The sequence below is a fragment of the Pseudonocardia sp. DR1-2 genome (assembly GCF_023717215.1).
GTDB lineage: Bacteria > Actinomycetota > Actinomycetes > Mycobacteriales > Pseudonocardiaceae > Pseudonocardia > Pseudonocardia alni.
This window is the reverse complement of the sequence record NZ_JAMQOF010000010.1, coordinates 1-113,672: the sequence shown is the minus strand read 5'-3', so window position 1 is coordinate 113,672 and position 113,672 is coordinate 1. Positions and strand designations below refer to the sequence as shown.

General features: G+C 74.8%; 104 protein-coding genes and 4 tRNA genes (1 of these 108 running past the window's edge). 53 read left to right on the top strand and 55 right to left on the bottom strand.

The features are described 5' to 3' along the window. The 4 genes in view from ND486_RS25335 to ND486_RS25320 are tightly spaced (at most 60 nt apart) and all read right to left on the bottom strand, a layout consistent with a single transcriptional unit that may run on beyond the window. Positions 1-128, bottom strand: partial view of a PHP domain-containing protein gene (locus ND486_RS25335; RefSeq protein WP_251786880.1) — the 5' end (the start) only. The gene continues 907 nt to the left of window position 1, outside the view; 128 of the gene's 1,035 nt are visible here — the first part of the coding sequence; it begins with the start codon at positions 126-128; its stop codon lies off the left edge, out of view. 10 nt (positions 129-138) lie between these two features. Continuing rightward, positions 139-1,725 carry a CHAD domain-containing protein gene (locus ND486_RS25330; protein ID WP_208822628.1) on the bottom strand — a complete coding sequence of 529 codons (1,587 nt, stop codon included), beginning with the start codon at positions 1,723-1,725 and terminating at the stop codon, positions 139-141. Positions 1,726-1,785: 60 nt separating this feature from the next. After that, positions 1,786-3,273 (bottom strand): FAD-binding oxidoreductase, encoded by a 1,488-nt coding sequence (locus ND486_RS25325; RefSeq protein WP_251786879.1) that lies wholly within the window; start codon positions 3,271-3,273, stop codon positions 1,786-1,788. 40 nt (positions 3,274-3,313) lie between these two features. After that, the gene (locus ND486_RS25320) at positions 3,314-4,267 is read right to left on the bottom strand and encodes an FAD-dependent oxidoreductase (protein WP_251786878.1); all 954 of its coding nucleotides are present in this window, start codon (positions 4,265-4,267) and stop codon (positions 3,314-3,316) included. A gap of 73 nt (positions 4,268-4,340) precedes the next feature. Between ND486_RS25320 and ND486_RS25315 the strand changes: the two genes are divergently transcribed. Beyond that, the gene (locus tag ND486_RS25315; protein WP_251786877.1) at positions 4,341-4,952 is read left to right on the top strand and encodes an MSMEG_1061 family FMN-dependent PPOX-type flavoprotein; all 612 of its coding nucleotides are present in this window, start codon (positions 4,341-4,343) and stop codon (positions 4,950-4,952) included. On the opposite strand, the gene ND486_RS25310 is transcribed toward ND486_RS25315, so the two are convergent. Beyond that, the gene (locus tag ND486_RS25310) at positions 4,939-5,910 is read right to left on the bottom strand and encodes an o-succinylbenzoate synthase (RefSeq protein ID WP_251786876.1); all 972 of its coding nucleotides are present in this window, start codon (positions 5,908-5,910) and stop codon (positions 4,939-4,941) included. The two genes, ND486_RS25315 and ND486_RS25310, sit on opposite strands and share 14 nt — an antisense overlap. A 50-nt stretch (positions 5,911-5,960) precedes the next feature. Here ND486_RS25310 and ND486_RS25305 point away from each other — a divergent pair, with 50 nt between their 5' ends. From ND486_RS25305 to ND486_RS25290, 4 genes are read left to right on the top strand one after another with little or no spacing between them, the layout of a single operon-like run. Next, positions 5,961-6,566: a TetR/AcrR family transcriptional regulator gene (locus tag ND486_RS25305; protein ID WP_224403274.1), complete on the top strand. Its 606-nt coding sequence runs from the start codon at positions 5,961-5,963 to the stop codon at positions 6,564-6,566. A 26-nt stretch (positions 6,567-6,592) separates the two neighbouring features. Then, the gene (locus tag ND486_RS25300; protein ID WP_251786875.1) at positions 6,593-7,354 is read left to right on the top strand and encodes a siderophore-interacting protein; all 762 of its coding nucleotides are present in this window, start codon (positions 6,593-6,595) and stop codon (positions 7,352-7,354) included. Positions 7,355-7,406: 52 nt separating this feature from the next. After that, positions 7,407-8,147 (top strand): response regulator transcription factor, encoded by a 741-nt coding sequence (locus ND486_RS25295; RefSeq protein ID WP_226355643.1) that lies wholly within the window; start codon positions 7,407-7,409, stop codon positions 8,145-8,147. A gap of 4 nt (positions 8,148-8,151) precedes the next feature. After that, positions 8,152-9,654: a HAMP domain-containing sensor histidine kinase gene (locus ND486_RS25290; protein ID WP_251786874.1), complete on the top strand. Its 1,503-nt coding sequence runs from the start codon at positions 8,152-8,154 to the stop codon at positions 9,652-9,654. Here the strand turns inward: ND486_RS25290 and ND486_RS25285 are convergent. From ND486_RS25285 to ND486_RS25275, 3 genes are all read right to left on the bottom strand, one after another. Beyond that, positions 9,643-10,437 (bottom strand): MerR family transcriptional regulator, encoded by a 795-nt coding sequence (locus ND486_RS25285; protein ID WP_251786873.1) that lies wholly within the window; start codon positions 10,435-10,437, stop codon positions 9,643-9,645. The two genes, ND486_RS25290 and ND486_RS25285, sit on opposite strands and share 12 nt — an antisense overlap. Before the next feature lie 349 nt (positions 10,438-10,786). After that, positions 10,787-11,326 carry a spermidine N1-acetyltransferase gene (gene speG / locus ND486_RS25280; protein ID WP_226355640.1) on the bottom strand — a complete coding sequence of 180 codons (540 nt, stop codon included), beginning with the start codon at positions 11,324-11,326 and terminating at the stop codon, positions 10,787-10,789. A gap of 62 nt (positions 11,327-11,388) precedes the next feature. Further along, a complete protein-coding gene (locus ND486_RS25275) occupies positions 11,389-11,589 on the bottom strand; it encodes a hypothetical protein (RefSeq protein ID WP_062400862.1) in 201 nt (66 codons plus the stop codon). A gap of 165 nt (positions 11,590-11,754) precedes the next feature. Between ND486_RS25275 and ND486_RS25270 the strand changes: the two genes are divergently transcribed. Together ND486_RS25270 and ND486_RS25265 are read left to right on the top strand one after the other, a co-directional pair. Next, positions 11,755-13,413, top strand: a complete 1,659-nt coding sequence (locus tag ND486_RS25270) for an AMP-binding protein (RefSeq protein ID WP_251786872.1) — start codon at positions 11,755-11,757, stop codon at positions 13,411-13,413. A gap of 53 nt (positions 13,414-13,466) precedes the next feature. Next, positions 13,467-14,378 (top strand): sucrase ferredoxin, encoded by a 912-nt coding sequence (locus ND486_RS25265; protein WP_251786871.1) that lies wholly within the window; start codon positions 13,467-13,469, stop codon positions 14,376-14,378. Here the strand turns inward: ND486_RS25265 and ND486_RS29930 are convergent. Together ND486_RS29930 and ND486_RS25255 are read right to left on the bottom strand one after the other, a co-directional pair. Then, the gene (locus ND486_RS29930) at positions 14,375-15,160 is read right to left on the bottom strand and encodes an HAD family hydrolase (RefSeq protein WP_251786870.1); all 786 of its coding nucleotides are present in this window, start codon (positions 15,158-15,160) and stop codon (positions 14,375-14,377) included. The genes ND486_RS25265 and ND486_RS29930 overlap by 4 nt on opposite strands. After that, positions 15,157-15,675 carry a GNAT family N-acetyltransferase gene (locus ND486_RS25255; RefSeq protein WP_251786869.1) on the bottom strand — a complete coding sequence of 173 codons (519 nt, stop codon included), beginning with the start codon at positions 15,673-15,675 and terminating at the stop codon, positions 15,157-15,159. Before ND486_RS25255 ends, ND486_RS29930 begins: the two co-directional genes overlap by 4 nt. A 221-nt stretch (positions 15,676-15,896) precedes the next feature. Here ND486_RS25255 and ND486_RS25250 point away from each other — a divergent pair, with 221 nt between their 5' ends. The 5 genes from ND486_RS25250 (at position 15,897) to ND486_RS29375 (ending at position 23,904) form a co-directional block, all read left to right on the top strand. Next, positions 15,897-18,002: a glycosyltransferase family 39 protein gene (locus ND486_RS25250; protein WP_251786868.1), complete on the top strand. Its 2,106-nt coding sequence runs from the start codon at positions 15,897-15,899 to the stop codon at positions 18,000-18,002. Positions 18,003-18,085: 83 nt separating this feature from the next. Then, positions 18,086-19,372, top strand: coding sequence for a bifunctional glycosyltransferase family 2/GtrA family protein (locus ND486_RS25245; protein WP_251786867.1), 1,287 nt, complete (start codon positions 18,086-18,088; stop codon positions 19,370-19,372). Then, complete coding sequence (locus ND486_RS25240; RefSeq protein WP_251786866.1) at positions 19,369-21,513, top strand: glycosyltransferase family 39 protein; 2,145 nt, start codon at positions 19,369-19,371, stop codon at positions 21,511-21,513. The genes ND486_RS25245 and ND486_RS25240 overlap by 4 nt, the downstream gene beginning before the upstream one ends. A 190-nt stretch (positions 21,514-21,703) precedes the next feature. Continuing rightward, the gene (locus ND486_RS25235) at positions 21,704-22,255 is read left to right on the top strand and encodes a PH domain-containing protein (protein WP_251786865.1); all 552 of its coding nucleotides are present in this window, start codon (positions 21,704-21,706) and stop codon (positions 22,253-22,255) included. Further along, complete coding sequence (locus ND486_RS29375) at positions 22,252-23,904, top strand: PH domain-containing protein (RefSeq protein WP_308215882.1); 1,653 nt, start codon at positions 22,252-22,254, stop codon at positions 23,902-23,904. The genes ND486_RS25235 and ND486_RS29375 overlap by 4 nt, the downstream gene beginning before the upstream one ends. Positions 23,905-23,912: 8 nt before the next feature. Here the strand turns inward: ND486_RS29375 and ND486_RS25220 are convergent, their stop codons facing one another. Next, positions 23,913-25,475, bottom strand: coding sequence for a helicase HerA-like domain-containing protein (locus ND486_RS25220; protein WP_251786864.1), 1,563 nt, complete (start codon positions 25,473-25,475; stop codon positions 23,913-23,915). Positions 25,476-25,554: 79 nt separating this feature from the next. Here ND486_RS25220 and orn point away from each other — a divergent pair, with 79 nt between their 5' ends. The 4 genes from orn to ND486_RS25200 all read left to right on the top strand — a co-directional run bounded on the left by orn (position 25,555) and on the right by ND486_RS25200 (position 26,577). Next, positions 25,555-26,187 carry an oligoribonuclease gene (orn, locus tag ND486_RS25215; RefSeq protein ID WP_208821361.1) on the top strand — a complete coding sequence of 211 codons (633 nt, stop codon included), beginning with the start codon at positions 25,555-25,557 and terminating at the stop codon, positions 26,185-26,187. Between the two features lie 64 nt (positions 26,188-26,251). Next, positions 26,252-26,324, top strand: a tRNA-His gene (locus tag ND486_RS25210). Positions 26,325-26,405: 81 nt separating this feature from the next. Next, positions 26,406-26,478: transfer RNA gene (locus ND486_RS25205), tRNA-Lys, on the top strand. A 23-nt stretch (positions 26,479-26,501) separates the two neighbouring features. Further along, positions 26,502-26,577 (top strand) — tRNA-Lys (locus tag ND486_RS25200). 79 nt (positions 26,578-26,656) lie between these two features. On the opposite strand, the gene ND486_RS25195 is transcribed toward ND486_RS25200, so the two are convergent. The 4 genes from ND486_RS25195 to ND486_RS25180 form a co-directional block, all read right to left on the bottom strand. Then, positions 26,657-27,649 (bottom strand): zinc-binding dehydrogenase, encoded by a 993-nt coding sequence (locus ND486_RS25195; protein ID WP_251786863.1) that lies wholly within the window; start codon positions 27,647-27,649, stop codon positions 26,657-26,659. A gap of 9 nt (positions 27,650-27,658) precedes the next feature. Further along, positions 27,659-29,332: a thiamine pyrophosphate-requiring protein gene (locus ND486_RS25190; RefSeq protein ID WP_251786862.1), complete on the bottom strand. Its 1,674-nt coding sequence runs from the start codon at positions 29,330-29,332 to the stop codon at positions 27,659-27,661. Between the two features lie 72 nt (positions 29,333-29,404). Further along, positions 29,405-30,799 (bottom strand): MFS transporter, encoded by a 1,395-nt coding sequence (locus tag ND486_RS25185; RefSeq protein WP_251786861.1) that lies wholly within the window; start codon positions 30,797-30,799, stop codon positions 29,405-29,407. Positions 30,800-30,956: 157 nt separating this feature from the next. Further along, positions 30,957-31,787: an MFS transporter gene (locus ND486_RS25180; protein ID WP_251786860.1), complete on the bottom strand. Its 831-nt coding sequence runs from the start codon at positions 31,785-31,787 to the stop codon at positions 30,957-30,959. A gap of 164 nt (positions 31,788-31,951) precedes the next feature. Here ND486_RS25180 and ND486_RS25175 point away from each other — a divergent pair, with 164 nt between their 5' ends. From ND486_RS25175 to ND486_RS25165, 3 genes are read left to right on the top strand one after another with little or no spacing between them, the layout of a single operon-like run. Next, positions 31,952-32,140: a hypothetical protein gene (locus tag ND486_RS25175; RefSeq protein WP_251786859.1), complete on the top strand. Its 189-nt coding sequence runs from the start codon at positions 31,952-31,954 to the stop codon at positions 32,138-32,140. Further along, positions 32,137-33,639 carry a class I adenylate-forming enzyme family protein gene (locus ND486_RS25170; RefSeq protein ID WP_251786858.1) on the top strand — a complete coding sequence of 501 codons (1,503 nt, stop codon included), beginning with the start codon at positions 32,137-32,139 and terminating at the stop codon, positions 33,637-33,639. The genes ND486_RS25175 and ND486_RS25170 overlap by 4 nt, the downstream gene beginning before the upstream one ends. A 17-nt stretch (positions 33,640-33,656) precedes the next feature. Then, positions 33,657-34,436, top strand: a complete 780-nt coding sequence (locus ND486_RS25165) for a TIGR03084 family metal-binding protein (protein ID WP_251786857.1) — start codon at positions 33,657-33,659, stop codon at positions 34,434-34,436. Between the two features lie 73 nt (positions 34,437-34,509). On the opposite strand, the gene ND486_RS25160 is transcribed toward ND486_RS25165, so the two are convergent. Then, the gene (locus ND486_RS25160; RefSeq protein ID WP_251786856.1) at positions 34,510-35,421 is read right to left on the bottom strand and encodes a LysR family transcriptional regulator; all 912 of its coding nucleotides are present in this window, start codon (positions 35,419-35,421) and stop codon (positions 34,510-34,512) included. A 117-nt stretch (positions 35,422-35,538) separates the two neighbouring features. Between ND486_RS25160 and mdlC the strand changes: the two genes are divergently transcribed. The 3 genes from mdlC to ND486_RS25145 are packed head-to-tail and all read left to right on the top strand — an operon-like array spanning position 35,539 to position 39,972. Beyond that, the gene (mdlC, locus tag ND486_RS25155) at positions 35,539-37,110 is read left to right on the top strand and encodes a benzoylformate decarboxylase (protein ID WP_251786855.1); all 1,572 of its coding nucleotides are present in this window, start codon (positions 35,539-35,541) and stop codon (positions 37,108-37,110) included. Between the two features lie 21 nt (positions 37,111-37,131). After that, positions 37,132-38,469: an MFS transporter gene (locus ND486_RS25150; protein WP_251786854.1), complete on the top strand. Its 1,338-nt coding sequence runs from the start codon at positions 37,132-37,134 to the stop codon at positions 38,467-38,469. Positions 38,470-38,511: 42 nt separating this feature from the next. Beyond that, positions 38,512-39,972, top strand: a complete 1,461-nt coding sequence (locus tag ND486_RS25145) for an aldehyde dehydrogenase family protein (protein ID WP_251786853.1) — start codon at positions 38,512-38,514, stop codon at positions 39,970-39,972. On the opposite strand, the gene ND486_RS25140 is transcribed toward ND486_RS25145, so the two are convergent. The 9 genes from ND486_RS25140 to ND486_RS25100 all read right to left on the bottom strand — a co-directional run bounded on the left by ND486_RS25140 (position 39,953) and on the right by ND486_RS25100 (position 48,558). Next, positions 39,953-41,266, bottom strand: coding sequence for an alpha-hydroxy acid oxidase (locus tag ND486_RS25140; RefSeq protein WP_251786852.1), 1,314 nt, complete (start codon positions 41,264-41,266; stop codon positions 39,953-39,955). The genes ND486_RS25145 and ND486_RS25140 overlap by 20 nt on opposite strands. 74 nt (positions 41,267-41,340) lie before the next feature. After that, on the bottom strand, positions 41,341-41,976 hold the full coding sequence (locus ND486_RS25135; protein ID WP_251786851.1) for a cyclodeaminase/cyclohydrolase family protein: 636 nt from the start codon (positions 41,974-41,976) through the stop codon (positions 41,341-41,343). Next, positions 41,973-42,845, bottom strand: coding sequence for a formyltetrahydrofolate deformylase (gene purU, locus ND486_RS25130; RefSeq protein WP_251786850.1), 873 nt, complete (start codon positions 42,843-42,845; stop codon positions 41,973-41,975). Before purU ends, ND486_RS25135 begins: the two co-directional genes overlap by 4 nt. Next, positions 42,842-43,801 (bottom strand): bifunctional 5,10-methylenetetrahydrofolate dehydrogenase/5,10-methenyltetrahydrofolate cyclohydrolase, encoded by a 960-nt coding sequence (locus ND486_RS25125; protein ID WP_251786849.1) that lies wholly within the window; start codon positions 43,799-43,801, stop codon positions 42,842-42,844. The genes purU and ND486_RS25125 overlap by 4 nt, the downstream gene beginning before the upstream one ends. Positions 43,802-43,921: 120 nt before the next feature. Beyond that, positions 43,922-44,797: a methylenetetrahydrofolate reductase gene (locus ND486_RS25120; RefSeq protein WP_251786848.1), complete on the bottom strand. Its 876-nt coding sequence runs from the start codon at positions 44,795-44,797 to the stop codon at positions 43,922-43,924. Then, the gene (locus ND486_RS25115; protein WP_251786847.1) at positions 44,797-46,158 is read right to left on the bottom strand and encodes an aminomethyl transferase family protein; all 1,362 of its coding nucleotides are present in this window, start codon (positions 46,156-46,158) and stop codon (positions 44,797-44,799) included. Before ND486_RS25115 ends, ND486_RS25120 begins: the two co-directional genes overlap by 1 nt. Before the next feature lie 293 nt (positions 46,159-46,451). Further along, entirely contained in the window at positions 46,452-47,255 is an 804-nt protein-coding gene (folP, locus tag ND486_RS25110) for a dihydropteroate synthase (RefSeq protein ID WP_251786935.1), read from the bottom strand. A gap of 105 nt (positions 47,256-47,360) precedes the next feature. Then, positions 47,361-48,206 (bottom strand): class III extradiol dioxygenase subunit beta, encoded by an 846-nt coding sequence (locus ND486_RS25105; protein ID WP_251786846.1) that lies wholly within the window; start codon positions 48,204-48,206, stop codon positions 47,361-47,363. Beyond that, positions 48,199-48,558, bottom strand: a complete 360-nt coding sequence (locus ND486_RS25100) for a protocatechuate 3,4-dioxygenase (protein ID WP_251786845.1) — start codon at positions 48,556-48,558, stop codon at positions 48,199-48,201. Before ND486_RS25100 ends, ND486_RS25105 begins: the two co-directional genes overlap by 8 nt. A 273-nt stretch (positions 48,559-48,831) precedes the next feature. Between ND486_RS25100 and ND486_RS25095 the strand changes: the two genes are divergently transcribed. Beyond that, the gene (locus ND486_RS25095) at positions 48,832-50,229 is read left to right on the top strand and encodes an aminomethyl transferase family protein (protein ID WP_251786844.1); all 1,398 of its coding nucleotides are present in this window, start codon (positions 48,832-48,834) and stop codon (positions 50,227-50,229) included. Positions 50,230-50,333: 104 nt separating this feature from the next. Here the strand turns inward: ND486_RS25095 and ND486_RS25090 are convergent, their stop codons facing one another. Together ND486_RS25090 and ND486_RS25085 are read right to left on the bottom strand one after the other, a co-directional pair. Then, complete coding sequence (locus ND486_RS25090; RefSeq protein ID WP_251786843.1) at positions 50,334-51,032, bottom strand: response regulator transcription factor; 699 nt, start codon at positions 51,030-51,032, stop codon at positions 50,334-50,336. Then, positions 51,029-52,603: an ATP-binding protein gene (locus ND486_RS25085; protein WP_251786842.1), complete on the bottom strand. Its 1,575-nt coding sequence runs from the start codon at positions 52,601-52,603 to the stop codon at positions 51,029-51,031. The genes ND486_RS25090 and ND486_RS25085 overlap by 4 nt, the downstream gene beginning before the upstream one ends. A 342-nt stretch (positions 52,604-52,945) precedes the next feature. Here ND486_RS25085 and ND486_RS25080 point away from each other — a divergent pair, with 342 nt between their 5' ends. Further along, a complete protein-coding gene (locus ND486_RS25080; RefSeq protein WP_308215881.1) occupies positions 52,946-54,391 on the top strand; it encodes an MFS transporter in 1,446 nt (481 codons plus the stop codon). A gap of 16 nt (positions 54,392-54,407) precedes the next feature. On the opposite strand, the gene ND486_RS25075 is transcribed toward ND486_RS25080, so the two are convergent. The 7 genes from ND486_RS25075 to ND486_RS25045 form a co-directional block, all read right to left on the bottom strand. Continuing rightward, entirely contained in the window at positions 54,408-55,217 is an 810-nt protein-coding gene (locus ND486_RS25075) for a D-glutamate cyclase family protein (RefSeq protein ID WP_251786841.1), read from the bottom strand. Continuing rightward, entirely contained in the window at positions 55,214-56,557 is a 1,344-nt protein-coding gene (locus ND486_RS25070; protein ID WP_251786840.1) for an MFS transporter, read from the bottom strand. Before ND486_RS25070 ends, ND486_RS25075 begins: the two co-directional genes overlap by 4 nt. 179 nt (positions 56,558-56,736) lie before the next feature. Continuing rightward, positions 56,737-57,210: a VOC family protein gene (locus ND486_RS25065; RefSeq protein ID WP_224403285.1), complete on the bottom strand. Its 474-nt coding sequence runs from the start codon at positions 57,208-57,210 to the stop codon at positions 56,737-56,739. 11 nt (positions 57,211-57,221) lie between these two features. After that, positions 57,222-58,163: a biotin-dependent carboxyltransferase family protein gene (locus tag ND486_RS25060; RefSeq protein ID WP_251786839.1), complete on the bottom strand. Its 942-nt coding sequence runs from the start codon at positions 58,161-58,163 to the stop codon at positions 57,222-57,224. Next, positions 58,160-58,795: an allophanate hydrolase subunit 1 gene (locus ND486_RS25055; protein ID WP_251786838.1), complete on the bottom strand. Its 636-nt coding sequence runs from the start codon at positions 58,793-58,795 to the stop codon at positions 58,160-58,162. Before ND486_RS25055 ends, ND486_RS25060 begins: the two co-directional genes overlap by 4 nt. Continuing rightward, the gene (locus ND486_RS25050; protein ID WP_251786837.1) at positions 58,792-59,592 is read right to left on the bottom strand and encodes a 5-oxoprolinase subunit PxpA; all 801 of its coding nucleotides are present in this window, start codon (positions 59,590-59,592) and stop codon (positions 58,792-58,794) included. Before ND486_RS25050 ends, ND486_RS25055 begins: the two co-directional genes overlap by 4 nt. Continuing rightward, complete coding sequence (locus tag ND486_RS25045) at positions 59,589-60,263, bottom strand: GntR family transcriptional regulator (protein WP_251786836.1); 675 nt, start codon at positions 60,261-60,263, stop codon at positions 59,589-59,591. The genes ND486_RS25050 and ND486_RS25045 overlap by 4 nt, the downstream gene beginning before the upstream one ends. A 147-nt stretch (positions 60,264-60,410) precedes the next feature. On the opposite strand from ND486_RS25045, the gene ND486_RS25040 reads away from it, so the two are divergent. From ND486_RS25040 to ND486_RS25030, 3 genes are read left to right on the top strand one after another with little or no spacing between them, the layout of a single operon-like run. Beyond that, complete coding sequence (locus ND486_RS25040) at positions 60,411-61,043, top strand: class I SAM-dependent methyltransferase (protein ID WP_224403286.1); 633 nt, start codon at positions 60,411-60,413, stop codon at positions 61,041-61,043. A 9-nt stretch (positions 61,044-61,052) separates the two neighbouring features. Then, a complete protein-coding gene (locus tag ND486_RS25035) occupies positions 61,053-62,294 on the top strand; it encodes an FAD-dependent oxidoreductase (protein ID WP_251786835.1) in 1,242 nt (413 codons plus the stop codon). Between the two features lie 32 nt (positions 62,295-62,326). Then, positions 62,327-63,298 (top strand): asparaginase, encoded by a 972-nt coding sequence (locus tag ND486_RS25030; RefSeq protein WP_251786834.1) that lies wholly within the window; start codon positions 62,327-62,329, stop codon positions 63,296-63,298. Positions 63,299-63,307: 9 nt separating this feature from the next. On the opposite strand, the gene ND486_RS25025 is transcribed toward ND486_RS25030, so the two are convergent. Then, entirely contained in the window at positions 63,308-64,285 is a 978-nt protein-coding gene (locus ND486_RS25025; protein ID WP_251786833.1) for a YafY family protein, read from the bottom strand. Positions 64,286-64,488: 203 nt separating this feature from the next. Here ND486_RS25025 and ND486_RS25020 point away from each other — a divergent pair, with 203 nt between their 5' ends. Continuing rightward, positions 64,489-64,818 carry a putative quinol monooxygenase gene (locus ND486_RS25020; protein WP_251786832.1) on the top strand — a complete coding sequence of 110 codons (330 nt, stop codon included), beginning with the start codon at positions 64,489-64,491 and terminating at the stop codon, positions 64,816-64,818. A 13-nt stretch (positions 64,819-64,831) separates the two neighbouring features. Here ND486_RS25020 and ND486_RS25015 read toward each other — a convergent pair whose 3' ends face one another. The 3 genes from ND486_RS25015 to ND486_RS25005 form a co-directional block, all read right to left on the bottom strand. Beyond that, positions 64,832-65,836 carry a TerC family protein gene (locus ND486_RS25015; protein ID WP_251786831.1) on the bottom strand — a complete coding sequence of 335 codons (1,005 nt, stop codon included), beginning with the start codon at positions 65,834-65,836 and terminating at the stop codon, positions 64,832-64,834. 109 nt (positions 65,837-65,945) lie between these two features. Next, complete coding sequence (locus ND486_RS25010) at positions 65,946-66,845, bottom strand: hypothetical protein (RefSeq protein WP_251786830.1); 900 nt, start codon at positions 66,843-66,845, stop codon at positions 65,946-65,948. Positions 66,846-66,863: 18 nt separating this feature from the next. After that, positions 66,864-68,171, bottom strand: a complete 1,308-nt coding sequence (locus ND486_RS25005) for an SLC13 family permease (RefSeq protein WP_251786829.1) — start codon at positions 68,169-68,171, stop codon at positions 66,864-66,866. A gap of 205 nt (positions 68,172-68,376) precedes the next feature. Here ND486_RS25005 and ND486_RS25000 point away from each other — a divergent pair, with 205 nt between their 5' ends. The 4 genes from ND486_RS25000 to ND486_RS24985 all read left to right on the top strand — a co-directional run bounded on the left by ND486_RS25000 (position 68,377) and on the right by ND486_RS24985 (position 72,819). Then, positions 68,377-69,654 (top strand): NAD(P)H-dependent oxidoreductase, encoded by a 1,278-nt coding sequence (locus ND486_RS25000; RefSeq protein ID WP_251786828.1) that lies wholly within the window; start codon positions 68,377-68,379, stop codon positions 69,652-69,654. Continuing rightward, positions 69,651-70,340 carry a GntR family transcriptional regulator gene (locus ND486_RS29925; RefSeq protein ID WP_251786827.1) on the top strand — a complete coding sequence of 230 codons (690 nt, stop codon included), beginning with the start codon at positions 69,651-69,653 and terminating at the stop codon, positions 70,338-70,340. Before ND486_RS25000 ends, ND486_RS29925 begins: the two co-directional genes overlap by 4 nt. A 65-nt stretch (positions 70,341-70,405) precedes the next feature. Beyond that, positions 70,406-71,689 carry an MFS transporter gene (locus ND486_RS24990; protein WP_062404310.1) on the top strand — a complete coding sequence of 428 codons (1,284 nt, stop codon included), beginning with the start codon at positions 70,406-70,408 and terminating at the stop codon, positions 71,687-71,689. Between the two features lie 614 nt (positions 71,690-72,303). Beyond that, a complete protein-coding gene (locus ND486_RS24985; RefSeq protein ID WP_251786826.1) occupies positions 72,304-72,819 on the top strand; it encodes a helix-turn-helix domain-containing protein in 516 nt (171 codons plus the stop codon). A gap of 50 nt (positions 72,820-72,869) precedes the next feature. Here the strand turns inward: ND486_RS24985 and glpK (ND486_RS24980) are convergent, their stop codons facing one another. Further along, entirely contained in the window at positions 72,870-74,387 is a 1,518-nt protein-coding gene (gene glpK / locus ND486_RS24980; RefSeq protein WP_083474585.1) for a glycerol kinase GlpK, read from the bottom strand. Then, the gene (locus ND486_RS24975) at positions 74,384-75,145 is read right to left on the bottom strand and encodes an IclR family transcriptional regulator (RefSeq protein ID WP_178374095.1); all 762 of its coding nucleotides are present in this window, start codon (positions 75,143-75,145) and stop codon (positions 74,384-74,386) included. Before ND486_RS24975 ends, glpK (ND486_RS24980) begins: the two co-directional genes overlap by 4 nt. 176 nt (positions 75,146-75,321) lie before the next feature. Between ND486_RS24975 and ND486_RS24970 the strand changes: the two genes are divergently transcribed. From ND486_RS24970 to ND486_RS24940, 7 genes are all read left to right on the top strand, one after another. Further along, positions 75,322-76,185, top strand: a complete 864-nt coding sequence (locus tag ND486_RS24970; protein WP_285899257.1) for an MIP/aquaporin family protein — start codon at positions 75,322-75,324, stop codon at positions 76,183-76,185. Between the two features lie 60 nt (positions 76,186-76,245). Then, positions 76,246-77,763: a glycerol kinase GlpK gene (gene glpK / locus ND486_RS24965; RefSeq protein ID WP_251786825.1), complete on the top strand. Its 1,518-nt coding sequence runs from the start codon at positions 76,246-76,248 to the stop codon at positions 77,761-77,763. Between the two features lie 130 nt (positions 77,764-77,893). Next, positions 77,894-79,606, top strand: coding sequence for a glycerol-3-phosphate dehydrogenase/oxidase (locus ND486_RS24960; protein WP_346104124.1), 1,713 nt, complete (start codon positions 77,894-77,896; stop codon positions 79,604-79,606). A 106-nt stretch (positions 79,607-79,712) separates the two neighbouring features. Then, complete coding sequence (locus ND486_RS24955; protein ID WP_251786824.1) at positions 79,713-79,943, top strand: hypothetical protein; 231 nt, start codon at positions 79,713-79,715, stop codon at positions 79,941-79,943. 93 nt (positions 79,944-80,036) lie between these two features. Then, positions 80,037-80,630: a DinB family protein gene (locus ND486_RS24950; RefSeq protein ID WP_062400843.1), complete on the top strand. Its 594-nt coding sequence runs from the start codon at positions 80,037-80,039 to the stop codon at positions 80,628-80,630. 163 nt (positions 80,631-80,793) lie between these two features. Beyond that, positions 80,794-81,750 carry a pyridoxal-phosphate dependent enzyme gene (locus ND486_RS24945; RefSeq protein ID WP_251786823.1) on the top strand — a complete coding sequence of 319 codons (957 nt, stop codon included), beginning with the start codon at positions 80,794-80,796 and terminating at the stop codon, positions 81,748-81,750. A gap of 67 nt (positions 81,751-81,817) precedes the next feature. Further along, the gene (locus tag ND486_RS24940) at positions 81,818-82,981 is read left to right on the top strand and encodes a flavin-containing monooxygenase (protein WP_374231768.1); all 1,164 of its coding nucleotides are present in this window, start codon (positions 81,818-81,820) and stop codon (positions 82,979-82,981) included. Here the strand turns inward: ND486_RS24940 and ND486_RS24935 are convergent. Genes ND486_RS24935 through ND486_RS24925 form a run of 3 tightly spaced genes read right to left on the bottom strand, consistent with a single transcriptional unit; the run spans position 82,958 to position 85,442 of the window. Further along, positions 82,958-83,479, bottom strand: coding sequence for a DUF2127 domain-containing protein (locus tag ND486_RS24935; RefSeq protein WP_251786821.1), 522 nt, complete (start codon positions 83,477-83,479; stop codon positions 82,958-82,960). The two genes, ND486_RS24940 and ND486_RS24935, sit on opposite strands and share 24 nt — an antisense overlap. Next, on the bottom strand, positions 83,476-84,639 hold the full coding sequence (locus tag ND486_RS24930) for a YncE family protein (protein WP_251786820.1): 1,164 nt from the start codon (positions 84,637-84,639) through the stop codon (positions 83,476-83,478). The genes ND486_RS24935 and ND486_RS24930 overlap by 4 nt, the downstream gene beginning before the upstream one ends. Positions 84,640-84,662: 23 nt before the next feature. Then, positions 84,663-85,442, bottom strand: coding sequence for a polysaccharide deacetylase family protein (locus tag ND486_RS24925; RefSeq protein WP_251786819.1), 780 nt, complete (start codon positions 85,440-85,442; stop codon positions 84,663-84,665). Between the two features lie 123 nt (positions 85,443-85,565). Between ND486_RS24925 and ND486_RS24920 the strand changes: the two genes are divergently transcribed. After that, positions 85,566-87,299, top strand: a complete 1,734-nt coding sequence (locus ND486_RS24920; RefSeq protein WP_251786818.1) for an MFS transporter — start codon at positions 85,566-85,568, stop codon at positions 87,297-87,299. A gap of 66 nt (positions 87,300-87,365) precedes the next feature. Here ND486_RS24920 and gndA read toward each other — a convergent pair whose 3' ends face one another. Together gndA and ND486_RS24910 are read right to left on the bottom strand one after the other, a co-directional pair. Then, positions 87,366-88,802, bottom strand: coding sequence for an NADP-dependent phosphogluconate dehydrogenase (gene gndA / locus ND486_RS24915; RefSeq protein ID WP_251786817.1), 1,437 nt, complete (start codon positions 88,800-88,802; stop codon positions 87,366-87,368). Positions 88,803-88,896: 94 nt separating this feature from the next. Next, positions 88,897-89,760, bottom strand: a complete 864-nt coding sequence (locus ND486_RS24910) for an alpha/beta fold hydrolase (protein WP_073575454.1) — start codon at positions 89,758-89,760, stop codon at positions 88,897-88,899. Between the two features lie 77 nt (positions 89,761-89,837). Here ND486_RS24910 and ND486_RS24905 point away from each other — a divergent pair, with 77 nt between their 5' ends. Together ND486_RS24905 and ND486_RS24900 are read left to right on the top strand one after the other, a co-directional pair. Then, positions 89,838-90,662 (top strand): sulfite exporter TauE/SafE family protein, encoded by an 825-nt coding sequence (locus ND486_RS24905; RefSeq protein ID WP_251786816.1) that lies wholly within the window; start codon positions 89,838-89,840, stop codon positions 90,660-90,662. Positions 90,663-90,696: 34 nt separating this feature from the next. Further along, positions 90,697-93,000, top strand: coding sequence for a UvrD-helicase domain-containing protein (locus ND486_RS24900; RefSeq protein WP_251786815.1), 2,304 nt, complete (start codon positions 90,697-90,699; stop codon positions 92,998-93,000). Here ND486_RS24900 and ND486_RS24895 read toward each other — a convergent pair. From ND486_RS24895 to ND486_RS24880, 4 genes are all read right to left on the bottom strand, one after another. Then, entirely contained in the window at positions 92,997-93,830 is an 834-nt protein-coding gene (locus ND486_RS24895; protein WP_208821382.1) for an SCO1664 family protein, read from the bottom strand. The genes ND486_RS24900 and ND486_RS24895 overlap by 4 nt on opposite strands. A 50-nt stretch (positions 93,831-93,880) precedes the next feature. Next, positions 93,881-94,465, bottom strand: a complete 585-nt coding sequence (locus ND486_RS24890) for a DUF3090 domain-containing protein (RefSeq protein ID WP_208821306.1) — start codon at positions 94,463-94,465, stop codon at positions 93,881-93,883. Positions 94,466-94,562: 97 nt separating this feature from the next. After that, entirely contained in the window at positions 94,563-95,270 is a 708-nt protein-coding gene (locus ND486_RS24885; protein WP_073575458.1) for a histidine phosphatase family protein, read from the bottom strand. 29 nt (positions 95,271-95,299) lie between these two features. Continuing rightward, a complete protein-coding gene (locus ND486_RS24880) occupies positions 95,300-96,121 on the bottom strand; it encodes an undecaprenyl-diphosphate phosphatase (protein WP_100879887.1) in 822 nt (273 codons plus the stop codon). 168 nt (positions 96,122-96,289) lie between these two features. On the opposite strand from ND486_RS24880, the gene ND486_RS24875 reads away from it, so the two are divergent. Both ND486_RS24875 and ND486_RS24870 read left to right on the top strand, forming a co-directional pair. Next, a complete protein-coding gene (locus ND486_RS24875; RefSeq protein WP_208821301.1) occupies positions 96,290-97,237 on the top strand; it encodes an aldo/keto reductase in 948 nt (315 codons plus the stop codon). 105 nt (positions 97,238-97,342) lie between these two features. Beyond that, positions 97,343-97,627, top strand: coding sequence for a DUF5703 family protein (locus tag ND486_RS24870; RefSeq protein WP_062400830.1), 285 nt, complete (start codon positions 97,343-97,345; stop codon positions 97,625-97,627). A gap of 13 nt (positions 97,628-97,640) precedes the next feature. On the opposite strand, the gene ND486_RS24865 is transcribed toward ND486_RS24870, so the two are convergent. From ND486_RS24865 to ND486_RS24855, 3 genes are all read right to left on the bottom strand, one after another. Continuing rightward, positions 97,641-98,018 (bottom strand): VOC family protein, encoded by a 378-nt coding sequence (locus ND486_RS24865; protein ID WP_251786814.1) that lies wholly within the window; start codon positions 98,016-98,018, stop codon positions 97,641-97,643. A gap of 45 nt (positions 98,019-98,063) precedes the next feature. Then, complete coding sequence (locus ND486_RS24860; protein ID WP_251786813.1) at positions 98,064-98,834, bottom strand: SDR family oxidoreductase; 771 nt, start codon at positions 98,832-98,834, stop codon at positions 98,064-98,066. Positions 98,835-98,908: 74 nt separating this feature from the next. Further along, entirely contained in the window at positions 98,909-100,240 is a 1,332-nt protein-coding gene (locus tag ND486_RS24855) for a M20/M25/M40 family metallo-hydrolase (protein WP_251786812.1), read from the bottom strand. Positions 100,241-100,339: 99 nt separating this feature from the next. Between ND486_RS24855 and ND486_RS24850 the strand changes: the two genes are divergently transcribed. After that, a tRNA-Leu gene (locus ND486_RS24850) sits at positions 100,340-100,424 on the top strand. 176 nt (positions 100,425-100,600) lie between these two features. Here the strand turns inward: ND486_RS24850 and ND486_RS24845 are convergent. Next, positions 100,601-101,794, bottom strand: a complete 1,194-nt coding sequence (locus tag ND486_RS24845) for an MFS transporter (protein WP_251786811.1) — start codon at positions 101,792-101,794, stop codon at positions 100,601-100,603. Positions 101,795-101,919: 125 nt separating this feature from the next. Here ND486_RS24845 and ND486_RS24840 point away from each other — a divergent pair, with 125 nt between their 5' ends. Genes ND486_RS24840 through ND486_RS24830 form a run of 3 tightly spaced genes read left to right on the top strand, consistent with a single transcriptional unit; the run spans position 101,920 to position 105,785 of the window. Beyond that, a complete protein-coding gene (locus ND486_RS24840) occupies positions 101,920-103,113 on the top strand; it encodes an aminotransferase (protein WP_251786810.1) in 1,194 nt (397 codons plus the stop codon). 51 nt (positions 103,114-103,164) lie between these two features. Then, on the top strand, positions 103,165-104,601 hold the full coding sequence (locus ND486_RS24835; protein WP_251786809.1) for an MFS transporter: 1,437 nt from the start codon (positions 103,165-103,167) through the stop codon (positions 104,599-104,601). A 56-nt stretch (positions 104,602-104,657) separates the two neighbouring features. Next, positions 104,658-105,785, top strand: a complete 1,128-nt coding sequence (locus ND486_RS24830; protein WP_251786808.1) for a diguanylate cyclase domain-containing protein — start codon at positions 104,658-104,660, stop codon at positions 105,783-105,785. A gap of 10 nt (positions 105,786-105,795) precedes the next feature. Here ND486_RS24830 and ND486_RS24825 read toward each other — a convergent pair whose 3' ends face one another. Beyond that, complete coding sequence (locus ND486_RS24825; RefSeq protein ID WP_251786807.1) at positions 105,796-107,451, bottom strand: FAD-dependent oxidoreductase; 1,656 nt, start codon at positions 107,449-107,451, stop codon at positions 105,796-105,798. 163 nt (positions 107,452-107,614) lie between these two features. Between ND486_RS24825 and ND486_RS24820 the strand changes: the two genes are divergently transcribed. Next, positions 107,615-108,769, top strand: coding sequence for a DegT/DnrJ/EryC1/StrS aminotransferase family protein (locus tag ND486_RS24820; RefSeq protein WP_251786806.1), 1,155 nt, complete (start codon positions 107,615-107,617; stop codon positions 108,767-108,769). 25 nt (positions 108,770-108,794) lie between these two features. Here the strand turns inward: ND486_RS24820 and ND486_RS24815 are convergent, their stop codons facing one another. Then, complete coding sequence (locus ND486_RS24815; RefSeq protein ID WP_251786931.1) at positions 108,795-109,454, bottom strand: ATP-binding protein; 660 nt, start codon at positions 109,452-109,454, stop codon at positions 108,795-108,797. Positions 109,455-109,578: 124 nt separating this feature from the next. On the opposite strand from ND486_RS24815, the gene ND486_RS24810 reads away from it, so the two are divergent. The 4 genes from ND486_RS24810 (at position 109,579) to ND486_RS24795 (ending at position 113,587) form a co-directional block, all read left to right on the top strand. After that, positions 109,579-110,184 (top strand): sigma-70 family RNA polymerase sigma factor, encoded by a 606-nt coding sequence (locus ND486_RS24810; protein ID WP_251786805.1) that lies wholly within the window; start codon positions 109,579-109,581, stop codon positions 110,182-110,184. Positions 110,185-110,395: 211 nt separating this feature from the next. Beyond that, positions 110,396-111,211 carry a DUF5134 domain-containing protein gene (locus ND486_RS24805; protein WP_251786804.1) on the top strand — a complete coding sequence of 272 codons (816 nt, stop codon included), beginning with the start codon at positions 110,396-110,398 and terminating at the stop codon, positions 111,209-111,211. Then, positions 111,208-112,614: a PepSY-associated TM helix domain-containing protein gene (locus ND486_RS24800; protein ID WP_251786803.1), complete on the top strand. Its 1,407-nt coding sequence runs from the start codon at positions 111,208-111,210 to the stop codon at positions 112,612-112,614. Before ND486_RS24805 ends, ND486_RS24800 begins: the two co-directional genes overlap by 4 nt. A 79-nt stretch (positions 112,615-112,693) precedes the next feature. Next, positions 112,694-113,587, top strand: coding sequence for an oxidoreductase (locus tag ND486_RS24795; protein ID WP_251786802.1), 894 nt, complete (start codon positions 112,694-112,696; stop codon positions 113,585-113,587). The last annotated feature ends 85 nt before the right edge of the window (positions 113,588-113,672 follow it).

The window sequence follows — 113,672 nt, the reverse complement described above, 5'->3', positions numbered from 1 at the left end:
AGCTCCTCGGCGTCGCGACCGCGCAGCGCGGCGGCCGCGGTCCGGAACGCGCGCACCCGGTAGGTCGACTCCTGGGCGCGTTCGAGGAGGAACGCGATCCGGCGGAGGTCGGCGACGGCGTCTCTCACCCCGCGCAGGCTAGCGGCGCATCCACCGGCGGGCGCGCCGCGTCCACGCCGTCTCCCACACCGTGGGCAGCCTGCGCTCCAGGTCGAGCATCGTCGCGGTGTCCCGGCCGTGCAGCACACCGAAGGTGAACCCGTTGTCCCGCTCGGCGCCGGCGCGGGCCCCGAGGGTCCGCAGGGTCTCCCGGGAGACGACGGCGTCCTGGTGCTCGCCGAGCACGTCGGAGACCTTCTTGAGCCGCTTCGCGAACGCCCGCGCGTCCTTCCCCACACTGGGCCGGGCGACCTCGGTGGCGTAGCGGAGCTGCTTGCCGGTCTTGCGGGCGTCGTGCAGCGAGTCGGGGGCGACCTGACCGGCGTCGAGGTCGGCCAGCGCACGTTCCATCCGCCGCTCCAGCTTGCGGGCCGTGCGGCCCACCATCGCGGGGAGGACGGTGATCGCGGGCTTGCGGGCCCGGCGCGACAGCGGCGGGTCCGCGAGCAGCCGGCGCAGCGCGCCCTGCAGCGCGGCGTAGCGCTCCCCGTCGACGACGTCGAGCACCGCCGCCCCGGTCTCGGCGCGGGTGCGGGCGAAGTGCCGGGTGACGGCGGCCCGCACCGGTCCCAGCAGCAGCTCCGGCTCCAGTGCGGTCAGCCGGGCGTTCAGGCGCTCCTCCTGGACCTCGGCGTCGCGCTCACCGGCCAGCGCCCGGCCCAGCCAGCGCAGCTCGGCGACCACGTGCGCGGCCCGCGGGCCCTCCAGGAGCCCCGCGTAGGTGCGCAGCGCGCTGCGCATCCGGCGGGCGGCGATGCGCATCTGGTGCACCGCGTCCGGGCGGTCGGCGCGCAGGTCCTGCTCGCGCGCGGCGAGCGCGTCGACCTGGTCCCCGAGGTAGCGCAGCAGCAGCGCACCGGCGCTGCCCCTGCGCCCGGTCCGCCGCGGCGGGTCGACGGGCGCCGCCTCGGCCAGCAGCGCGGTCAGCCGGGCGTACCCGCCGCGCGGGGCACGGACGAGGCCGGTGGTGCGCAGGGCGTCGTCGAGCTGCTGCAGCAGGGCGGTCCCGGCCGTCCCCGGTTCGACGACGGCCTCGGTCCAGCTCTCGACGGTCGCGGACCCGCCCAGCGTCGCGACGTCGACCTGCTCGCGGGTCAGGGTGGCCAGGTCGCGCCCGGCGTCGTCGCGCATCCTGCTGACGGTGCGGGTGACGTGCACCCGGCCCACCGGCACCAGCGGCGCGTCGCCGCGGACCCGGCGGACGAGCGCGTCGATGCCGTCCGGGACCGACCGGTCGGCGACGCCCTCGACCTCGCTGCCGGACAGCGGGACGCGCAGGTCGTCGTCGGGGCCGGCGTCGGGCAGCCGCAGCACCCAGGCCGAGCCGGGCGCCACCACCGAGGCCCGGTCGGGCACCACGTGCTCGACGACGAGCTCGATGCCCGCGGAGAACAGCCGCAGGTCGGCGGTGTCGAGGCGTTCGACCTCGCGGACCTCGGCCGCCACCACCGGCACCACCTCGTGCACGCCGTCCACGCCGGACAGCCGCGGCGCGCCGGTGTGCGCCGGACCCCGGTAGGTCAGGGCGAGCGCGGACGGGACCAGGGCCGGGTCGGTCGTACTCATCCTCCGGGGTTCCCCGGCGCGGGGACGATCACGCGCGGCCATCCGGGCGATACGGCCGGTTCAGACGGCCTTGCCCGGGTTCAGGATGCCGTCCGGGTCCAGGGCCGCCTTCACCGCCCGCTGCAGGGCGAGCACCTCCGGGCCGAGCTCGCGCTCCATCCCGTCGCGCTTGAGCAGGCCGACGCCGTGCTCGCCGGTGACCGTCCCGCCCAGCTCGACGGCCGCGCCGATGATCTCGTCGAACGCGGCGCGGGTGCGGTCCCGGGCGTCCGGGTCGTCGTGCGGGGTGAGCATCAGCGGGTGCAGGTTCCCGTCGCCGGCGTGCGCGACGGTCGCGATCCGGACCCCGCGGCGACGGCCGATGTCCTCGATCCGGGCGAGCATCTCGGCCATCCGCGGCCGGGGGACGCAGACGTCCTCGGTCAGCATCCCCATCCCGAGCTGCTCCAGCGCCGGGTAGGCCATCCGGCGGGCGGCGAACAGCGCCTCGGACTCGGTCTCGTCGGTCGAGGCCATCGCCTCGGTCGCCCCGTGCGCGGTGAACGCGGCCAGGATCGCCTCGGCCTCGGCCTGTGCGGCGGGCTCGGGCAGGTCGGTCTGGGCGATGAGCAGCGCCGCGGCACCGGTCGGCAGGCCCGCGTTGCGCCACGCGTTGACCGCGGCCAGGCACTCCCGGTCGACCAGCTCGAAGACCGCGGGCTGCAGCCCCTGCTCGGTGACGGCGGCGACCGCGGCCCCGCAGTCGGCGAGGGAGTCGAAGAACCCGACGACGGTGCGCGGCGCGGCCGGGCGGGCCGGGCGCAGCTTCACGGTGACCTCGGTGATGATCCCGAGCGTCCCCTCCGAGCCGACCATCAGCCCGGCGAGGTCGTAGCCGACGACACCCTTCGCGGTGCGCCGCCCGACCCGCACGACCTCACCGGTGGCGGTGACGACCTCGAGGGCGAGCACGTAGTCGCGGGTGACGCCGTACTTGACGCAGCACAGCCCGCCCGCGTTGGTCGCGACGTTGCCGCCGATCGTCGACCAGGGCGCCGACGCCGGGTCCGGCGGGTACCAGAGGCCCTGCTCCGCGCAGGCGGCCCGCAGGTCGTCGTTGACCACCCCCGGTTCGACGACGGCGAGCCTCTCCCCCGCCGAGATCTCGCGGATCGCAGTCATCCGTTCCAGGCTGATCAGGACACAGCCGTCGACCGCGTTCGCCCCGCCGGACAGCCCGGTGCCCGCACCCCGCGCGACGACCGGGACCCGGTGGGCCGCACAGGCCCGCACGGTCGCGGCGACGTCGGCGGTGGTCCGTGCCCGCACCACGCAGAGCGGCGTTCCGTACTCGGCCCACTCGGCCTCGTCGTGGACGTAGGGGCGCACGACGTCGGGGTCGGTGAGGACCCGGTCGGCGTCGAGGGCGGCGGCCAGCTCGGCGAGCACCGCGCGCCCGGCGGCGTCCGGGCCGGAGGCGTCGAGCTCCGCGGGCGCGGTGGACCCGCCGAACGGCCGCCCCTCCGGTTCGACGACGACGGGGGCGGCAGCGGTGGCGCGGTCGGGCATGCCCACGACGGTAGGTCGCCGACGCCGACGCGGCCAGGGATCAGCGACCCAGGCGTCCCGCGAGCTCCCCGGCCAGCTCCAGCCCGGACAGCCACGCCGTCTGCACCCGGGACCGGCCCCAGCCGTCCCCGGCCAGGGCGACGCCGTCGTCGTCGAGGTGGAAGGCCTGCTCCCGCGTACCGGCGGGGGCGGCGAAGCGCCAGCGGTGCACGTGCGTCCAGTCCGGCTCCGCGGTGATGCCCAGCAGCTCCCGGACGGCGGCGGTCATCGCGGGCACCGCGCCGGCGGGGTCGGCGTCGTGGGCGCGGGCGAGGTCGCCGGTGGAGTGCGCGACGAGCACCGGGGCGTCGTCGCCGCGGCGGTCGCCGTCGTCGGCGACGAGGGACAGGACGGGGTGGTCGTTGACGAACGCCGCGGGCAGCCGCGGCCAGTCCCGCGCGGCGAACCCGGCGGTCAGGGCGAGCACCGGGTTCCACTCCCGCCCGGCGACCGCGGCGCCCGCGGGGCTGTCCGGGTCGAGCAGCCGGGCGGCCTGCGGGTCGGGCATCGCCAGCACGACGGCGTCGGCGCGCTCGCCGTCGACGGTCGGGCCGTCCGGGCCGGGGCGGACCCGCTCGACGGTGCGGCCGGTGCGGACGACGAGGTCACGGGCGGTGTCGTTGACCAGCGACCGCAGCCCGGCCGGCGCCGCGAACCGCAGCGGGCCCGGATTGTCCGCGCCCCGGCCGGTGCCGTCGAACACCGCGAGGGTGTCGGTCCACCCGCGGACCAGGCCGTCGTCGCGCCAGCGGCGGACGCGGGCGTCGAACCGGTCGTCGGAGACGGTGAAGTAGGCGGCACCGATGTCGGCGGGACGGCCGTCGTGGCGGTGCACCGCGAGCCGTCCCCCGGCTCCGCGGGCCCGCTCGTACACCGTCACGTCCACGCCGCGGGCGGCCAGCTCCGCGGCGCAGGTCACCCCGGCGATGCCGGCCCCGATCACGATCACGCCCACACCGGGACCCTAGGCGGGGGTCGCCCCGGCAGCACGTCCACGGTTAGGGTGACCTAACAACGAGGGGGATGCGATGGAACACGTGACCGACGAGGCCAGGCTCCGGGAGATCATCGGCGAGGTGCCCGCGTTCATCCGGGACAAGGCGCGCGACCGGGTCGACCCGGTGACCGCGGAGTTCCTGGCCGCGGCGCCGTTCTTCCTGCTGGCGACGACCGGGCCGGACGGCGTCGACGTCTCGCCCCGGGGCGACCCGGCGGGCTGTCTGCTGGTCCTCGACGAGCACACGATCGCCTTCGCCGACCGCAAGGGGAACCGCAGGCTCGACTCGATGCGCAACATCCTGCACGACCCCCGGGTCGGGATGATCGTCGTCGTGCCGGGGTCGAACGACACCGTGCGGATCAACGGGCGGGCCCGGATCGTGTACCGGCCGGACTTCGCCGACCGGCTCACCGTGAAGGGCTCGACGCCCGAGGTGGCGATCGTCGTCGAGATCGACGAGCTGTTCCTGCACTGCGCGAAGGCGTTCCTGCGCTCGGCGCTGTGGGACACGGCGACCTGGCCGGGCACGGGCGCGGTGCCCAGCGCCGGGAAGCTGGTGAAGGGCCAGTACCGGGTGCCCGGTCCGGCGCGGGCGATCGACGCGGCGCTGCGCCGCGACGGGCGGGTCAACCAGTACTGACCCGGCCGGCGCCGGTGGCCGCGTCGAGCAGGGCGGCGACGCGGTCGTGCCGGTCGCGCCACCAGGCGGCGCGGTCCGGGGCGGCGGCGACCGCGGCCCGGTGCACCGGCTCGGGCGCGACCCGCGGCACGGGCAGGAAGCCCCCCTGCGGGGCGAGCGGCTCGGCGACGACGTCGGCGGCCAGCAGGGAGACCGTCCCGAGCCCGCAGGCGTGGTGCAGCTCCGGCAGCGCCCCGGCGAGCGCGAGTCCGGCGGCGAGCCCGACGCTCGACTCCACCGCCGAGGACACGACGACCGGCAGCCCGACCTCCTCGGCGATCCGCAGGGACCGGCGCACCCCGCCCAGCGGCGACACCTTGAGCACGACGACGTCGGCCGCCCCGGCCCGCACCACCCGCATCGGGTCCTCGGCGCGGCGGATCGACTCGTCGGCGGCGATCGGCACGTCCACCTTCCGGCGGACGGCGGCGAGGTCCTCGACCTCCCAGCAGGGCTGCTCGACGTACTCCAGTCCCCCGGCGGCCCGGTCCAGCTCGCCGATCGCGACGACGGCCGTGTCGACGTCCCAGGCGGCGTTGGCGTCCACCCGGACCAGCCCGGTGGGGCCGAGCGCGTCGCGGACGGCGGCGACGCGCTCGACGTCCCCGGACAACGGGGCACCGGCGTCGGCGACCTTGACCTTCGCGGTGGTGCAGCCGGAGGCGCGCACGATCCGCTGCGCGTGCTCGGGGCCGACGGCGGGCACGGTGCAGTTGACCGGCACGCGGTCGCGCACCGGCTCCGGCCAGCCCACCTCGGCCGCCTCGCGGGCCGCGGCCAGCCACGCGACGGCCTCGCGGTCGTCGTACTCGGGGAAGGGGCAGAACTCCCCCCAGCCGGCCGGGCCGGGCAGCAGGAGGCCCTCGCGCACGGTGATCCCGCGGAACCGGGTGGTCATCGGCAGGGAGTAGACGTCCATTCCCGCTCGCTTCCTACCGCCAGTAACTTACTGCGGGTAAAGTCTCCGACGTGACCGCGCAGACCGTACCCGGCCCCCGCCGCCGCGTGCCCAGGGCGGAGCGGGAGCGTCAGATCGTCGACGCGGCCGTCGCCGTCTTCGGCGAGCGGGGCTACGCCGAGGTCTCGATGGAGCAGGTCGCGGAGCGGGTCGGGGTCACCAAGCCGGTGCTCTACACCCACTTCGGGTCCAAGGAGGGCCTGCTGCTGGCCGCGATCGCGCGGGCCCGGTCCGAGCTGCTCGACGTCGTCGCACAGGCGGCGGGGGCCGCGGAGTCGCCGGAGGCGATGCTGCGGGGCGGGACGCTGGCCTTCTTCCGCTACCTCGACCGGCGGGCGCCCGCCTGGCAGCTGTTCTGCTCCGAGGCCGGGGTCACCGACACCGCGCTGGAGGAGATCCGCGCCCAGCAGACCGACTTCACCGCCGCCCTGCTGGCCGCGCAGGTCCCCGGCACCGAACCGGCCCGGCTGACCGGCTGGGCGCAGGTGATCGTCGGGGCCTGCGAGCGGCTCGCCGTCTGGCGCGGCCAGGACGAGTCGGTCACCGCCGAGCAGGCCACCGAGTACCTGATGGACCTGGTCTGGACCGGCCTGGCGGGCCTCGGCCACCGGGCCTGAGTGCGCGTCCGGGACAATTCCCGGCCATGAGCACGACCGCACCACGCCTGCTGCAGGTGGCCCGCACCGAGCGGGTCACCCCCGGCATGGTCCGGGTGACCCTGACCGGCGAGGAGCTGGCCGGGTTCCCCGGGCACGGCCCGGACCGCCGGATCAAGATGTTCTTCCCGGTCGAGGGCCAGGAACGGCCCGCCGTCCCGCGCGCCTCGACCGGCGGACCGGTCTGGCCCGCCGGGGAGGCCCGCCCGGCGATCCGCACCTACACGGTGCGCCGCTTCGCCCCCGACGCCGGCGGCCACGGTGAGCTCGACGTCGACTTCGTCGTGCACGCCGGGCACGGCCCGGCCGCCGCCTGGGCCGTGTCGGCCGCCCCCGGGGACTGGGTCGGGGTGTCCGAGCCCGGCGGGCGCTGGGAGCCGGACCCGGCCGCCGCGCACCACCTCGTGATCGGCGACGAGTCCGCGCTGCCCGCCATCGCGACCGTCTGCGAGACCCTCGCCGAGGCCGCCCCCGGGGTGCCGGTCCGGGTCGTCGCCGAGGTCGCCGACGCCGGCGAGGAGCAGACCCTGCCCGGCGACGCCGCCGTCACCTGGGTGCACCGGGGCGACGCCCCGGCGGGCGAGCCGCTGGTCGCGGCGGTGCGGGCCGCGCAGCTGCCGGGCGGGCGCGGCCAGGCGTGGCTGTCCGGGGAGTCCGCCGCGGTCAAGGAGCTGCGCGCGCACCTGCTCGGCGAGCGGGGGTTCGACCGGCGCGCCGTCTACGCCACGGGGTACTGGCGCGCCCGGTGAACCGACAGCCGGCGCACAGCCGTCGCACAGGTTCGTGCGGTGTGCTCCTAGCATGACCGAGGTGATGGACCGGGACGCCGACCCGCTGCGCCGCGCCGACGGCGGCCCGATCCGGGTGCTCGTGGTGGACGACGAGTCGACGCTGTCGGACCTGCTGTCGATGGCCCTGCGCTACGAGGGCTGGGAGGTCCGCGCCGCCGCCGACGGCATGTCCGCGGTGCGCCACGCCCGCGAGTTCCGCCCGGACGCGATCGTGCTGGACGTGATGCTGCCCGACTTCGACGGCTTCGAGGTGCTGCGCCGGGTCCGCGCCGACACCCCCGAGGTGCCGGTGCTGTTCCTGACCGCGCGGGACGCCGTCGAGGACCGGGTCGCGGGCCTCACCGCGGGCGGCGACGACTACGTCACCAAGCCGTTCTCGCTGGAGGAGCTGGTCGCGCGGCTGCGCGGGCTGCTGCGCCGCGCCGGGATGGCCGCCGCCCAGCGCTCCTCGGAGCTGGTCGTCGGCGACCTGGTGCTCGACGAGGACGCGCACGAGGTGTCGCGCGCCGGCGACCCGGTGGAGCTGACCGCGACCGAGTTCGAGCTGCTGCGCTACCTCATGCGCAACCCGCGCCGGGTGCTGTCGAAGGCCCAGATCCTCGACCGGGTGTGGAACTACGACTTCGGCGGCCAGTCCAACGTGGTCGAGCTCTACGTCTCCTACCTGCGCAAGAAGATCGACGCCGGGCGCCGGCCGATGATCCACACGGTGCGCGGCGCCGGCTACGTGCTGCGTCCCGCGGCGGAGTGACCCGGTGGTCGTCACCCGCGTCTCCGGCCGGGTCCGCTCGCTGCGGGCCCGGCTGGTCGTCACGGTGCTGCTGCTGTTCACGGTGGCCTGCGTGGCGATCGGCGTCGCGACGACGCTCTCGCTCGACCGCTACCTGTCCACCCGGCAGGACCACGAGCTGTCGTTCTCCCTGGAGGGCTTCGTCGCCCAGCAGACCGGGCGCGCCCCCGGGCGGCTGACCCAGGACGACGGCGACGGGACCGGCGCCCCGGCCGGGGACGGCGGCCGGCGCCCCGGCCCACCCGACGGGGTGTTCCTCGGTCCCGGCCCGAGCGCGAACGCGATCGGCGCGGTGTTCGACGACGGCCGTGTCGTCGTGGCCCGGCTCGCCCAGCGCGGCGGCACCAGCACCGCGGTGTCCGGCGACGACCTCGGCGCGCTCCGGTCCGTGCCCGCCGACACGGCACCGCACGACGTCACCCTGTCCCTGGGCGACTACCGGGCGGTCGGCTGGACCGAGGGGACGACGACCTACCTGATCGCGCAGCCGGACAACGCCGGCGCCACCGTGACCAGGCTCGTCGTCACCGAGCTCGTCGTGCTGGGCGGGGCGGTGGTGCTCGCGGGCATCGCGGCGGCCGTGCTGGTGCGCCGTGAGCTGCGCCCGCTCGAACGCGTCGCCGGCGTCGCCGCGCAGGTCGGGGACCTGCCGCTGGACCGGGGCGAGGTCCACCTCGCCGCCCGCGTCCCCGACCCCGACCCCCGCACCGAGGTCGGCCAGGTCGGCACCGCGCTCAACCACATGCTCGACAACGTCGAGGGCGCGCTGGCCGCCCGCCAGGAGTCCGAGACCCGGCTGCGGCGCTTCGTCGCCGACGCCAGCCACGAGCTGCGCACCCCGCTGACGGCGATCCGCGGCTACGCCGAGCTGTCGCGCCGCGAGCGCGACCCGGTCCCGGAGCGGACCACGCACGCACTGGCCCGGATCAGCTCGCAGGCAGAACGCATGTCCACCCTGGTCGAGGACCTGCTGCTGCTCGCCCGGCTCGACGCGGGCCGCCCGCTGGAGCGCGCCGAGGTGGACCTCACCCGGCTGGTCCTCGACGCCGTCGGGGACGCCCACGTGGCGGGCCGCGACCACCGCTGGTTCCCGCAGCTGCCCGACGAGCCGGTCACGGTCACCGGTGACGCCCACCGGCTCGCCCAGGTGGTCACCAACCTGCTCGCGAACGCCCGCACCCACACCCCGCCCGGCACGACGGTCACCGTCTCCCTCGACCGGCCCGTCCCCGGCCGGGTCCGGTTGCGGGTCGCCGACGACGGCCCCGGCATCGCCCCGGACGTGCTGCCGCGGGTGTTCGAGCGGTTCGCCCGCGGCGCGGAGGGACGCACCCGCGCCGGGAACGACACCCCCAGCACCGGGCTGGGCCTGGCGATCGTGGCCGCGGTCGTCGCCGCCCACGACGGGACGGTCGGGGTCGACAGCAACCCCGGCCGGACGGTGTTCACCGTCGACCTACCGGTCTGAGTACGGCTCCGCGGCCCCGGGGTCGACGGGCGGGTCGGCCGGGGCGAGGTCGGTGGACAGCCGGCGGATGAAGTCGTCCATCGCCTGCTGCATCGTCTGGCGGAAGGCGCCGAGCAGCGACTGGGTGGCGACCGGCTGCAGGGCCTCGACCGCCGTGCGCAGGTCCGCGACGCCGCTGCGGGGCAGCCCGGCCGCGACGTGCGCCGCCCAGACCTGCTCCCGGAACAGCTCGACGAAGATCTCGGCGATCTCACGGGTGCGGGTCAGCAGCTCGCCGCCGACCTGCTGCACCGCCTCCGGGGCCAGACCGAGGGCGACGGCGTGCGCCCCGGAGCGGACCATCGACGGGTTGAGCACACGCAGACGCCCCGGGCCGGTGCGCTCGATCATCCCGGAGGCGACCAGCTGCCCGACGAACTCCGGGGACGTCCGGGCGCCGGCCCACTCGGCCAGGTCCTCCTCGGCGAGCTCGACCGGCTCCTCCGGCTGCCACGGGGCGAGCATGCCGCGGTAGAGGCGCAGCGCCTCCTCGGCGCTGCCGGAGGGGGTCTGGTTGATCAGCACGCCGATCGCGGCGAGCGAGAACCCGCGCCGCTGCAGGCCGGCGATCAGCTCCAGCCGGGCCAGGTGGACGGGGCCGTACCAGGCGGTGCGCCCGCGCATCTCCCCCGGCTGCAGCAGCCCGCGGGACAGGTGGGCGCGCACGTTGCGGACGGTCATGCCGGCACGCGCGGCGAGCGTGTCGATCGGGAACTCGTCCCCGGCCGTCGGCGTTCCGGACATCGGCGCTGATCCTACCCGGGGCAGCCGGGCGCGCACGGCGACGACGGGCGGGCCGCAACCACCCCGTGACCCGCGGCGACGACGGTCGCGGGCGCTCACCCGACGATCAACGATGTCATCGGTTGCCCGATCCGCACCGCGACATCGAACAGACACCGATCCACACCCGGTTCCTGCTGGTCATGGGCGCAGCGTAGCGGAACGTTGACACGAGTACGTGGCGGGATAGTACTGTTCATGGGTGTCGTCGTCATCACGGTCGACGCGCCCGACCCCGGTCGCATGCCCGCGACCGGTGCACGCCGGGCCGGCCGACGGGTCCCCCTCCCTGCCGGCCGGCCCGGTCCGGTCAGCGCGGTCCGTCGACGGTGCGCCCGAGGTGCTCGCGCTGCAGCACCGCCATCCGGTACGCGTCGTGGTAGCGGCCGCTGGCGAAGTACTCCTCGCGCAGCTCGCCCTCGACGACGAAACCGGTGCGTTCGTAGGCGCGCACGGCACGGGCGTTGTCGACGTCGACGACGAGGTACACCTTGTGCAGGTTCAGCACGCCGAAGGCGTAGTCGAGGGCCGCGGCGGTGGCGCGGGCGGCCAGACCCCGGCCCTGGAAGGCGGGGGCGACGATGATCTGGAACTCCGCGTTGCGGTGGATGTAGTCGATCTCCACCAGCTCGACCAGGCCGGCGCGCTCGCCCGCGCAGTCGATGATGAACCGCCGCTCGCGGTTGTCGTGCACGTGCCGGGCGAAGATCTCCTGCAGCTCGACGAGCGACTCGTAGGGCTCCTCGAACCAGTACGACATGATCCCGGAGTCGTTCGACAGCCCGTGGACGAACGGCAGGTCCTCGCGCTCGAGGGCGCGCAGCCGCATCTCGGGGGTGGGCGTACTCATGGGGCCTCCGCGGTCGGCGGACCCGGTGCCCGCCGACCCGGGAACCTACGAGGCCGGGGCGTTCAGCGCCCGGCGCGGGCCCGCTGCGGCGTGCAGGACGGACAGTCGCGCCACGGCAGGGCGCGCGCGTCGGCGGGCCGGGCCGCACCGCAGCGGCAGACGCCGGCGAGGCCGCCGAACCCGGGCATCGACTTGGTCGGACGTCCCGCGCGGACCAGGGTGCGGCCGGAAGCGGACGTGCGTGTGGGCAGGTAGAGGCGCATCAGGATCCCCGACGGTGTGTGGTGGAGAGTGCGGCGACCTGTGGGTCGCCGACAGACACATCGTCTTCACCCTACGAAACATGACGGACATAATCAGTGACCTCTGACACAGATCACCGCACCGGACCCGGCGACCCGACGGGTGGCCCTGACAGACTGCGCCGCATGGCTGGCTCCCCGCTGCTCCAGAACCTCTCCGGCACCGCCCGTACCGCGTACGAGCTGGGCAGCGGCACCGCCCGCGCCGCCGTGGCCCTGACCCGCTCGGGTGTCGTCCGCCCGCTCGGCCCCGGGAAGCTGTACGGGATGGGCCGGGCCCTGGTGCGCTACGGCAACAGCATCACCGCCGCGTTCGCCGTCGGAGCGGCCCGCCACCCGTACCGGCTCGCCGTCGTCGACGACGACGGGGTCACCACCTACGCCGAGCTGGAGGCCCGCACCGACAGCCTCGCGCTGGCGCTGCTCGACTCCGGTGCCGGGCCGGGCGCCCCGGTCGGCGTGCTGTGCCGCAACGCCCGCGCGCCGATCGAGGCGATGGTCGCGGCGGGCAAGGCGGGCGCCGACGTCGTGCTGGTGAACACCGGGCTCTCGGCCGAGCAGCTGCGCGGGGTGCAGGAGCAGCAGCAGCTGCACACCCTCGTCGCCGACCCGGACTTCCTCGACATCGTCCCGGACGGGCCGCGCGTCGTGCTGACCCGCACCCCGGACGGGCCGCGCCCCGCGGGCGACCGCGCGCTCGACGACCTCGAGGCGATGGTCGAGCGCGGCGGGCCGGGCGAGCTGCCGTTCAAGCCGGAGCCGTCCAAGCAGATCGTGCTGACCTCCGGCACCACCGGGACGCCGAAGGGCGCCAAGCGGCCGCACCCGTCGACCCTCGCCCCGGCGGCGTCGATCCTGTCGGCGATCCCGCTGCGCGCCGGTGAGCCGACGCACATCGCCGCGCCGCTGTTCCACACCTGGGGCAACGCGGGGCTGCTGCTCGCCTCGCTGCACGGCGCGACCGTCGTACTGCGCCGCAGGTTCACCCCCGAGGGGTTCCTCGACGCCGTGCGCGAGCGCCGGTGCACGACGGTGTTCGCGGTGCCGGTGATGCTCCAGCGCGTCCTGGAGTCCGAGGCCGAGGGCTGGGGCGACGACGAGGGCCCGCGGATCGTGGCCGTCTCCGGGTCGGCGCTGCCCGGCGGGCAGGCCAACCGGTTCATGGACCGCTTCGGCGACTGCCTCTACAACCTCTACGGCTCCACCGAGGTCTCCTGGGTCTCGATCGCCGGACCGGAGGACCTGCGCGACGCCCCCGGCACCGCGGGCCGCGCCCCGGCCGGGACCACCCTGGTCATCCTCGACGACGACGACCGGCCCGCCGCGGCAGGCGTCGACGGCCGGGTGTTCGTGGGCAACGACCTGCCGTTCGAGGGCTACACCGGCGGCGAGGACGGCCTGGAGGAGCGCGACGGGCTGCTCGGGACCGGCGACGTCGGACACCTCGACGAGCAGGGACGGCTGTTCCTCACCGGCCGGGCCGACGACATGATCGTCTCGGGCGGGGAGAACCTGCACCCGGGCCCGGTCGAGGAGCTCGTCTCGGGGATGGACGGGGTGCGCGAGGCCTGTGTGCTCGGGGTGGACGACGACGAGTACGGCCAGCGCTTCGCCGCCTGGGTGGTGCTCGAGCCGGGAGCCGACGTCACCGCGGACGCGATCCGCAGCCGGGTGAAGTCCGACCTCGAGAAGTTCGCCGCCCCACGGGACGTGCACTTCCTGGACGAGCTGCCGCGCAACCAGACCGGCAAGGTCCTGCGCACGGAGCTCCCCGGCCGGGAGTGACCCGACCGGGCGTCCCGGGTTGAAGTCAGGGAAACCTTCCCTAAGATGGCCCGATGACGGTCACCGCGGCACGTGGCGCACTCGGCGGTCCCCCCGCCGGGGCGCCCGCCGGGGGCTGTGCCGGGCTGAGCGAGGCCGTCGGCGAGCCGATGACCGGCACCGCGCCGCACGTGCGCCGCGTCGTCGCCGTCGAGCACATCGGGGCGTGGCCGCGGAAGGTCGCCGATCATCCGGACCCGGCGGTCACCGCGCTGTCCGACCGGCTCCGCGCCGACGACGTCGTCCTCCTGCTGATCCGCCGCCCCGGCCGCGAGGGCCGCTGCGACGCCGACGGCGACCGCACCGTCTACGTCGCCGACCTCGCCCCGGGCGGCTCGCGGGCGTGGTCGCGCACCGTGCGCGGCACCGACGACCTCGCCCGCATCGACCTCGACCCGGGCGCGGGCACCCCGGTCACCGATCCGGTGATGCTGGTGTGTGCGCACGGCAGGCGTGACGTCTGCTGCGCCGTCCGGGGCCGCGCGCTCGCCGGGGAACTGGCCGCCGAGGGCGCCGACGTCTGGGAGTGCACCCACCTGGGCGGGCACCGGTTCGCACCGACCGCGCTGGTGCTGCCCACCGGCTACGCCTACGGCCGCCTCGACACCGGCGGTGCGCTGGCCGCGCTGAAGGCCGCGGCCGGGGGCGGCGTCGACCCGTGGGGCTGCCGCGGGCACACCGGGCTGGACCCGGTCCGCCAGCTCGCCGAGCTCGCCGTGCGCGAGCACACCGGCATCGGCGACGCCGCAGCACTGCTCGTCGACGCCGTCGACGGTCCTGGGGACGTCACGGTCCGGTCCCGCGACGGCCGCGTCTGGACCGTGCCGGTGGTCCTCGACACGTCGCTGCCGCCGCGGCCGCCGTCGTGCGGGGCGGCCCTCGAGGCGGCGACGCCGCTGGTCGCCGGCACCCCCGTCGAGCACTAGCCGAACACGCGCTCCAGGGCGCGGGCCAGGCCGTCCTGCGCGACGGTGCCGGTGGACTCGTCGGCGTCGGCGTGCACCTGCGGCGGGGCCTGACCCATCGCGATCCCGCGGCCCGCCCAGCGCAGCATCGCGCGGTCGTTGTCGCCGTCGCCGACGGCGAGGACCTCGGAGCGGTCGACGCCGAGCCGGGCCGCGACCCGCGCGAGCCCGGACGCCTTGGACACCCCGGCCGGCACCAGCGTCACCCACGGCAGCTCGTGGTCCAGGGTCGGCTCGGTGCCGGGAACGTGCAGCCGGGCCGCGCGGGCGGCGGTCTCGTCCGGGTCGCGCCCCGGCCAGTACATGACGAGCTTGGGCGTCGGCTCGTCGAGCAGACCGGCGCGGCCGACCTCGGTCACGGTGCCGGCGAGCACGCCGTCCGGGAACGGGGCGCTGACCCGCTGCCCGACCCCGACGTGCTCGCAGGCGAACACCGCCCCCGGGAACAGCTCGGTCATCGCGTCGAGGGCCGCGGTCACGGCCTCGGGGGCGAGCCGCTCCATCGCCAGCACCCGGCGGGTCGCGGTCTCCATCTCGACCGCACCGTTGGAGGTCAGGGTGACGCCGTCGCGCAGCCCGATCGCGTCCAGCGCGCCGGCCACGCCGACGACGGTCCGGCCGGTGCACAGCATCACCTCGGCCCGGGTCCCGGCGAGCGCGATGGCATCGAGGACCGCGGGGCTCGGGGGCCTGCGCCCGTGGACGATGGTGCCGTCGATGTCGAGCGCGACGAGCCTGATCACGTGGTCGACCCTACGTCGAGCCGGAACCGTGCGACGCCGTCGCGGGTCCCGGTGGGGCGCATCCCGATCCGCTGCAGCACCCGCTCCGAGGCGGGGTTGCCGGGCTCGACGCCCGCGACCAGCGGGGACGCCCCGGCCGAGCGGGCCAGCGCGAGCAGCAGGCGGGCGGCCTCGACGGCGTAGCCGCGGCCGCGCCGGGACGGCACCACGCCGTAGCCGAGCTCGACGGCGGCCGGGCCGTCGTCGGGGGCGGGGAACAGGCCCGCGCCGCCGACGACCGTGCCGCCGTCGCGTTCGACGAGCAGCCGGTGCCCGAGCTCGCCCCAGCCCGGCCCGGCCGGATCGCGGGCGAGCAGCCGGGCGATCGTCCGGTCGCCCTCGGCGGGGAAGTCCGGCGCCCAGTCGCCGCGCCGGGTCCCGGCGACGACGGCCGCCGCGACCTCCGGGGTCCAGCCGGGCAGCAGCAGCCGTGGCCCGGCCAGGACCGACTCCGGGGTCGACGCGGGGACCGGCACGTCGCCGATCCTCCCCCACCCCGCACCGCGGCGCCGTCCCGCGTCGCACCACCCGCGTCCGCCCGGCGTCCCTGCGTCCTTGCGTCGATCAGTACATGAGGGCTGGCACGGCCCGGGCTCGCAGCGCTCAGGTACTGATCGACGGACCCGGGGTGACCGGCACAGGTGGTTCACAGGTCGATCACCGGTTCCGCACAGCGCGGCGGAGCAGCGTCGCCCGGGTGACGAGCACCCTGTCCCGGCCCCGGCCCGCCCCCGCACCGTCCCCGCCGCCGACCCGCCGGTGGCGGCACCTGCCGCTCGCGGTGCTGCTCGCCGCGACGGCCGCGCTGTACCTGTGGGGTCTGTCGGCCTCGGGCTGGGCCAACGCGTTCTACGCGGCGGCCGCGCAGGCGGGCGGGCAGAGCTGGTCGGCGTGGTTCTTCGGCGCCTCCGACGCGGCCGGCGGGATCACCGTCGACAAGGCGCCGGGGGCGCTGTGGCCGATCGGGCTGGCGGTGCGGCTGTTCGGGCTGTCGAGCTGGAGCGTGCTGGTGCCGCAGGCGCTGATGGGCGTCGGCGCGGTCGCGCTGCTGCACGCCGCGGTCCGGCGCGTCGCCGGGCCGGGGGCCGGGCTGGTGGCCGGGGCCGCGCTCGCGCTCACCCCGGTCGCGGTGCTGATGTTCCGCTTCGACAACCCCGACGCGATGCTCGTGCTCGTCCTGACCGGCGCCGCCTACTCCCTCACCCGGGCGGTCGAGCAGGGCCGCACCCGGTGGCTGGTGCTCGTCGGCCTCCTGGTCGGCTACGGCTTCCTCACCAAGATGCTGCAGGCGTTCCTGGTGCTGCCGGCGTTCTCCGCCGTGTGGCTGCTCGCCGCCCCGCTCGCCTGGTGGCCGCGGATCCGGGCGCTGCTCGTCGCCGGTGCCGCCCTGCTGGTCTCGGCGGGCTGGTGGGTGCTCGTCGTGGAGCTGTGGCCGGCCGCGGACCGGCCCTGGATCGGCGGCTCCCAGGGCGACAGCGTGCTGGAGCTGGTCTTCGGCTACAACGGCTTCGGCCGGCTCACCGGCGACGAGGTCGGCTCCGTCGGCGGCGGCGCGGGCGGACGTGCCGGTGGCTGGGGCGAGACCGGGCTGCTGCGGCTGTTCGGGTCGGAGATGGGCCGGGAGGCGTCCTGGCTGCTGCCCGCGGCGCTGGTGCTGCTCGGGGTCCTGCTGTGGTGGACCCGGCGGGCACCGCGCACCGACCCGCTGCGTGCGGCGACCGTGCTGTGGGGCGGCTGGTTGCTGGTCACCGGGCTGACGTTCAGCCTGATGGCCGGGATCGTGCACAGCTACTACACCGTCGCGCTGGCCCCGGCGGTCGCCGCGCTGGTCGGGATCGGCGGGGCGACGCTGTGGCGGGACCGTGCGTCCGCGGCCGCCCGCTGGTGGCTGGCCGCGGCGGTCGCGGCGACGGCGATGTGGGCGTACGCGCTGCTGCCCGCGGCCTGGCTGGGATGGCTGCGCCCGGCGATGCTCGTCGTCGGGCTCGGCGCGGCGCTCGCCCTGCTCGGGGTGCACCGGATGCCGCGGGTGCTGGCCACCGGGGTGCTCACCGCGGCGCTGCTGGCGGGGGCCGGTGGGACGACGGCCTGGGCGCTGGGGACGGCGGCGACCCCGCACACCGGCGCGATCCCGAGCTCCGGGCCGGAGGACTACGCGTCCGGACCGGGCGGGGGCCGGGGTGGCCCCGGCGGGATGCGCGGGCCGTGGGCCGGTTCCGGGGCCGGCGCCCCGGGTGGCGCATCCGGCCCGGCCGGAACCGTCACCGGTGGGGCCGTCGGGGCACCGGGCGCGGCCGGGGGCGGCGCGGCTGCGGGCTCGGCCGGGACCGGTGGGTCCGCGGGCGCACCGGGTGCCGCGACGGCGGGCGGGCCGGGCGGCCGGTGGGCCGGTGGCGGACCCACCCGGGGGCCGGGCGGTGCCGGCGGGCCGGGCGGCATCCTCAGCGCCCCCACGCCGTCGTCGCAGGTCACGGGGTTGATCGCGGCGGACGCGGACGACTTCACCTGGGCCGCGGCCACGGTGAGCTCCATGCAGGCGGCGGGCTACCAGCTCGCCTCGGGGGCACCGGTGCTCGCCGTCGGCGGATTCAACGGCACCGACCCCTACCCGACGCTCGCGCAGTTCCGGCAGATGGTGGCGCAGCACCGGATCCACTGGTTCATCGGTTCCGCGGGCAGCGACATGATCTCCACCGCCTCCGGCGGCAGCGACGACGCGCGCCTCATCGCCGAGTGGGTCGCGGCGACGTTCCCGGCCCGCACCGTCGACGGCGTCACCCTCCACGACCTGAGCGCGTCGTGACCCGGCGGGCGGCCGACCGGCTCACAGCCGACGCACAGGTCGATCACACGGCCACGACAGCGCAGGACCCGATCGTCGATCCCATGACCACAGTCGTCGCCGGCCCCGCCACCGGCACCCACCCGGGCCGTCCCGAGGCGCGTCCGTCCGACCGCGGCCGGACCGTGCTCGACATCGTCGTCCCCGTCTTCGACGAGGAGCGCGACCTGGAGTCCTCGGTGCGGCGCCTGCACGCGTTCCTCACCTCCGGGTTCCCCTACTCGTTCCGGATCACGGTCGCCGACAACGCCAGCACCGACGCCACCCCGGTGATCGCCGGGCGGCTGGCCGCCGAGATCCCCGAGGTCCGCACGGTGCGCCTGGAGCAGAAGGGCCGCGGCCGCGCCCTGCGCCGGGTCTGGTCGGACTCCGACGCCGATGTCCTCGCCTACTGCGACGTCGACCTGTCCACCGACCTCGGCGCGCTGCTCCCGCTCGTCGCCCCGCTCGTGTCCGGGCACTCCGACCTCGCGATCGGGACCCGGCTGGGTCGCGGCTCGCGGGTGGTGCGCGGCCCGAAGCGGGAGTTCATCTCGCGCAGCTACAACCTGATCCTGCGCGGCGCGCTCTCGGCCCGCTTCTCCGACGCCCAGTGCGGGTTCAAGGCGATCCGCTCCGACGTGGCGCGACGGCTGCTGCCGCTGGTCGAGGACACCGGCTGGTTCTTCGACACCGAGCTGCTGGTGCTGGCCGAGCGGTCCGGGCTGCGCATCCACGAGGTGCCCGTCGACTGGGTCGACGACCCGGACTCCAGCGTGGACATCGTGGCGACGGCCGTCGCGGACCTGAAGGGCGTGTGGCGGGTCGGCCGGGCACTGGCGACGGGTGCGCTGCCGCTCGCCGAGGTCCGCGCGCAGCTCGGGCGGGCGCCGCTGGCCCCGCCGGAGGTGCCCGGGGTGCCCCGGGCGATGCCGTTCCAGCTGGCCCGCTTCGCCGCGATCGGCGTCGCGTCGACGGTGGCGAACCTGCTGCTGTTCCTCGCGCTGCGCGGGATGCTCGGGCCGATCGCGGCGAACGTCGTCGCGCTGCTGGTCTGCGCGGTCGCCAACACCGCGCTGAACCGGCGGTTCACCTTCGGGGTCCGTGGCCGGGACCGCGCGGTCACCCACCAGTTCCAGGGGCTGATCGTGTTCGCGCTCGGCCTCGTCCTGACCACCGGCGCCCTCGCCGTGCTCGGCGCCGTCGCACCCGGCGCGCACCTGGCCGTCGAGGCCGCGGTGATCGTCGGGGCCAACCTGGTCGCGACGGTGCTGCGCTTCGTCCTGTTCCGCTCCTGGGTGTTCCGCACCCGGTCCACCACCGCACCGCTCGAGAAGGCGACCGCCGCATGACCAGCACCCTCGACCGGTTCCCCACCCGGGCCGACCCTCCCCCGCCCCCGTCCGACGGTCCGCGCCGCTGGACCCGGCCCGTCCCGGTCGCCGCGCTGCTCGTCGCGACGGGCGCGTTCTACCTGTGGAACCTGGGCGCCTCGGGCTGGGCCAACTCCTTCTACGCCGCCGCGGTGCAGGCCGGGGCGAACGACTGGACGGCGTTCTTCTTCGGCTCCCTCGACCCGGCGAACGCGATCACCGTCGACAAGCCGCCCGCGTCGCTGTGGCCGATGGAGATCTCCGCACGGATCTTCGGGTTCTCACCCTGGAGCCTGCTGGTTCCGCAGGCGCTGATGGGCGTCGCCGCGGTCGGGCTGCTGTACGCCGCGGTGCGCCGCGTGTCCGGGCACGGCGCCGGGCTGCTCGCCGGGGCGCTGCTGGCGCTCACGCCCGTCGCGGCGCTGATGTTCCGCTTCGACAACCCCGACGCGCTGCTGACGCTGCTGCTCGTCGCGGCGGCGTACCTGCTGGTCCGGGGCCTGGAGGACGGCCGGACCCGGTGGATCGCCGCGGTCGGGCTGGTGCTCGGGTTCGCGTTCCTGACCAAGTCGCTGCAGGCGTTCCTGGTGCTGCCCGGTCTGGCCCTGGCCTGGCTGTGGGCCGCGCCCGGCCGTCCGTGGCGACGGGTGTGGCAGCTGCTCGTCGGCGGTGCCGGGATCGTCGTCGGCGCCGGCTGGTGGCTGCTCGCCGTCGCGCTGTGGCCGGTCGACGCCCGCCCGTACATCGGCGGGTCCGGCGACGACACCCCGCTCGGCCTGGCCTTCGGCTACAACGGGCTGGGCCGGATCGTCGGCGGCGAGGGCGGCCGCGGCCGTGACACCGTGGGCGACGCCGCGGCCGGTGCGTTCCCGGGTGGCGCCCCCGCCGGTGGCGGCATGCCGCCGGGTGGTCCGGGTGGTGGGAGCTTCGGCGGTCAGGCCGGGTTCCTGCGGATGTTCGAGACGTCGTTCGGCACCCAGGTCTCCTGGCTGCTCCCGGCCGCGCTGCTGCTGCTCGTCGCGGCGCTGGTGCTGCGCGGCCGCGCGGTGCGCACCGACGCCGTCCGCGGCTCGCTGCTCGTGTGGGGCGGCTGGACGCTGGTGACGGTGCTGGTGCTGTCGTTCATGGAGGGGATCGTCCACCCCTACTACACGGTCGCGCTGGCGCCCGGGATCGCGGCGCTGGTCGCGGTCGGCGGTCGCGAGCTGCTGGGGCACCGGGACGTCCGGTGGGTCCGCGGGGTGCTCGCCGTCGCCGTCGCCGGGACCGCGGTGTGGGCGTTCGTGATGCTCGGCTGGTCGCCGCAGTTCCTGCCCTGGCTGCGCTGGGTGGTGCTGGTGGCGGGCGTCGTGGCCGGCGCGGCCCTGCTGGTCCCCGCCCGCGGACGGCGGTGGCTCGCCGTGGCACTCGGCGTCGCGGTCCTGAGCGGGGTCGCCGCCCCCGCGGCCTACGCGGTCCAGACCGTGGCGACCCCGCACGAGGGCTCCATCCCGACCGCCGGGCCGGAGGTCGCCGGAGGCGACCGGGGCCCGGGCGGGTTCCGCGACCGGCGGGGCGACCGGGACCGGGGCCTCGACGGGACCGGCGCGGCGGCTCCCGGCGGCCCCGGGTTCCCGGCCGATCCCGCCACCGGCGACGGCGGGCTCCCGGCCGGTACCGACCCCTCGACCGGCGGCGGCGGGTTCCCGGCCGGTTCCGGTCAGGGCCGAATGCCGCAGGGCGACGCGGGCGGGCCGGGCGGGATGTTCGGCGGCCCGGGATCCGAGCGGACCAGCGCGCAGGTCGTCGCGCTGCTGCGGGACGCGGGTCCTGCCCGCTGGGCCGCGGCGACGATCGGCTCGCAGGGCGCGGCGTCGATGATGCTCGCCGCGGGCGGGGACACCGCCGTCATGGCGATCGGCGGCTTCTCCGGCAGCGACCCCTCCCCCACCCTGGAGCAGTTCCGGCAGTACGTCGCGCAGGGCGAGGTCCGGTACTTCGTCAGCGGCGGCGAGCGGGGCGGCCCCGGCGGTGGTCGCGGCGGCACCGGGGCGGAGATCGCCGCCTGGGTCGCGCAGCACTACACCGCGACGACCGTCGACGGCACCACCGTCTACGACCTGTCCGCACCGGCCCACTGACCGTCGTCGCCCGCCGAGTGGCACACCTCGTACCCGGACCCGGATCCCGGACGCACGTGGTGTGCCACTCGGCGGCACCCTCGGTCGGCCACGCCCCCTCGGTCGGCCACGCCCCCACTTTCGGCCACAGTGGGATCTCCGACGGCGTGCTCGGATGCTCCCGCCGGGTGCCGTTCGGCAGAGTGGGACCATGACCGCCACCGGCCCCCGCACCGGCGACCCCGGACCCGGGGTCCCGACCGACGCGCTGCCGCTCCCGTTGCGCCCACCCGCGAACCGGGTCGACCCCCGCGCGATCTGGTGGTGGCGGCTCTCGGCGGTGCCGGTCCCGCTCGTGCTGCTCGCCGGCCAGGTCGTCGCGTGGTTCCTGCTGCCCGCGGTCCCGTGGCACGGGGTGCTGATCGCGACCGTGGTGCTGACGGTGCTGTGGCTGCTGGTCGGGACGCTCGTCGTGCCCGGCCTGCGGTACCGGCTGCACCGCTGGGAGGTGACCGAGGACGCCGTCTACACCCGGTCGGGCTGGCTGGTGCGGGAGTGGCGGATCGCGCCGATCCCGCGGGTGCAGACCGTCGACACCGAGCACGGCCCGCTGCAGCAGGCGCTGCGCCTGGCGACGGTGACCGTCACGACCGCGTCGGCCCGCGGCCCGGTCCGCATCGCCGGGCTCGACGCCGACGCCGCCGCCGAGCTCGCCCGCCGGCTCACCGAGACGACCGGGCGGCACAGCGGGGACGCGACGTGACCGAGCCCGCACCCGTCGCACCCGCGGACGGCACCGGCACGACCCCCGACGAGGTCGGCTGGCGACGGCTGCCGGGCCGGATGCTGCTCGTCGGCCCGGCCACCGCGCTGCTGCGGCTGGCCCCCGCGCTGGTCGTGCTGGTCCTGTTCGGTGCGGGCAGCGGCAACTCCACCCAGGTCTGGATCGCGGGGGCGGCGGTCGTCGTCGCGGTCGCGGTGGGCGTCGTGCGCTGGCGCACCACCCGCTACCGGATCACCGACGAGCGCGTCGAGCTGCACAGCGGCCTGCTGAACCGGCAGCGCCGCTCGGTGCCGCGGGACCGGATCCGCACCGTCGACCTGACCGCACCGCTGCTGCACCGGCTCGTCGGGCTGTCGGTGGTGAAGGTCGGCTCCGGGCAGAGCGGGTCGGACGCGGGCCTCGACCTCGACGCCGTCACCACCGACGAGGCCGAACGGCTGCGCCGCGAGCTGCTCGCCCGCCCCGCCCCGGCACGTGGACCGGCCGCGGTCGCCGGCGGGACCGGGGCGGACCGGGCCCGGGTCGAGGGGGACGGTGCCGACGGCAACGGTGCCGACGGGGACGCGGCCGGCAGGAACGGGACCGTCGGCCCGGCGGATCCCGTCGAGCCCGCGGGCGAGGAGCTCGACCGGATCCACTGGTCCTCGCTGCGCTTCGCCCCGCTGACGGTCAGCTCGCTGGCCGCGATCGGTGCGCTGGCCGGCGCCGGCTGGAACGTGCTCAACGAGACCGGCCTCGACCCGCGCTCGCTGCCCGGCGCGGACACCGTCGCCGGGGAGCTGTCGGCCGCGCCGGTCTGGGCGACGGTGCTCGTCGCGGTCGGGCTCCTGCTGCTGGTCATGGTCGCCGGCAGCATCGTGCTGTTCGTGGAGCGCTGGTGGGACTACCGGCTCAGCCGCGAGCCCGACGGCACGCTGCGGGTGCGACGCGGCCTGCTGACCAAGCGGTCGCTGTCGGTGTCCGAGCAGCGGCTGCGCGGGGTGACGGTGTCCGAGCCGCTGCTGGTGCGTGCCCTGGGCGGCGGGGCCCAGGCCGGGGCGCTGACCGTCGGGCTCGCCGGGGAGGACAAGGACTCCGGCGGTGGCGCACTCGGCCCGCCGGTGCGCCGCGCGCACGCCCACGCCGTCGCCGCGACGGCCGCACGCGCGACCGGCCCGGTCACCGACGGCCCGCTGCGGGCGCACCCGGCGCGGGCCCGGACCCGGCGGCTGGTCCGCGCGGTCGGCCCGGCACTCGTCCCGGTCGCGGCGCTCGGGGCGCTCGCCTGGTTCGACGCCGCGGTGTGGCCGGTCGTGGTGGGGCCGATGGTGGTCGGCGCAACGCTGGTCCTGCTCGCCGTGCCGCTCGCGCTGGACCGCTACCGCGCCCTGGGTCACCGGCTCGACGAGCGCTACCTCGTCGCCCGGCACGGGTCGCTGCTGCGCACGACGACCGCGCTGCGCCGCGACGGCGTCATCGGATGGCGGGTGCGGCAGAGCCTGTTCCAGCGCCGCGCCGGGGTGCTGACGCTGGAGGCGACCACCGCCGCGGGCGGCGGGGCGGTGCAGGTGCTGGACCTCGACCCCGCCGACGCCGTCGCGCTGATGGCCGCGGTGACCCCGGACGCGGTCGCCCCGTTCCGGGTCTGACCCGTGGGTCAGCGACGCCGGCGGGTCCCGAACAGGCTGCGGGTGATCTCGCGGGTCACCGTGTTGGTGAGCTGACGTCCGGTCGGCGACTGCAGGAAGTCCCCGATCTTGGAGAAGAACCCGCCGCCCGGCGAGTCCTGCGGCGGGGGCGGGGGGGCCTGGCCCGGCTCCGGGGCGGGTGCCGGGGGCGCCTCGACCGGCGTCGCCTCGCCGCCCGGCCCGGCCGCGATGCTCGCGGTGAGCTTCTCGTAGGCGGACTCGCGGTCCACCATCTGGCCGTACTTCGCCTGCAGCGGTGAGGCGGCGGCGTCGGCGCGGACGTCGTCGACCGGCAGGGCCGCCATCAGCGAGCGCGGGGCCCGCAGCCGGGTCCAGGCGACCGGGGTGGGCGCGCCGCGCTCGGACAGCACCGTGACGACCGCCTCACCGGTGCCCAGCGAGGTCAGCGCCGACTCCAGGTCGTAGACGTCGGACTTCGGGTAGGTCCGCACCGTGCGCGACAGCGCCTTCTGGTCGTCCGGGGTGAAGGCCCGCAGCGCGTGCTGGATCCGCGCGCCCAGCTGGGACAGCACCTCGTTCGGCACGTCGGTGGGCAGCTGGGTGCAGAAGAACACGCCGACGCCCTTGGACCGGATGAGCTTGACGGTCTGCTCGATGCGGTCGAGGAACGCCTTCGAGGCGTCGGTGAACAGCAGGTGCGCCTCATCGAAGAAGAACACCAGCTTGGGCCGGTCGAGGTCGCCCGCCTCGGGCAGCTCCTCGTACAGCTCGGCGAGCAGCCACATCAGGAACGTGGAGAACAGCACCGGGTTCGCGGCGCGTTCGGCCAGCTCCAGCAGGGTGACGACGCCCTTGCCGTCGATCTGACGCATCAGGTCGGCGGGGTCGAACTCGGGCTCGCCGAAGAACTCCTCGCCGCCCTGGGCCTCCAGGTTGACCAGCGCGCGCAGGATGACCCCGGCCGTCGCCGGGGAGACCCCGCCGATGCCCTTGAGGTCGGCCTTGCCCTGGTCGGAGGTGAGGTGCTGGATGACCGCGCGCAGGTCCTTGGTGTCGAGCAGCGGCAGCCCGCGCTGGTCGGCCCAGTGGAAGATCAGGCCGAGGGTGGACTCCTGGGTGGCGTTGAGGCCGAGCACCTTGGCCAGCAGGATCGGGCCGAACTGGGTCAGCGTCGCCCGCACCGGGACGGCGACGCCGCCGTCGCCCAGCGACAGGAACTGCACCGGGTAGGCGGTCGGGATCCAGTCGTCGCCGGTGTCGGTCGCGCGGGCGGTGACCTTGTCGCCCGGCTCCCCCGCGCGGGCCATGCCGGACAGGTCGCCCTTGACGTCGGCGAGCAGGACGGGGACCCCGGCGTCGGACAGCTGCCCGGCCAGGGCCTGCAGGGTCTTGGTCTTGCCGGTGCCGGTCGCCCCGGCCACCAGACCGTGCCGGTTCAGCGTCGCGAGGGGGATGCGGACCCGCGCCTGCGGGTCGCACACCCCGTCGACCAGGACGGTGCCGAGCTCGAGCGCGGCACCGTCGGTGGCGTATCCGGCGGCGATGGTGCGGGCAGGTGTGTCGTCAGCCACGGCGCGAGCCTAGGGCACTCCCCCGACGGTGACGGCCGAGGCTCGCGCCGGTCGCGACGACGTCACCTAGGCTGTGACGATGACCGATCGGCTGGTGTGGATCGACTGCGAGATGACCGGGCTGGATCTGGGCTCCGACGCCCTGATCGAGATCGCGGCACTGGTCACCGACGGCGACCTCAACATCCTCGGTGAGGGCGTCGACGTGGTGATCGCCTGTGACGACGCGAAGCTCGACGCGATGCCCGACGTCGTGCGCGACATGCACGCCCGGTCCGGGCTGACCGAGGAGGTCCGGCGCGCGACGGTCACGATCGAGCAGGCCGAGAAGATGGTGCTCGACTACGTCCGCACCCACGTCCCGGACGCCCGCTCGGCGCCGCTGGCGGGCAACTCGATCGCGACCGACCGCGGCTTCATCGCCCGGGACATGACCGAGCTCGACGGGTACCTGCACTACCGGATGATCGACGTCAGCTCGGTGAAGGAGCTGGCGCGGCGCTGGTTCCCGCGGGTGTTCTACGCGAAGCCGGAGAAGGGCCTCGCGCACCGCGCGCTCGCCGACATCCGCGAGTCGATCCGCGAGCTGGCCTACTACCGGCAGGCGCTGTTCGTGGCCCCGCCCGGTCCGACGACCGAGCAGGCGCAGGCCGCGGCGGCCGCGGTCGCGCACGTCGCGGCGCCCCCGGAGGGCGGTACGACCCCCGCCTGACACCCCCCGGAGCGGGCGGGCTACAGTAGTCCAGCGCTTCCGGGAGTGCCCGGGAGAACGCATGGTGGGTGTAGCTCAGTTGGTAGAGCACCTGGTTGTGGTCCAGGGGGCCGCGGGTTCAAGTCCCGTCACTCACCCGGTCGCCGCCTCGGCGATCGATCCCACCGCACGTTCGGGATCGATCCTCCGTGCGTGGGCGAGGCACGACAACTCCACACGCGCCGTTAGCTCAATTGGCAGAGCAGCTGGCTCTTAACCAGCGGGTTCGGGGTTCGAGTCCCTGACGGCGCACGCAGGACCACAACTGAACACATGCGCCGTTAGCTCAATTGGCAGAGCAGCTGGCTCTTAACCAGCGGGTTCGGGGTTCAAGTCCCTGACGGCGCACCATGTGACCCGCAGGGGGTAGGACGTCATCGTCCTACCCCCTGCGGCGTTCGCGGTCGGCACCGCGTTCGGACGGCTCCCGTCAGACCTCGCCGGAGAGGTCGACCGTGACCTTCCCGCCCCGCTGGTCGCGGGCGGCCTCGAGCGCGTGCTGGGTGTCCTCGAGCCGGTAGACCGGCTCGAGGAACGGGGTCACGTCGACGGCACCGGAGTGGATGAGGTCCACGGCCTCGCGGAACGCGGTGAGGCCCGGCTCGAGCTGGGTGCTGTGGTTGTGCTCGATGGACGGTTGCTTGGCCCAGGCCTCCGCGAAGTCCCAGGGCGTCGGCCCGCTGGGCCGCTCCGGGAAACCGAAGTGCCCGATCCGGCCCTGCGGCCGGACGGCGCGCAGGCACTGGATGCGCGTCTCGTCGTAGCCCGCGGCCTCGATGACCAGGTCGGCCCCCACGCCGCCGGTCATCTCGGCGACGGCGTCCACGAACGGGGTCTGCGCGACGTCCACTGCGGCGTCCACCGTGAACGCGGCCGCGAGCGCCACCCGCGACGGCGCCTTGTCGGCGATGAGCACGGAGCTGAACCCCGCCCGGCGGGCCAGCTGGGTGAAGAACAACCCGGCCGAACCGGCCCCGCAGATCGCCACCGAGCGCCCTTCGCCGCTGCCCATGGTCGAGGGCCAGAACCGGCGCATGGCGTAGATCGTGGTGCCCAGCTGCTGGGCCATCAGCAGCCGGTCGAGGTCCCCGCCCGGGGGCAGGGTGACCAGCGAACGCTCGGAGACGACCTGCCACTGCGCGAAGCAGCCCGCCGCGTGCGGGACCGGCGCCACGAGGACCGCGTCGCCGGGGGCGAACCCGGCCGAGCGGGACCGCTCCACCACGCCGACGCCCTCGTGGCCGGGGAAGCCGGGCGGGGCCGGGTACTCGCCCGCGTAGAAGCCGTCGAAGACGACGTGGAGATCGCTTCCGCAGATCGAGGCGCGGTGCGTACGGACGAGCACCTCGCCCTCCCCGGGCTCCGGGATCGGGACCTCGACGGTCTCGAGACGTCCCGGAGCCACCATCTGTGCTGCGCGCACGGTTCCCCCTCAGCCCTGGTAGGTGGCGTAGTCGAAGGTCGAGTAGGCCTTCTCCCGGGTGGTGACGAACTCCAGGAGCGCCGGTGTGCCGTCCTCGGTCGCGGCGACGGCCTTGCGGAGGGCGGGCACGATCTCGGCGGGCGTGGCGACGCGCTCGGCGTGCAGGCCGAAGGCCCGCGCCATCTCCGCGTACTCGCCGGTGATGTCGGTGCTGGCGAAGCGCTCGCGGGAGGTGGCCATGATCCGGTCCTCCATCGCCATGGCGGAGTTGTTGAACAGGATCGACAGGACCGGGATGCCGGCGCGCGCGCAGGTCTCGAGGTCCATGCCCGTCATGCCGATGGCGGCGTCGCCCCACACGTTGATGCACAGCCGCTCGGGCTGCGCGAGCTTGGCACCCATCGCCAGGCCGAGGCCGTAGCCGAGCTGGGTGGACTTCCCCCAGCCCAGGTAGCTGTGGGGGGCCACCGACCGCCAGAACGGGGTCAGCTCGTCCCGCGGGCTCCCCGCGTCGTGGGTGATCGTGGTCCGCTCGACGTCGACGGTGTGCAGGAGGTCCCAGATCACGCGGTAGGGCGACAGCGGGGTCGCGGTGCTGGTCAGCAGCGGCCGCCACTGTTCGAGCCACGGGTCGTTCTGCGCCCTGATCCGTGCCGCCACCTCCCCGGCGCGGCCGCGGGGACGGTCGAGACGGTCGGCGACCGCCTCGAGCAGGAGGTCGAGGGCGAGCGCGGTGTCCCCCAGCAGGGCGTGCTCGGCCGGGATGTTCTTGTCCAGGTCGCCGGGGTCGGCGGTGTTGTGGACGAAGGACTTGCCCGCGGTGGGGAACCGGATCCCGAACGGGGTCGCGGAGAAGCTGGCCCCGACACCGAACACGACGTCGGAGTCCCGCACGTGCTCGAACACCGCCCTCGGCATCGCGACCCCGCCCGAGCCCAGTGCGAGCGGGTGGGTCTCGGGGAACGCGCTCTTCCCCTCGATGCTGGTGGTCACCGGCGCCTCGAGGAGCTCCGCCAGCTCGCGCAGCTGCCGCCACGCCTTCGCGCGGTGCACGCCCTGGCCCGCGTAGAGCAGCGGCCGGTCGGCGTCGACCAGCGCGCGGGCCGCGGCCTCCACCGACCCGGTGTCGGGCGCCGACCGCGCGCGGCGCGACGGCGTGTAGGTCTCCAGGCCCGGCGCCGCCTCGTCCCAGACGTCCGCCGGGATCTCGACGAGCACCGGCCCGGGTCGGCCGTTGCGGGCCTGGGCGAACGCGCGGCGCAGCGCCGGGACGAGCCCGGCACCCGTCGTGACCTGCTCGGTCGCCTTCGTCACGTGCCGGAAGTTCAGCGCCGCGTTGAACGCGGGCGGGACCCATGTCTCGGCCCGGGGCGCTCCCCCCGGGATGACGACGAGCGGGACACCCTCGGCGTAGGCCTGCGCGACGGCACCGAACGCGTTCTCGACACCCGGCCCCGACTGCATGCAGGTCACGCCGACGGTGTCGCCGAGCCGGCTGATCGCGTCCGCCATGTGGACGCCGACCCGCTCCTGCCGGACGATCACCGGACGGATCCCCAGGCCCGCCGCCGCCTCGATGAGCGGGTTCAGCGGGTAGGCGGGTAGGTGGGTCACCCCCTCGGACCGGAGGATCTCGGCCGCCGCGGCCGCGACGGTGGGTTCGGACCGGGTCGGTTCGGTCACCACGGATTCACCAGTGCCCTTCGCTGATCGGGAGACGACGGGGAGGTCCGCCGTCGGTCGTGCGGAACGCGGTCACCGCGGCACGGAGGTCTCGGCGTGCTGCGGCGGCCCCGGTCGGTCGAACACCGTGGCACCGCGTTCCTGCTCGGCCTGGTTGTCCGGGCCGAGATCGATGTCGGGCCGGTCACGGAGCAGGACGCAGGCGATCGTCGCGAGGCCGAACATGCCCAGCAGGTAGAAGGCCACCGCGTACAGGGTCCCGGTGGACTGCAGCACGGCCGAGGCGATGAGCGGGGCGAACGCACCGCCCATGATCGAGCCGACGGCGAAGGAGATGGCGACACCCGAGTACCGCACCGACGCCGGGAAGAGCTCCGTGTACCAGGCCGCCTGCCCGCCGAAGGCGAGGCCGGAACCGAAGGTGAACAGGGAGACCCCGACGAACAGCAGCCAGACGCTCCCGGTCGACACCAGGGCGAACATCGGGAAGACCGCCAGGATCAGACAGCCGTAGCCGATCAGGTTGATCCGCCTGCGGCCGATGCGGTCGGCGAGCACCCCCGCGGCGTACGTGGTGAACGCCCAGACCACCGCCGCGCCCGTGATCGCCAGCAGCACCGACGTCCGGTCGAGCCCGAAGGGTCCGTCCGGGTCGGTCGTGTAGCTCGAGAGGAAGCCGCCCATGGTCACGTAGCCCCCGGCGTTGTTGCCCGCCATGATCAGCGCGGCGAGCAGCACGAGCGCCCAGTGCCTGCGGAACAGCTCGACGACCGGGGTCTTGCTGCGGGCCCGCTTCGCGGCCATCTCGGTGAAGACCGGGCTCTCGTCGACGGAGAGCCGCACGACGAAGCCGATCACGATCAGCACCACGCTGAACAGGAACGGGATCCGCCACCCCCAGTCGAGGAAGGCCTGGCCGGGCGAGATCACGCCGGTCATCAGGGCCGTGACGCCGGAGGCGAGGATCATGCCGAGCGGCGACCCGAGCTGGGGGAAGGCGCCCGCGCGGCCGCGCCACCCGCGTGGTGCGTGCTCGACCGCCATCAGCACGGCGCCTCCCCATTCGCCACCTGCGGCGATGCCCTGGAGGATGCGCAGGAGCAGCAGGAGGACGGGGGCGAGCACGCCCGCGGTCTCGAACGTCGGCAACAGGCCGATGGCCGTGGTCGCCCCGCCCATGAGGACCAGCGTCACGACCAGCATCGTGCGCCGGCCGACGCGGTCGCCGAAGTGGCCCGAGAGGAACGCGCCCAGCGGCCGGAAGACGAAGCTGATGCCGATGGTGGCGAAGGACAGGAGCTGGGCGACACCGGCCCCCGCGGGTGCGAAGAACACCTGGGAGAAGACCAGCGAGGCGATGGTCGCGTAGATGAAGAAGTCGTAGAGCTCGATCGTGGTCCCGATGAGTGTCGCGAAGGCGACCCGTCGGGACTGGCGTTCGGACATCGCGGAGGCCGGCTCGCTCATGTTGCTCCTCTTCACTGAGGTGGCACGACGACGCCCCACTCCGGCGCCGCAACGATGCTTGCAAGGAGCATCCGAGAGGGGCCACCGAGCAATGACCGATCACGCCCGGTGGAGCCGCCGCGCACGGTCGAGACGGATGACGTACTCCCCGTGCCCGTCAGCGGCGGCCGCCGGCGGCGGGGACGGCGGAGGTCGCATCGCGTTCCGGGTCCCAGCGGATCACGGTCGCCACCAGGGCCCCGGCGGCGGGGACGAGCGCGGTCACCAGGATCGCGCCGCCCGCACCGACCGTCTCCTGCAGCAGCGGGTAGCAGAACAGGCCGACGGCCGCGGCACCCGAGGCCAGGGCCATCGTCACGCCGGTTCCGAGCGTCCGCAGCCTGCTCGGGTAGGCGTAGGTCGCCAGGCTCGATCCCCCGGAGGCCGCGCCGCCGGCATGGAAGAGCAGGAACGCCGCGGGCAGGGCGAACGCCGCCCACAGCGGGAGCCGGGTGAGGAACCCGCCGAGCAGCAGGAGCGACGCGCACACCCCCACGAATCCCACCTGCAGGCAGCGGCGGATCCGGAACCGGGTGGCCAGCCACCCCGACGCCATCCCACCGACCACGCCGAACAGGTTGAACACGACCGCACCGAGGGTCGCCGCCGCGAAGTCCTCGCCGAAGATCACGAGGGCGATCACCGGCAGGTACCACCCGATGGCGTAGTACTGCAGCCCCTGGGCGGTGTGCGCGATCATCGCCAGGATCGAGCGCGACCGGAGCCGTCCGGCGAAGAGGTCGGGCAGGTCGCCGATGCGGGCGTCGGTGCGCTCGGGGACGGTCGCGTCGGGTGCGACCTCGACGCGGACCCGCCAGACGTCGGACAGCACCGCGGCGGCGTCGGCCCACCGGCCACGGGAGGCGAGCCACCGCGGTGACTCGGGCAGGTAGCGGATCTGCAGCACCGCGAGCAGCAGCGCGATCACGACGAATGACGTAGGGGCCACCGGCCGAGGATCCGCACCGGTCCGGTCATTCGCGCATTACCGCGTTCCGGGCCCGTGCCTAGCGTCGTGCTCGGCGCCGTCGTGGACGCGCGGTGGCCGGTCCCGATCGGCCGAGGAAGGCGATGGCTGCAGCGATGGCTGACGAGGAACGACCCTCCGTACCGGTGGTCGGTGCCCACTCCGGTGACGTCGTCCGGCGCGCGGGCGGCGCGCTCGTCGGCGGTGTCGTCCCGGGCGCGGCTGCGGGAAGGGCCACCCCGTTCTTCGCGATGCTCGTCGCGGCCTGCCTCCTCGTGGTGGTGGCCGCGCCGGTGCCGGACCGGCGCGTCCCCGCACGACGGGTCACCCCGTGACGTCGCCGCAGACCGTCGGTGGGCTCCTGACCCGTGCCGCCGCCGACGCTCCGGACCGACGGGCCCTCACCGTCCCCGACGGGGCGGGCAGCTGGACGTTCTCGCAACTGCTGCGCGACGCTCGTGCCGTTGCCCACGGGCTCCTGAGCGAGCATCAGCCGGGTGACCGGGTCGCCACGATGGTGCCGAACGGCGCGGACGCCGTGCTGCTGCAGCTCGGGACCGCCCTGGCCGGGATGACCCTCGTCCCCCTGAACGTCCGGACGACCCCGGACGAGATCGACCATGCCCTGCGGCTGTCGGGCGCGGCGGTCCTGTACACCGCCGACGAGGCGGACCGGGCCGGAGCGCACACAGGCGCCCCGATCCGCGCCCTGGGCTCGTGGCACGAGGTCGCCCGCGAGGGCGGGGCCGAGCTGCCGGAGGTGATGCCACGGTCGCTCGCGCAGATCCAGCTCACCTCGGGCACCACCGGGCGCCCGAAGGGCGTCCGCATCCGGCACGACGCGAGCGTCGTGACCGCGCGGAGCTTCGCGTCGAGACTGGGGTCGCCGGCCGGCTCGGTGTGGGTCAACCCGATGCCGCTGTTCCACACCGCGGGCAACGTGCTCGGCACACTCGGCGCTCTCTCCGTCCTCGCCGAACAGGTCGTCCTGGCCTTCGAACCGGCTGCGGTGCTCCGCGCCGCCGCGCAGCACCGGGCGTCCCTCCTCGCCGCGGCGCCCACGCTCCTGCACATGCTGCGGACGCACCCGGACTTCGGCGGAGCCGACCTCACCGCGCTCCGCGTGATCTACACGGGCGGATCCACCATGACGGCGGACTTCCTCAGCTCGGTGGAGACGTCGTTCGGAGCACGCGTCTCGGTGGCCTTCGGGATGACCGAGACCTGTGGAGCGGCCCTCCAGACCGCTCCGTTCGACGACGCCGACGAGACCCGGTGGAGCACGGTCGGGATCCCACTGCCCGGCACCGAGGCCAGGGTCGTCGACCCCTCGGGCGTCCCGGCCCCGCCCGGCTCCCCCGGTGAGCTCCTGCTGCGTGGACCGGGAGTCACCGACGGGTACCACGACGACACCGCCGCCACGGCCGCGGCGTTCGACGAGGACGGATGGCTCCGCACCGGCGACCTCGCCACCGTCGACGGCGCGGGGCGCTACCGCATCGTCGGCCGCTCGAAGGAGCTGATCAAGTCCGGCGGGGAGAACGTGAGTCCCGTCGAGGTCGAGACCGTCCTCGAGGCGGACCCGGCTGTCGAGCGGGCCGCCGTCGTGGGGCTTCCGGACGACCGGTGGGGCGAGGTCGTCGTGGCGTTCGTCGTGCCGTCGGCCGGACGGGCCGGGAGTCTCCGGACCGAGGCCCTCGAGACGCACTGCCGTCGGCACCTGAGCCGGTTCAAGGTGCCCCGACGCTGGTTCGTCGTCGGCGAGCTGCCGCTCACCGGGTCCGGCAAGGTCCGCCGGGCCGAGCTGCGCCGACTGGCCCGGGAGGACGTGTGACCTCCGGGGCCCCGTCGATGGCTGCACTCCTCACCGACCTCGACGCCGAACGCGAGGCGGTCGCCGACCTCGTCCGGAAGGCGGGCGAGCCCGGATGGCGGATCCCGACGCCGGCGGCGGGATGGGACGTCCGGGACCAGATCGCCCACCTGACCGTCAGCGACGAGTGCGCCCTCCTCGCGCTCACGGACCCCCGGGGGTTCGCCCGACTCCGCGAGAGCGCGGCGCTCGACCCCGCCGGGTTCGAGCGCCGCGGTCTCGACGGTGCCCGCGCGGAGCCGGCGCCCGCCGTGGCCGCGTGGCGGGCGGTGGGGTCGCGGCTCCGCACGGCCTTCCTCGGTGTCCCGGCGGACGGACGAGTCGGCTGGTTCGGGCCGTCCATGAGCCCGTTGAGCCTGGCGACGGCGCGGCTGATGGAGACCTGGGCCCACGGTTGGGACATCGGGACCGCGACCGGCCTCGGCTGCGCGCCGACCGACCGGCTGCGGCACGTGGCGGGCCTCGGCGTCCGCGCACGGGCCTACGGTTACGTGATCCGTGACCGCCCGGTCCCCTCGGCTCCCGTCCGGGTGCGCCTGCGGCTGCCGTCCGGGAGACCGTGGGTCTCCGGTCCGCCGGAGGCGGCCGACGAGATCGCGGGGCCCGCCGAGGACTTCTGTCTGGTGCTCGCCCGCCGACGCAGGTGGGAGGACACCGGGCTCACCGTCACCGGTTCCGACGCCACCGAGTGGATGCGGATCGGACAGATGTTCGCCGGCCCACCGGGGCCGCCACCGGGAACGACGGGCTCGCCATGACCGCGCCCCACCGGGCCCGGACCGACCCGGTGGCAACGGGCGGCCGGTACGAGGCCGTCGGCGGGCCGCGCGCTCAGGTCCGCAGCGCGACGATGATCGGCCGCAGCTCCTCCACGAAGGACTCGGCGGGACCCGTCAGCGCTCCGCCGCGCCTGCGGAACACCCCGAACCGGCGCGCCCGGGTTCCGCCCGGCACGTGGAGGGACTCGATCGTCCCGGCCCGGCGCTCGGCGGAGAAGAGCGGCCGGGGCATGACGCTGAGGAATCCCGCGTCGGCCACCAGCGCCTTCAGCGCGACCACCGAGCGGGTCGTCACGGTGATCCGCGGCTCGTCGAGTCCGGCGCGGCGGAAGATCTCGGTGAGGGCACGGCGGGGAGCCGTCCGCGCCGGCGGCATCGCCCAGCGCCGGTCCACGAGGTCGGCGAGCTCCACCCCCGGCTCGGCGCGCAGCGGGTGCCCGGTCGCGGCGACCACCGTGACGTGGTCCTGCCAGCGCAGGCTGCCCACGACGGCGATCCGCTCGTCCGCGTCGAGCTCACCGCCGACGGCGACGTCGATCTCGGCTGCCGCCAGCGCCTCGACCAGCACGTCCTCGACCCCTTCGAGGACGTGGACCTCCAGCCCCGGGTGCCGGACCAGCAGCGCGTCGACGGCCCGCGGGACCAGGTGGGCGATCACCGACCCGACGCTGCCCACCCGCAGCGTGCCCCGGCCCCGGCCCTGCATGGTGTGGATCTCCTCCACGGCGCGCTGCGCCTCCTCCTCGATGGCGCGGGCCCGCGGGGCCAGCGCGCGACCGTACTCGGTCAGCCGCATACCGGTGCTGTGCCGCTCGAACAGCGGTGCGCCGAGCGCCACCTCCAACCGGCGCAGCGACCGGCTCACCGCGGGCTGGGTCAGGCCGAGGTCGGCGGCCGCCCGCCCGACGCCCCCGTGTTCGGCCACCGCCAGGAAGGCCCGCAGCTGCCCTGCCTCGAAGGTCATGCCCAGAGGTTATGAGTTCCGGCAGCTCTATGCATTGGTTGCCTGTCCGCGATCCAGGATCCTCGGGCCCGGCCGGCCATCGGACCGGCGCTCTGCACTCGCAACGGAGGGACGGGCATGAGCACGACCGTGCGCGACGTCGTCGTGGCGCAGCTGCGATCCCGCGGCATGACGACGATCTTCGGCAACCCGGGCTCGACCGAGCTGCCGATGTTCCGGGACTTCCCCGACGACTTCGACTACGTCCTGGGCCTGCAGGAGTCCGTCGTCGTCGGGATGGCCGACGGTTTCGCCCAGGCCTCGGGCACCGCGGCACTGGTGAACCTGCACTCGGCGGCGGGAGTGGGCCACGCGATGGGCAACCTGTTCACCGCGTGGCGCAACCGCACGCCGCTGGTCGTCACCGCCGGGCAGCAGGCGAGGTCGCTGCTGGTCGGCGAGCCGTTCCTGATGAACGAGCGGGCGACCGAGCTGCCGCGCCCCTACGTCAAGTGGAGCTGCGAGCCCGCCCGGCCGCAGGACGTCCCCGCGGCGTTCGCCCGCGCCTACCACGTCGCCATGACGCCACCGCGTGGCCCGGTGTTCCTCTCGATCCCGGTCGACGACTGGGACGCCCCCGCCGAGCCGGGGACCGACCCCGAGCCGCGGCCGATCGGCGCGGCGCCGCGGCCGGACCCCGGGCTGGTGGCGGCGCTCGTCGCGGCGCTCGACCGGGCGGTCTCCCCCGCGCTGGTGGTGGGCGCCGAGGTCGACCGTGACCACGCCTTCGCCGAGGTGGTCGCGCTGGCCGAGACGCACCGGGCCCGCGTGTGGACGGCCCCGCTGTCCCCGCGGTGCGGGTTCCCGGAGGACCACCCCCTGTACGCCGGGTTCCTGCCCGCGGCGCGCGAGACGATCCGGGAACGGCTCGCCGGCCACGACCTGGTGGTGGTGCTCGGCGCCCCCGTCTTCACCTTCCACGTGGAGGGGCACGGTCCCCTGCTGCCGGCCGGCTGCGTGCTCTTCCAGGTCGTCGAGGACCCCGACACCGCGGCGTGGACGCCGGAAGGGACGGCGATCGTGGGCGGCGTCCGGGCCACGGTCACCGAGGTGCTGGCCGCGAGCACCCCGCCCGCCCGCTCCGCTCCACCGGGCAGGCCGCGCCCCGCACGGCTCACCGCGCCCGCGGAGCTCACCGAGTCCTTCCTGCTGCAGACCCTCGCCGACGAGCGACCGGACTCGGCGATCGTGGTCGAGGAGGCGCCCAGCACCCGGGCGGTGATGCAGGAGCGCCTGCCGTTCACCGGTCCCGAGACCTTCTTCACCTGCGCCAGCGGCGGGCTCGGGCACGGCATGCCCGCCGCGGTCGGTGTCGCGCTCGCCCGGCCCGGACAGCGGGTGATCGCGCTGCTCGGCGACGGGTCGAGCATGTACGCGGTCCAGGCGCTGTGGTCGGCGGCGCACGAGAACACCCCGGTCACCTTCGTCGTGGTGAACAACGGCGGCTACGCCGCCCTCGACGGGTTCTCCGCCCACTTCGGGATCGACAAGCCGGTCGGCACCGCGGTGACCGGCATCGACTACGCGGGGCTGGCCCGCGACATGGGGTGCGCCGGCGTGACGGTGCGGCGCCCCGCGGAGCTCGCGGACGCGCTGCGGCGGGCACTGACGTCGTCCGGCCCCGTACTCCTCGACGTGCACGTCCGCTGACCCTGGGAAGGAACGACGACGATGTCCACCTACTCGGAGAACACCGCGGCCGGAGCCGCCGCCGACCCCGCACCGGGAGGCGGGGACGCGAAGGGCTCGCGTCGCATGCTCGCCTCCACGTTCCTCGGCACCACCATCGAGTGGTACGACTTCCTGGTCTACGGCTTCCTGGCCCCCGTCGCGCTCGACGTCCTGTTCTTCCCCCAGTTCAGCCCGCTGGTCGGCACCATCGCCGCCTTCAGCGTGTTCGCGGTCGGCTTCCTCGCCCGTCCGCTCGGCGGCATCGTGTTCGGTCACCTCGGTGACCGGGTGGGCCGCAAACCGATCATGATCTGGACGATGGCCCTGGCCGGCGCCGCGACGACGGCGATGGGGCTGCTGCCGACGTACGCGACCATCGGGCTCCTCGCCCCGGTCGTGCTCGTCGTGCTGCGTTTCGTCCAGGGTCTCGCGCTCGGCGGCGAGTCCGCGGCGGGCCCCCTGCTCGCCACCGAGAGCGCCCCGGGTGGCCGCCGCGGGTTGTTCGCCGCGATCGTGCAGAGCGGCGCCGCGGGGGGCACGGTCCTCGGCGCGACCGCGGTGCTGCTCGTGGGGCTGATGCCGCGGGAGGACCTGCTCGCGTGGGGCTGGCGCCTGCCCTTCCTGGCCAGCGCGGTGATCTTCTTCGTCGGCCTCTACATGCGGGTGCGGGTGGCGGAGTCGCCGCTGTTCACCCGGGCCGTCGGCGCCGCGGGCGCCGAACGGATGCCGCTGCTGGTCGTGCTGCGCAGCCACAAGGCGGCCACGGCCCGGGTGCTGTTCGCCGCGGTGGCCGAGTCCTCGGTCTTCTACTTCACGGCGATCTTCGGCCTGTCCTACGTGACGGGAACCCTCGGGCTGAGCCCGGCACTGCCGTTGCTGGGGATCGTGATCGGCAACGGCCTGGGGATGCTGACCAATCCGCTGTTCGGCTGGCTGAGCGACCGGGTGGGGCGCCGGCCGCTGCTGCTGCTGGCCTACGCGCTCGGCTGCCTCTACGTGGTGGCGGCCTTCTTCCCCCTGCTGCGTACCGCCGATCCGGCCCTCGTCGTGCTCGCGCTCGCGATCCCCGGCGCGGTGCTGCAGCCCATGAGCCTCGCGGTGACCGGCAGCTTCTACCCGGAGCAGTTCGACGACGCCCGGGTGCGCCTGTCCGGGATCGCCCTCGGCCGCCAGATCGGCACCGTCCTGGGCGGCGGGCTGCTGCCGGTCGTCTCGGCCGCGCTCGTCGCCGCGACCGGAGGGCTCACCGCCTCCCTCGTCTACTACACCGCGCTGTGCGCGGCCGGCTTCCTCGCCGTCCTCTCCTCCCGGGAGAGCGCCCGCACCGCGCTCACCTGATCCACAGTCCGGCCCGATCCCACCCCTCACCGGAGGTACCCCATGACCACGTCCGACGTGGCGGCCCCCGAGGTCACCGCCCTGCTCCACATCGGCGGGCAGGACCTGCCCACCGCGGAGTTCCTCGACGTCCACGACCCGGCCGCCCCGGAGCGCGTCGTCGGGCGCGCGGCGTCCGCCACCCCGCAGGACGCCGAGCACGCCGTCGCCACCGCCCACGCGGCCTTCCCGGCCTGGTCCCGGCGGGACACCGCCGAGCGTGCCGAGATCCTGCTCCGGGCGCTCGCCCCGCTCGCCGAGCGGGCCCCGGCCGTCGCGCCCGTGCTGACGGCCGAGAACGGGAAGGTCCTCGGCGAGTCCTTCGCGGACCTGGCCGTGTTCGAGATGCGCTGCAGGCACGCCGCCTCGCTGGCCGCGACCTTCGAGCCGTCCCGGACCCTGCCCGCCCCGCCCTTCCACACCGAGGTGCTGCGGCTGCCCGTCGGGGTGGTCACGGTGGTCGTGCCGTTCAACTGGCCGCTCGCGATCCTGGCCGCGAGCCTGCCCTATGCGCTGGTGGCGGGGAACACCGTCGTGGTCAAGCCGCCACCCACCACGCCGCTGTCGGTGGTGCAGACGGTGCGGGCGCTCGCCGAGGGACTGCCGCCGGGCGTGCTGAACGTCGTCACCGGCACCAACGCCGCCGTCGAGCCGCTGCTCGTCGACCCCCGTGTGCAGCACGTCGTGTTCACCGGCAGCACCGCGGGCGGGCGCGCGGTGATGGGGCTGGCGGCACGGTCGCTGGCCGGCGTGACCCTGGAGCTGGGCGGCAACGACCCGGCCGTCCTGCTCGACGACGTCGAGCTCGACGAGCGCACCGTGTCCGCCCTGGTCGGGGCGACGTTCATGACCTCCGGCCAGGTCTGCATGGCGATCAAGCGGCTCTACGTCCCGCGCCACCGCCGGGACGAGGTGGTCGACGCCCTGGGCGCGGAGCTGGACCGGCAGCGGACCGGGCCGGGCCTCGACCCGGCCAGCACCCACGGCCCCGTGCACACCGCCGCCGGACGCGACCACGTGGTCGCCCTGCTCGACGAGGCGCGCGCCCGGGGGGCGGAGGTCCGCGAGTACGGCGGCCTGTCCGACGCGGTGGGTACCGGCCACTTCCTCCGGCCGTCGCTGGTCGTCGACCCCGATCCGGGCCTCGCGGTCGTCCGCGAGGAGCAGTTCGGGCCGACCCTGCCCGTGCTCTCCTACGACGACCTCGACCCGCTGCTGGCCGGTCTGGACGAGGAGTGGTCCGGGTTGTGCTCCTCGGTCTGGTCGGCCGATCCGGACCGCGCCACCGCCGTCGCGCGGCGGATGCGGACCGGGACCACCTGGGTCAACCAGGCGAACGCCACCGCGGCGGACGACCGCGCCCCGTTCGGAGGGTTCCGGCAGAGCGGGATCGGCCGGGAGCTCGGTCAGGACGGTCTGTACGCCTTCACCGAGCCGCACACGGTCACTCGACCGGCGTCGTGACCCGGGGTCCGTGGGCGGGCGGGCACCGCAGCAGGTGCGGTCCCAGCTCGCCCACGGACGTCACCCCGAGCAGGGCGAGGGCACGCAGGAAGCCCTGCCGGTAGAGGTCGTGGACCCGGCCCACCCCCTGCTCACCCCCGGCCATCAGCCCGTAGAGATAGGGCCGTCCCACCAGGACGGCGTCCGCCCCGTACGCGAGCGCGGCCGCGAGGTCGGTCCCGGACCGCACCCCGCCGTCCAGGTAGACCTCGGCGTCGGTCCCGACCGCCGCCCGGACCGCGGGCAGCGCCGCGAGGGTCGACGCGGCACGGTCCAGCTGCCTGCCCCCGTGGTTGGAGACCGCGACCGCCTGGACCCCGCAGTCGACGACGGTCCGGGCGTCGCGGGGGTGGAGCACGCCCTTGACCACGATGTCGCCGGACCAGTGCTCCCGCATCCACTCGAGGTCCCCGAAGTCCACCCCGGGGTCCATGACCCCGTGGACGACCTCGGCGAAGCCGCCCCCCGCCTCCTCCAGAGCGGCGAACCGCAGCGGTTCGTGCGTGACCACGTCGATCCACCACCGCGGTCTGCGGGCGATGCCCGCCAGGGTGCGGAGGGTCAGGGTGGGCGGGATGGTCATGCCGCTGCGCAGGTCGCGGAGCCGGGCTCCGGGGACGGCGACGTCGACCGTCACGACGAGGGTGGTGAAGCCGGCCGCCGCCGCGCGCTCCAGCAGTCGGCGGGACGCGGCACGGTCGCGCCAGACGTAGAGCTGGAACCACCGGTCGGCCCCCGGCGCCGCCGCGGCGAGGTCCTCCGGCGAGATCGTGCCCATGGTCGACAGCGCGTACGGCACGCCCTCCCGCTCGGCCACCCGGGCCACCGCGGCCTCGCCCTCGTGCTGCACCATCCGGGTGAAGCCGGTCGGGGCGAAGACGAACGGCATCGACACGGGGCGGCCCAGGATCGTGGTGCTCGGATCGACCCGGCTCACGTCGCGCAGGACCTGCGGGAGGAACTCGACGTCGTCGAAGGCCGAGGCGTTGCGGCGTCGGGTGCTCTCGGTCTCCGCTCCGCCGTCCACGTAGTCGAACACCGGACGGGGCGTGCGGCGGCGCGCCATCTCCCGCAGGTCCTCGATGTCGTGGGCCCGCGCGATCCTGCGCCGCACGGGGTCGCGGTCGCGCGGGGCCGAGGTGAGCAGGGGCGCGATCTCGCTCCACCGCGGGAGGCGTCGCGACCCGCGGGGCCGGGCGGTGCCGTGGGCGGAGGGCGGACGCGGCTCCCGCGTCTCCCGGCTGGTCTCGGTCATGGCTGTCGGCTCTCCTCGTTCCGCCGGCGCGGCCGTCCGGCCCACCGGATCTCCCTCGACGCGCTGCCGGCCGGTCAGCGGAGCAGGGCCCGCACCCGCTGCTCGACGGCGGCCGCCCGGTCGACGACCTCCGGCACACGCCCGGCGACGCCGACCAGCTCGGCGCGGACCTTCTCGTCGCGGATGCCGCCGAGGTTGATCTCGACGTTGAGCCGGGCCGTCGTGGCGGCGGCCCGGGCGGCCTCGGTGGCGGCGGCGACATCGGTGACGACGTTGCGGTTCGCCACCGGGAGCAGGGTCTCGGCCAGGGTCACGAGCGACCCGGCGGTGCGGATCACGTCCGCGGGCGGTCCGGCGGCGCCGACCAGCGCGTCGGCGATCGCCTGGGTGCGGCGCGCCTTCTCCTCGTCGGTGGTGCGCGGCAGGGCGTAGGCGTCGGTGACCGCGGTGAACGCCGTGGCGTCGGCGTCGGCGAGCGCGAGGGACGCGGCGCGGGCGGCCTCGGCGTCGGCGAGGATCCCGGAGACCAGGTCGGCGTGGTCGGTGTGTGTCGGGCCGCTCGTGTACCGGGCGACCATGCCGATCAGCGCCGCGGCCTGCGCGGCGTGCAGCGCCGCCGTCGCCCCGCCGCCCGGAGCGGGCACGCGGGCGGCGAGGGAGTCGAGGAAGCCGCCGACCGTGGTGCCGGCGAGTCTCCCGTCCTCGGTCACCCGAACACGACCGTCCGGTTACCGAGGACGGCGATCCGGTTCTCGGTGTGCCACCGGACCGCGCGGGCGAGGGCTCGGCTCTCGGCCTCCCGGCCTCGGGCGGCGAGCTGGTCGGGGCTCAGCGAGTGGTCGACCCGGATGAGCTCCTGCTCGATGATCGGGCCCTCGTCGAGGTCCGCGGTCACGTAGTGGGCGGTCGCGCCGATGAACTTGACCCCACGGGCGTGGGCCTGGTGGTAGGGCTTGGCGCCCTTGAAGCTCGGCAGCATCGAGTGGTGGATGTTGATGGCCTTGCCGTCGAGCTGTGTGCACAGGTCGTCGGAGAGGATCTGCATGTAGCGGGCGAGGACGACCAGATCGACGTCCTCGCTGCGGACGAGCTTGACCAGCTCGGCCTCGGCGTCGGCCTTCGTCTCCCTCGTCACCGGGATGTGCCGGAAGGGCACCCCGAAGCTGTCGGCGATCCGGCCGAGATCGGGGTGGTTGGACACGACCGCGACGACGTCGAGGTTCAGCTCGCCGATGGAGTTGCGGAACAGCAGGTCGTTGAGACAGTGCGCGAACCTGCTGACCATGATGACGACCCGCTGCCGCCGGGCGGCGTCGGCGAGCTGCCAGGTCATGTCGAACCGCTCGGCCAGCGACCCGACGCGGCGGCCCAGGGCGTCGAGGTCCAGCGGGGAGCCGTCGATGTGGGCGAACTCGACCCGCATGAAGAAGGTGCCGCTCGTCGCGCTGCCGAACTGCGCGCTCTGCACGATGGTGCACCGCTCCTCGGTGAGCAGGCCGGTGACGGCGTGCACGATGCCGGGTGCGTCGGGGCAGGACAGCAGCAGAGCGCCGTGCTGGGCGCCCAGGGGCGGGGTCACGATGCCTCCAGGAGTACGCGCGCCGGCGTCGGCAGGGGCGGCCGGGCCCGGTCGATCGGCCGGCCCGCGAGCAGGCGGGCCGCGGTGACGGTGTTGCGGAGCAGCCAGACGTCGGTGACCGGGCCGACACCGCCCGGCACCGGGGTGAGGGCGCGGACACGCGGGGCGACGGAGTCGTGGTCCACGTCGCCGACCATGCGCACGCTGCCGTCCGGTCCGGTGGCGGCGTTGATGCCGACGTCGATGACCACGGCGTTCTCGCCGACGTGCTCGGCCCTGATCAGCCCGGCCTTGCCCGCGGCGACGATCAGGACGTCCGCCCACCGGGTGTAGCGGCCGATCCCGGTGGTGCGATCGGCCCACTCGTCGACCGACTGCACGGTGGCCTGGCGCTCGTAGCCCAGCGAGATCGCCGGTTTGCCCACGTTGTTGGAGCGGCCCACCACCACGATGTTCGCGCGGTGGTAGAAGTCGGCACGGTCCTCGCCGACGGAGTCGAGCCAGGTGTCGAGCAGGTGGAAGCACGACGCCGCGGTGGAGGGCACGAACCGCGGGACACCGAGGGCGAGCAGCCCGGCGTTCTCCGGGTGGACCGCCTCGACGTCCTTGAGCGGGTCGATCGCCCGGAAGACGACGGCCTCGTCGATGTGTGCCGGCAGCGGGCGCAGGACCAGGATGCCGGACACCGCGGGGTCGGCGTTGAGCTCGCCGATCCGCGTGAGCAGCGCCTCCTGACCGGTGTCGCCGGGCAGCGTCTGCGGCGAGTGGGTCACGCCCAGCTCGTCCGCCAGCCGGCGCAGGCGCCGCTCGTAGGCACCGGAGCTGTACTCGTCACCGACCACGACGGTCGCCAGGCCGATGCCGAGGCCCTCCTGGCGGAGGCGGGCGACGTCGGCCTCCAGGACCTCCTTGAGGGCGCGGGCACACGCTCGCCCGTCGATCACCTGGGCACTCATCGTCGAAGGACTCCTCGGGTGGGGACTCCCACGAGCCGACCGGTTCTGGTGAGCCGCGGCGACGGCTTCGGCCGGCCCGTGGGAGCGTTCGGGGTGCGTCGCCGGTGCGACGCGGACGGGTCAGGAGAGCTTGGCCAGCCAGCGCTGCCGCCAGGCCTCGGTGCTGTCCAGGTCGTTGAAGGTGAAGACGTGGAAGCCCGCCAGGTTGTTGTCCGGCCGGGCGAACGCCGGGGTGAGCCGCTCGATGAGCTTGTTCGGGCTGTAGCCGCCGGGCAGGAAGAACCGCCACAGCATGTTCTGCTGCTTGCTCAGGAACTTGGCGGACTGGCCGAGGCCGAGGCCCGCCGAGACCCGGATCAGCTTCTGCCTGCTGATGGCGCCGGGGATGCCGACGCGGATCGGCAGGCCGACACCGTCGGCGGCGACCGTGCGGGCCCAGTCGACGGTGGTGTCGCCGTCGAAGCACAGCTGGGTGATGACCTGGGTGGCGTGCGGCGCCTTGGCCTTCAGAGCCGCCTCGATCAGCTCGTCGCTGATCTTCCCGTGCCCCTCGGGGTAGCCGCCGATCCCGACGGTGGAGAACGGGTGCCCGATCTCCTCCAACGCCACCAACAGGCTCAGCGCGTCGGGGTACTCCCCCGCCTCGGCCGCGTCGCCGCCGATGACGAACACGCTGTCGGTGCCCGCCTCGCGCAGCCGCGCCACGAGGTCCTCCAGGTGCGCCCGGTCCCTGACCTGACGGGCGGCCAGGTGCGGAGCGGCCCGGTAGCCGGCCTCGCCGAGCCTCACCGCGAGGTCGATCGTCGGGCCGAGCCCCTTGGCCTCGGTGGTGGTGACGGTGAGCGCGACGTCGGTGGGGACGTGGGCGAGCACCTTCTCCTCGGCGCTCTTGAAGGGGAGGATCTCGTAGGTCGCGTCGCGCAGAGCACGCGCGAGGGCCTGTCTGCCCGTCGGACGTCCGGCCGCGGGGGTCCGCGGGTTCTGTACCGAGGTCATCACGTGCTCCGGTAGTCGTTGCGTGCGAACCGGACGAACGGCACCGGTGCGACGGTGGCCCGGATCGTCCAGGTCGTGTGCTCCTCGACCTGTGGCTTCGCCGAGTTGGGCTCCTCACCCCAGACGACGGTGACCTCGGTGCCGGGTTCGGCGTGCTCCTTGGCGACGGTCGCCAGCGAGACCATGGCTCGCTCGTTGGCGATGTAGCCGCAGTCCAGCGAGATGCCGATCTGCTCCCCGTCGCGCAGGACCTTGTCCTCCTGGTGCAACGCGTAGCGGATCTTCGGCAGGTCGAAGTACTTCGCGCCCGGCCCCTTGCCCAGCAGCGAACCGATCGCGGCGGTGACGTCGTCGGTGTCCCAGACGAGCGTGACCTTGGTCCGCGGCGGGTCGGTCGCCAGCTCCTCGAGGGCAGCGCGGCCGACGAACTCGTGGTCGAACCTGACGTTGCGGTCGTAGCCGATGTCGTAGGGGGTCAGGTAGTAGTCGGCGATGTCGTCGGAGTCGACGCTCCCGCCGATCGCGCCCACCGCCGACGCGGGCAGCCACTCACGGTAGGCCGCGAGCAGCGGGTCGTCCCCGAAGATCGCGGGGATCGGCGCGGGCACCCAGCCCGACTCCAGGTTGGCCGTCGAGTAGGCCTTCGCCCCGGCCCGGACCAGCCCGTGGTCGGCGCCCGCCTCGAGCAGCGCGGCCAGGACGTCCTCGCCGTCGGCCCACGGTCCGAACAGCTCGAACCCGGGCTGGCCCGCCATGCCGTGACGCAGACCGCGCACGGCGTGGCCCGCGATGGTGAAGTCGGCCATGTGGAAGAACTTCGTGTCGGGCAGCGCAGCACCGGTCGCCTGCTCGAGCACCGCCGCCGCCGTGGGGCCCTGCAGCTCGTAGCGGTAGAACCTCGGCGGGCCGTCGGTGCGCACGGCGGAGTTGTCGTCCCGCTCGGCGGTCACCTCGTAGTCACCGCGCTCGAGGTGGAACAGCACCCAGTCGATGACCATCGGGTGGCCGACGAGGTCGAACAGCTCCTCCTCCAGGTGGAACAGGATCGCGTCGCCGATCAGCTGCCCGCTCGGGTTCACCGCCACGAACTGCTTGGCCCTGTTCACCCCGAAGTTCGCGAAGGTGTTGACCGCCAGGTCGCTGAGCAGCCGGAGCGCGTCCGGACCCTCGAGGAACAGATCGGTCATGTGGTGCGACTGGTCGAGCAGCGCGCACGACTCGGCCCACGCCCGCTGTTCGGAACGCCAGTTGCTGAACTCCGGAGCGACCGGGAACGTGTGCGCGCGGGCCGCGGTGTTGCGCAGCAGCTCGACGGGGTTCCCGACGCGGGCGAGGGCCGCCGCAAGACTCTCGGACGTCATGATCGTGTATGAACCTCTCCTGGGTGGCCTGGGTCGGTGCACCGCCTGCGAGAGCACCTCGGGCAGCGCCGCCGGTCCGGGTCGTGCGGACCTACTACGACGCTAGGAAACGAGCCCGTCACCAGGGATCACGCGGATGACCGGACCGTGCATCGCCGGCCGTCGCGGACCGACCGGGACAAGTGACGTAGACCCGGAGCGACCACGTCGGACGTCCTGCCCGGGGCGCGGCGCACGGCCCGGCGGCGGCCGACCGGGCCCGGCGGGTACTCGTCGCCCCGGACGACGCCCGGTCAGCGCCGTGAGAGCGTCGCGGCCGCGCGGCCGACGACGCGCACCGCGTCCGCCGACGCCGCCACGTCGTGGACCCGCACCCCCCAGGCACCCGACCGGGCGGCCAGCACCGTGGTCGCGACCGTCGCGGCGTCCCGGAGCCGCGCCGGGCCCTCGGCGCGCCCGCCCGTGAGCACCTCGGCCAGGAAGCGCTTGCGCGAGGAGCCGACCAGGACCGGGAAGCCGAGCTCCTGCAGCTCGTCGAGGCGGGCCAGCAGGGTCCAGTTGTGCTCGGAGAGCTTCGCGAACCCCAGCCCCGGGTCGAGGACGAGCCGGGCCGGGTCGACACCGGCCTCGATGGCGTCGTCGACCCGCATCCGGAGCTCGTCCACGACCTCGCGCACCACGTCGCGATACACGGCCGCCGCGTACATGTCCCGGCTGCCGCCGCGGGAGTGGTTGAGCACCCACGGCACCCCTGCCGCGGCGACGACCCGCGCCATCGCCGGATCGGCGAGGCCACCGCTGACGTCGTTGACCAGGACGGCCCCCGCGGCCACGGCGGCCTCGGCGACCACGGCCCGGGTGGTGTCGATGCTGACCGCGACCCCGGACGACGCCAGGCGCCCGACGACCGGGACGACCCGGCGCAGCTCCTCGGCCGCGGGGACCCGCTCCGCGCCGGGCCGGGTGGACTCCCCGCCGACGTCGACGTAGTCCGCACCCGACTCCCACATCAGCGCGCCGTGGTCGACCGCCGCGGCGGTCCGGTCGTAGCGCCCGCCGTCGGAGAACGAGTCCGGGGTGACGTTGAGGACGCCCATCACCAGGCACCGGTCCGGGCGCGGCAGCACCGTGCGGGAGGCGGGGACACGGTCGGGCAGATCGATCGACACGGCTCCTCCTGGTGGCCGGCCCCGGACGGCCGGTCAGGCCCGGTTGTCGAACAGCGCCAGTCCCGCGGCGGTGTTCGAGGCCGGGACGTGGTAGGCGGAGTGGACCGTGCGGACCTGGTCGTGCAGCGCGCCGCGCATGACCAGCCACATGATCAGCTCGATGCCCTCCGAACCCGCCTCGCGGATCAGCTCCTCGCGGGTGAGCTGCGTGAGCTTCTCCGGGTCGTTCCCGATCGCCTCGAGGAACATGTGGTCGAACGTCGGGTTGATGAACCCGGCACGCGCGCCCGCCAGCTGGTGGGACATGCCACCGGTGCCGAGGATCCCGACCGTGCCGACGCCGTCGTAGCTCGCGATCGCCCGCCCGAGGGCCCGGCCCAGGGCGTAGCACCGGGCGGCGGTGGGCTGCGGGTAGCGGATGACGTTGACCATGATCGGGATGACCGGGCAGGGCCACGCGTCACCGGGTTCGGGCGTCCAGACCGACAGCGGCACGGTGAAGCCGTGATCGACGTCCAGCTCCTGGAAGACGGTCATGTCGAAACCGTCGTCGACCAGACTCTGCAGGAGATGGAACGACAGGTCCGGGTCACCGACGACGTCCGGGACGGCGCGCCTGCCGAAGCCCTCGTCCGCCACCCGGTACCGCTCGGCGGTGCCGATCGCGAAGGTCGGCACGATGTCCAGGTCCACGCCGTTGGCGTGGTCGTTGTAGACCAGGATCGCCACGTCCGGCGTGTGCTGCGCCAGCCACTCGCGGGCGGGCCGGTAGCCCTCGAACAGCGGCGCCCACACCGGCTCGCCGGTCATCCCGCGGTCCATCGCCGCGCCGATCGACGGGACGTGCGACGTGGCCAGCCCCCAGATCACCTCAGACATCGGTGCGCCCTCCGGCCAGCATCGCGGCCTTGAACTCGTCCTCGGACATGCCGGTGAACACACCGCCGAGGTACTGCATGGACAGCCCGTCCATCATGGCGAGCTTGTAGACGTAGAAGATGCTCCCGCCCAGGTCGAGCATCGCCTGCCAGTCCCGCTCCAGGACGGCGGTCGTCTGCTCGTCGGACAGCGCGTGGCGCGCGCAGTACGCGGCCTCGTCGGCGACGAACTCGCTGCGTGCGGACCCGCTCACCAACGACATGAACAGCTTGTTCATGGCGTGGCCGCGACGGCTGGTCGGCCCGTCGAAGACGTAGGTCCCCGGCAGGTCCGGCCTGCTCTGGCTCGTCATGTCATGCTCCCTGGCTCGGGCCCGCGCCGCAGTCGCGCCGTACGGACCCCTCCGACGCTAGGACCGCGACCCGCGCCGGCCATCGCCCGCTTGTCGAGACCCGATCGGGACACATGACGTAGACGCACCGGCCCGTCCCGGCCGTCCGGCTCCCGCCATTCCACGGTGCCGCCGGGCCCTCCGGCCTGCCTAGCGTGGGCGACGATGGCCGTCGACCCCCATGTCCGGCCGTGTGTCAGCGCAGAACACAACCGAGACCAGAACGGGTGGCAGATGAGCGCCAAGAATCTCCAGGAAGTGCTGGACCGGTCCGGGAGCACCGTCGAGCTGCTCCGCAACTCCCAGCTGGGTGCCTACATCTACCCGGTCGTGCCCGCCGAGTTCACCAACTTCCGCCGCGAGGTCACCGCCTGGCAGAACACCGCGGTGCTCTTCGACCAGACCCACCACATGGTCAACCTCTGGGTCTCCGGACCGGACGCCCTGACACTCTTCACCGACACCGGGATCAACTCCACCGCGACGTTCCCGGTCGACTCCGCCAAGCAGTTCGTGCCGGTCTCCCCCGACGGCGGCGTGATCGGCGACGGCATCCTGTTCCGCCTCGACGAGGAGGAGTTCGTCTTCGTCGGGCGCGCGCCGGTGGCGACCTGGCTGCAGTTCCAGGGCGAGAGCTACGACGTCGAGGTCCGCTACGACGACCGCTCGCCCTCACGGCCCTACGGCAAGCAGGTCACCCGCGACGTGTGGCGCTTCCAGATCCAGGGCCCCCGCGCCTGGGAGGTCATCGAGAAGGTCAACGGCGGCCCCGTCGAACAGGTCAAGTTCTTCAAGATGGGCTACATGACCATCGCCGGGGAACGCATCCGCACCCTGCGCCACGGCATGGCCGGCGCGCCCGGCCTGGAGATCTGGGGCCCGTACGGCACCTACGACAAGGTCCGCGACGCCATCCTCGAGGCCGGCCGCGAGTTCGGCATCGAACCCGCCGGGGCCCGCGCCTACTCGTGCAACACCCTCGAGTCCGGCTGGATCCCCTCCCCGCTGCCCGCCGTCTACACCAGCGAGGAGCTGCGGCCCTACCGCGAATGGCTCGGCCCGAACAGCTACGAGGCCGTCAACGCCCTCGCGGGCAGCTTCGTCTCCGACCGCATCGAGGACTACTACCTCAACCCCTGGGAGCTCGGCTACGGCGGCTTCGTGAAGTTCGACCACGACTTCATCGGCCGCAGCGCGCTGGAGGCCATCGACCCCGCCACCCAGCGCCGCAAGGTCACCCTCGAGTGGAACACCGAGGACGTCGCGACACTGCTCGCCTCACCGGTCACCGAGGGACCCGGCTACCAGTTCTTCGACCTGCCCAACGCCAACTACGGCTCCTCGAACTACGACGCCGTCACCGACGCCGACGGCAACACGGTCGGCCTCTCGCTGTTCACCGGCTACAGCGCCAACGAGCGCAAGGCCCTCTCGCTGGCCACCGTCAACCCCGACGTCCCGCTGGGCGCCGAGGTCTCGGTGATCTGGGGCGAGCCGGACGGCGGCTCGGGCAAGACCACGGTGCAGCCGCACGAGCAGTTCGCCGTGCGGGCGATCGTCAGCCCCGCCCCCTACGCGGCCATGGCCCGCGAGACCTACCAGACGGGGTGGCGCACCGCGGCCACGGGCTGATCCCGGTCCCGAGGACGCCGGCCCCGGTCACCCGTGGCCGGCGTCCTCGTGCCCGTCCCGGAACCGGCCGTCGGGCGAGGGTGCCGGACCGCCTGCGACGGGCATCATGCCTGGGGCGGCAGCAGCCCCTGCCGGACGGCGATCAGCGCGGCCTGGGTCCGCGAGGTCAACTGCAGTTTGCGCAGCACATTGCTCACGTGGGTGCGGGCCGTCCGCTCGCTGATGACCAGCTCGTCGGCGATCACCTGGTTGGAGTGGCCCTGCGCCACCAGGATGAGCACGTCCCGCTCCCGGCCGGTCAGCGCACTGATGCCGGTCGGCGGCGCGACGATCTCCCGGGTCAGCTGCCGTGCGACGGCCGGGTCGAGGTAGACGTCCCCCTTCGCCGCCGCCCGGATCGCGGCGACCACCTCGCCCGGCTCCGCGTCCTTGAGCAGGTAGCCGGACGCACCGTTCGCGAGCGCGGCGTGCACCCGTTCCATCTCGCCGAAGCTGGTCAGCACCACCACGCGCACCCCGGGGAACCGCTCGGTGATCCGCGAGGTCGCGACCACCCCGTCCATCCTGGGCATCAGGAGGTCGATCAGGACCACGTCGGGCAGCTCGGAGTGCGCCGCCATCGACTCCAGCCCCTCGAGTGCCTCCTGCCCGTCCGACGCCTCCGCGGCGACCTCGAGGTCGTCGAGGACCTCCAGGTAGGCCCGGATCCCCCGCCGCACCACGGCGTGGTCGTCGACGATCAGGACCCGGACCCGGGTCACCACCTCGGGCCGGTCTGCGGTCGTGCCGTCGAGAGCGTTCATGGCCTGGCCTCGTTCCCTCGGTCCACGGGCGTCGCCGGGACGCCCTCCTCGTCCCCCGGCGGCAGGGGCAGGACGGCGCTCACCGCGGTGCCACCGGCCTTCCGGGGCCGGACGCACACGGTGCCGCCCCAGCGTTCCGCGCGCTCGCGCATACTCGTCAGGCCGTAGCCGCCGAGCTCGTCGCCGCCGACACGACCCGCCCCGATGCCGCGGCCGTCGTCGGCCACCGTGATCGTCAGCGTGTGGTCGCGCACGCCCATCCGGATCGTCACGCGGCCCGCCTTCGCGTGCTTGACGACGTTGTGGACGGCCTCGGCGAGGATGCGGTAGACGTCCTCGGCCATCTCGGGCGGCACCCTGGCCAGGCCCTGCTGGATCCTGAGGCTGAAGCGCAGCCCGGTCCGGTTGGTGCTGCTCTCCACGAGGGCCCGGACCGCCTCCTCCAACCCCGGCTGCGGCGGGGACGAGGGCCTCAGCTCGTGCACCATCGCTCGCAGGTCCGCCAGGACCGTGCGGGCGAGCAGGCCCACCTCGTCGGCGATACGGCGCACGCTGTCGGCGGACACGGTCTCGCCACGCCCGCCGAGGACGGCCATCGACTTGGCCTGCATCCCGATCGAGAACACCTGCTGCACGATCGAGTCGTGCAGGTCGCGCGCCAGCTTCTGGCGTTCCCCGCGCCGGGCCAGCTCCCGCTCGTTCTGCAGCAGCGACGCGTAGTCCACCGCCACCGCGGCCTGTTCGGCCATCGCCTCGAGGAACTCGACCGCGCGACCGCCGACGACCTGTCCCGGGGCGAAGAAGGCGTTGAGGATGCCCGCCGAGCGACCCCGGACCAGGAGCGGGACGCTGGCGAACCAGTTCCAGTCGAGCTCCCCGAGATACTCGTGCAGGGGCTGCCAGGCCGGGTCCTCCTGGATGGACGCCCAGCGGTCGGCGACGACCACGGGCTCGCGCTGCTCGAAGGCGTCCAGCATCCGCAGTCCGGCACCGCGCTCCCGGCACTGCACGAGGCGTTCGAAGAAGTCCGGCCAGCGCCGGAACCCGGCCGAGCCCATGATCCGGAGAGCCTCGCCCGACCGGTCCAGCGTCAGGATCTGCACCCCGGCCAGCGCATCGGCCTGGAGCACCTCCCGGGCGAGGGCGTCCAGGGTGGCGGTGATCGACCCCTCGGAGGCGAGCGTCGCCGAGGCGCGGGCGATGGCGGTCACCCGCCGCTGCCGGTGGCGCTCCTCGCCCACGTCCCGGAAGGTCACGACGGTGAGCCCGGAGTGGTCGGGCAGCGGTCGCGTGCGGTAGGCGAACTCCCGGCGCACCCCCGCGACCGGAGCCCACAGGCAGACCTGCTCCGTCCCGCCCTCGTCGAGGAGGGCGCGGGGGTCGACCTGTGGGTTCCGTGAGAGCTCGAAGGGCGCCGGCATCCCGATCAGGTCGTCGAGGGGGCGGGCGCACAGGACGACCGCAGCGTCGTTCAGCTGGAGGAACAGGCCGTCCGGGTCCACGACCGCCAGACCGTCCGGGGCGTGGCGCGCCAGCGTGGACCAGGACACGAACGGCCCCGCCTCCACCATCGGTGCTCCTCCCGCGTCCACGCCCCTGCCGACAGCATGCCGACCCGGCGAGCGGACGTCACCCATCCCGGCCCGATCTACGTCATCCGTCGCGGGGGGCACCGGGCGGACCGTCCGGCACGTCCGGGGCGGAAGCCTCGTTCCGGCCACCTCACGGTGGTCGACGCCGCGGCCGACCGGCTCGCCGGGTTCTGCTCCGCCCACCCCTGGACGTCCGGAGCCACGCGCGCCGTCACCCACCCGCCGGGGCCGGTGGGTGGGCCCGGTCGCCGTCGCCGGACCCGGCGCCGCGAGGCGGGCTAGGGTCGACACCGCTTCGTTAGCTCCGGACAAGGAGATGCCGTGGGAAACGACGTCGTCGTACCGGCCGGTCCCGCCGGACGCCGGCACCGGCTGCTGATCCTGGCCGTGCTGTGCACGAGCATCCTCGTCGTCTCGATGGACGTCACGATCATCAACGTGGCGCTGCCCGCGCTGGTCACCGACCTGCGCGCCTCGATCACCGAGCTGCAGTGGACCGTCGATGCCTACACCGTCGTCCTGGCCTGCTTCCTGATGCTGGCCGGTGCGACGGCCGACCGGGTCGGGCGCCGCCGCGTCTTCCAGACCGGGCTCGTCCTGTTCGGGATCGGGTCGCTGCTGTGCAGCCTGGCCCCGACGGTCGGCTGGCTGATCGGGGCACGGGTGGTCCAGGCGCTGGGCGGCGCGATGCTCAACCCGGTCGCCATGTCGATCATCACCAACGTCTTCACCGACGTCCGGGAGCGGGCCCGCGCGATCGGCGTGTGGGGCGCGATGGTCGGCATCTCGCTGGGCGTCGGCCCGGTGCTCGGCGGGCTGCTCGTGGACACCGTCGGCTGGCGGGCGATCTTCTGGGTGAACATCCCGGTCGTGCTGGCGGCCTGGGTCCTGACGGCCCGGCTCGTCCCGGAGTCGCGGGCCGCCCGTCCGCGGCGGGCCGACCCGGTGGGGCAGCTCCTCGTGGTGGCGCTGCTCGGGTCGACGGTGGCGGCGGTGATCGAGGGGCCGCGGCTGGGCTGGTCGTCGGCGGGGGTGCTCGGGCTGGGCGTGCTGGCCGTCGTCGCGCTGGTGTCCCTGGTCGTCTGGGAGCGGCGCCACCCCGAACCGCTGGTGGAGCTGCGGTTCTTCCGGAGCGCCCCGTTCACCTCGGCGACGGTGATCGCGGTCTGCGCGTTCGCGGCGTTCGGCTCGCTGCTGTTCCTGTCCGCGCTCTACCTGCAGGACGTCCGCGGGCTCGGTGCGCTGCAGGCCGGGCTGACCCTGCTGCCGGCCGCCGTCGCCACCACGGTGGTCGCGCCGCTGTCCGGGCGGATGGTCGCCGCCCGCGGAGCACGCCTGCCGCTGGTCCTGGGCGGGAGCGCGATGGTGCTCGTCGCGCTCACCTTCTCCCAGCTCACCCCGACGACGCCGCTGTGGCTGATCCTGCTCGCGCACGGGGTGTTCGGCTGCGGGTTCGCCCTGCTCAACCCGCCGATCACGAACACCGCGGTGAACGGGATGCCGCCGGAGCGGGCCGGGGTCGCCGCCGCGGTGGCCTCGACGAGCAGACAGGCCGGGCAGTCGTTCGGCGTCGCGGTCAGCGGGACCGTGGTCGCCACCGCGGCGAGCACCGCCGCCGGGGTCGCGACGGCGTGGGCGGTCGTGACGCCGCTGACGGTGGCGGTCGTGGTGCTCGGCGTGCTGGGGACGACGGCGCGGGCCCGTGCCTCGGCGGCACGGGTCGCGGCGCTGTTCCCCGCGGCCCCGTCCCCCGCCCGCGCGTCCTGAGCGGGGGACGGCGGCGTCACCCCCGCGGGCCGGCGGTCGCGGCCGCGTCGACCGAGTGGTCCAGCACGACCATGTGCCCGGCCGCGTGGGTGAACACGTACTCGGCGCCGCTGCCGGGCAGCGCCAGCTGCGGGGTGACGCCGCAGCCCCAGAAGACCGGGACGTCGCCGTCCTCGACCACCGGCGCCGGGCCGAAGTCCGGTGCCGCGAGGTCGGCGATGCCCAGCTCGGCGGGGTCGCCGACGTGCACGGGCGCACCGTGCCCGGTCGGGTAGCGCGCCGTCACCTCCCGGGCCCTGTCGACCAGTGCGGCGGGCACCGCGCGCATGCTCACCACGAGCGGCCCGTGGACGCGGCCCGCGGGGACGGTGGGCCGGGTCGTGACGTAGACCGCGGGCGCCGGGGACGCCGGGTTGCGCCGCACCGGGACACCGGCCCGTTCCAGCGGCTCCTCGAAGGTGTGGCTGCACCCGAGCAGGAACGCCACCGAGTCCGGGCGCCACCGGTCGCGCAGGTCGGTCGGCCCGCCGTCGTCGACCCCGCGGTGCCAGGCCCGGTAGCGCGGGAAGTCGGTGCGGACGTCGACCCGGGTGTCCCCGACGGTGACGACCGGGTCGCCGGTGTCGCCGACGCCGAGCAGCGGGCACGGCGTCGGGTTCCGCACGCAGAACAGCAGGAAGTCGTACGCCGCCGCCTGCGGGACGACCACCAGGTTGGCCTGCTGGTACCCGCCGAACAGGCCCGCGGTGGGCCCGGTCCAGCGCCCGGCGGCGGCGAGTGCCCGCAGCTCGGCCGGGGTGGTGGGTGCCGTCGTCGCGGCGGTCATCGGGCCAGCTCCCGGCGGGCGGTCTCGCGGACGGTGAGCAGGGTCAGCAGCGCGACGACCGTCGCGACCATCAGCAGGTAGCCCGGCGCCAGCGGGTCGCCGGTGACCGAGGTCAGCCAGGTCGCGAGGAACGGGGTGAGCCCGCCGCCGATGATCGTGCCGCCGTTGAAGGCCAGGGACAGGCCGGTGTAGCGGACCCGGGTCGGGAACTGCTCGGCGTAGGTCGGGTAGGTGACGGCCTGGACGACCGGCATGGGCAGGGCCAGCAGGAACATGCCGACGACGGCGAGGGTGAAGTCGCCGGTGCCCATCAGCGCCATCGTCGGCAGGACCAGTACCGAGTAGCCGAGGAACCCGGCGACGATGAGCTTCTTGCGGCCGTGGCGGTCCGACAGCGCGCCGGCGATCGGCATCAGGCAGGCCACGAACAGCCCGATCGCGGCCATCAGCCAGAACGTGCTCGACTTCGGGTAGCCCAGCTCCGAGGTGAGGTAGATGTTCATGAAGATCAGGCCGATCCAGTAGCCGGCGTTCGACCCGGTGGCCAGCAGCAACACGGTCACCAGCGCGCGGCGGTGGTGGGTGAACACCTCCCGCACCGGGGCCTTGGGCAGCTCACCGGAGGCGCGGCTCTGCTCGAACTCCTCGGAGTCCTCCAGCCGGTGCCGGGCGATGAGCGTCAGCACGACCAGCGGCAGCGCGAGCAGGAACGGGATCCGCCAGCCGAACGCCGACAGCTGCTCGGTGGTGAGGACGGTCGAGGTGATGCCGGCGACCAGCGCGGCGGTGCCGCCACCGAGCGCGACCCCGACCGGGGTGAAGGACCCGAAGAAGCCGCGCCGGCCGGCCGGGGAGGACTCGGCGAGGTAGGTGGCCGACCCGGTCACCTCGCCACCGGCGAAGAAGCCCTGCGCGAGCCGGGCGAGGACCAGCAGCGCCGGGGCGAGCAGGCCCGCGGTGGCGGCGGTCGGCAGCAGCCCGACCAGTGCGGTCGCGGTGCCCATCCCGGTGATCGTGAAGACCAGGACGGGCTTGCGGCCGAGGCGGTCCCCGAGCCGACCGAGGACGATGCCGCCGAGCGGGCGCATCAGGAACGCGCTGCCGAACACCGCCAGCGTCGACAGCAGGGACGCGACCGGGTCGGCGCTGGGGAAGAACAGCGGCCCGATGACGACGGCGAGGTAGCCGTAGACGCCGAACTCGTAGTACTCGACGGCGGTCCCGGAGGCGGCGGCGAGCGCGGCCCGGCGGGACCGCGACGCACTCGGCTGCGCGGTGGCCGGCGGGGTGGGCGGCGTCTCTCCGGCCCGTCCGGTGGGGGCGTCGCTTGATAGGGTCATGGGTGTCTCCCGGTGGGGATCCCGCTGCTGCGGGCAGGCGTGATCGCGGTGTGGTGGGCGGACGAACCCGGCGCGCGCGAGACGGCGACACCGGCGGCACAGCGGGTCATCGGCGGGCGGCATCCCGCCGATGACCCCGGCCGCGGGCCGTCCGGGGACGGGCCGCGACCGGGCACGGCTCAGACGGCGAAGAGCTGCTCCGGGTCGGCGAAGGCCTTGAACTCGAGCGCGTTGCCCGCGGGGTCGAGGAAGAACATCGTCCACTGCTCCCCCGGCTCGCCCTCGAACCGCACGTAGGGCTCGATGACGAAGTCGGTGCCCGCGGCGGTGAGCCGCTCGGCCAGCGCGCGGAACTCCGGGACGCTCAGGACCAGGCCGAAGTGCGGGACCGGCACGTCGTGGCCATCGACGGGGTTGGTCCCGGCCACACCGGCGCGCGGGGTGTCCGACGGCTCGCCGACCTGGTGGGTGACGACCTGGTGCCCGGCGACGTTCCAGTCCGTCCAGCGCTCGGCGGAGCGGCCGCGGCCGAAGCCGAGCAGCGTGCCGTAGAACTCCCGGGCCGCCTCGATGTCGTCCACCGGGATCGCCAGGTGGAACGGCGGGCGGACGGACGTGACGATCGCGGGGGTTTCCGTGGTCGGTGCGGACACAGGGGTACCTCTCATCCTTCGGTGTCGCGGCCGGACACGATGGCGTCCAGACGCAGGGGGTCCCCGGGCCGGAGCTGGCCGAGGAGGTCGATGTCGGTGTCGGCGACGACGCCGACCACCGGGTAGCCGCCGGTCACGGGGTGGTCGGCGAGGAACAGGATGGGCTCGCCCGAGGGCGGGACCTGGATGGCGCCGAGCGGCACACCCTCGCTGGGCAGCGAGCGGTCGCCGACCGCGAGGGTGGCGCCGGTCAGCCGGATGCCGACCCGGTCGCAGTGCCCGGAGACCCGCCACGCGGCGCGCCGGAGCAGGGACCGGTCCGCCGGGTCGAGGACGGCGTGGCGGGGGCCCCAGTGGAACCGGACCCGGGTGCCGGGGCCGGGGAGCCGGGGCGCGACGAGCTCGACGGGGACCGCGGGCGGCTCGCCCGGCGCCGGGCCGAGCGGCAGGTCGGCCCCGGGTCCGACGACGGGCGGGCCGAGACCGGTCAGCGAGTCCCGGGCCCGCGAGCCGAGCACCGGTGCGGGGCGGACCCCGCCGCCGACGGCGAGGTAGCTGCGCAGACCGTGCCGCGGGGTACCGAGCCGCAGCTCGGCACCGGCCGGGACCCGCAGGCACCGGGGGTCGGTGACCGGCCGCCCGTCGAGCGTGACCGGGACCGGGGCGCCGGTGACCGCGACCCAGCGCGGCGTGTCCAGCACGACCGCCAGGCCGCCCAGGGTGACCTCGATCGCCGCCTCCTCCGGCGGGTTCCCGACGAGCCGGTTCGCGGTCGCGAAGGCGGCCCGGTCGACCGGCCCGGAAGCCGTGACCCCGAGGTGGGCGAGCCCGGGCCGGCCGGGGTCCTGCACGCTGCAGCCCGGCCGGACCTCGAGCACCCGCAGCCGGGCCGCGACGGCGGACGGGCCGGAGGGGCGCGCGGCGCGGGCGGGCGGGTCGAGCAGCGTGGTCATGCGGGCACCTCCACGAACCGGACGCGGTCGCCGAGGGCCAGCCGGTTGGGCGGGGTCGCGTCGACGTCCCAGAGGACGGCCGTGGTGGTGCCGATCCGGTGCCAGCCGCCGGGCGTCCCACCCGGGTAGACGACGGTCTGGTTCCCGGCGATCGCGACCACCCCGGCCGCGACCCGGGGCCGGGGCGTGGACAGCCGCGGCAGGCGCAGCGCCTCCGGGAGCCCGTCGAGGTAGGCGAAGCCCGGCGCGAACCCGAAGAAGCCGACGTGGTGCTCGGCGGCGGCGTGCCGCCGGGCGACGAGCTCCGGGGTCGTCCCGAGCCGCTCGGCGACGGTGGACAGGTCCGGGCCGTCGTAGCGGACGGGGACCTCGACCGTGCGGGGCCCCGGGACGGGTGTCCCCCGGCCTCGCGGGGGGCGGGCGGCGAGGGCGCGCAGGTGGCGGCGCAGCGCCGCCATCCGGGCACCGGGGCGTGCGACGACCAGCACGGTGCACGCGGCCGGGACGACGTCGCTCACCCAGGCGTCCCACCCGTCGGCCGCGGCGCCGTCGGCGACCTGGCGGACGGTCCCGGGGGGACAGTCCACGATCCACGCCCGGTCGCCCGCGCGGTGCACCGCGGGCGCGGTCACCGGACGGCTCCGGTGACGGGGGCCAGCGGCTCCGGGCCGCAGCCGAACCCGGCGGCGGTGAGCGCGGCCCGCGCGGCCCGCGCCAGGGCGTCGGCGCCGGGGGTGTCGCCGTGCACGCACAGCGCGGCGACCGCGCCGCCCGCCGGGCGTACGGACACGACCGTCCCGTCGACGGCGGTGACCCGGCCGTCGCGGGCGATCGAGACGGCCCGGGCCGCGGCCTCGGCGGGGTCGCGCAGCAGGTCGCCGGGGCGCCCGCGGGGCACCAGACCGCCGGCGGCGGTGTAACCGCGGTCGAGGAACGCCTCCGCCCGCGGGCTCAGGCCGGCCGCGCGGGCCCGCTCCCACACCTCGGTCCCGGGCAGGCACACCAGCGGCAGGCCCGCGTCGACCAGCCGGACGGCCTTGACGAGCGCGTCGGCGTGGGCCGGGTGCGTGCCGCTGGCGTGGTAGAGCGCGCCGTGCGCCTTCACGTACCCGACGCGGGTCCCGGCGGCCGCGGCGAACGCGGTCAGGGCGCCGATCTGGTAGACGATGTCGTTCACCAGGGAGTCCCGGGCGACGTCGACGAAGCGACGGCCGAACCCGGCGAGGTCGCGGTAGGACACGTGCGCGCCGACCGCGACGCCGCGGCGCGCGCAGTCGTCGCAGGTGCGGCGCATGACGTCGGGGTCGCCGGCGTGGAAGCCGCAGGCGACGTTGGCCGCGTCGACGACGTCGAGCAGCGGGCGGTCGTCGTGCACCCACGCGCCGAAGCTCTCGCCGACGTCGGTGTTGAGCGCGATCGCGGTGCTCACCTCGCCTCCCGTGCCGCCCAGAACGCGGAGAGCTCGCCCCGGTCGGCCGACCAGGCCGCGTGCAGGCCCTCCTGGCCGCCGTCGATGTGGGCCAGCACGAGACGGCCGAGCTCGTCGGCGTCGCCGTCGGCCAGTGCCTGCACCATGCCCCGGTGCTCGTCCTGCACGCGCTCGTAGGCGCCGGTGCCGTGCACGTAGAACCGGGAGTAGGGCTCCAGGCGGTGGTAGAGCTGGGAGATCAGCTCGTAGCGCAGCGGCAGCCGGGCGAGCCGGTACATGTCGAGGTGGAAGGCCAGGTTGGTGCGGGACCACTCGGCGGCGCCGGTCCGGGCGACCTGGTCCATGTCGCCGGCCATGCCGTCGAACCGCGCGACGTCGCGCCGGGACACCCGGTCCGCGACGTGCGGGGCGAAGCTCGGCTCGACCATGCGCCGCAGGTCGTAGATCTCGTCGATCTCGGCCAGGTCCAGCTCGGTGACGAAGGTGCCGCGGCCGGCCTCGCTGCGCAGCAGGCCCTCGCCGACCAGGGTGCGCAGCGCCTCCCGCAGCGGGATGCGGCTGACGCCGTAGCGGTCCGCCAGCTCCTCCTGCACCAGCCGGTGGCCGGGCGGGTACACGCCTTCCACGATCGCGCGACGCAGGGCGTCGACCAGCGGGTCTTCCGGTGCCATGTGCTCTGTATACGGTGGATACAGCGTGTACGGAAGCCCCTCGGCGCTCGCTTAACAGGAACGACACCGCCCGACACACGCCCGTCGCCGGGTGACCCGGATCGCCCGGACATGACCGGGACCGCGCGAACGGCCACGATGTACCGCATGGGCCGACCCGACCACGCCGTCTTCCTCAAACGCTCGTTCTCGAAGATGGACCAGCTCGCGACCCCGTTCCTCACCGGACGGCGACTGTGCCGCCAGCTCGCCGCCGTCGTCCCGCGCGGGACGAACGGCGTCGTCGTCGAGCTCGGCGCCGGACCGGGGGTGCTCGCCGAGCCGATCCGCGAGCGGCTCGGGCCGCACGCGCGCTACCTCGCGATCGAGATCGACTCCGAGCTGGTCGCACACCTGCGCCGGCACAAGCCGTGGCTGGAGGTCGTGCAGGGCGACGTCGCCGACCTGGACCGGATCCTCGACGAGGCCGGCATCACCGAGGTCGACGCGTTCGTCTCGACCCTGCCGTGGGCGGTGTTCCCGCAGACCCTGCGCCTGCAGGTCATGGGCACGATCGCGCGCCGACTGGTCCCGGGCGGGGTGATGAGCATGATCATCACCTGGATGGCGCTGCCGAACCGGGTGCGGGTGCTGCGCGACCTGCTCGACACCCACTTCGACGAGGTCGTGGAGACCGCGACCGAGTGGCGCAACCCGCCGCCCGCCCGCACCTTCCTGTGCCGCCGACCGCTCCCCCAGTTCAATTCCCTCGATGGACAAGACACTCGCTCGGCGAGCTAACATGGCCGGGTGACCGCGGAACGGACGATCGTCGCGGGCGGTGGCCCCGGCGGCATGCTGCTCGCCTACCTGCTGGCCCGGGCGGGCCTGCCGGTGACACTGCTCGAACGCCACCGGGACTTCGACCGCGACTTCCGCGGCGACTCCCTGCACCCGTGGACGCTCGAGCTGTTCGACCGGCTCGGGCTCGCCGGACGCCTGCTGGAGCAGCCGCACGTCCCGGCCCGGCGGTTCCGCTTCCGCACCGGTCGCGGGACGGTCACCACCACCGACTACGGCCTGCTCGACACCCCCTACGACTACGTCGCGCTCATGCCGCAGGCCCGGTTCCTCGACTTCCTCGCCGCCGAGGCGGCGACCCTGCCGACCTTCGAGCTGCGCACCGGCGCCGCGGTGAACGGCCTGCTCGGCGCGGGCACCGCCGACGACCCCGTCCGCGGGGTGACCCTGCGGTCCGGGGAGCGGATCGACGCCGGGCTGGTCGTCGCCGCCGACGGCCGGTTCTCCCGCCTGCGCACCCTCGCCGGCCTGACCGCGGAGTCCCAGGGGGCCACCACCGACCTGCTGTGGTTCGCCCTGCCCCGCCACGACGACGACCCGCCCGACGCCGCCGTCGACCTGTTCCTCGGCACCCGCAGCTACGTCGGCCTGCTCGGCGGCGAGGACCGCTGGCAGGTCGGCCTGTCGCTGCCCAAGGGCGGCTATCCGGCGCTGCGCGAGGCCGGGGTGGAGCACGTGCGCCGCGAGGTCGCCGGGCTGGTGCCGTGGCTGGCCGGCCGGGTCGGTCTGCTCACCGACCTCAACGACGCCACGCTCCTGTCGGTCGACATCTCCCGGGTCCCGGACTGGCACCGGCCCGGCCTGCTGCTGATCGGCGACGCCGCGCACGTCATCTCCCCCGTCGGCGGCAACGGGATCCTGATGGCCCTGCAGGACGCACTCGCCGCGGCGAACCACCTGGTGCCCGCGCTGCGGGCGGGCACGGTCGGCACCGCGACGCTCGCCGCGGTCCAGGCCGAGCGGGAGCCCGCGATCGTGTCCGTGCAGAGCCGACAGGTCCGCATCGAGCGGGGCGTCGCACGGGCCCGCGAGCGCGGCCGCACCATCGCCCCTCCCGCGTTCGTCCGGCTGCTGATGCGCCTGCCCGCCGTGCGGCGGCGCTCGGCCCGGGACAACGCCTACGGTCCCGTCCCGGTGCATCCGACGCCGGAGCTGGCACGGGAGCTGGGTCTGGCCCCGGTCCCCGCCTGAGCGTCCGCCGCGGCGGACGTAGCGTCGGCCGCATGAGCACGCCCGGCACCGTCCCACCCGTCCTGGCCGCCGCCGTCCCGCTGGCCGTCGTGGAGCGGGAGGGCACGGTGGAGTCGGTGCACCTGGGCACCGTCGCGGTGCACCGCCCCGGCGGCACCGTGACCGGCTCCGGCGACCCGGACGTGGCGTTCCTGCCGCGCTCGGCGCTCAAGCCGGTGCAGGCGGTGGCGATGCTGCGGGCCGGGCTGGACCTCGACGGCGAGCTGCTCGCGCTGGCCTGTGCCTCGCACTCCGGCGAGCCCGGCCACGTCGACGGCGTCCGGCGCATCCTCACCGGTGCCGGGCTCGACGAGGCCGACCTGGACAACACCCCGGACCTGCCGCTGGAGCCGGCGGCCGCGGCGGCCGTCCGCGCGGCGGGGACGGGACCGTCGCCGGTGCTGCAGAACTGCTCGGGCAAGCACGCCGCGATGCTCGCCGCCTGCGTGGCCGCGGGGTGGCCGACGGCCGGCTACCGCGACCCCGCGCACCCGCTGCAGCGGCTGGTCCGGGAGACCGTCGCCGAGCTGACCGGGGCGCCGGTCGGCGTCACCACCGTCGACGGCTGCGGCGCCCCGCTGTTCGGCACCACCCCGGCCGGGCTGGCCAGGGCCTTCGCGACGCTGGCGACGGCCGCACCGGACACCCCCGAGGGGCGGGTCGCGGCCGCGGTCCGCGCGCACCCGTGGTGGGTCGGCGGCACGGACCGGCCGGTGACCCGGTTGGCCGGCGCGGTGCCGGGCCTGGTCGTCAAGGACGGAGCCGAGGGTGTGCTGGCGGCCGCGCTGCCCGACGGGCGGGCGTTCGCCGTCACCGTGCTGGACGGGTCGCCGCGACCGCTGCCGGTCGTCGCCCGCGCCGTGCTGGAGTCCCTCGGCGCCGGGTCCGACGCGCTCACCGCCGCGACCCGCACCGACGTGCTCGGCCACGGCACGCCCGTGGGCGCCGTCCACGCCGTGGGCTGAGCGGTCCGGTCAGCCGCCGCCGTTCGCGCGCGCGTGGTCCGCGGCCCGCCCGAGGCGGGCGGCGACCGCGTCAAGGTGCTCCACCAGCTCGACCGGCTCGACCACCTCGAAGTCGACGCCGAAGAAGCACAGCCACACCGCCAGCGACTCCAGGGTCCAGGCCCCGGCCGCGAGCTCGCAGCGGTCCCCGCCGAGGTCGGTCACGATCCCCGACGCCGGGGTGACGTGCTCGGCGATCCGCTCCGCCGGGGCGTGGAACACGATCCGCGCCCGGTGCGGGTAGGCACCCGAGGAGATCCCGCGCTGGGCGAACGCGGCGAGCCCGCCCTCCGGTTCCGGGCGCGGGACGAAGCGCGGCCCGGCGGGCAGCTTGGGCCGCATCCGGTCGACCCGGAAGGTGCGGCGGTCGTCGCGGCCGGTGTCCCAGGCGACGAGGTACCAGCGGCGCCCGGTGTGCACGAGCCCCTCGGGTTCGGCGACCCGGCGGGTCTCGGTCCCGTCCCCCGCGACGTAGTCGAACCGCAGGACCTCGTGGTCGCGGCAGGCGGCGGCCAGTGCGGACAGCACGTCCGCGTCGACGGTCGGACCGCGCGCGGCGAGCGTGGACGTCGCGGTGCCCAGCGCGGCGACGCGGCGGCGCAGCCGGTTCGGCAGGACCTGCTCCAGCTTGGCCAGGGCCCGGACCGAGGTCTCCTCGATGCCCGAGACCGACCCGCCCGCGGCGGTCCGCAGCCCGACCGCGACGGCGACGGCCTCGTCGTCGTCGAGCAGCAGGGGTGGCAGCGCGGCCCCGGCGCCGAGCCGGTAGCCGCCGGTCACCCCGGGTGTGGAGTGGACCGGGTAGCCGAGGGTGCGGAGCTTGTCGACGTCGCGGCGGACGGTGCGCACGTCGACGTCGAGGCGCTCGGCCAGGGCGGGCCCCGTCCAGTCGCGCGGCACCTGCAGCAGCCCGAGCAGGCGCAGCAGCCGCGCCGATGTCCCCATCACGACGACCAGTGTGCCGCCGATTCCGGTCCGATCCTGTCCTGGATGGCGGCGGGTGGATCGGAGTGGACCGGAACCACGGCGTCCGAGGAGATCGTCGGCACCGCCTCCGGTGCGGAGGGACGGCCCCGGCGACGCCGCCCGGCCCGCCGGCCGAGCCCGCCCCGGCCCCGCGACGCCGGGAGGGGCCGTCTACGGTCGCCGCCGTGGAGACGAGCGAGCGGGTCGGCCGGTATGTGCGGATGGTGGCCCTGGAGGGACAGGGGACCGAGCTGGCGGGCGCGCTGCTCCGCGTCGCCGACGACATGGCCGCCCAGCCCGGCTGCCTCGCCTACGTCGTGAACGCCACCCCCGACGAGCCCGACGTCGTCTGGGTCACCGAGATGTGGTCCGACGCCGCGTCGTCGGAGGCGGCGCTGAGCCGCGACATCGGCGAGAGCGGCCTGGGCGACGTGCTGGCGCTGCTCACCGCCCCGCCGGACTACATCGAGGTCACCCCGCTCGGCGGGCCCGGCCTGGCCGGCCTGCCCGGCTGAGCGCCGGGCCGGCTCAGTCGCGCTGCTCGGAGCGCTCCTTGCGGGCACGCAGCGACCCGGCGTGGGCGGTCATCGACGGGTCGTTGCGCGTCTTGATCAGGCTCGCGACGGTGACCACGGCGAGGATCCCCAGGATCACGACCAGGCTGGCCATGGTCGGGATCTCCGGGACGGCCGGGTTGATGTCGACGTGGGCCCAGTGCAGGACCAGCTTCACCCCGATGAAGCCCAGGATGACCGCCAGGCCGGTCGAGAGGTAGACCAGGCGGTCCAGCAGGCCCTTGACCAGGAAGAACAGCGCCCGCAGGCCGAGCAGGGCGAAGGCGTTCGCGGTGAAGACGATGAACGCCTCCTGGGTCACGCCGAACACCGCGGGGATCGAGTCGAGCGCGAACAGCAGGTCGATGCCGCCGATCGAGACCAGCACGATGAACATCGGGGTGGCGACCCGGCGGCCGTCGTCCCGGGTGAACAGCTTCCCGCCGTCGTACTCCTCGGTGACCGGGAAGAGCCTGCGCGCGCCCTTCACGACCATGTTGTCCTCGATGTCGGGGTCCTCGTCCTTGTGCCGGTAGAGCTGCACGGCGGTCCACAGCAGGAGCAGACCGAAGACCAGGAACATGAACGAGAACAGGTTCAGCAGCGTCGCCCCGACCGCGATGAAGATCGCGCGCATGATCAGGGCGAGCACGATGCCGAAGGTCAGCACCTTGTGCTGGTGCTCCTCCGGCACCGCGAACGTCGTCATGATCACGACGAAGACGAACAGGTTGTCGACCGACAGGCTCTTCTCGACGATGTAGCCCGTGAAGTACTGGGTGCCGAAGTCCCAGCCGTGGATCGTCGCGAACACCAGCCCGAACGCGATCGCGACCAGGATGTAGAACACCGACCAGGCGGTGGCCTCCTTGAATCCCACCCGGTGCGGCCGCAGCCAGCCCAGGACGAGGTCGAACGCGAGCAGCGCGATGATCACGCCGATCGTGACGGCCCATTCGAGGCCGCTGATCTCGAGCACCGGGGTCCTCCTGCAGGTCACCACACCGACCACGATGGTCGGTTGCGGAGCGCACCATATCGGGCAGTCAGGACACCGCGCCCGTCCTGAGGCCGGGCGCAGAGTGCGATCAGCCCTTCGGACGCGCCGCGAAGACCCCCTCGGCGGGGAACGCCCCGTTCGCCAGGGCCGTCCGGACGAACGCCCCGCCGAGCTCCCCGAGCCGCGTGGCCCCGTCGGCGCCGAGCGCGGACCACGGGGCGGCGCCGAGGCGATGGGTGTCGTTCTCGATCCGCTTGCGCAGCGCCGTGCCCTCCTCGGTCAGGACCGGTTCGACGGCGTCGTCCCCGGCCGTGTCGGCCGGCTGCAGCAGGCCGCGGTCCGCGAGTCCGGCGACGGCGGCGTTCCACTCGGCGGCCGACCAGCCGCGGCTGCCGCGGGCGAAGGCCACGGTGAACCCGGTGCCCGTCGCGGTCGCGGTCACCAGCGCCTCCAGCCCGGACAGCCCGGCCTCGACCAGCAGCGCGATGTGCCCGTCGCCGCGGTGCTCGCGCAGGATCGACAGCGCGTGCCAGAGGACCAGGTGCGGCGCGGTCGGCCAGGGCACGTCGAGGTGGCCGGCGGCGAGCGGGCGCCCGTCGGGGGTGACGGCCCCGGCCGCGGTCCGGGCCAGCCCGGCGGCCTCGGCCATCTCGGGCGAGGCGACGGCGTCGTCGCCCAGGGTGCGACGCAGCGAGGCGTCGGCGACGGCGAACCGCACGTCGAGCAGGTCCGGTGCGGACACCAGCTCCCACGCCCGCGGGACCGACTTCGCGACCAGGCGCGGGGAGAAGTTGTAGAACGTCGCGGTGACCACCGAGGCGCCGACCGCGCCCATCGGTGCGGCCCGCGGGGCGAAGTAGCTCATCCGGCCCGGCTCCAGCCCGGCGGCGGTGTAGGCCGGTTCGCCCTCGGGGGCGAAGTAGACCTGGGAGTGCAGCGGTTCCAGCCCACGGGCGAGGCGCCCGGCGGCGACGGCGGCGTCGTTCATGCCCGGACGTTAACCCGTTCAGAGCACCCCGGGCAGCACGAGCAGTGCCCAGGCCAGCAGCGGACCGACCAGCACGACCACGCCGGCGTAGGCGAGCATCTGCCGGTAGAAGCGGTCCCGGTCGACGTCGGCGGGCGCGTTGGCGAGCACCAGCGCCCCGTTCGTGGAGAACGGGCTGACGTCGACGACGGTCGCGGCGACTGCGAGCGCCGCCACCATCCCGACCGCGGACACCTCACCCTGCTGCAGGAACGGCAGGGCCAGCGGGATCGCGACGCCGAGGATCGCCACCGAGGACGCGAACGCCGAGAGCACGCCGCCGACGTAGCAGAGCAGCAGCGCCGCGAGCAGCGGTGCCCCGATCCCGCTGATCCCCGAGGAGACCAGGTCGACCGCGCCCGCCTCCAGGAGCACGCCGACGTAGGTGACGACACCGCAGATCAGCAGGACGGTGGACCAGGAGATCCTCCCGACGACGTCCGGGCGGCGCGGGGCGACCAGCCGCAGCACGATCGCGACGGCGAGCGCGACGACGCCGACGTCCCAGCCGAACGCGGCGGAGCCGACGGCCATGAGCGCGATGCCGGCCAGCGTGATGCCCTGCTCCAGCCCGACCCGGCCGACGACCGGGGCCTCGGTCACGGTGCCGGCCGCGGCGCCGCTCCCGGCCCCGGTGTCCCCGGCGGCGGCGTCGGCGTCCGGCGCCTCGACCGGATCGACCGTGCGCCCGACGAGCGACCGGCCGCCGAGCACCAGGAAGATCACGACGGCGATCACGACGTTGACCACGAGCGGGGTCAGGAACAGCGCGATCGGGTCGCTGGGCAGGCCCACGCCCGCCATCGTCGAGTTCACGAACGCGCCGTAGACGGTGATCGGCGAGAACGCCCCGCCGAGCGCGCCGTGCACGACCATCATGCCCATGAGCAGCAGGTTGATGCCGTAACGCCGGGCGAAGGGCATGGCGAGCGGTGCGACGATCGCGACCGCGAACAACGCCCCGAGCCCCGAGAGGCCGCAGGAGATCGCGAAGAACACGAACGGCGCGAGCACCAGCCGTCCGCGGACGGCCCGCATCGCCCAGTGGACCAGCAGGTCGACGGTGCCGTTGGCCGTCGCCAGCGCGAACAGGTAGGTCAGCCCGACGAGCAGCAGGAAAAGGTCTCCGGGGAAGCCCGCGAGGACGTCGTCGAGGCTCAGCCCCAGCACGCCGATCCCGACCGCGGTCGCGCCGAGCAACCCCAGTGCGCCGAGGTTGACCGGCATCGTCGTGGCGATCACGAACATGACGACCAGCACGGCGATCGCGATGATCTCGGGCCCCATCGGCCTCGCTCCTCGGTGTCGACCGGCCCGGACGGCGGTGACCGGGCCGGTCGACACCGTGACAGATCACCCACATCGTGAGCAAGCGACCACATCGCGGAGTCCACAGTCTGGTCAACCATTGACAGTCGACCGTGCACCGGCGCACGGTGCCACCGTCGGCCACAGAGGGGTGGCACGGCGGCGCGGCGTGGAGGGACACCGGATGGGCCTGTTCGAGACGATGCAGCAGCGCTCCACACCGGTCCGGGCCGGCGTGATCGGTGCGGGCACGTTCGCGACGATGTTCCTGCACCAGGCGGCCCGGGTGCCGAACCTGCAGGTCAGCACCGTCGTCGACCTCTCGGAGGAGCGCGGCCGCGCCGCGCTGGACACCGCCGGGCTCACCGGGACCCGGGTCGCGACCTCGGTCGACGCGGTACTCGGGGCCGACGACGTGGACGTCGTCGTCGAGGCGACCGGCTCCCCCGTCGCGGGCGCCGCGCACGCGCTGGGCGCGATCGAGGCCGGGCAGCACGTCGTGATGGTGACCGTCGAGGCCGACGTGCTCGTCGGTCCGGTGCTCGCGGCCCGCGCGGCCGAGCGGGGCGTGGTCTACACGATGGCCTCGGGCGACCAGCCCAGCCTGATCTGCGAGCTGGTGGACTGGGCGCGGACCAACGGCTTCGCTGTCGTCGCCGCCGGGAAGGGCACCAAGTACCTGCCGGAGTACCACCGCTCCACGCCGGAGACGGTGTGGGGGCACTACGGGTTCACCCCCGAGCACGCGGCGGGGTCCGGGCTGAACCCGGTCATGTTCAACTCCTTCCTCGACGGCACGAAGTCCGCGATCGAGATGGCCGCCGTCGCGAACGCGACCGGCCTGCTCCCGCCGGAGGACGGGCTCGCCTTCCCGCCCGCGGGCACCGACGACCTGCAGCGGGTGTGCATCCCGCGCGAGGCGGGCGGGGTGCTGGACCGGACCGGGACGGTGGAGGTCGTGTCGTCGCTGCACCGCGACGGGAGCCCCGTGGACCGGGACCTGCGGTGGGGCGTCTACGTGACGCTGGAGGCGCCGAGCGACTACGTCGCGGGCTGCTTCGCGAACTACGGGCTGCGCACCGACCCCTCGGGCCGCTACACCGCGATGTACCGGCCGTACCACCTCATCGGACTGGAGCTGGCCCAGAGCGTGTGCGCCGCGGGGGCCCGCGGCGCGGACTCCGGGCGGCCGCGGGGCTGGGTGGCCGATGTCGTCGCCACCGCCAAGCGCGACCTGGTCCCCGGGGACCGGCTCGACGGCGAGGGCGGCTCGACCGTGCACGGGGTGGTCCGCCCGGCCGCCGCGGCCCGGACCGGCGGTTTCCTGCCGATCGGGCTGGCCGACGGTGTCACGCTGCGGCGCGCCGTCGCCGCGGGCGCCCCGGTGACCCGCGACGACGTCGAGCCGGTGACCGGGTCCGGTGTCGCCCACCGGTTGCGGGCGGAGCTGGAGGCCGGGTGACCAGCCCGACGCCGGAGGTCGGGGACCTCGCCGCCCATCCCGGCCTCGGCGACGCGGCGGCCGACCGGGTGCGGGGCCTGATCCTGTCCGGGGAGCTGCGCGACGGTGACCGGCTGGTCGAGCGCGAGCTCGCCGCGCGGCTGGGAATCAGCCGCGGCCCGGTCCGCGACGCGCTGCGCAGGCTCGACGCCGAGGGGCTCGTCGTGCTGCTCCCCCGCCGCGGCGCCCGGGTCGCGACGCTGACCGCCGACGACGCCGAGGAGATCATCGCGCTGCGCGCCGCGACCGAGCCGCTGGCCGTGCGGGCCCTGGCCACGACCGGATCGGCGGAGCACGCCCGGGAGCTCGGCCGGATCGTCGACGACCTGCACGCCGCCTGCGCCGCGCGGGACAGCGCCGCCGCGGTGACCCTGGACTTCGCACTGCACCGCCGGATCCACGAGCTCTGCGGACGACGACGCCTGCTGCACACCTGGGAGACGATCTCGGCCCCGCTGCAGCACGTCTTCCGGCTGTCCCGCGACCTCTACGACGACCTGGGCGACATCGCCGACAGCCACCGCTCGCTGCTCGACGACATCACCTCCGGCGACCCGGCCCGCGCCGAGGCCGCCGCGCGGGCCCACGTGACCCGCTTCGGACCGGAGCTGCTGCGGCGGATGCCGCGCGAGGAGGGGGACCAGTGACCGAACCGGACGCATCGACCGGACCGCGTGCGACGAGAGGGCCGGACGCGGAGACCGCACCGACCATGTCGGCGCAGCGCATCGCCGTCGCCAGCTTCATCGGCACCGCGATCGAGTTCTACGACTTCTACATCTACGGCACCGCCGCGGCCCTGGTCTTCGGCACGCTGTTCTTCCCCGACCTCGACCCCCTGGTCGGCACGCTGGCGGCGTTCGCGACCTTCGGCGTCGGGTTCGTCGCACGCCCGGTCGGCGCGGTCGCCTTCGGGCACTTCGGCGACCGGGTCGGCCGCAAGGCGACCCTGGTGGTCTCGCTGCTGACGATGGGCGTCGGCACCGTCGCGATCGGACTGCTGCCGACGTACTCGACGATCGGGATCGCCGCGCCGGTACTGCTGGTGCTGTGCCGGTTCCTGCAGGGCTTCGGGCTCGGCGGCGAGTGGGGCGGTGCGGTCCTGATGGCCACCGAGCACGCGCCCGAGGGACGTCGCGGGCTCTACTCGAGCTTCCCGCAGGTCGGCCCGGCGGTCGGGTTCATCATCGCGAGCGGGGCGTTCCTCGCGCTCTCCGCCGCCCTGACCGACGCCCAGTTCGCCGCCTGGGGCTGGCGGGTGCCGTTCCTGGCCAGCGCGGTCCTGGTGGTCGTCGGGCTCTACATCCGGCTGCGGATCGCCGAGACCCCGGTGTTCGAGAAGGCGATGCGCGAGCAGGAGCGCGAGAAGGCGCCGGTCGCCGAGGTGGTGCGCCGCCAGCCCCGGTCCCTGCTCCTCGCGACCGGCGGAATGATCATCACCCACACGATCTTCTACACGGTCACCACGTTCAGCCTGTCCTACGGCACCTCCGAGCTCGGTCTGTCCCGGACGACCCTGCTGGTCGCGGCCATGGTCGCGGCGGCGGTGATGGGCGTGGCGACCCCGGTCCTCGCGGTGCTCTCGGACCGGGTCGGACGGCGCCGGGTGTGTCTGTGGGCCTGCATCCTGGCGGTCCTGTGGGCGTTCCCGCTGTTCTGGCTGCTCGGGACCGGCGACGGGGTCCTCATCGCCGTCGGCTTCTCGGTCGCGATGATCGCCTTCGCCGGTGTGTTCGCCCCGATGGGTGCGTTCCTGCCGGAGCTGTTCGCGACGCGCTACCGCTACACCGGCGCGTCGATCGGCTACAACGCCTCCAGCATCGTCGGCGGCGGCATCACGCCACTGCTCGCGACGAGCCTGGTCGCCACGACCGGCGCGTCCTGGCCGGTGTCGCTGCTGATCGCCGGACTGGCCGCCGTGTCGGGCCTGTGCGTGTGGGGCCTGCACGAGACCCGTACCGCCGACCTGACCGACGCCGGGGCGTTCACCCGCTGACCCACCGCACCACCCCGCGGCCCACCGGCACCGGCACCGGCACCACGATCGCGAACCGCCCGACGGATTCCGCCGTGGTGGGCCGGCCGGACTGCTACCGCTTCCCCGTGCAGCGCGATGCGGACGACGCCACCGCAGGTGGCGGACCTGACCGGGGCCGGTGGGGTGCCTCTGTTCCGCGAACTCGCTTACCGGGTGAGCGAGTTCGCGGAACAAGGTCCCCGGATCCGTCCGACGGCGGGACACCGTCAGCGCCGGGCGCCATCTCCGACTCCGGCTCCGACGTCGGCTCCGGCTCCGGCTCCGGCTCCGACGTCGGCTGCGGCTCCGGCTCCGGCTCCGGGGCGGATCGTCCGAGTGCGGAGGACGAGCCGGCCCGGGCGCCGGGTGGGGAGGTCCGAGGAATTCGCTCACCCGGTAAGCGAGTTCGTCCGGACCTCACTCCGGGGAGCCGGAGCACGGACCCCGTCAGGCCGCCGGAGTCCGACGGAACGACCGGGGACCCCGGGGACACCGATCAGGAGGACCCCGATCAGCGGGACACCGGCCGGCAGGTCACCGGGCGCGACGCACGTGCGAGGCAGGTCGAGGAGGGGGACGCACGTGCGAGGCAGGTGGAGGAGGACCGGCGGGTCCGGGACGAGACCGCGGAGGAACTCGGACCGCTCCTCGCCCGGGCCGAGCTGCTCGGCTTCTACCGGATCCGGTCGGTTGCCGGGCGCTTCGGGCTGACGGTGCACGAGTACACGGTGCTCGCCGAGCTGCTGCTGGGCCGGCGGGCCATGACGGGCGCCGAGGTCGCGGAGACCGTCGGGCTCGCCACCGGGGGTACCGCCCGGCTGCTCGCGCGGCTGGAGGAGCGCGATCTGATCGAGCGCGAGCCGGATCCCGAGGACGGTCGGCGGCTGCTCGTCCTCGCGACCGCGCGGGCCCACGAGATCCTCTGGGAGGACGTGACCGACACCGGAGCCCGGCGGATCGTGACCGGTGTCCCCGCGGAGTGGGTCGACTGGTTCCGCCCGGTGGCCGGGCGCCTGCTCGACGTCGGTGTGCGCCGGGTCCAGGAGATGCGGGACCGCGAGTACCGGGACCGGGTCCGACGGCGTCGACGGCGGGCGGCAGAAACCTGAGGGGCGCGCGGCACCTCCCGCCGAGGCGGGGCGGGCCCGCCGGCCGAGGCTCAGTCCGGGCGCGCCCACCCCGTGCTCCGCTGCACCGCGCGGCGCCAGTTGTCGTGCTCGCGGCGGCGCAGGCCGGGGTCCATCGTCGGCTCCCAGGCGGCCGCCCGGTGCCAGTTGCGGCGCAGTACCTCCGGGTCCGGCCAGTAGCCGACGGCCAGGCCGGCCGCGTACGCCGCGCCGAGCGACACCGCCTCCGAACCCAGGGGGCGTTCCACCGTGAGGTCTAGGACGTCGGCGACGCATTGCATGAGCAGGTGGTTCGCGGTCATGCCGCCGTCGACCTTCAGGCGGGTGACGGGCAGGCCGGAGTCGGCGTTCATCGCGTCGAGCACCTCACGGGTCTGCCACGCGGTCGCCTCCAGCACCGCGCGGGCGAGGTGGCCGCGGTGGATGTAGGAGGTCAGGCCGACGATCACGCCGCGGGCGTCGGGGTACCAGTGCGGGGCGTAGAGACCGGAGAAGGCGGGGACGACATAGCAGCCGCCGTTGTCCGGGACGGTCAGTGCGAGCGTCTCGATCCGGGCCGCCGTGGAGATCATGCCCAGCGCGTCGCGGAACCACTGCACCAGCGATCCGGTCATCGCAATCGAGCCCTCGAGCGCGTAGACCGGCCGGTCGCCGAACAGGTAGCCGACGGTCGGGATCAGGCCGGCCTCGGACCCGGCGATGCGGGAGCCGGTGTTCTTCAGCAGGAACGCACCCGTGCCGTAGGTGCACTTCGCCTCGCCGGGCGCGAAGCAGGTCTGGCCGACCAGCGCCGCCTGCTGGTCGCCGAGGGCACCGGCGACCGGCACACCGTCCAGCAGACCGGAGCACCGGCCGTAGACGCGGGCGTTCGGCACGATGGTCGGCAGCATCCCCCGCGGCACCCGCAGCGCCGAGCACAGCGCGTCGGACCACTCCAGCGTGCGCAGGTCCATCAGCATCGTGCGGCTGGCGTTGGTGACGTCGGTGACGTGCACGCCGCCGTCGGGGCCGCCGGTGAGGTTCCAGATCAGCCAGGACTCCATCGTCCCGAACAGGACCTCGCCGCGTTCGGCGCCGTCGCGCGCACCCGGCACGTGGTCGAGCAGCCACTGCAGCCGCGGTCCCGCGAAGTACGTCGCCGGGCCGAGCCCGCTGACCCGGGCCCAGCGGGCGGCGTCGGCGTCGGCGGCGAGACCGGCGACGATGTCGGTGGTCCGGGTGTCCTGCCAGGTGATCGCCCGCGCGAGCGGGACCCCGGTGCGGCGGTTCCAGACGACCGTCGTCTCGCGCTGGTTCGCGATCCCGAGCGCGACCACGTTCTGCGGCCCCAGGCCGGCGCGGCGCAGCGCGGCGGGCACGACCCGGGTCACCGCGCGCCAGATCTCCGAGGCGTCGTGCTCGGCGCGGCCCGGGCTCGGGAAGTGCTGCCGGTGCTCCCGCTGGGCGACCGCGACCATCCGGCCCGAGCGGGTGAACAGCAGGCAGCGCGTCGACGTCGTCCCCTGGTCGATCGCGGCGACCACCCGCTCCCCCGGCGACAGGCCGCTCACGTCAGTCCCTCCAGTCCGTCGGCGATCTCGGCGGCCGCGGCGACGAGCTCGACGACGACCTCCGGGCGGGCGCGGCCGTCCGCGGCGAACAGCTCCTCGACCGGGGCGCCGATCCCCAGCGCCGCGACGGTCAGCCCACCCCCGCTGCGGACCGGCACCGCGAGCCCGCCGGCGCCCGGCTCCCAGCCGCCGGCGTCGGCCGCCCAGCCACGCCGCCGCGTCGCCGTGATCTCCCGGGTCAGCGCCGCCGGGTCGGTCACGGTCGCCCGCGTGTAGGTCTCCAGCGGCTCGACCGCCCGCACCGACGCCGGCGCGAAGGCCAGCAGGCACCGCCCCCACGCCGTCGCGTGCAACGGCTGGGTCGTGTTGGTCCGCAGCCGCTGCGGAGTGTCGTCCGGCCGGAACACGTGGTGCACCAGGTCGACCCCGGCCCCGTCGGCGGACGGCACTCCCAGGTACACCGCGCAGCCGGTGCCCGCCGCCAGCGCGTCGGCCCAGTTCATCGCCCGGGCGCGCAGGTCGTGCCGGTCCCACGGGGTGCCCAGCCGCCCCAGCCCCTCGCCCAGCAGGTAGCGGCCCGACGACGACTCCTGCGCCACCAGCCCCTCCTCGCGCAGGGTGCGCAGCAGCCCGTGCGCGGTCGGGCGCGGCAGATCCAGCGCCGCCGCCAGCTCGGCCAGCGCCAGCGGGCGCCCCGCACCGCCGAGCAGCCGCAGCAGCGCCGCCGCCCGCTCCACCGACTGGATCGCCCGTGCCACGCAGCGATCGTAGGCCGTCCGGACGCTCCGGGGACTGGATCATGGACCGATCGACCCGCAACGTTCGGCATCGTCGAACGATCCTCGTTGCCCACGACCGCGAGCACTCCTAGCGTCCCACGTCACACAGCGGGGCCGCCCGGTCCCGTGAGGGGGACTCACCAGGAGGGGGTTCGATGACGAGCTCCGAGAACACCGCGGCCGATCCCGCACCCGCGGAACGGACCACACGGGCGACCCCGTCGGCCGCCCCGAAGGCGCCGTCGCTGCTCGGCGAGCTGAGCGCCGAGTTCGCCGGGACGATGATCCTGATCCTGTTCGGCGTCGGCGTCGTCGCGCAGGTCGTCACCACGCCCGACGGCTCGAAGGGCGCCTACGACTCGATCGCCTGGGCCTGGGGGTTCGGCGTGATGCTGGGCGTCTACGTGGCGGGCCGGATCTCCGGCGCCCACCTGAACCCGGCCGTCACGCTGGCCTTCGCCGTCTACGAGGGCTTCCCGTGGCGGAAGGTCGCGCCGTTCGTGCTGGCCCAGACCCTCGGCGCGTTCGTCGCCGCGCTGATCGTCCGGTTCGTCTACGCCGACTTCATCCGCTCGGTCGACCCGAACCTGACCGACACCCAGGGCATCTTCTCGACCTCCCCGGGCGACCCGACGACGATCACGACGGCGTTCTTCGACCAGGTCGTCGGCACCGCGATCCTGGTGTTCGTGATCTTCGCGCTGGTCCACCCGCGCAACAAGGGCCCGCTGTCCAACATGGCGCCGTTCATGATCGGCATCCTGGTCGTGGGCATCGGGATGGCCTGGGGCGCGAACGCCGGCTACGCCATCAACCCGGCCCGCGACTTCGGCCCGCGCCTGGCATCGTGGATCACCGGGTACGAGACCGCGTGGGTCACCGGCGACGGCACGCCGTACTGGTGGCTGCCGATCGTCGCGCCGCTGATCGGCGCCCTCGTCGGCGGCGGCCTGTTCAAGCTGCTGATCGACCGCTACATCCCCGCCGAGGACGCACCGCAGGAGGTCGGGCGGGCCTGACCCGGCCGAACGCCGTCCCCACCGCACCCACGCCCCGATCCCCGCAAGAAGGAGAGCTCAATGGCCGAGTTCGTCGGCGCCGTCGACCAGGGCACCACCTCCAGCCGCTTCATGATCTTCGACCACAGCGGCAACGAGGTGGGTCGCCACCAGCTGGAGCACGAGCAGATCCTGCCGCAGGCCGGCTGGGTCGAGCACGACCCGATCGAGATCGTCGAGCGCACCAACACCTGCCTGCAGCAGGCGCTCACCAAGACCGGACTGTCCGCGTCCGACCTGGTCGCACTGGGCGTCACCAACCAGCGTGAGACCACCGTCGTGTGGAACCGGCGCACCGGGCGCCCGTACTACAACGCGATCGTCTGGCAGGACACCCGCACCGACCGGATCGCGACCGCGCTCGACCGCGACGGCCGCGGCGACGTCATCCGTCGCAAGGCCGGCCTCCCGCCCGCCACCTACTTCTCCGGCGGCAAGATCCAGTGGATCCTGGAGAACGTCGACGGCGTCCGCGAGGCCGCGGAGAACGGCGACGCGGTCTTCGGCAACACCGACACCTGGGTCATCTGGAACCTCACCGGCGGTACCCACGGCGGGCTGCACGTCACCGACGTGACCAACGCCAGCCGCACCATGCTGATGGACCTCGAGACCCTCGACTGGGACGACGAGCTGCTCGGCTTCTTCGGCATTCCGCGGCAGATGCTGCCGGAGATCAAGCCGTCGTCGTCGGCGACCGCGTTCGGGACGACCCTCGGAGGGGGCCCGCTCGGTGGCGAGGTCCCCATCACCGGTGACCTGGGCGACCAGCAGGCCGCGACCGTCGGCCAGGTCTGCTTCGCCCCCGGCGAGGCCAAGAACACCTACGGCACCGGCAACTTCATGCTGCTGAATACCGGCACCGAGCTGGTCCGCTCGGAGTCCGGCCTGCTCACCACGATGTGCTACCAGTTCGAGGGCGAGCGTCCGGTCTACGCGCTGGAGGGCTCCATCGCGGTCACCGGCTCGGCCGTGCAGTGGCTGCGCGACCAGCTCGGCATCATCTCCGGCGCCTCGCAGTCGGAGTCGCTGGCCCGCCAGGTCGAGGACAACGGCGGCGTGTACTTCGTCCCGGCGTTCTCCGGCCTGTTCGCGCCGTACTGGCGTTCCGACGCCCGCGGCGCGATCGTCGGCCTGTCCCGGTTCAACACCAACGCGCACCTGGCGCGGGCCACGCTGGAGGCGATCTGCTACCAGTCCCGCGACGTCAGCGACGCCATGACCAAGGACTCCGGGGTGACCCTGGAGACGCTGAAGGTCGACGGCGGCGTCACCCAGAACGAGCTGTGCATGCAGATCCAGGCCGACGTGCTGGGTGTTCCGGTCTCGCGGCCCGTCGTCGCCGAGACCACCGCGCTCGGTGCGGCCTACGCGGCCGGGCTGGCCGTCGGGTTCTGGAAGAACACCGACGAGCTGCGGGAGAACTGGAACGAGGCCCGGCGCTGGGAGCCGACCTGGTCGCAGGAGCAGCGCGACGAGGGCTACGGCCGGTGGAAGAAGGCCGTCGAGCGGACCCTGGACTGGGTCGACGTCGAGTAGGACCACCCGCCCGGTGTCGCCCTCACCACACGTGGGGGCGACACCGGGCACACCCGCGATCGGACGGGTGTTCAGCGGGTAGTCCCCCGGCGGGACAGCACGAGCACGAACCACTCAGGAAGGTCTGATCATGAAATCGGTGGCGCTCTCCCCGGAGGCCCGTACCACGGCGCTGCAGGCGATGGGCGACCGCGAACTGGACGTGCTGGTCGTCGGCGGTGGCGTCGTCGGCGCCGGTGCCGCCCTCGACGCGGCCACCCGTGGTCTGTCGACCGGGCTGGTCGAGGCCCGCGACTTCGCGTCCGGTACGTCGAGCCGTTCCTCCAAGCTCATCCACGGCGGCCTGCGCTACCTGGAGATGCTCGACTTCCGCCTGGTGGCCGAGGCGCTGCAGGAGCGGGGGCTGCTGATCCAGACCCTCGCGCCGCACCTGGTCCGCCCGGTGCCGTTCGTCTACCCGCTCAAGCACCACGTGTGGGAGCGCTTCTACGCCGGTGCCGGCGTCGCGCTCTACGACTCGCTCGGGCTGCTGTCCGGCCGCGCTCGCGGCCTGCCGCACCACCGGCACCTCACCCGTCGCGGCGCCCGCAAGGTCGTGCCGTCGTTGCGCAAGGACGCCCTGGTCGGGGCCCTGGAGTACTACGACGCCCAGGTCGACGACGCCCGCCACACCATGGAGATCGCCCGCACCGCGGCCGCCTACGGCGCGCACGTGGCGACCCGCGCCCGCGTCGTCGGACTGCTGAAGGACTCCGGCCGCGTGATCGGCGCGACCGTGCAGGATCTGGAGTCCGGGGACCGGTTCGACGTCCGCGCCAAGGAGGTCATCAACGCCACCGGGGTGTGGACCGACGACACCCAGGGCCTCGCCGGCGAACGCGGCCAGTTCAAGGTGCGCGCGTCCAAGGGCATCCACCTGGTCGTCCCGCGCGACCGGATCCGCGGCGACGCCGGGCTGATCCTGCGCACGGAGAAGTCGGTGCTGTTCGTCATCCCGTGGGGCCGGCACTGGATCATCGGCACCACCGACACCGACTGGGACCTGGACAAGGCGCACCCGGCGGCGAGCGCGGCCGACATCGAGTACCTGCTCGCGCACGTCAACGAGGTGCTGGAGCAGCCGCTGACCCACGAGGACGTCGAGGGCGTCTACGCCGGTCTGCGCCCGCTGCTGCACGGCGAGTCCGAGGCGACCTCGAAGCTGTCCCGCGAGCACGCCGTCGCCACCCCGGTGCCCGGGCTGGTCGTCGTGGCCGGGGGCAAGTACACGACCTACCGCGTGATGGCCAAGGACGCCGTCGACGCGGCCGTGCACTCGCTCGACGCGAAGGTGCCCGCCTCCTGCACCGAGAAGGTCCCGCTGCTCGGCGCCGAGGGCTTCACGGCGCTGCGCAACTCGACCCACCAGCTCGCCGCGCGCAGCGGGCTGCACCCGGTGCGGATCGAGCACCTGCTCGGCCGGTACGGCTCGCTGATCGACGAGGTCCTCGACCTCCTCATCGCCGACCCGACCCTGGCCGAGCCGCTCACCGGCGCCGAGGACTACCTGCGGGCCGAGGTCGTCTACGGCGCCTCGCACGAGGGGGCGCGGCACCTGGAGGACATCCTCGCCCGCCGCACCCGGATCTCGATCGAGACCTTCGACCGGGGCGTGGGTGCCGCCGAGGAGACCGCGACGCTGGTCGCCCCGGTTCTGGGCTGGAACGACGAGCAGATCGCCCGCGAGGTCGACCACTACGTCAAGCGGGTAGAGGCCGAGCGGGAGAGCCAGAAGATGCCCGACGACGCCACCGCCGACGCCGCCCGCCTCGGCGCGCCGGACGTGGTGCCGGTCAGCGGCTGAGCACCGCCGCCATCCCGTGAGCGAACCCGAGCGGACCCCGGACGGGCGGTACATCGTCGTCCGGGGCCGCCGGTGGCGCGCCACCGACCCTACGATCCCCGACGACGTGCGGTCCGCGCTGCAGCAGCACCTCGGGAAGGCCCGCGCCGAGGTCGGGGCCGGCAGGCGGACCGGCGACGACGAGCGCGTCGCCGCCGCCCGGACACGGGTGTCCGCGGCCAAGCACGGCCTCGGCGAGCGCGGCACCCCCTGGTGGGAGCTGGACGACAACGCCCGCCGGGAGCGCTGGGAGACCGCGCTGCACGACCTCGGCGACCGCCCCACCGGCAGTTCCTGATCGAGGACCGGATCCGTCCGCGATCGGTCCTATCGTCGTTCCCGTCGGACCGGGACGGCCCCGGTCCGCGGACCCCGAGAGGCGGCCCCGGAGATGAACGCCACCGACGAGAAGCAGGCCCTGACCGGCGAGCGTGCCGAGCTGATCGCCACCCTGGAGCGGCACCGCGGCTTCCTGCTGCAGACCGCCGACGGGCTGACCGAGGAGCAGGCGCGCACCCGCAGCACGGTGAGTGCGCTGACGATCGCCTCGCTGCTCAAGCACGTCGCGGACACCGAGGAGCAGTGGTTCCGCTTCGCCGTCGAGGGTGCCGCCGCGTTCGGTGACGTCGAGGTCTACAACGACTCCGTCGACTGGGACGCCGTCGACGCCGAGGCCGGCGCGAACGGCGGTGACTGGTCCGCCTCCGGCGAGGAGTGGGTGGACACCCGGTTCGTCCTGGCCGACCACGAGACCCTGGAGTACCTGCGGGCCCGGGTCGAGCAGGTCGCCGCGCGCACCGAGGAGGTGCTGCGGACCGCGGACCTGGACTCCTCGCACGCCCTGCCGGTCGCGCCGTGGTTCGAGCCGAACACGTCCTGGTCGGTCCGCCGGGTCGCGATCCACATGCTCGCCGAGACCAGCCAGCACGCCGGGCACGCCGACATCATCCGCGAGGCGATCGACGGCGCGCGGACGATGGGCTGAGCCGGGCGAACGGCGCCGCACGGATCCCGGGCGGGTTCGACGCGGTCGTGCCGACCCGCCCACCGCAGGTTCCGCCGCGACCGCCACGGGCCACACGGTCGCCGCCCGGGGCGGCCCCGGACGGCCGCGGGGCCGGGGTTACGTTGCGGCGGTGGCGGACCAGGTGAGCATCGCAGACATCGAGACGGCGGCGGAGCGGATCGCCGGGGGCGTGGTGCGCACCCCGACCGTCCCCTCCCCCGGGCTGTCCGCGGCCCTCGGCGCGCCCGTGCTGCTCAAGCTGGAGCACCTGCAGCGGGCCGGGTCGTTCAAGCCGCGCGGGGTGCTGGCCAAGCTCGCGTCGCTGACCGGCGCCGAGCGCGCCGCGGGCGTCGTCGCGGTGTCGGGCGGCAACCACGGGCTCGCCGTCGCCGAGGTCGCGGGCGCCGCGGGGGTGGACGCGGTCCTCGTCATGCCGCGCACCGCGCCGGCCCGGTCGGTCGCCGCGGCCCGCGCCGCCGGTGCCGACGTACGGCTCACCTCCGACATCGCGGCCGCGTTCGCACAGGCCGGGGAGCTGCAGCGGGCCGGGCGGACGCTGGTGCACCCGTTCGACGACCCGGTGATCGTCGCCGCGCAGGGCACCGTGGGGCTGGAGCTGGCCCGCGACGCCGTCGCTCTCGGCGAGCCGCCGACCGACGTGCTGGTCTCCATCGGCGGCGGGGCGCTGATCTCCGGGGTCGCCACCGCGGTCCACGCGCTGCTGCCCGGCACCCGGGTGTGGGGTGTGGAGACCGTCGGCGCCGAGGCGATGTCCGCCGCCCTGGCCGCGGGCGGCCCGACGCCCGTCACGATCTCGTCGGCGATCACCACGTTGTCCGCGCCGTCGGCGTCGCAGCTGACCTACGACCACGTCCGTGCGCTGGTGCACGAGGTCCTCGTCGTCGACGACGCCGAGGCCTGCCGCGGCACCCTCACCCTCGCCGAGCACGCCGGGATCTGGGCCGAGCCGGCCGCGGGCTGCCTGGTCCCGGCCGCCCGCCGGATCGTGCGGCGGCACCCGGACGCCCGGCTCGCCCTGGTGGTCTGCGGCGCCAACGCCGACGTCGCCGACGTGGTCCGCGCCGCGGCGCAGCCGTGATCACCGGTTGTGGCGCGCGGCGTCCGCGAGGCGGGCGTGATGCTCCGCAACCGGTGCTCGCCGCGGGATGACCGTGTGCGGCCGGGGCGTTGGCCCGGGTGTGGAGCGGACCGGGGTCGTGGTGATCGGCGCGGGCCAGGCGGGCCTGTCGGCGGCGGCCGGGCTGCGGCGCGGCGGGCTGGAGCCGGGCCCCGGTTTCGTCGTGCTCGACGGCGAGGACGGCCCCGGCGGCGCGGGGCGGCACCGCTGGCCGACGCTGCGGATGCGCACGGTGAACGGCATCCACGACGTCGCCGGGGTCCGCTCCGGGTTCGACGACCCCGGAGCCGACCCGGACCTCCCCGCGCGCGACGCCGTCCCGGCCTACTTCGGGCGCATCGAACGCGAGCTGGACCTGCGGGTCGTGCGCCCGGTGCACGTCCACCGGGTGTCCGACACCGGCGGGTCGCCGGACGCCGACGCCGGCGGGCCGCCGGCCGTCGACACCGGCGGGTCGCTGACCGTCGGCACCGACCGCGGCACCTGGGTCGCCGACCACCTGATCAACGCCACCGGCACCTGGACCCGCCCGTTCGTCCCCGCCTACCCGGGCCTCGCGACGTTCCGGGGCACGAGCCTGCACGCCCGTGGGTACCCGGGTCCCGAGGCCATGGCCGGCCGGCGGGTCGTCGTGGTCGGCGGCGGGATCACCGCGGTGCAGCTGCTGCTGGAGATCGCCCCGTACGCCGCTGCGACGACCTGGGTCACCCGCCGGGAGCCCGAGTGGCACAGCACGCCGTTCGGGCCCGAGCAGGGGCGCGCCGCCGTCGCCCGGGTCGAGGAGCGGGTCCGGGCCGGGCTGCCGCCACGCAGCGTCGTCGGCGTGACCGGGCTGGGGCTCACGCCCGGGGTGCGGGCCGGGATCGCGAGCGGGGTGCTGGCGCGCAGGCCGATGTTCACCCGGGTCGTGCCGGACGGGGTGGAGTGGTCCGACGGCACCCGCGAGCCCGCGGACGTGCTGCTGTGGGCGACCGGCTGGCGGCCCGCGCTGGGCCACCTCGCCCCGCTGCGGCTGCGCGGACCGGGCGGCGGGATCGTCATGGGCGGGCCGCGCGACACCGGCGTCGTCGCCGACCCACGGGTGCACCTGGTCGGCTACGGCCCCTCGGCGAGCACGATCGGCGCCGACCGGGCCGGTCGCGCCGCGGCGCGCGCGGTCCTGGAGCGGCTACCGGTCGCGGCCGGCGCCTGAGTCGGCGGCCTCCCGGCCGAGCAGCCGGTACTCGCGGATCACCATCACGATGATCGCGAGGTCGAGCGCGGCGAGGAACGGCAGCACGACGGAGTGCGTGTGCCAGGCGTGGACCAGCTCGTACACGACGAACACCGCCAGGATCACCACCGCGGGCGGGTAGGCGGGTCGCCAGCGGGTCAGCAGCGCCGCGACCAGGCCGAGCTTGAGCACGCCGTGCAGCCCGAGGTAGACGATGACGAAGGTGCGGTCCCCGCCGGCGAAGCGGTCGACGCCCTCGGTCAGGTGCCGGGCCAGGGTGCCGTCCGGCGGACCGATCAGGTCGCGGGCGAGGATCTGCGCGACGACCCGGTGCAGCCAGTCCCCCGACACCAGCACCAGCGCGACGGCGCCCAGCAGCTCCGCCGCCCCGTCGATGCCCTTCACGACCAGGGCGACGCGGAACAGCTGCTCGGTCCGGCGGGCCGAGGTCGTCGTCGCCGTCGGTCCGGCGGTCACCGGGTGATCCCGGTGTGGCCGAGGGAGTAGCGGCCGGGCTGCGGCCACACGCACAGCCCGTGCGGGCCGTCACCGACCGGGATCCGCCGGATCAGGTGCCCGTCGTCGGTGGAGAGCACGTACACCTCCCGGTCGTAGCGCCCGGACAACCACAGGGTCCGGCCGTCGGCCGAGACGTTACCCATGTCGGGACTCGCCTTCCCGGGGATCCGCCAGAGCGCCTTCGTCGCCCCGGTGCGGGAGTCCAGCACCGAGACGCTGCCGTCGTGCCGGTTGGTGACGTAGAGGTCGCGGGCGTCGCGGGAGAGGTAGAGCCCGTGCGCGCCGGCGCCGGTCGGGATCTCGCGCAGCACGCGGGTGGCGGCGCCGTCGAGCACCCAGACGCCGTTCTCCTCGGAGTCGGCGATGTAGAACACCGAGCCGTCCGGGGCGAGCTTGATGTCCTGCGGGCCCATCATGGTGTGCCGCACCGGCATGTCGACCATCCGCAGCAGCCGTCGTCCCGGGATGTCGACGACGGCGACGCGGCCGGCGAACTCGCAGGTGAACACCGCGGTCCGGCCGTCGGGGGTGAAGTCGGCGTGGTCGATGCCCGCGCAGTCGGGGGTCGGGATCTCGGCCCGGCGGGCCCAGGTGTGCGGGTCGTAGAGGACCAGCTCCCGGCGGGCCTCCGCGACCGAGATCGCCGAGGCCCCGTCCGGGGTGAAGTACATGTTGTAGGGGTCCTCGACCGGGATGTTCCGGCCCGGCAGCCCGGTGCGCGGGTCGAACGGGGTGATCTTGTTCGTGGTGTCGTCGGTGGCGTAGAGGGTCTGCATGTCCCACGCCGGGACGACGTGCTGCAGCTCCCCGCCGAGGCGGTAGGTGCCGACCGTGGCGAAGGTCCCCGGGTCGATCACCCGGACCTCCCCCGACTTCGTGTGCGGGACGTAGACCAGCGGCTTCGCCGCACGGGCGGCGTCGGAGAGCATGTTCGCGCCGGCGGCGGCGTCGACGTTGCCGGGGTCGGTCACCGGGGGCATGCCGGGCAGCCCGGCCTGCGCCGGCGCGGCCTGCGCGGCCGACGGGGCCGGGGACGCCCCGGGGGTCGTGGGCGCGGGGCCGGAGCAGCCCGCCGCGAGCGCGGCGAGGGCCAGCAGGACGTACAGCGGGCGGCACACGGGGTCCCTCCGGGGTGGGCGGGTCATGCCGGGGCCAGCAGGCGGGTCGCGGTGACCGCGCGCAGGCCGCGGGCGTCGAGGTCGTCGAGGACGGCGGGCAGCGCGGCGAGCGTGCCGGGGTGGCCCAGGTGCATGCTCACGACGCTGCCGGGCCCGGCCGTCCGCACCCGGGCGGCGACGGCGGCCGGTCCGGGGTCGGTGAAGTCGCGGGAGTCGACGTCGTAGGACAGGGTCACCGGGTAGCCCGCGTCGGCGGCGAGGCGGCGCAGCAGCGGGGTCGCGTGCTGGGCCTGCGAGGGCCGGAAGAACGCCCCGGGCCCGCCGGTGGCCGCCGCGATCACGTCCCGGCAGCGCTCGATCTCGACGCGGGCGGCGGCCTCGCCGAGGCCGTCGACGTCGCCGTGGGACCAGGTGTGGTTGCCGATCTCGTGGCCGAGCCCGGTGACGATCCGGGCGGCGTCCGGGCTGTCGGCGAGCCAGGTCCCGACGGCGAGCACGGTCACCGCGGCGCCCCGCTCGTGCAGCAGCGTGAGCACCCGGCGGGCCAGGTCGACCTCGCCGGCGCCGTGGAAGGTGAGCGCCAGCTCGGGGCGCCCGGTGCCGGCGTGCGCGACCTCGGTCCCGGCCGGGTCCGGGGCGGGTGTGGTGGTCGGCGGAGCGGACGGGGCGCCGGGCACCGGGGACGGCGGCGGGGATGCCGTGGAGCACCCGCCCGTCGCGGCGAGCAGGGCTGCGGCGGCCGCCGCGCGCAGCACCTCGCGCCGGGTCGTCCCGGCGGACGGCTCCACCCCTCGCCACCTCACGCCGCGGACTGTAGACCCCGTCCGACCTGGGAAATCCTTTACCCGAGGGAGGATCGGGACGGACCGGACGAGCCGGGCGAGACCGTGGCGCGAACACGCACCGGAGAGCTACAGTTATTAGCGATGCTCAACAAATCGGGACCGGCCGACCGGTACAAGTGGGTCGCACTGTCGAACACCACGATGGGCGTGCTGATCGTGACGATCAACATGTCGATCCTGCTGATCGCGCTGCCGGACATCTTCCGCGGCATCGGGATCGACCCGCTGGCGCCGGACAACATCGACTACCTGCTGTGGCTGATCATGGGGTACCTGGTGGTCACGGCGGTGCTGGTGGTCAGCTTCGGCCGGCTCGGCGACATGTACGGCCGCACCCGGATGTACAACCTGGGCTTCGCCGTCTTCACGGTGTTCTCGGTGCTGCTGGCCGCCACCTGGATGCAGGGCGACGCCGGCGCGGTCTGGCTGATCACGATGCGGGTGCTGCAGGGTGTCGGCGGGGCGCTGCTGCTCGCCAACTCCACCGCGATCCTGACCGACGCCTTCCCGGTGCACCAGCGTGGTCTCGCGCTCGGGATCAACTCCGTCGCGGCGATCGCCGGCTCGTTCCTCGGACTGGTCGTCGGCGGGGTGCTCGCCCCGGTGAACTGGCACCTGGTGTTCCTGGTGTCGGTCCCGGTCGGGGTGTTCGGCACGATCTGGGCCTACGCCCGGCTCCGCGACACCGGCGCCCGCCGCGCGGCGCGGATCGACTGGTGGGGCAACCTGACGTTCGCGGTCGGGCTCGTCGCCGTCCTGATGGGCATCACCTACGGCATCCAGCCCTACGGCGACGACGTCATGGGCTGGACCAGCCCGCTCGTCCTCGGCCTGATCCTCGGCGGGATCGCGGTGCTGGCGTTGTTCACCTGGATCGAGCGCCGGGTGCCCGAGCCGATGTTCCACGTCTCGCTGTTCTCGATCCGCGCGTTCACCGCGGGCAACATCGCGAGCCTGCTGGCCGCGCTCGGCCGCGGCGGGCTGCAGTTCATCCTGATCATCTGGCTGCAGGGCATCTGGCTGCCCGAGCACGGCTTCCCGTTCGAGACGACGCCCCTGTGGGCCGGCATCTACATGGTCCCGCTGACGATCGGGTTCCTCGTCGCCGGGCCGGTGTCGGGCATCCTGTCCGACCGCTACGGCGCCCGCGCCTTCGCCACCGTCGGGATGCTCGGTGCGGCCGCGACGTTCCTCGCGCTGCTGGCGCTGCCGGTGGACTTCGACTACCGGGCGTTCGCGCTGCTGCTGGCGCTCAACGGCCTGGCGATGGGCCTGTTCAGCTCCCCGAACCGGGCGGCGATCATGAACTCGCTGCCCGCGCACCAGCGTGGCGCCGGGGCCGGCATGACCTCGACCTTCCAGAACGCGGCGACGGTGCTGTCGATCGGGGTGTTCTTCTCGCTGCTCATCGCGGGCCTGTCGACGACGCTGCCCACGTCGCTGCACGGCGGGCTCATGGCCCAGGGCGTGCCGGAGCTCGCGGCGGACCGGGTCGCGGCGCTGCCGCCGGTCGGGATCCTGTTCGCGGCGCTGCTGGGCTACAACCCGATCGCGACGTTGCTCGGCCCGCAGGTCCTCGGCGCGCTGGCGCCCGCACAGTCGGCGTACCTGACCGGACGGGAGTTCTTCCCGCAGCTGATCTCCGGCCCGTTCGCCGACGGGCTGACCTTCGCGCTCGGGTTCGCCGCCGTCGCCTGCCTGGTCGCCGCGGTGGCGAGCGCACTGCGCGGCGGGAAGTACCACCACGTCGACGGGCCCGTGGCGACCGACGGCGACGCGTCCGGCGCGGCGCGGCCGGCGGCGACCCGCGGCTGAGGGCCCGCCCGGCACACCGCGGCCCCGGCCCCATGGTGCCGGGGCCGGGGTGTCACGGCGCGGGGGTCAGTCCGCGGCGACCTCGCTGCCGTCCTGGCTCCAGCGGGTGTGGAACTTGCCGTCGGCGTCGGTGCGCGCGTAGGTGTGCGCGCCGAAGTAGTCGCGCAGCCCCTGGATGAGGTTGGCCGGGCCGCGCTCGCGACGGTAGCCGTCGTAGTAGGACAGGCTGGAGGAGAACGCGGGGATCGCCACGCCCTGCTCGGTCGCGGTCACCACGACCCGGCGCCACGCGTCCTGTGCGTTCGCGACGGCCTCGGTGAAGTACGGGACCATCAGCAGGTTGTCCAGGTCCGGGTGGGACTCGTAGGCCTCGGTGATCCGGTTGAGGAACTGGGCGCGGATGATGCAGCCACCGCGCCAGATCCGGGCCATCGCGCCGAGGTCGAGGTCCCAGTCGTTGGCCTGCGAGGCGGCGCGCATCTGCGCGAAGCCCTGGGCGTAGGCGACGACCTTGGACGCGTAGAGGGCCTGGCGGATGTCCTCGACGAGCTCGTCGCGGTTCTTCCCCGAGCCCGGGGTCGGGCCGCCCAGCGTGGTCGAGGCCTCCCGGCGCTCGTCGCGCAGGTTGGACAGCGTGCGGGCGAACACGGCCTCGGTGATGCCGGTCAGCGGGACGCCGAGGTCGAGCGCGTCGATGGCCGTCCAGCGGCCGGTGCCCTTCTGCTCGGCCTGGTCGACGATGACGTCGACGAGCGGCTTCCCGGTCTTCTCATCGGTCTTGGCCAGCACGATGCCGGTGATCTCGATGAGGAAGGACTCGAGGTCCCCCGAGTTCCACTCCTCGAAGATCGTGCCGATCTCCGGCGCGGACAGCCCGGCGACGTGCGTGAGCAGGTCGTAGGCCTCGGCGATGAGCTGGATGTCGGCGTACTCGATGCCGTTGTGCACCATCTTCACGTAGTGCCCGGCGCCGCCGGGGCCGACGTGGGTGCAGCACGGGGTGCCGTCGACGTTCGCGGCGATCGCGGTGAGGATCTCCTCGACCTCGCCGTAGGCCTCCTGCGGTCCGCCGGGCATGATGCTCGGCCCGTTGAGTGCGCCCTCCTCGCCGCCGGACACGCCGATCCCCATGAACCGCAGGCCCCGCTCCTCGCAGTACGCGGCGCGACGGTCGGTGTCGGGGAAGTGCGAGTTGCCGGCGTCGATGATGATGTCGCCGGAGTCGAGCAGCGGGGCCAGCTCGTCGATGACGGCGTCGACCGGCTTGCCCGCCTTCACCATGACGACGATCTTGCGCGGGGTCTCCAGCGCGTCGACGAACTCCTGCAGCGACTCGGTGCCGGTGAAGGCACCCTCGTCGCCGTAGTCCTTCATGAACTCGGTCGTCTTCGAGGTGGTGCGGTTGTGCACCGCCACCGGGAAGCCACGGCGGGCCATGTTGCGGGCGAGGTTCGCCCCCATCACCGCCAGCCCGGTGACCCCGATCCGGCTCTTCTCCGCCATCAGTGCTTCCTCCGTGTCGTTCCGACGCCGCTGTACCCGCCCCATCCTGGCCCGCGGCCCCCGGCGGCGCAGCGAGGGGCGCGTGTCCCCTCGGTCACCCCGCGAGGAAGTCGGCCAGCAGGGCGCTCGCGGTCTCCGGCGCCTCCTCCGGGATCCAGTGCCCGCAGCCCTCGACGCGCTCGAAGCGGAAGTCGTCGACGTACGCCGAGGAACCCCGCATCTGCCCCTCGGTGAGCGCGAGGTCGCCGTCGCTCCACACCCCCATCGTCGGCACCGTGATCCGCGGGGGCTGCGGGATCGTGGTGGGCACGAACGTGGCCGGGTCGATGTTGGCGCGGTACCAGTTCAGCGACGCCGTCAGGGCGCCCGGCCGGGACAGGTCGGCGAGCTGGCGGGCGGCCATCGGGTGCCCCTCGGGCAGCGTCGCGTGCAGCCAGCCGCGCAGGAACTGCCAGTCGTCGGCCGGCATCACCTGCTCGGCGACGCCGGGGAACTGGAACCAGAGCATGTACCAGGACATCGCCTTCTGCCGGAACCCCGCGGTGGCGAACGCGGCGGGATGCCCGACGGAGAACGCGGCGTAGCGGGTCACCCGCGGCGAGGCGAGGGTGAGGGCCCAGCCGAGGGAGGCGCCCCAGTCGTGCCCGGCGAGGGCGAACCGGTCGATGCCGAGCGCGTCCGCGACGCCGAGGACGTCGGCGGCCAGGGCCCGCATCCGGTAGTGCTCGACCTCGGCGGGCCGGTCGGAGTCCCCGAAGCCGCGCAGGTCCGGGACGACGACGCGGTACCCGGCCCCGGCGAGCGCGGCGGCCTGGTGGGTCCACAGGGCGGCCCGGTCCGGCCAGCCGTGCAGCAGCAGGACGGGGCTGCCGTCGCCGCCGGTGTCGTGCACGGACAGGGTGATCTCGGGCAGGGTCGTGCCGGGGACGGTGATCCGCTGCGGGGCCGGGAGGGTCATGGGCCGACCGTATCCCCGGTTCCCGCCCGCTGGGACGCCGCGCACGGCGGGACCGCCGTCGGGGTGACACTGGCCCGATGGTCCGCCTCTCCCCCGACACGGACCGGGACGGCCGGGCCGTGCCGGTGGGCGTGATCGGCCTGATCGGCGGCGTGGTCGGCGGGCTGATCGGCGGCGGCAGCGGAGTGCTGTTCGTGCCCGCGCTCGACCGGTTCACCGCGATGTCGCGGGCCCGGATCCACGGCTCGTCGACGATCGCGAACATCGGGGTCTGCGTCGCCGGTGCGGCCGCCTACGCGCTCGGCGGCGGGTCGCTGGACCTGCGGACCGGCGCCGGGCTGATCGTCGGTGGCACGGTCGGCGGGTGGATCGGGCCGAAGCTGCTGGCGCGCGCGTCGGAGACGCTGCTGCGGGTGCTGCTGGTGGCCGTACTGGTGCTGACGGCGGCGAAGCTGCTCGTCGACGCGCTGGGCGTGCCGCTGCTCGGCGGGGCGGTGGTGCCGGCGTCGCTGGTCGCCGATCCCTGGTTCCTGTACCCGACGGCGACGGTGGTCGGCCTGGTCATCGGCGCCTGGGCGGGTGCGATGGGACTCGGTGGCGGGCTGCTCGCGGTGCCGGCGATGGTGCTGCTGTTCGGCACGGACCTGCACGTCGCGGCCGGGACGTCGCTGCTGATGTTCATCCCGAACTCGATCGTCGGGACGGTCGTGCACCTGCGTCAGGGCACTGCGTCCGGGAGGTGGGGCACGGTGCTGGCGGTGACCGCCGCACCGGGCACGGTGGCGGGCGCGTTCCTCGGCCTGGCGCTCGACGCGGTCGTGCTGGGGCTGGTGTTCGGCACGTTCGCGACGGCGATGGCGCTGCGCGAGACGGTCGGACTGGTCCGCCGACGACGGAGATGAGTGCACAGGGGGCGAGATCGGGCTACCCTGTGGGGTGCGCGCAGAACACGAGGACGTAACCCTGCAATCTCACTATAACACGGATGGCAAGGCCCCGGCGACCACCGACTCCTCCTACGAGGCGGAGCTGACCCGCGAGACCCGGCACCTCCGCGGGCTGCACGCCCTGCTCGACGACGAGCTCGCCGCGGCGGGGGCGCAGGCCCGGGGCGCCGCCGCCGAGCGCGCCGGGGAGCAGCTCAGCGCCCGCTGGGAACGCGACGTGTCGGTGCACCGCGCCTCGGAGCGGGTGCGCACCCTCACCGCGGCCCGCGCGGGACTCTGCTTCGGGCGTCTCGACCACGTCGACGGGGCCGCCCCGACCCGGGTCGGCCGGATCGGGCTGACGGACCCGGCCGACGGCGAGAGCGCGCTGGTCGACTGGCGGGCCCCGGCCGCGCAGCCGTTCTACTGCGCCACCCCGGTCACCCCGCTCGGGGTGACCCGGCGCCGGCACTACACCGTCGCCGGCACCGCCCCGCACGAGCGGGTCGCCGGCTTCCACGACGACCTCCTCGACGGCGACGGGCCCGGCACCGGGACCGTGTCGGCGTCGGACCCCGCGCTCCTCGCCGCCCTCACCGCGCCGCGCGGGACCCGCATGCGCGACATCGTCACGACGATCCAGTCCGAGCAGGACGAGATCATCCGGCTGCCGCTGCCGGGCACCGTCGTGATCGAGGGCGGCCCCGGGACGGGCAAGACCGCCGTCGCGCTGCACCGGATCGCGTACCTGCTCTACACCCACCGTGACCGGCTCGCCCGCAGCGGCGTGCTCGTCGTCGGGCCGAGTGCGGGTTTCGTGCACTACGTCGGCGGTGTGCTGCCCGCGCTCGGCGAGTCCGCGGTCGTGTTCACCACCCCGGGACGCCTCGCGCACGGCGTCGTCGCCGACGCGACCGACCCGCCGGGGACGGCCCGGCTCAAGGGCGACCTCGCGATGGTCGACGTGCTGCGCCGCGCCGTCGACGACCGCCAGGAGCTGCCCGGGGCACCGGTCGCGATCGGGATGGACGACGTCACCGTCGAGATCGACACGACGCTGGCCGCCGAGGCGCGCCGCCGGGCCCGCGCCACCGGGCAGCCGCACAACACCGCCCGCGCCACGTTCCGCGACACCCTCGGGCGGCTGCTCGTCGACCAGGGGCTGGAGCGGCTCGAGGTCGGTCTGGAGGACCCGCCGGAGCTCGCGGAGCTGCTGGCGGGGCTGGACATCCCGGAGATCGAGCCCGCCGGGGCGGCCGAGGTGTCGGCCGAGATGCGGGCCGAGCTGCGCGACGCGCTGCGCACCGACCCCCGGTTCCACGCGGCCGTCGAGCAGCTGTGGCCGGTGCTGACCCCGCAGCGGGCCCTGGCCGAGCTGTACGCCGACCCGGGCCGGCTGGCCGCCGCGGGCGCTCCGGAGTCGCTGCGGCGGGAACCGGGCACGCCGTGGACCGTGGCCGACGCGCCGCTGCTCGACGAGCTCGCCGAGCTCCTCGGCCCGGTCCCGGACGGGACACCCGCCGCGGCACCGGAGCCGGACAGCGCCTACGCCGCCGAGGTGCTGACCGTGCTGGAGTCCGCGGACCGGTCGCTCGCCGGGGAGGACCCGGACGAGCTGCGGCCCACCGACTTCGTGACCGCGGACATGCTCGCGCAGCGGCACGTCGCCGGGGTGCCGCTGACCGTGGCCGAGCGCGCGGCGTCGGACCGGGACTGGCGCTACGGGCACCTCGTCGTCGACGAGGCGCAGGAGCTGTCCGCGATGGACTGGCACGTGCTGCTGCGGCGCTGCCCGGCGCGGTCGATCACCGCGGTCGGCGACCTCGCCCAGCGCAGCGCCCCGGCCGGCGCCCGGGCCTGGGCCGACGTGCTCGCCCCGCACCTGGCCGGACGCTGGACGCACCGCACGCTGACGGTGAACTACCGGACGCCGTCGGAGATCATGGACGCCGCCGCGCGGGTGCTGGCGACCTACGCCCCGGACCGGCGCCCGCCGGAGTCGGTGCGCAGCACCGGTGAGCAGCCGTGGACGCGCACGGTCCCGGCCGGGGAGCTCCGCGCCGCGGTCCGCGCCGCCGTCGACGACGAGCGGGCCCGCACCGCCGACGGGACGGTCACCGTCATCGCCCCGCCCGGCACCGACCTGGGGTCACCCGGCGTGCCGGTGCACACCCCGGTGTCGTCGAAGGGCCTGGAGTTCGACGCCGTCGTGATCGTCGACCCGGAGCGGATCCGGGCGGCCGACCCGGCGGACCTCTACGTCGCGATGACCCGCGCGACGCAGCGGCTCGGGCTCCTGGAGGTGACCGGCTAGAACGCCGGCCAGGGGATGGCCGGGCCGTAGCCGTCCGGGCCGGGGAAGCGCGGCTCGGCGAGCAGGTGGTCGATCCGGGAGCGCAGCGCCGCGACCTCGCGGCGGGTGACGTGCTCGCCGAGGACGTCGGCGAACTCGCCCGCCAGCCGGGCGCGCAGCTCCTTGAGGACGGCCGTGTGCTCCTCGCCGAGCTCGTCCCCGACCCAGCCCCACAGGACGGTGCGCAGCTTCGGCTCGGTGTGCAGGGTCAGGCCGTGGTCCACGCCGTAGACGTCGCCGTCCCCGGCGAGGATCACGTGCCCGCCCTTGCGGTCGGCGTTGTTGACGACGACGTCGAACAGCGCCATGTCCCGCAGCTGCGGGTGGTCGGCGTGGACCAGCACCACCGGGTCTCCCGCGCCGTCCCGGGCACGGAGCACCGGCAGCCAGCCGCCGGGGATCTCGTGCGGCTCGCACAGCTCGACCAGCGACTCGGTGGCGAGCTGGACGGTCTCCTCGGTGATGTCGCCGTCCAGCTCGTCGCCCGCGCCGTCGGCGGGCGGCTCGGACAGGGCGCTCTCGTCACCCGAGGAGACCCAGGCCTGCACCATGCCGGTCCCGAACGGGGCCTGGTCGCGCAGCACCGTGGGCGGGACGACGTCGAGCCCGGAGATCTGGGAGACGAGGAAGGCACCGACCTCGCGCCCGGCGAGGGTGCCGTCCGGGAAGTCCCACAGCGGGCGCTCCCCGCGCACCGGCTTGTACACGCAGCGCAGCTCGACGCCGTCGAGGGAGACGGTGCCGAACAGGGTGGCGTTGGAGGCGTCGACCATCCGGCCGGTGATGTCCATGCGGCCGGTGCGCAGGACCTCGAACACCGCGGGGTCGCGCAGGTCGAGCGTCACTCCGTCCCGGCCACGGGGTTGCGGTCGTGATAGCCGTTGAGGCGCACGCAGACGTGGCCCGCCGGGTCGAGCGGCTCGGCACACAACGGGCACGGGGCACGGCCGGCGTCGACGACCTTCTCGGCGCGCTCGGCGAAGGCCTTCGCCGCCGTCGGGGACAGGAACACGCGCAGCGCGTCCGGGCCCTCCTCGGTGTCGTCGAGGACGACCGACTCGTCGATCTCCTCCTCGGTGACCGCGAGCAGCTCGACGACGATCGAGCTCGAGTCGGCGTCCCAGCCCAGGCCCATCGTCCCGACCCGGAACTCCTCCTCCAGCGGGACCGCGAGCGGGTCGTTGTCCGAGGACCCCGTGGTCACGGTCGCGCCGAGCAGGTTGTCCTCGCCGAAGCGCTTGGACACCTCGCCCAGCAGCGCCGTGATGCGTTCGGCCAGCACCGAGACCTGCTGTTTCTCCAGCAGCACACTGATCGTGCGGCTGCTCTCGATCGCCTGCAGGTAGAAGGCGCGATCGCCGGGCTCGCCGACGGTCCCGGCCACGAAGCGGTCGGGTCGGCGGAAGACGTGGATGACGCGTGCCATGACCCTTCCCAGGGTAGGCGTATCCGGCTGCGGGGGCATCCCCGCGGTCACCTGTGGGTGCGTCCACCTGGGACGATGCGAGGTGGATCACCCCGCCTCACGCGTTCGTGGAACCCCCGACCACGGCGTCGGAGGCGTTCACCGGCTGCTCCTCGCCCTCGGCGGGCTTCGGCTTGGGGACCAGGCTCGCGACGTCGCCGGACTGCTCGTTCATCCGCGCGACGAACGGCCGCAGCTCGGTGTAGGTGACGACGCTCACCGAGCAGGTGTCGACGACGATCCGCTGGAAGTTGTCGAGGTGGCTGGCCAGCGCGTCGGCGAGGATCGCCTTGATCACGTCACCGTGGCTGCAGGCCAGGACGATCGCGTCCTCGCCGTGCTCGGCCCGGACCCGGGCGACGTGGCGACGCACCGCCGCGACCGAGCGGGCCTGCATCCCGGCCAGGGACTCGCCGTCCGGGAAGGTCGCCGCGGACGGGTGCGCCTGGACGACCTTCCACAGGTCCTCCTTGAGCAGGTCGGTGATCTTCCGCCCGGTCCACGCGCCGTAGTCGACCTCGGCCAGGTCGTCCTCGACGACCGGCTCCAGGCCGCGGGCCGCCGCGAGCGGCGCGACGGTCTGGCGGCACCGCTCCAGCGGGGAGGTCACGACCGAGGCGATCGGCAGGGCCGCGAGCCGGTCGACGACCGCCGCCGCCTGCTCCCGGCCGCGGTCGTCGAGCTCCACGCCCGGGGTGCGCCCGGCCAGCACGCCCGCGGTGTTCGCGGTGGACCGGCCGTGCCGCAGCAGGATCAAGGTCGTCACGCCGACCGAGGCTACGGGAGTGACGGCGGTCAGTACGCGCTGACCGCGCCGAGCGACAGGGCGGCGAGCAGGGCGACACCCAGCGCGATCCGGTAGGCGACGAACACGTAGACGGTGTTGTTCTGCACGAACCGGAGCAGCCACGCGATCACCGCGTAGCCGACGACGAACGCGACCACCACCGCCACGAGCATCTGCGCCCCGGACGGGCCGTCGCCGGCGAACACGTCGGGCAGCGTGAACAGGCCGGCACCGAACACCGACGGGATCGCCAGCAGGAACGAGTACCGGACGATCGCGGGCCGGGTCAGCCCCAGGAACAGGCCGGCGGTGATCGTGCCGCCGGACCGCGAGACGCCCGGGATCAGCGCCATGGCCTGGGCGAAGCCGAGCAGGATGCCGTCCTTGACGGTGATCCGTTCGACCGGCTTGACCTGCTTGCCGAAGCGCTCGGCCAGGCCGAGCAGGACACCGAACACGATCAGCGTGGTCGCGACCAGCCAGAGGTTCCGGGCGACGCCCTCGATCTGGTCCTTGAACAGCACCCCGAGCACGGCGATCGGGACCGACCCGATGATGACCAGCCAGGCCAGCCGGTAGTCGTCGGTGGCGCGGACCTCCGCGTCGCGGAACCCGCGCACCCAGGTGAGGAACAGGTGCCAGATGTCCTTGGCGAAGTAGACGATCACCGCGGCCTCGGTGCCGAGCTGGGAGACGGCGGTGAACGCCGCCCCCGGGTCCCCGCCGAAACCGACCGCCGAGACGATCCGCAGGTGCGCCGAGGAGGACACCGGGAGGAACTCGGTGAGCCCCTGGACGATCCCGAGGACGACGACCTCGAGCCAGCTCACGAGCGGCTCCCGTCGCGGCCGCGGCCCGGCGTGCTCCGGTCCGGGGTCGTCCGGTCCTGGCGGCTCGGCTCCTGGTTGATCACGGGCCGTCACCGTACTCGCCGAGACGGGGGTCACTCTGCGCGCCCTCACCGGTCCCGCGGGCGCGCGCGCCTAGGCTCGACGACCGTGCAACGCAGACCGGTGGGCGGCAGCGGCCTCGAGGTGTCGCGGGTCGGCCTGGGCACCATGACCTGGGGCGAGGACACCTCCCCGGCCGACGCCGCGGACCAGCTGCGCGCGTTCGTCGACGTCGGCGGGACCCTCGTCGAGACCGCCGAGGACTACGGCGGCGGCGCCGCCCAGCAGGTGCTCGGCGGGCTGCTGCGGGGCACCGTGCGTCGCGACGACGTCGTCCTCGCCGGGCGCGGCACGGCCGCCCCCGACGCGGGTGAACGGGCCTCGCGGACCGCGCTGCTGCGCTCACTGGACCGCACGCTGCGCCGGCTGGGCACCGAGCACCTGGACCTGTGGCAGTTCCCCGGCTGGGACCCCCGGGTGCCGCTGGACGAGACGCTGTCCGCGGTGCAGGTCGCCGTCTACTCCGGACGGGTGCGCTACGCCGGGCTGGTCGCCCCGGCCGGCTGGCAGCTGGCGACCGTCGCGGGTGGCGCCACCGCCGGGCCCGACCCGGCCGTCTGCCGTCCGGTGTCGGCGCAGGTGGAGTACTCGCTGCTCGCCCGGGAACCGGAGGCCGAGCTCCTGCCCGCCGCCCGGCACCACGGCCTCGGGCTGCTGGCCTGGGCCCCGCTGGGCCGGGGAGTGCTGACGGGCAAGTACACCGACGGCACGCCGGCGGACTCGCGGGGCGCGAGCGCGCTGCTGGCCTCGTACGTGGAGGCGCGCCGCACCGAGCACTCGGCGCGGATCGTCCAGTCGGTCCTCACCGCCGCCGACGGGCTCGGCACCTCGCCGCTGTCGGTGGCGCTGACCTGGGTGCGGGACCGCCCGGGGGTCGCCTCGGCCGTCGTCGGGGCGCGGGACGCGGCCCAGCTGCGGGCCTCGCTCGCAGCCGAGGACCTCGTGCTGCCAGCCGAGATCCGCACCGCGCTCGACGACGTGAGCGACCCCGTCTGAGCCTCCCCCGCCGGCCCGGGTGCCCTTTACAGTGGGAATGCCCGACGCGACACCCGCCGTTCATCCGGTGGGCACCGACGAGCACGGCACGACCGGGAGGCACGCATGACCGAGGGCGCTGGGAACGGGTCGGAGGACTCCGCCGCCGGGAATCGGGTGGCCGGGACTCGGGACGGCGACGGCTGGACCGACGACCGGTACGAGTACCGCCCGGTGCGCATCGAGGGGGACGTCTCCCGGCTGACGGCGTCGGTGCGGCTGGCGATCCAGGCCGAGTTCTCCGGCTGGGAACTGTCCCGGCTGCGCCTCTACCCCGGCGGCGTGCGCAAGATCGTGCTGCGACGACGGCTCGGTGCCCAGCAGGGCCTGCTGCCCGAGCCCACCTTCTGACGGTCCCCGCCCGTCAGCCGCCGTAGGGCACCGTGATGAACTCCATGCGGTGCCCGGACGGGTCGTCGAAGTACACGCCCCGGCCGCCGTCGTGGGTGTTGATCTCGCCGGGACGGCTCCCGCCGGGGTCGGCCCAGTACTCCTGGCCGCGGGCGGTGATCCGGGCGAACGCGGCGTCGAACTCGTCGTCGGAGACCAGGAACGCGTAGTGCTGCGGGACGATCGTCGCCGGGTCGGCGTCCATGAAGTCCAGGTCGACGCCGTTCGCGACGCGCACGACCCGGAACGGCCCGAACGACGTCGGCTCGGGCAGCCCCAGGATCTCGGTCAGGTACGCCGCCCCGGCGCGCTTGTCACGGGAGTGGACGATGGTGTGGTTCAGCTCGGCCATGCCCCCAGGATGTGACCTGCACCGCAGTCGAGGTCAAGACCCGGCTCAGGCGTCCTGCCAGCCGACCTCCGGCGGCGTGCCCGCCCCGCGCGGGCTGGGCACCCCCCGGAAGCCGTAGGGCGCGGGCTCGCGGCCGGGCTGCACGTACCAGCACTCCCCCGGCTCGCCCCGCTCCAGGATCTGCTCGACGGCCGCGGCGACGTCGTCGGCCCCCAGCAGCGGGAAGTCCCCGAACTGGGCGCGGACATTGCCGATCAGCGGGGTGTCGGCGAACCCGGGGCACACGGCGGTGACCCGGATGCCCTCCCCCGCCAGCGCCGGGCCCGCGGCCCGGACGTAGCCGACGACGGCGTGCTTGGTCGCGGTGTAGAGCGCGTCGCCGGGCAGGCCGATCAGCCCGGCCAGCGACGCGGTCGCCACCACGTGCCCGCCCCCGGCGCGGCGCAGCGCCGGGACGGCGGCGTTGAGCCCGAACACCACGTGGTCGAGGTTCACGCCGAGGATGCGCCGGTAGCCGTCCAGGTCGAGGTCCTCGACGCCGGACTGGCCCGCCGTGACGCCCGCGTTGAGCAGCACGATGTCGAGCCGCCCGAACCGCTCCTCGGCCGCGGCCACTGCGGCGGCCATCGCCGCGGGGTCGGTGACGTCGGCCGCGTGGGCGAGCCCACCGGCCCTCTCCGCGACGGCCGTGGCGCCGTCGGCGTCCCGGTCGACGACCACGACCTGCGCACCCGCCGCCACCAGCCGGTCGACCGCGGCCGCGCCGATGCCCGACGCGCCTCCGGTGACCAGGGCGACCTTGCCCGAGAGATCCATGCCGCCACCCTGCCACCCGGCGGCCGGTGCCGTCACGGAGCGGGGTGCCGGGCCGGCCGGGCCCGGCGTTCCCGTCACACCGTGCGCAGGAAGCGGTCGAGCACCCGGGTGCCGAACCTCAGCGCGTCCACCGGCACCCGCTCGTCGATGCCGTGGAACAGCGACGCGAAGTCCAGCTCCGGGGGCAGCCGCAGCGGCGCGAAGCCGTAGCACTTCATGCCCAGCGTCGAGAACGCCTTCGCATCGGTCCCCCCGGACAGCATGTACGGGACGATCTCGGCGGTCGGGTCCTCGGTGCGCAGCGCGGCCTGCATCGCGTCGGTCAGCGCACCCTCGAACGGCGTCTCGACGGCCGGCAGGTCGGTGACCCACTCGCGCTCGACGTCCGGGCCGAGCAGCTCGTCGACCTCGCGCAGGAACGCCTCCTCGCGGCCCGGCAGCACCCGGCAGTCGACGACCGCCTCGGCCGTCGACGGGATGACGTTGGCCTTGTACCCGGCGTTGAGCATCGTCGGGTTCGCGGTGTCCCGCACGGTCGCGCCGATGATCCGCGAGATCGGTCCGAGCTTGGCCAGGGCGCCCTCGAGGTCGTCCTCCGGGTACTCGACGCCGGTCAGCTCGGTCATCCGGTCCAGGAACGCCTGCACCGTGTCGGTGATCGTGAGCGGGAAGGTGTGGTTCCCGAGCCGGGCGACGGCCTCGGCCAGGATCGTGACGGCGTTGTCGTCGTGCAGGAACGAGCCGTGGCCGGGCTTGCCCTTGGCCCGCAGCCGCATCCAGGCGATGCCCTTCTCCGCGGCCTCGATCAGGTACGCCCGCTGGTCCTCACCGAGGGTCAGCGAGAACCCGCCGACCTCGCCGACGGCCTCGGTGCACCCCTCGAAGAGATCGGGCCGGTGCTCGACCAGCCACTGCGCGCCCCACTTCCCGCCGGCCTCCTCGTCGGCGACGAAGGCCCACACGATGTCCCGCGGCGGCACGACACCCTCGCGCTTGAAGCGGCGGGCGACCGCCAGCATCATCGCGTCCATGTCCTTCATGTCGACGGCGCCGCGGCCCCAGACGTAGCCGTCCTGCACGGCCCCGGAGAAGGGGTGCACCGACCACTCGCCCGCGTCCGCGGGGACGACGTCGAGGTGGCCGTGCATCAGCAGTGCACCGCGGGTGCGGTCGGCGCCCTCGAGCCGGGCGATCACGTTCATCCGCCCGGGCATGCCGGACTCGACGAGCTCGACGTCGTAGCCGACCTCGCGCAGCTTGTCCGCCACGTAGTCGGCCGCCTCGGCCTCACCGACGAGGGTCTCCGGGTCGGCGGTGTTGGTCGTGTCGATCCGGATCAGCTCCGAACACAGCTGCACGACCTCGTCCTCGGCACTGCTCGGGTCGTCGTTCGCTGAAGCGGTCATGGGCGTCGTTCTACCACCGGCGACGCGTGCCGACCCCGCCGCAACCCGGCCGTGGGCCTCGGCTATGCTTCCCCCACGACGCGATCGAGAGATCGCGACGTCCGAGTGGCGGAATGGCAGACGCGCTAGCTTGAGGTGCTAGTCCCCGTATAAGGGGGTGGGGGTTCAAGTCCCCCCTCGGACACACATCCTCCGAAACCGGTCACGGTCCTCCGTGGCCGGTTTCGTGCGTTCCGGGCCCGTCGCCCACCCGTGAGGGTGGATCGGCGCGCCGTGGTCGTCGCCGGGCGGGCGGGACAGGCGACGGCGCGCCACCACCGGCGGCAGGTCCCGGGGGACGGGCACGGCCCCGCAGCCGGGTCAGCGCGGATCACGGACCCGGGTGCCGACGGCCAGCACCGCCCCCACCGCCGCGGCCCCGGCGAGCACCGCGAACAACTGCGGGTAGCCCCCGAGCGGCCCGGCCAGCGCCGCGCCGGCCCACGGCGAGACCGCCACCGCCACCGTCGCGGGCGCCGACAGCAGCCCGCCGAGCCGCCCGTAGAACCGCGACGGCCACCGGTCCGACACCGCTGTGGCCTGCAGCAGCGTCGTGATCCCGCGGGCCGCACCGGTCAGCACCGCCGCGCCGACCAGCAGCCACGCCGGGCCGGGCAGCAGTCCCAGCAGCGCGGTCGACGCGGCCAGCGCCGCCAGGACGAGCACCGCCCGTGCCGGTGGGGCCAGCCGTCCCACGGCTCGGGTGTAGAGGGCCCGCCCGGCGACCTGCCCGACCCCGCCGAGCCCGAGCGCCCAGGCCGCCGTCTGTACGTCGAGTCCCCGCTCGATGAGCAGCGGCACCTGGTTCACCGCGACCGCGAACCCGCAGAACGTGCCGAGGAACACCGCGGCCACGGTCAGCAGGAACGGGCGGCTGCGCGCAATCGCGCCCGGGTCGGCGTGCTCGGGCGGGACGGGTGCCTCCGGCCACGGGCCGCGCAGCCCGAGCAGGTGCGCGGGGACCGTCACGACCAGCAGGACGACGGCGAGCACCAGGTAGGTGCCGCGCCAGCCGAACCCGCCCAGCAGCGCCGCCGACAGCGGCGCGAACACCGTGCTGGCCAGGCCGCCGGCCAGGGTGAGCCCGGTCAGCGCGCGCACCCGGTCGCTCCCCCACCAGCGGGTCAGCGCCGCGAACGCGGGCGGATACAGCGTCGCGGACTGCGCGAGCCCCGCGACCAGCCACGCGACGAGGAACCACGGCCAGGACGGCGCGGCCGCGATCCCGACGACGGCGGGCACCCCCAGCAGCGATCCGGCCGTCATCACCCAGCGCGGGCCCCACCGGTCCAGCAGCCGTCCGACGACGATCCCGGCCAGCGCGGACACCCCGAGGCCCGCGGAGAACGCGCCGGTCACCGCGCTCACCGACCAGCCGGTGTCCGCCGAGATCGACGGCGCGAGCACCGGGAACGCGTAGTAGAGGACGCCCCAGCTGGTGATCTCGGTGAGGCACAGGACGAGCAGGACCCGGCGGCGGAACCCCGCGCCGGGCGCCGTGCGGACCTCGACCACCGTGCCACCTCGCAACGCCTCGTGCGGCGACCGTATCCCGAGGGTCGCTGGACCGCCCCGGGCCGCGTCGGCGACGATCGGACCGCAGGACCGACGCAGGACGACCCGGAAGGCGGCATCCCACGGTGCGACTCGACCCCACGACGGCGGCCGGCAGCGACTCCCCCATCGGTGCGGCCCTCGCGCTGGCCGGCGAGCGGGACCCGGCGCGGAACGCGACGCACCCGTTGCTGGACCTGTCGCAGGCCGCGCCGCCGTACCCGCCGGCACCCGAGGTCGTCGAGCGCGTCGTCGAGGTCGCACGGGACCCCCGCCTGTCCGGCTACGCGCCGGTGCCGGGCATCCCGCCGCTGCGGCGGGCGATCGCCGACGAGCTGGCCCGCGAGCACGGCGGGGACCTCACCCCCGACGACGTCGTGGTCACCGCGGGCTGCAACCAGGCGTTCGCCGTGGTCGCCGACGCGCTCGCCGGTCCGGGCGACGAGGTGATCTCGCCGCTGCCCTACTACTTCAACCACGACATGTGGCTGCGGATGCGCGGCGTCACGCCGGTGTACCTGGAGCCCGACGCCGACCTGGTCCCGCGCGCCGCCGACGCCGAGGCGCTCCTCACCCCGCGGACCCGGGCGATCGTGCTGGTCACCCCGGGGAACCCGAGCGGGGTGACGGTCCCGCCCGAGGAGATCACCGCGTTCGCCGAGCTGGCCCGGCGCCACGACATCGCGCTCGTCCTCGACGAGACCTACCGCTCGTTCCGCCCGGACACGACCGAGCCGTCGCACACGCTGTTCGCCGACCCGGCGTGGCGTTCGACCGTGGTCGGCCTGCACTCCTACTCCAAGGACCTGGCCATCCCGGCGTACCGGGTCGGATCGGTGATCTCGGGCCCCGAGCTGCGACGCCAGGTGCTCAAGCTGCTCGACTGCATCGCCATCTGCGCACCGCGGACCGGGCAGGAGGCCGCGGTGGCCGGGCTCACCCGCGCCGGGGCGTGGCGGGCCGACCGGGTCGCGGAGATCGCCCGGCGGCGGGAGTGGGTCGGTGCGGCACTCGCCGACCGGCCGGGTGGGTTCGAGGTCGCCGCCCTCGGCGGGTTCTTCGCCTGGGTGCGCCATCCGTTCCCGGACCGCCCGACCCTCGACGTCGTCCGGACGCTGCTGCTCGACCACGACACCCTGACCATCCCCGGCACCGCGTTCCTGCCCGACGACCGGCAGATGCTGCGGCTGTCGGTGGGGCGGGTGGACGAGGCGGCCGCGGCGCTGCTGGCCGAGCGGCTCACCGAGGCCGGGCGGCGGGCGGGGGTGGTCACCGGCTGACCCCGAGGCCCGGCGGCGGAAGAGACCAGCACATCCCGGTGTTCGCCGACCATGGACACCGGACTGCGCACCGGCACCGCGGCCGGCCGTTGGGTCATCACGGCCTGCGTGCTCGGCTCGGGCATGGCGATGCTCGACAACACCGTCGTCACGATCGCCCTGCCCCGCATCGCCGAGGACCTCGGCGCCGGATTCGCCGGTCTCCAGTGGACGGTCAACGGCTACACGCTGACCCTGGCCGGGCTGATCCTGCTCGGCGGCTCGCTGGGCGACCGGTTCGGCAGGCGGCGGATCTTCGTGACCGGGGCGGTCTGGTTCGCGCTGGCCTCGCTGCTGTGCGGGCTGGCGCCGAGCGTCGAGGTGCTCGCCGCGGCCCGGGCCCTGCAGGGGGTGGGCGGGGCGCTGCTGACCCCGGGCAGCCTGGCCCTGATCTCGGCGTCGTTCCACGGGGCGGACCGGGCGGCGGCGATCGGGGCCTGGTCCGGGCTCGGCGGGGTCGCGGGGGCGCTGGGTCCGTTCGTCGGCGGGACGCTCGTGGAGTGGTCGTGGCGGGCGGTGTTCCTGATCAACCTGCCGCTCGCGGCGGTCGTCGTCGCGGTGGCGGTGCGGCACGTGCCCGAGTCGCGTGACCCCGACGCCGCGCACCGGCTCGACGTCCCGGGCAGCGTGCTCGCGGTCGCCGGGCTGGCGTTGCTGACCTGGGCCGGGACGGCGGCCGGCGCCGGTGCATCGCCCGGGCTGCAGGTGTGGGGCGCGGGCCTCGCCGGAGTGGCGGCACTCGTGGCGTTCGCGCTGGTCGAACGGCGCAGCCGGTCCCCGCTGGTGCCACCGGAGCTGTTCACCGGCACCGGCGACGCCGGGGACGGGCGCCGGTTCACCGGCGCGAACGTCGTGACCGTCGCCGTCTATGCGGCGCTGGGGCTGCTGTTCGTGCTGCTCGCCGTGCAGCTGCAGATCGTGGCCGGGTTCTCCCCGTTGCTGGCGGGGACCGCGACCCTGCCGGTCACCGTGCTCATGCTGCTGCTGTCGGCCCGCGCCGGGCGGCTCGCGACGCGCACGGGCCCGGCGCCGCTGGTCACCGGCGGGCTGCTGCTGGCCGCGGCCGGGATGCTGCTGGCGTCGCGGATCGGGCCCGGCGCGACCTGGCTCACCGACGTGCTCCCGGCGACGGCGCTGGTCGGGCTGGGGCTGTCCGCGGCCGTCGCGCCGCTGACCACGGCGGTGCTCGACGCGGCGGCGGACCGGCACGCGGGCGTCGCGTCGGGGGTCAACAACGCGATCGCGCGGGCGGCGGGCCTGCTCGCGGTGGCGGCCGTGCCCGCGATCGCGGGGATCCGCGGGGACGCCCCGGCCGACCCGGCCTCGTTCGGGCCGGGGTTCACGAGCGCCATGTGGATCGGGGCATCACTCCTCGTGATCAGTGCGGTACTTGCCGCCGCACTGTTACGGGGAAAGACCGAGACTCGCATCACACAGGCAACCGCTTAACCGTTCACGCACGTATAACTTTGTGACAAGCGTTACTGCAAATGAGTGAGGCGTGAGTGATCAGTGCCGGGGACTCCGCAATCATGCCCGGCGTCGCGCACCGCCCCTCACGCACCGTCACGAAGCCGCTGCTCGACGCGCTCGCCCTGGCGATCGAGGAGTTCGCCCTCGCCCCGTCCCGGGACCGGCCGATGGCGGTCGTCGGACTCGTCCAGCGGTCGGAGTACCTCCGGCCGGCGCTCGGCGTCTGGGACCGGCTCGCCGCCGTCTGCGGGGACGGCGCCGTCGTCGCCACCGTCGGCGACGCCCCCGACGGGCTCCCCGACGGCCTCGGGCACATCCGGCTCACCGACGGCGAGGACGCGGCCCGCGAGTGGAGCGTCACCGTCCTGACACCGCGGTCCGGGGCGACCGTCGTCGCCCACGACCTGGAGGCCGTCGACGGGGCGGCGCGCTCGCTGGAGCGGGGCAGGCTGTTCTCCGCCCGCTGGTCCTTCCGCCACGCCGACGCCCACTCCGAGCTGCTGCGGCTGCGTCACCAGCTCGGCGCGCGGCTCGGCTCACGGCACACCGGCGGCCTCGACGAGGTGCTCTCCCGGGTCGTCCCCATCCCCGGCACGGCCACCGACCACCGTTACGACGCCGCCGCGGACACCCTCGCCCGTGAGCTGTCGCTGGAACGCCGCCGCGCCGACGCCGCGCAGACCCGGCTCGACGAGCTCGAACCCGGCGCCGAGCGCGACCCGCGCAGCGGGCTGCCGACCCGGGCGTTCCTGGACCGCTGGCTCGACGGGTCCGCGCCGGGCACCCTGCCGCTGGGCCTGGTGCTGCTGCGGGTGCAGGGGCTGGGGTCGATGACCCGGCGGCACGGGTTCCGTGCCGAGACCGCGGTGCTCCGCGGGATCGCCCGGCTGCTCACCGGGCAGGTCGGGTCCGCCGGGCGGCCGGTGCGCGTCGGGCGCGAGGAGTTCCTCCTCCTGCTGCCCGGCGCCGACGTCCGGTCCCTGGCCGCGGCCGCCCAGCGGCTCTGCGAGACCGTCGCCGGGCTGGCGGCGGTGTTCCCGTTCGTCCCGACGCCGTCGCACGCGGTGATCACCCGGACCCGGCACCGCCCACTTCCCCTCGAGGAGATGTGGGCGGCGCTCGACGACGCCGGGACCGGCGTCACGCTGCTGCGCGGCTGACCGCGCGGGTTCAGCCCCGGACGTCGGCCGCGATCAGCTCCGCGGTCCGGCAGGCCAGCGCGACCAGCGCCAGCGTCGGCCCGACCGCCCCGGCCGACGGGAACACCGCACTGGAGGCGACGTGCACGTTCGGCGTGCCGTGCACCCGGCACTCCGGGTCCACGACGCCGGTGCGCGGCGAGTCCGACATGCGCAGCAGCCCCATCTGGTGGGTGCCGTCGGTCATGTCCATGTCGTGCACGCGCTCCACGTCGGACAGGTCGACGTGGGCGAGCCCGGTCCGCTCCAGCTCCTTGCCGATCAGGGACAGCGACGTCACGATCGCCTCCCGGTCACCGGAGGAGACCCGGTAGTCGACCCGCAGCCGGTGCTGGCCCAGCGCATCGCGCTCGCGGTCGAGCGTGACCCGGTTCGCCGGGTCGGGGGTCTGCTCGGCGTCGAACCGCAGCCGGCAGTGCGCGGAGTCCAGCGGCATGAACGACGGCACCCGCCGCTCCCCGGTGATCCGCGGCCGGGCCCACCCGCGGGCGAAGCGTGCCACCCGCAGCGGGTCGGCGGCGACGTTGCGCACGTGGTGGCCGATGTCGGTGGTGTGGCTGTACTGGGCGTGCGTCCCGGCGGCCTTGAACCCGGTGCGGAGCTTGCCCAGGCCCCAGTAGGTCAGTGCGAACGTCGACAGCAGCGCGTCGCCGTGCTCGGCGTCCTTCGGGTCGGCGAACCACAGCGCCGCCTTCAGGTTGCCCAGCCGGTGGTCGGCCTGGACCTGCGGGGACAGCGAGAGCATCCGGCGGGCGTAGACGCCGTCGTCGGTGGGCAGATAGCCCAGGCCCAGCGTGCGCCCGGCCGTGGTCAGCCGCAGCCGCCCCACCTCGCCCACCGGGTGGGTCATGTAGTGCCGCCCGACCTGGCCGTACTCGTCGCCGATCCCGGCTCCGGTCCCGGTGCCGCCGTAGCCGTCGGAGGCGAGCAGGATCCGGACCGACTCCAGGCCCCCCGCCGCGACGACGAAGTGCCGCGCCCGGATCCGGATGTCGCATCCCGGCCGCGGGACGACGACGGCCTCGGTCGCGGTGCCCGACACCGGGTCGCGCTCCAGACGGGCGACGGTGGCGTGCAGGAACAGCCGGATCCGCCCCGCCTTCGCCATGTTCTCCACCGTCGGCGCGAACGACGTCGGCGGGCTCCAGCGCCACAGGTCGTCCCAGCGCAGGGTGTCGCTGTGGATCCCGGGCGGGCCGGCCGGGAAGCCCGACTCCGGGGCCGAGTACTCGCAGGCGCCGGCGTCGAGGTGCCGCTGGGCGGCCGGGTACCAGGCGCGCAGCTCCTCGTGCCGGATCGGCCACGTGGCACCGGGCATCCACTCGCGGTCGGAGAAGTCGACGTCGTCGAGCGGAGCGCAGCGTCCGCCCCACACCAGGGAGGTGCCGCCGAGGCGCTTCTGCCGGACGGCGTCGACCGGGTCGTGCTTGCCCCGCCCGGTGATGCCCCGGTAGGTGTCGCGGGCGGTGCGGCTCAGACCCGGGCCGCCACCCTCCAGGACGACGACGCGCAGGCCGCGGTCGGCCAGCTCGGTCGCGGCGGCGGCCCCGGCCGGACCGCTGCCGATCACGCAGACCTCGGCCTCGAAGATGGAGCCGGGGAGCGCGCGCCGGGTGTCGATGAGCATGGAGGGCGGTTCCTTCCGAACGTGGTGCGGTACTGCCACCGATGGTGCCCCGGCTCGGCTGTGAGGACGCTGTGGCTGCTCCCACCCTCCCTTCCCGGGGCGTGCCGACCCGCCCGGTACCGTCGTGTCCGGTTCACACGGTTCGCATCCGGAGGAGCACGGTATGGGACTCGCCGCCATGGCGACGACCGCACGGGGGATGGCCGCGACGGTCCGGGTCCTCGGGCGCGGGGAGCTGGGCCGCTTCACCGGCGGCGACCGCTCGGAGGTCGCACGGTTCGAGTCCGAGCTCGCCGGGTTCCTCGGGACCCCGCACGCACTGGCCGTCAACAGCGGCACCAGCGCCCTGGTCGCGGCACTCGTCGGTGCCGGGGTCGGCCCCGGCGACGAGGTGCTCGTCCCCGCCTACACCTGGGTGTCGACGGCCGCCGCGGCACTCGCCGTCGGCGCCGTGCCGGTCCTGGTCGAGGTCGACGACTCGCTCACGATGGACCCGGCCGACCTCAAGGACCGGATCACCCCGCGCAGCCGGGCGGTGCTGCCGGTGCACATGCTCAACCACGTCGCCGACATGGACGCGATCATGGACGTCGCGGCCGCCCACGACCTCGTCGTGATCGAGGACGCCTGCCAGGCCATCGGCGTCACGTACCGGGGGCGCCCGGCCGGGTCGATCGGCCACGCCGGCGCCTTCAGCTTCAACCAGCACAAGAACATCCGCTCCGGCGAGGGCGGCGCCCTGGTCACCCGGGACCCGAAGCTGTTCGAGCGGGCGTCGATGTACCACGACGTGGGCAGCTACGAACGCGCCGGATTCGCCGGGGCCGACGCGGACCTGATCGTCGGGGTCAACCTGCGGATGCCCGAGCTGTCCGCGGCGGTGCTGCGTCCGCAGCTGGCCGGCCTGCGTGCGCAGATCGCGCGGCGCGGGCGGCACCGCGACATCATGCTGTCGGCACTGTCGGACCGGATCGGGCGCGACCTGGAGCCGGTGCCGCACCACGACCCGGCGCACGCCGCCGGGCTGGCGCTGGCCTTCCCGTCCCCCGAGGCGGCGGCGGAGTTCGGTACCCGCCGCGGGGTGCACCGGCTCATCGACACCGGCCGGCACGTCTACACGAACTGGCGCTCGCTGCGGGCCCGCAACCCGCTGCACCCCGGGTTCGACCCGTACGCGGCGAACGGCACCGAGATCGACCACGGCCCCGGCGCCTGCCCGCGCACCCTGGAGATCCTGGCCCGGACCTGCGTGGTCGACCTCGCCCCCGAGCTGCCGACGCCGGCGTTCCGGCTGCTCGCCTCCCGCACCGCGGGCTGAGCCGCCCGGCGGCCCCGGCCCGGTCTCAGCGGGCCGGGGCCAGCACGGCCTGTACGTGGCCGTCGCGGGCGACGGTGCCGGTGACCGCGACCGGCACGTCGTGGGCGAACCCCGGCCCGCCGGTGACGAAGGTGTGGAACTCGCCGTTCTCCCCGCACGGGTCCACCCCCGGTGGCAGCGCGGCCAGGAACTCCGCGTCGAACGCGGCCCCGGCGAGCCGCGCGGGGACCCGGCCCGGGTCGACGGCGACGACGACCGCCCGCAGCCCGGCGTCGAGCATCCCGGTGGCCAGCGCACCGGTCGCCCCGCCCCACAGCGGGAACACCCCGGTGACCCCGGTGCCGTCGAGGACCTCCTCGCGGAAGGCACGGACGTCGGCCAGCGCCAGGTCGCCGTGCACCAGCCCCGTGACACCGGACGCGGCGGCCGGCGCGAGCGCGGCCCGCAGCCGGGCCCGGTACTCCCGGTCCGGGCACGACGGCGGCAGCTCCACCCGGTGCAGCGGCAGGCCCAGCGCGTCGGCCTGGGCGGCGACGAGCGCGGCCCCCACGCCGTGCACCGCGATCTCCGCGCCACCGGGCCCGGCCGTGACGGTGCTGAGCAGCCCGGTCACCCGCGCTCCGGCCCGCCGCGCGGCGGCCAGCGCCGTCGCCGCGTCCTTGCCCCCGGACCAGCTGACCCACATGTCGGACACCCTGCGACGGTAGCGTCCGGACAGCATCGATCCGGTCACACACCGTGCTCCCACGGAGCGGACGGTGACCGGGTCGGGCTTCTGCCCCGCACGGCCGACGGCTACCGTGACCGGCGTGCCCGAACGCCACGACGACGCCACCGTGACGGCGTGGGCGTTGGCCGCGGGTGCCGGTGACACCGCCGCGCTCGCGGAGTTCGTGCGGGCGACCCAGGTCGACGTCCACCGCTTCCTCGTCCACCTCGCCGGCCGCGACGACGCCGAGGACCTCGCCCAGGAGACGTTCCTGCGTGCCCTGCGGTCGCTGCCCTCGTTCGCGGGCCGCTCCACCGCCCGCACCTGGCTGCTGTCGGTCGCCCGCCGGGTCGCCGTCGACGCGGTGCGCACCGCGGTCCGCCGGCCCCGCGTGCGGGACCTGGGCGAGGACACCCAGGAGGTGCTGGAGCGCGCGGTACCGCGCACCGGTGCGCAGGAGGCCGTCCTGCTGCGGACACTGGTCGACGCGCTGCCCGACGACCGCCGTGAGGCGTTCGTCCTGACCCAGGTCCTGGACCTGGGCTACGCCGAGGCCGCACAGGTCTGCGGCTGCCCGGTCGGCACCATCCGGTCCCGGGTCGCCCGGGCCCGCGAGGACCTGCTGCGCGCGCTCGGCGAGGACGGGACCGGGACCACGACCGCCGGGGCGGCCGCGCCCGGCGTCCGGCGCGCCGCCCGCCCCTGAGACCGCGCCGCACCCGACGCGTCCCACCGGGCCGCCGCCGCCCGACCACCGCGGTCCGACCACCGCGATCCGACCACCGCGGTCCGACGGTCACGACGGGAGTGACCGGCGTCGCACCCACCGGACCGGTACGGGCGGGAACCGGACGGGCCCCGCCGGCGACCACTTCCGGCGTGCGCCCCCGCACCTCCCCCGCCCCCGAGGAGTACCTGTGATCTCGTCGTCGCCGCTGGCCTGGGCCCTGACGGCGGTGTTCGCCGCCACCGGGTTCTACGCGCTGGCCCGCTGGGCCGCCGCGGTCTCGGATCGCCGCTCCGCCGCCCACCGCACCGCGGAGCTCGCGCACCTGCTGATGAGCGCGGCGATGGTCGTCATGACCTGGACCTGGTACGGCAGCGCCGGGCTGTGGACCCAGATCGTCCTGTTCGGCGTGCTGGGCGTGTTCTTCCTGGTCACCGCGTCGCGCGGGGTGCCCTGCGGCCCCTCGGGGCGGGTCGCGGGCGCGGCGCACGCGCTGATGGCCGCGGCGATGGTCTGGATGCTCGCCGCGATGCCGCTGATCATGTCCTCACCGGTGGCGGCCGCGGGCGGTGGCGGTGCCCACGCCCACCACGGCGGCGACACCATGGACATGTCCGGGACGGCCCACGCCGCGGGCCCGGCCGGGTGGGCGGTCACGGTGACCGTGGCGCTGTGCGCGGTGCTGCTGGCCGCCGCCGGGTACTGGGGTGCCCGCGCGCTGAGCCACGACCGCGACGCCGGGGACCCGCTGACCCCCGACGACGCGGCGACGGCCGCCGAGGCGACCGACCCGGCGGTCTGCGACTGCGACGACCCCGCGGCGACCCCGCAGGCCGCACAGCCGGCGCCGGACGGGGCGGCGGGGACGACCACCGCGCTCGCCGAGCGGGTCGGGGCGCCCGCGCGGCCGGCTGGCCGGCTCGGCGCCCGCTCCGACGCCGCCTGCCACGCCGCGATGAGCGTCGGCATGGTCGTCATGCTCGCCGCGATGGTGGCGGGCTGGTGAGCGCCGGCCTCGACACCCGGTCCGGGGCGCCCGTCCCGCCGCCGGAGCGGCCCCCGCTGTTCCGGGGCCTGAAGAGCCTCATCACCCGGATCCACTTCTACGCGGGGCTGTTCGTCGGCCCGTTCCTGCTGGTCGCGGCACTGACAGGCCTGCTCTACACGCTGTCGCCGCCGATCGAGCGCTGGATGTACGCGGACGCGCTGACCGCCCCGGTCAGCGGCCCGGAGCTCCCGCTGTCCCGGCAGGTCGAGGCGGCCGTCGCGACCCAGCCCGGCCTGCCCGTCACCGAGATCCGGCCGTCGCGCGAGCCCGGCGCGACGACACGGGTGTCGTTCGACGCCGACCTGCCCGAGAGCTACAGCCGCACCGTGTTCGTCGACCCGTACACCGCGCAGGTGCGGGCCACCCTCGACACCTACGCCGAGTGGCTCCCCGCCCGCGGCGTGATCGACAACCTGCACCGCTCGCTGCTGCTGGGCGCCCCCGGGCAGGTCTACACCGAGCTCGCGGCGTCCTGGCTGGCCGTGCTCACCCTGTCCGGCCTCGTGGTGCAGGTGACCCGCCGGGTACGACGACGCCGGGAGCGGCTGCTGCCGCGGACCGGTGGGTCGTCGCGGTCGCGGCTGCGGTCCTGGCACGGCGCGGTGGGCGTCTGGGCCTCCGTCGGGTTCCTGTTCCTCGCCGCGACCGGCCTGACCTGGTCCCAGTTCGCCGGCGCCAACGTGGGCGCGCTGCGCACCGCCCTGGACTGGACGACGCCGTCGGTCAGCAGCACGCTGCCCGCGGCCGGTGGCGACGCGGCCGCGCCCGTGACGGGTGCCGCGACGGCACCGGTGGCCCCGCGGGCGGTCCCGGCCGTCGCCCAGCGGGTCCTGGACGCCGCGCGCGCCGACGGCCTCTCCGGACCGGTCGAGCTCACCCCGGGCGAGCCCGGGGAGGCCTGGACGGTCCAGCAGACGGTGCGCAGCTGGCCGTCGCAGCAGGACTCCGTCGCCGTGGACCCGGCGACCGGGACGATCACCGACCGGCTCGCCTTCGCGGACTGGCCGGTCGCGGCGAAGCTCGCCCGCTGGGGCATCGACGCGCACATGGGCCTGCTGTTCGGCACCGTCAACCTGGTCGCGCTCGCCGCCCTCGCGTCAGCCGTGGTCGTACTGGTCGTGTGGGGCTACCGGATGTGGTGGCTGCGCAGGCCGACCCGGCCGGACGGGTCGCGCGGACCCGCCGGGCCGCCGGGGTCCCGGGAGCGGCCCTCCCCCGCCGCGGTGGCGCTGGTCGGGCTGGCCGCGGTGGCGGCCGGGCTGGTGCTGCCGGTGCTGGGGGTCTCGCTGATCCTGTTCCTGCTCGTCGACGCCCTGGTCGCGGCCCGGCGGGACCGGACGGCGGCCGAGCCCGCGGGCTGACCCGTCCGGGGCGCGGGCGGGTGGGCCCCGGCCCGAGCGGGTAGACCTGGACACCCGTTCCCCGTGAAGGAGTCACCCCGTGTTCCGGACCTCACCCGCCCCCTGGACGACGGCGGACATCCCGCCCCAGCAGGGCAGGACCGTGATCGTCACCGGCGCCACCAGCGGCCTCGGGCTGGAGACCACCCGGGCCCTGGTGCACGCCGGTGCGCGTGTCGTGCTGGCCGTACGGGACACCACGCGCGGCGAGGAGATCGCCTCCGAGCTCGGTGGCGCGGTGTCGGTGCGCCGCCTGGACCTGGCCGACCTGACCTCGGTCCGCGAGTTCGCCGCCGGGTTCGAGGGCACCGCCGACGTCCTGGTCAACAACGCCGGCCTGATGGCGGTGCCGTTCTCCCGCACCGCGGACGGATTCGAGACCCAGCTCGGGGTCAACTTCCTCGGCCACTTCGCGCTGACCGGTCTGCTGGCCGACCGGATCACCGAACGTGTCGTGACACTGTCCAGCCTCGCCCACCGGATGGGCCGGATCGGCATCGACGACCTGAACTTCGAGCGCCGCCGCTACGAGCGCTGGACCGCCTACGGCCAGTCCAAGCTCGCCTGCCTGATGTTCGCCTACGAGCTGGAGCACAGGTTCGTGGCCGCCGGGTCGCGGCTGCGGTCGATGGCCGCCCACCCGGGCCTGTCCTCCACCAACCTCATGGGGCGCACCGAGTCCTTCCAGGACACGATCATGTCGGTGTTCACCCCGCTGGTCGCCCAGCCGGCGCCGATGGGCGCGCTGCCGACACTGTTCGCGGCGACCGTGCCGGATCTGCCGGGCGGTGCCTACATCGGACCCGACGGGATCGGCGAGGCACGCGGCAACCCGCGGCCGGTGGGGTCCACGGCGGCCTCGCACGACCGCCGGATGCAGCGGGCGCTCTGGGAGCGCGCCGAGGAGCTGACCCGGGTCACGTACCCGCTGTGAGCAGGCGGTGGGGCGGGGGGGCCGGCGCCCCCGGGCCCCCCCCCCCCCCGGGGGGGCGGGAGTCTGGGAGCGGGGGGGGGGGTCC

Coding starts and splice junctions, on each gene's coding strand:
- ND486_RS25330 (WP_208822628.1), bottom strand. CDS start 1,725: ATGAGTACGACCGACCCGGCCCTGGTCCCGTCCGCGCTCGCCCTGACC.
- ND486_RS25325 (WP_251786879.1), bottom strand. CDS start 3,273: ATGCCCGACCGCGCCACCGCTGCCGCCCCCGTCGTCGTCGAACCGGAG.
- ND486_RS25315 (WP_251786877.1), top strand. CDS start 4,341: ATGGAACACGTGACCGACGAGGCCAGGCTCCGGGAGATCATCGGCGAG.
- ND486_RS25310 (WP_251786876.1), bottom strand. CDS start 5,910: ATGGACGTCTACTCCCTGCCGATGACCACCCGGTTCCGCGGGATCACC.
- ND486_RS25300 (WP_251786875.1), top strand. CDS start 6,593: ATGAGCACGACCGCACCACGCCTGCTGCAGGTGGCCCGCACCGAGCGG.
- ND486_RS25295 (WP_226355643.1), top strand. CDS start 7,407: ATGACCGAGGTGATGGACCGGGACGCCGACCCGCTGCGCCGCGCCGAC.
- ND486_RS25285 (WP_251786873.1), bottom strand. CDS start 10,437: ATGTCCGGAACGCCGACGGCCGGGGACGAGTTCCCGATCGACACGCTC.
- speG (WP_226355640.1), bottom strand. CDS start 11,326: ATGAGTACGCCCACCCCCGAGATGCGGCTGCGCGCCCTCGAGCGCGAG.
- ND486_RS25275 (WP_062400862.1), bottom strand. CDS start 11,589: ATGCGCCTCTACCTGCCCACACGCACGTCCGCTTCCGGCCGCACCCTG.
- ND486_RS25270 (WP_251786872.1), top strand. CDS start 11,755: ATGGCTGGCTCCCCGCTGCTCCAGAACCTCTCCGGCACCGCCCGTACC.
- ND486_RS25265 (WP_251786871.1), top strand. CDS start 13,467: ATGACGGTCACCGCGGCACGTGGCGCACTCGGCGGTCCCCCCGCCGGG.
- ND486_RS25245 (WP_251786867.1), top strand. CDS start 18,086: ATGACCACAGTCGTCGCCGGCCCCGCCACCGGCACCCACCCGGGCCGT.
- ND486_RS25240 (WP_251786866.1), top strand. CDS start 19,369: ATGACCAGCACCCTCGACCGGTTCCCCACCCGGGCCGACCCTCCCCCG.
- ND486_RS25235 (WP_251786865.1), top strand. CDS start 21,704: ATGACCGCCACCGGCCCCCGCACCGGCGACCCCGGACCCGGGGTCCCG.
- orn (WP_208821361.1), top strand. CDS start 25,555: ATGACCGATCGGCTGGTGTGGATCGACTGCGAGATGACCGGGCTGGAT.
- ND486_RS25185 (WP_251786861.1), bottom strand. CDS start 30,799: ATGAGCGAGCCGGCCTCCGCGATGTCCGAACGCCAGTCCCGACGGGTC.
- ND486_RS25165 (WP_251786857.1), top strand. CDS start 33,657: ATGGCTGCACTCCTCACCGACCTCGACGCCGAACGCGAGGCGGTCGCC.
- ND486_RS25160 (WP_251786856.1), bottom strand. CDS start 35,421: ATGACCTTCGAGGCAGGGCAGCTGCGGGCCTTCCTGGCGGTGGCCGAA.
- mdlC (WP_251786855.1), top strand. CDS start 35,539: ATGAGCACGACCGTGCGCGACGTCGTCGTGGCGCAGCTGCGATCCCGC.
- ND486_RS25150 (WP_251786854.1), top strand. CDS start 37,132: ATGTCCACCTACTCGGAGAACACCGCGGCCGGAGCCGCCGCCGACCCC.
- ND486_RS25145 (WP_251786853.1), top strand. CDS start 38,512: ATGACCACGTCCGACGTGGCGGCCCCCGAGGTCACCGCCCTGCTCCAC.
- ND486_RS25140 (WP_251786852.1), bottom strand. CDS start 41,266: ATGACCGAGACCAGCCGGGAGACGCGGGAGCCGCGTCCGCCCTCCGCC.
- ND486_RS25125 (WP_251786849.1), bottom strand. CDS start 43,801: ATGAGTGCCCAGGTGATCGACGGGCGAGCGTGTGCCCGCGCCCTCAAG.
- ND486_RS25120 (WP_251786848.1), bottom strand. CDS start 44,797: ATGACCTCGGTACAGAACCCGCGGACCCCCGCGGCCGGACGTCCGACG.
- ND486_RS25115 (WP_251786847.1), bottom strand. CDS start 46,158: ATGACGTCCGAGAGTCTTGCGGCGGCCCTCGCCCGCGTCGGGAACCCC.
- folP (WP_251786935.1), bottom strand. CDS start 47,255: ATGGGCGTCCTCAACGTCACCCCGGACTCGTTCTCCGACGGCGGGCGC.
- ND486_RS25105 (WP_251786846.1), bottom strand. CDS start 48,206: ATGTCTGAGGTGATCTGGGGGCTGGCCACGTCGCACGTCCCGTCGATC.
- ND486_RS25100 (WP_251786845.1), bottom strand. CDS start 48,558: ATGACGAGCCAGAGCAGGCCGGACCTGCCGGGGACCTACGTCTTCGAC.
- ND486_RS25095 (WP_251786844.1), top strand. CDS start 48,832: ATGAGCGCCAAGAATCTCCAGGAAGTGCTGGACCGGTCCGGGAGCACC.
- ND486_RS25090 (WP_251786843.1), bottom strand. CDS start 51,032: ATGAACGCTCTCGACGGCACGACCGCAGACCGGCCCGAGGTGGTGACC.
- ND486_RS25085 (WP_251786842.1), bottom strand. CDS start 52,603: ATGGTGGAGGCGGGGCCGTTCGTGTCCTGGTCCACGCTGGCGCGCCAC.
- ND486_RS25075 (WP_251786841.1), bottom strand. CDS start 55,217: ATGACCGCCGCGACGACGGCACCCACCACCCCGGCCGAGCTGCGGGCA.
- ND486_RS25070 (WP_251786840.1), bottom strand. CDS start 56,557: ATGACCCTATCAAGCGACGCCCCCACCGGACGGGCCGGAGAGACGCCG.
- ND486_RS25060 (WP_251786839.1), bottom strand. CDS start 58,163: ATGACCACGCTGCTCGACCCGCCCGCCCGCGCCGCGCGCCCCTCCGGC.
- ND486_RS25045 (WP_251786836.1), bottom strand. CDS start 60,263: ATGGCACCGGAAGACCCGCTGGTCGACGCCCTGCGTCGCGCGATCGTG.
- ND486_RS25040 (WP_224403286.1), top strand. CDS start 60,411: ATGGGCCGACCCGACCACGCCGTCTTCCTCAAACGCTCGTTCTCGAAG.
- ND486_RS25030 (WP_251786834.1), top strand. CDS start 62,327: ATGAGCACGCCCGGCACCGTCCCACCCGTCCTGGCCGCCGCCGTCCCG.
- ND486_RS25010 (WP_251786830.1), bottom strand. CDS start 66,845: ATGAACGACGCCGCCGTCGCCGCCGGGCGCCTCGCCCGTGGGCTGGAA.
- ND486_RS25005 (WP_251786829.1), bottom strand. CDS start 68,171: ATGGGGCCCGAGATCATCGCGATCGCCGTGCTGGTCGTCATGTTCGTG.
- ND486_RS25000 (WP_251786828.1), top strand. CDS start 68,377: ATGGGCCTGTTCGAGACGATGCAGCAGCGCTCCACACCGGTCCGGGCC.
- ND486_RS24990 (WP_062404310.1), top strand. CDS start 70,406: ATGTCGGCGCAGCGCATCGCCGTCGCCAGCTTCATCGGCACCGCGATC.
- ND486_RS24970 (WP_285899257.1), top strand. CDS start 75,322: ATGACGAGCTCCGAGAACACCGCGGCCGATCCCGCACCCGCGGAACGG.
- glpK (WP_251786825.1), top strand. CDS start 76,246: ATGGCCGAGTTCGTCGGCGCCGTCGACCAGGGCACCACCTCCAGCCGC.
- ND486_RS24960 (WP_346104124.1), top strand. CDS start 77,894: ATGAAATCGGTGGCGCTCTCCCCGGAGGCCCGTACCACGGCGCTGCAG.
- ND486_RS24950 (WP_062400843.1), top strand. CDS start 80,037: ATGAACGCCACCGACGAGAAGCAGGCCCTGACCGGCGAGCGTGCCGAG.
- ND486_RS24940 (WP_374231768.1), top strand. CDS start 81,818: ATGACCGTGTGCGGCCGGGGCGTTGGCCCGGGTGTGGAGCGGACCGGG.
- ND486_RS24920 (WP_251786818.1), top strand. CDS start 85,566: ATGCTCAACAAATCGGGACCGGCCGACCGGTACAAGTGGGTCGCACTG.
- gndA (WP_251786817.1), bottom strand. CDS start 88,802: ATGGCGGAGAAGAGCCGGATCGGGGTCACCGGGCTGGCGGTGATGGGG.
- ND486_RS24910 (WP_073575454.1), bottom strand. CDS start 89,760: ATGACCCTCCCGGCCCCGCAGCGGATCACCGTCCCCGGCACGACCCTG.
- ND486_RS24905 (WP_251786816.1), top strand. CDS start 89,838: ATGGTCCGCCTCTCCCCCGACACGGACCGGGACGGCCGGGCCGTGCCG.
- ND486_RS24895 (WP_208821382.1), bottom strand. CDS start 93,830: ATGGACATCACCGGCCGGATGGTCGACGCCTCCAACGCCACCCTGTTC.
- ND486_RS24890 (WP_208821306.1), bottom strand. CDS start 94,465: ATGGCACGCGTCATCCACGTCTTCCGCCGACCCGACCGCTTCGTGGCC.
- ND486_RS24870 (WP_062400830.1), top strand. CDS start 97,343: ATGACCGAGGGCGCTGGGAACGGGTCGGAGGACTCCGCCGCCGGGAAT.
- ND486_RS24865 (WP_251786814.1), bottom strand. CDS start 98,018: ATGGCCGAGCTGAACCACACCATCGTCCACTCCCGTGACAAGCGCGCC.
- ND486_RS24860 (WP_251786813.1), bottom strand. CDS start 98,834: ATGGATCTCTCGGGCAAGGTCGCCCTGGTCACCGGAGGCGCGTCGGGC.
- ND486_RS24855 (WP_251786812.1), bottom strand. CDS start 100,240: ATGACCGCTTCAGCGAACGACGACCCGAGCAGTGCCGAGGACGAGGTC.
- ND486_RS24835 (WP_251786809.1), top strand. CDS start 103,165: ATGGACACCGGACTGCGCACCGGCACCGCGGCCGGCCGTTGGGTCATC.
- ND486_RS24825 (WP_251786807.1), bottom strand. CDS start 107,451: ATGCTCATCGACACCCGGCGCGCGCTCCCCGGCTCCATCTTCGAGGCC.
- ND486_RS24820 (WP_251786806.1), top strand. CDS start 107,615: ATGGGACTCGCCGCCATGGCGACGACCGCACGGGGGATGGCCGCGACG.
- ND486_RS24815 (WP_251786931.1), bottom strand. CDS start 109,454: ATGTGGGTCAGCTGGTCCGGGGGCAAGGACGCGGCGACGGCGCTGGCC.